We start from the raw sequence: 113,820 nt of genomic DNA, 5'->3' as shown, positions 1-113,820 counted from the left end.
GACCTGGGCGACGGCCGCCTGGCCCTTCACCGACTCCCCGCGCGCCTCGAAATATATGCCTGAGGCAAGGCATTGCTGCTCGCGGGCGGAAAAGACGCTCGGCGGCAGCACGCTTGCGGCCCAGGCGTGGTCGCCCGGACCGATCTGGGGGACGAAGCGGCCGCTTTCCGGTTCGGTCAGGATCGAATCGAACGGCGAGTGGCGGGCATAATCCGGTGCCGCCGGCGCATAGGCGGTGGCAAGCACGTCGGCCTTGTTGCTGGTGACGAGGCTTGCGAGCATCGCCGGCACGCCGACCTCCGGCCTCACCGGCTGTTTCCTATAGAAAGAGGTGGCGATCTCGATTTCCCTACCCTGGATCTTCGGCTTGACGAAAGCCGACCTGTCCTTGAGATCGAAATTCGGAGTGAACAGCATCTTGGTGCGCTCAAGAATGGAGCCGGCGGAAAAGTCTTTCGGCGGCTGCATCTTCTCGATGGCGACGACGCGGCCCTTCTTCGTGCCGCGAATGACCCGGTCCTCGTCCGGCGTGTCCTCGTGCCCCTTGTCCTTGGCCGTAAAAGCCACCTTGCGGCCGTCGGGCAGCACCATGCCGGCGCCTGAGGCGATCGAGCCGGTCGCTGCCGGATCGGCGAAGGCGAGCTCGGCCTGATGGATGGAGCCGGCCGGCGAATTGGTCAGCACCATGCGCCAGCTCTCCCCCTCACGGTCGAGACCGGCAAGCATGGTGGCGAGATCGGCGTGGGAGGCAACGCTCGGGAAGATCAGCCAGCCGGCAAGTCCGAAGATGACGGGCGACACCCAGTTCTCGGGAAGAAGACGCAGCTTGCTACGGGAAGGGCTCTTTCGACGCAACACGAACTCCGGGCATGGAACGCGGGAACATGCTATCGAAAATCTCTCATTAACCTTGATGTCTGGTTAACGAGGCGTGCCGGAAAGTAGCAGTGTGAGTTTTTGGATGTTCTAATATGGCTGATAACTTCGTCCACCAGGAGCCGCTGCGCTCGTGGTGGCGCTATGCCTGTTGACCTGAACCTGCGGGGCGAGTTCGACGGCAACGAATCCCCAATCTCCGTCGTCCTCGGCCTTGAGCCGCGGACCCATGCCTCAGCTGCTGGTGGGTGCGGTGTGGATGCTCGGCTCAAGGCAGCTCAAGGCCGAGCATGACGGACCTTAGGTGGCGGAAGGGCAAATCCAAAGCGCGGGCGCTGACGTCAGCAATCACTTCCCATCCATCAAATAATAACGTGCGAGCCCAGCTCCACCACCCGGTTGGCCGGCAGGCGGAAATAGTCCGAGGGGTTGGCGGCGGCGTTGGCCAGCGCGATGTAGAGCCGGTCCTGCCAGTAGGGCATGCCCGACTTGGCATCCGGCACCAGCTTGCGACGGCCGAGATAGAAGGAGGTCGACATGATGTCGAACTTCAGTCCGGTCTTGCGCAGCGTCGCGAGCGCCTGCGAGACGTTCTGCGATTCCATGAAGCCGAACAGCAGTTCGACACGGGAGAAACGCGGGGAAATCTGCTCGACCTTGTAGCGGTCCTGGCTCGCCACCCGCGGCTTATTGACGGTGCGGATCGTCAGGATGACGTTGCGGTCGTGAAGCACGTGGTTGTGCTTGAGATTGTGCAGCAGGGCGGCGGGGGCCGATTCCGGATCGCTGGTCAGGAAGATCGCCGTGCCCGGAACCTGGGCCGGCGAATGCTCGCTCTTGCGCTCGATGGAACTGACGAAGGAAGCGAGCGGAATATCGGTGTGCCGGGTCTTCTCCATCAGGATCGCGGTGCCGCGGCGCCAGGTCCACATGACGACGGTAAAGGCGGTGGCGATCAGGATCGGGATATAGCCGCCATCGTGGATCTTCAGAAGGTTGGCGCCGAGGAAGATCATTTCCAGCACGACGAGTGGCGCGAGCGCGATCACGGCGACCGGCAGCGACCAGTTCCAGCGTGCGCGGACGAATTCGAAGGCCATGATCGAGGTGACGACCATGGCGCCGGTGACTGAGATGCCGTAGGCGGTCGCCAATGCGTCCGAGGTCTTGAAGCTCAGCACCAGGAAGATGACGCCGAAGAACAGCACGGCGTTGACCGACGGCACGAAGATCTGTCCCGTGTTGGTTTCTGAGGTGAAAAGGATTTCCATGCGCGGCAGGAAGCCGAGGTTGATGCCCTGGCGCACCAGCGAAAAGGCGCCCGTTATGACGGCCTGGCTGGCGATGATCGTCGCCGCCGTCGCCAGGATGACGACCGGCAGCAACGCCCATTGCGGATACATCAGATAGAAGGGGTCGGACATCGTCATCGGATTGCCGAGGACGAGCGCACCCTGCCCGAGATAATTCAGCGTCAGCGCCGGAAACACCAGCAGGAACCAGGCCCATTGAATCGGGCGGCGGCCGAAATGGCCGAGGTCGGCATAAAGCGCCTCGGCACCCGTTACGGTCAGGAAGACGGCACCGAGCACGACGACGCCGTAAAAGCCCTCATGCAGCAGGAAGCTGACAGCATAATAGGGGTTGAAGGCGGCGAGGATGCCGAAATCGTCCGAGATATGGGAGATGCCGGCGGCGGCCATGACGAGGAACCAGAGAGCAGTGATCGGCCCGAAGAACTTGGCGACGGCGCCGGTGCCGCGCGATTGCACGACGAAGAGCAGCGCCAGGATCACCACCGAGATCGGCACGATATATTCCGCCAGGCTGGGCGTGACGAGTTTCAGACCTTCGACCGCCGACAGCACCGAAAGTGCCGGCGTGATCATCGCATCGCCGAGGAACAGGGCAGCGCCCATCAGTCCGAGCAGCATCAGCAGTGCGGTATGGCCGTTGGCGGTCTTCATCAGAAGGGCGAGCAGCGACAGCGTGCCGCCCTCACCGTCGTTGTCGGCGCGCAGCAGGAAGAGGACGTATTTGATGGTGACGATAATGGTCAGCGCCCAGATCATCAGGGAAATAAGACTGATGATCTCGAAACGGGTGACGCCGTCATGGGCGACGGGCTTCAGCGCTTCGCGGAATGCGTAGAGCGGGCTCGTGCCGATATCGCCGTAGACGACACCAACGGAACCGAGCGCGAGATAGAACAGCTTGCGCGGCGTCATGTGGCGTTCGTGCGGATCGCTCTCTTCGGACATGAAATTTCAACAGGCTCTTCAGAGCCAGCCTTTCCAGCGAAAAAAGAAAAAGGGGATGACGGCTGATATTACCATCAAGGCCAGCGAATAGGGATAACCCGCCGCCCAGGCCAGTTCCGGCATGACCTGAAAATTCATGCCATAGATGGAAGCGACCAATGTCGGCGGCAGGAACACGACGGAGGCGATCGAGAAAATCTTGATGATCGAGTTCTGTTCGATGTTGATGAGGCCGAGTGAGGCGTCGAGCAGGAAGGTGATGTTGCCGGCGACAAAGGAGGCATGCTCCGACAGCGATTGAATATCGCGCGAGACGGTGCGGCAGAGCTCCTTCGCCTCGCGGTCCTGCTGGATCGCCGGGACCGTGTAAAAGAACGTCAGAAGCCGGGAAAGCGAGCCGAGACTGTCGCGCAGCTTGCTGATCATGCGGTGATGACCGGCGATATCGCGCAATTTCTGCTCGAGGTAGTTCGAAGGCTTGCGGACCTTATTCGCCCTGCCGAAGACATGCGTCGACAAGATGTCGATGCGCGAGACGGAGGTTTCGAGGATTTCGGCGGTCCGGTCGACGATCGTCTCCAGCAGCTTGGCGAGAAGGGCCGCGCCGCTGCGCCAGTTTTCCGGCAGCCGGTGAAGGGCGGCGATGAACAGCGCAAAGGATTTCGGTTGGGCGTAGCGGATGGTGACCAGGCGGTTTCCGGCCAGGATGAAAGCGACATCGGTCAGCGTCGGCGCGTCGGTGTCCGCCTTCCAGACGAGCGAAGCGGTCATGAAGACGGCGTCGTTTTCGATATAAAGGCGAGCCGACGGTTCGATGTCCTTGAGATCGTCGCGAGTCGGGACCTCGATGCCGAGAACCTTCTCGACATAAAGCTCCTCCTCGCGGCTCGGCTCGAGCATATCGATCCAGACGACATCCTCGGGAAAGGATGCCGGCTGCGAGAGATCGCGGATCTCGACCGATTTGCAATTGGAACGGTAAGCGGTGATCACCGGCAGCGTCTCCGATGCTCACGACACTTCGCGGTCATCATCTTCATTGCAAGCCTTTCCATCCGTCCGCCATCGCGGCAATGCGAGGGTGGCTCGTTCCAGGCCCAAACGGAAGCGGATCAAGAAAGTTCATACAACTCCGGCTGCATCCGGCCTCGAAAGCCAGCATGCGCATTGTGCTCCACCGCATCGCAGTTACCAATCCCTTCGACCTTGCAGGCGGTCCGGGACCTTCGAAACGAAGACGGCCGTCATTGAGCATCTGCAGCAATGCCATCATGGCGCCGCGGCATATGAAGCAAAGCCGTGAAATAATCAAGACATCTTCCGTGAAGCGCGGCTTTTCACCACATTTCCCGCACAATTCGAGGTGGTCGCAACGGTGATTCGGCGCTTCAGCGCTTTGCTGTCATGCGCTCCGGCCCGGAAGTCCTGCCCATAAACAGAGACGTCATTCAAAGACGATCGCCGGCGCCGCGCGCTGGGGCTGGCCGCCGAGCTGCTGCCACACCTTGGCAGCGATGCCGCGATAGATGCCGGCGACGACGCCGTTCGGATCGGAGGCGACGAGCGGCGTGCCGGCATCGGACGTTTCGCGGATGTTCATCGTCAGCGGCACTTCGCCGAGGAAGGGCACGCCGATGCGCTCGGCCTCCTTGCGGGCGCCGCCATGACCGAAAATGTCGTAGCGGGTGCCGGTGTCGGGCGCTATGAAATAGCTCATGTTTTCGACGATGCCGAGAACCGGCACCTCGACCTTGCGGAACATGTTGAGGCCCTTGCGGGCATCGATCAGGGCGAGATCCTGCGGCGTGGAAACGATGACGGCGCCGGCAAGCGGCACCTGCTGGGCCATCGTCAATTGCGCATCGCCGGTGCCGGGCGGCATGTCGACGACGAGAACGTCGAGCTCGCCCCATGCCACTTCGCGCAGCATCTGCATCAGGGCAGACTGGACCATCGGTCCGCGCCAGATCATCGCCGTCTCCTCGTCGACGAGGAAACCCATCGACATGACCTTGAGGCCGTAATTCTCCATCGGATTGATGATACGGCCATCGATCTGCGTCGGGCGGCCGGAGATCTTCAAGAGCCGCGGCATTGACGGGCCGTAAATATCGGCATCGAGAATGCCGACCCGGAGACCGTTGGCGAGCAGGCCGAGCGCCAGGTTGACGGCGGTGGTGGACTTGCCGACACCGCCCTTGCCGGAGGCGACGGCAATGATGGCGCCGATACCGGGGACACCGATCTTGCCGGCGCGGGGCGGCTGTTGCTGCGGCGCATGCGCGTGGCTCCCATGATCATGACCGGCATGACCGTGGGGCGGGTTCGGGGCCGGGCGGGCAGCGGGCGCCGCGGCGGCCGCCTTCTTGTCCGCCGTCAGCGTGACGAGCGCACCCTTGACACCCGGCATCTCCTTGATGACGCGCTCGGCGGCGAGCCGCATCGGCTCCAGCTCCTTGGCGCGTTCGGCCGGAACGGTGATGGAAAAATAGACCTTGCCGTCGGAGATGAAGACATCGGAGACCATGCCGAGCGAGACGATGTCGTGTTCGAGATCCGGTCCGCGCACGGTCTTCAGCGTTTCGAGAACCTGTTCCTTGGTGACGTCGGTCATTCCACCCTCATTGCTTTTTCTCGCAGACTACGGCGCCACGCGTCTTTCGAGGCGCGCACATGATTTTAGCCTCGGCCGATTCCGACCAAGGGATGAAATCATGCGGTAGAGATAGTGGAGCCGCACGTCTTCGCCAAACAAAATCATCGGGAGGAAAATCAATTTGCCGGCTGCGAAAACGCCGGCGGGGATCCCGCGAATCCGCTGCGGCCATCAAGTCCGCCGGGCTTCTCGCCCTGATGGCCGCAACGGTCTCTCTCCCCAAGAACCGGCGCAATGCGGGGCGAATTAGCGCAAGCCGAAAAAAAGGCCAGTGAAAAGTGACCGGGAAGGGGAAATCGTAAACAGCTCCGCAAGAAGCGGTGCCAAAAGGCAACAACCGCCACCGACGCCGAAGGCCGGGAGAGAAGCGGCGTCGGCGTCGGGCAGCGGTGTGTCGGCCGCGCCATTTCCTGGCGCTGGTCATCAAAGTCCCCTCTGGACCTCTGGCAAAGGAGATGCAGAAAGCGTGCCAGATGAAAAAATCGGGAAAAGCGCCGAGAAGCGCCGCGGCAACATCCCGGTTCTGCCTAAGCGCTGAGCGGACGGCCACGGCGCGCCGCCATCTTTGCGACTTATTTGATCAGGCCGATCCGCAGTGCCTTGGCGACCGCCTGGGTGCGGTTGACCGTGTCGAGCTTCTTGGTGGCGCGGTTGAGGTAATGATTGACCGTATGCTCCGACAGCGTGAGGATTTCGGCAATCTCGGCGCTGGTCTTACCGGCCGCCGTCCAGTTGAGGCAGTCGATCTCTCGGTCGGTTAGCGAATCCGTCATGCGCGTATCGAGGTTGCGGATTTCGGCAAGCCTGTCAAAGACATGGATGGCGATATAACAAAGCTCGCGCATTTCGGCGGCGCTGAAGGGTTCGCGGTCGCCGGAGAAGGAGACGGCACCGCGCAGGCCGGAGGCCTCGTGGGTTGGGAAATAGGCGCCGCGTATCATCCTGAAACGCTCGAACAACCCCGTGACCAGGACGGACTTGCCGTCGTCCCGCGCCCAGGCCTCCCGCGACATGTCGTAAAAGAAAGGCCGCGTCGATGTTCTAAGCCGCCTTAAAACCGGGCTGTTCACCATCAGCGCTTCCTGGTCGTAGAGCGCCAGAAGCTCGGCCGGCCAACTGGTGATGACGGTGTTGGCCTGCAGGTCGAGAGAGGTGATCGGCGGCAAGTTGAGAACCATGAAGACGCGACTGCGATAGGCTTCCGTGACGCGTTTCAAGAAACGGAAAATATCGAACTGCGTCTTCAGGCCGGCGATTTCGTTGATATAATCGTCTTCTTCAGTGGATGCCTGTGACAAGGGTGCCATCACATTTCTTCATCTTCGACACAGCAGTCGGGAAATCCCACGCGAATTCTGCCGCCGCAGTTGGTTGGACTGTATCAGGAAATTACGATCTCTGGTTGGACAAAAATGGGCTCGGCACTCGGCGTTCCGCGTATGGCCCATGATTGAGTGCAATTTTTCGCGCAACAGTTGTCCCGATTCGCTTGAAAGCTCATATCGCGCTCGTCATAAGCATGCTCCGCAGATCACGTCCAGCAATGGTACGGCAGATGACTGTCCCGTCAGCGGCGCGGGCCGAGACGGACACGCATGCCTTCCATGATCTTTCCCGCCGCCAGCTTAACGGGAACGGCCCATTGGTGCAGAAGTTCCATCGACAAGCGATAGGCCGGCCCGGTAATCGAAATGCCGCCGATAAAGGTTCGATCCTCCGACCAGACGGGTGCGGCGACGCAGCGGATGCCGGCCTCGTGCTCCTCGCAGTCGAAAGCATAACCCTGATTGGCGATCTCGCGGATTTCGGCGGCTAGCGTTTCAGCCGAGACATGGGTCGCGGCAGTAAACCGGGTGAAGCTCAGGCTGGCGAGGACGTCGGCCAGACTTTCTGTCGGCAGCAGCGACAGGGCGGCCTTGCCGACGCCGGTGCAGTAGCATGGTGATGCGTTGCCGATCTGCGAATACATGCGCACCGGCTGGCGGCCTTCGACCTTGTCGAGATAGATGATCGACTGTCCCCTGAGAACGCCGAGATGCACCGTCTCGCCGGTCGCCTGCTGGAGTTCGGCCAAATGCGGTTCGGCAATCAGACGAAATTCGTTGCGCGCCCAGCTGCGCGCGGCAAAATCGAGCAGGCGCAGGCCCGGCGCATACCGGCCGTCGCCATCGAGCTCCAGCAGCCCCTCCTCCACCAAGTGGCTGAGCTGGCGATGCAGCGTGCCGCGCGGCTGGCCGGCGAGCGTCAGGATATCGGTGAAGCGTAGGGGCGTATCCGCATGGGTGACGAGATCGAGGAGAACCATCAATTTGCCGAGGGTGCCGGTCTCGCGGGCCTGGGCCATGCCGTCGCCTGAAGTCATTGTCTATGTGCCATCGAATCGATCCGCGCCGGCGAGCGTGCGCCCTTGACAGGAAGACCAGCATAATCCGATAATTCCACATAGTCAAATTAAGTTCCGAATAATGGAACATCTGGGAGGGAGGAAAACGGTGAGCGCAGTGGCAGCACAATTTCCCGAGTTCAAAGATCGCGCCGTGCTCGTGACCGGCGGCGGATCGGGCATCGGTGCCGCGATCGTCGAAGGTTTCGCACGCCAGGGCGCCAAGGTCTCCTTCATCGACATTGCCGAGACGGCCGGCAGCGAACTCGCGGAAAGACTGTCGCGGGAAACGGTGCATCCGGTGCTCTTCCACCATGCCGACCTGCGCGACATCGAGGCGATCCGGCGCACGGTCGATGTCGTCGTTCAGACATCCGGGCCGATCCGCGTGCTTGTCAACAATGCAGCGTGGGATGACCGCCACGAATTCGACGCGGTGACCGAGGCCTATTGGGACAACAATCAGGCGGTCAATCTGCGGCATGTGTTCTTCACCTCGCAGGCGGTGGCGCCGTCGATGCGGGCAGCCGGCGGCGGCGCGATCGTCAATATGTCATCGATCGCCTTCAAGCTGAACATGGGCGGCTTTCCTTCCTATGCGGCGGCGAAGGCGGCGGTCGTCGGACTGACGAAGAGCATGGCCGGCCGGCTCGGGCCGGAAAATATCCGGGTGAACTGCATTCTGCCCGGCATGGTCGTCACCGAACGGCAGATGCAGCTGTGGCTCACCGAGGAAAGCATCGCCCGCTCGGTCGAGCAGCAATGCCTGAAATTCCCGCTCAAGGCGGATGCCATCGTCGGTCCCTGCCTGTTTCTTGCATCCGACTGCGCGGCTGCGATGACCGCTCAGTCCCTGATCGTCGATGGAGGCGTTTTGTAATGGCTAATCCCGCTTACGTCGCGGTGGACTGGGGCACCAGCAGTTTCCGGCTCTGGCTGATCGACAGGGACGGCGGCATCCTTGCCGAACGCCGCAGCGGTGAAGGCATGACGAGCGCGGCCAAGATCGGCTTTTCCACCGTGCTGTCAGGACATCTCGCCGCTGTCGAAGCGCCGGAAGGCCTGCCTGTCATCGTCTGCGGCATGGCCGGTGCAAGGCAGGGCTGGGTCGAAGCCGGCTATATCGACGTGCCGGCGCCGCTCGCCTCGATCCTCACCGCGGCGGTCCGCGTGCCGGGTGAAAGCCGTGACATCCGCATCCTGCCGGGCCTTGCCCAGCGGGATGTGGCGAGGCCCGATGTCATGCGCGGCGAGGAGACCCAGCTTCTCGGCTCGCTCGGCCGCGCGAACTCCGCGGCGCAGGCAGTCTGCATGCCCGGCACGCATTCGAAATGGGTGCATGTCGCGGACGGCAAGGTCGCCGGCTTTTCGACTTTCATGACCGGCGAACTTTTCGACGTGATCAGCAAAAACACGATCCTGTCGCATGCCGTGGCAGGTGCCGAACAACAGCCGGCGGATGCGGCTGCCTTCGAAGCGGCCGTATCGGCGGCCTTTGCGCGTCCCGCACTTGCCTCCAATCTGCTGTTTGCCGCCCGTTCGGGCCAGCTGCTGCACGGGATCTCCGCCGCGGCCGCGCAGGCCCGGCTCTCCGGCACGCTGATCGGCCTCGAAATTGCCGGCGCGCTGCAGGATGCCGCCAACGGCACTGGCATCACCCTCGTCGCCTCCGGACGCCTGCAGGCGCTCTATGAGCAGGCCTTCAACACCCTCTCCCTTGCCTTCACCGCCATCGACGCCGACGCGGCCGTGCGCCGCGGCCTATCGGCAGCCGCCGAAGCCATCTGGCCGAATTGAGAAAGCTGACACGATGAACCGTATCCCCTTCCCCGACATGAAGCGCCCGCTGATCGCCATCCTGCGCGGCATCCGGCCCGACGAGACCGAGAGCATCGTCGGCGCCCTGATCGAAAACGGCCTGACGGCCATCGAGATTCCGCTCAATTCGCCGGAGCCGTTCAAATCCATCGAGATCGCCGCGAAGATGGCGCCGGCCGAGGTGCTGATCGGCGCCGGTACGGTGCTGACGGTCGAGGCTGTCGACAACCTGAATGCGGCCGGCGGCAAGCTGCTGGTGACCCCGAATGTCGAACCGGACGTGATCATCCGGGCGCGCGAATATGGTATGGTGACGATGCCGGGCGTCTTTACGCCGACGGAGGCCTTAGCGGCCGCACGCGCCGGCGCCACCGGTCTCAAATTCTTCCCGGCGAGCGTGCTTGGCCCTTCCGGCATCACGGCGATCCGCGCGATCCTGCCGCCGGAACTGACGATTGCCGCCGTCGGCGGCGTGTCGGACAAGAATTTCGCCGATTACACCAGGGCCGGCATCTCAGCCTTCGGCCTCGGCACCAGCCTCTACAAGCCCGGAATGACTGCGGCAGAGGTTGCCGAGCGCGCCAAGGCGACCATTTACGCCTATGATGCAGCCATGGGAGCGTGAACGTATGACCGACATTTACGAGTTCGAAGGCAAGACCCTTTGCAACACCAATTCCGTTCTCGGCGAAGGTCCGACCTATGATCCGGACAGCGATACCGTCTGGTGGTTCAACATCCTCGGCAAAGAGCTGCACGAGCTCAGACTCGCAACAGGGGAGAAAAAGGTCCATCCGCTGCCCGTGATGGCAAGCGTGCTGGCCCGCATCGATGCCGGACGGCAGCTGATCGCGACGGAGGAAGGGCTTTTCGTGCGTGATGTGGCGAGCGGCAACCTCACCTTCTATGCGGCGCTGGAGAACGACAGGCCGGAAAACCGCTCGAACGATGGCCGCACCCATCCGTCGGGGGCGCTCTGGATCGGCACCATGAGCAAGCGAGCGGAAAACCAGGCCGGCGCCATCTACCATGTCGCCGGCGGCAAGGTGACAAAGATCTTCAACGGCATCAGCATTCCGAATTCGATCTGCTTTTCCCCGGATGGCACCATCGGCTACTACACGGATTCCCGAATCAACCGGCTGATGCGCGTCATGGTCGATCCGCAGACCGGCCTGCCCTCGGGCGAGCCGATCGTGCTCGTCGACAGCATGAACGAGCCCGGCGACATTGACGGTTCGGTGGTGGATGCCGATGGCTATATCTGGAATGCTCGCTGGGGCGCCGGCGTCGTCGATCGCTACAATCCCGATGGCTTGCGTATCTCGCGCTACAAGGTTCCCGCCGTCCAGCCCTCCTGCCCCGCCTTCATCGGCGCCAATGCCGACCGACTGGCGGTGACGACGGCCTGGGAAGGACTTGACGAGGACGCCCGTTCGGCCCAGCCGAGCGCCGGTGCGCTTCTGGAACTCGGCATCGAGGTCAAGGGGGTGTTCGATCCCGTCTATGTGCTCTGACAGCAGTTCGGCCAATGCAAGGCGCTCCCGAGTGGGCGTCTTTTTCGTTTCCGGGGCCGTTCGCTAATAAAAGTTCCGTGATAATCGAGAAATTTTCCGTGTTTTCAACCGGAACCAATCGGCGCACCACTCATTTTCCCTTCGAACCGGCGCGGCAAGGATGATGCATTGCCGGGTCAGCGATCACTCTAGGGAAATGAAAGTAGGTTCGAAATGACACGCAAACTTTTGACGACCGTTGCCGCTGGCGCGCTGTTTGCCACGGCTTTCGCACCGGCGGCATTTTCGCAGACGGCGCCGCAGCCTGCCGATCCCGCCGCGACCAATCAGGCAGCGCCGGCCGATCCGGCTGCCCCCAAGCCCGTCACCCCTGATGTCACTAAGCCCGCGGGCGACGCTGCACAGGCTCCGGCTGCAAAACCGAGCACGGATGTAGCTCAGGGTACCTATCTGACGGAGCAGGCTCCGGACCAGATCAGCGCTAACACTTATATCGGTCAGTCGGTCTACAACGCCAACAATGATAGCATCGGTAGCATCAACGACCTGATCATGAAGAAAGATGGCGGCATCGTTGCTGCGATCGTCGGCGTGGGCGGCTTCCTCGGCATCGGCGAAAAGGACGTCGCCGTTCCGATCGAAAAAATCACCATCGCCCAGAACACTCAGGACGGCAGTCTCAAGCTGACAACAACCGAAACCGCTGAATCGCTGAAGGCTGCGCCCGAGTTCAAGACATTGGCAATGCAGTCTGCAGAGAAGGCCCCGGCCGCAACCGGTACCGACACGACGGCAACCGGCTCGACCACGCCGAAATAAACCGCGCGCGCGGTAGTACAGCGTAGGCGATGGCGCTCCTAGGGGCGCCATTGCTTTTTGCATGTTTCACGCAGTTCACCACGCAAAACCGCTGCGCACGTCCGCTGGTATCGGCTTTTTGCTTCACGCAAGCCCGGACGCAAAACCGCTGCGCACTTTTGCTGGTATTGCTTATGCGCTGACGCGCTCGGCGGGCACCATATCGTAATAGTTCTCGTGCAGGAAGCGCAGCGTGGCGATGCCATCGGCCGGGCGGCCGAAATGGTAGCCCTGGCCCATGCCGCAGCCGAGCGTGCGCAGCTTCACGGCTTCGGCATAATCCTCGATGCCTTCGGCCACGACTTCCAGTTCCAGGCCTTCGCACATGGAAAGGATCGCCTTGATGATGTGTTCGGAGGCGCGGTCGGAATTGATGCGCGAGACGAAGGCGCGGTCGATCTTGATCTTGTCGAAGATGAAGTCGCGCAGACGACCGAGGCTCGACTGGCCCGTGCCGAAGTCGTCGAGCGAGATGCGAACGCCGGCTGCACGCAGATCGGCGATGATGCGGTGGGCGGTGTCGGCCGAACCCATCACCGCCGTCTCGGTGATTTCCAGTTCCAGGCGGTGCGGATCGAAGCCGACCCGGCCGAGGATCGACAGGATGCTGCCGCTCGTGCCGGGATCCATCAGCTGCGCCGAAGAGAGATTGAACGACAGAAAGAGTTCACGCGGCCAGGACAAGGCTGCTTCAGCAGCCTTGCGAAGCAGAGCCTCCGACAGCGCGTCGATGAAACCACGCTCTTCGGCGAGCGGCACGAAGACGCCGGGCGCCACGAAACCGAGATCGGGATCGTTCCAGCGGGCGAGCGCCTCGAAGCCGACGACCTGATTGTTGGCGAGCGAGACGATCGGCTGGAAGTGAACGTCGATGGCGTCGGAGATGATGGCGTTTCTGAGCGCCTGCTCCAGCTGTGTTGCGCGCTTCATCTCCTGGGCGATTTCCCGCGAATAGACGGTGATCTGGCCGCGACCGCGGCGCTTGGAGCGATAGAGGGCAGTGTCGGCGCTCTTTAGCAGTTCTTCGCAGTCCTCGCCGGCGAAGGGGTAGATGGCAAAGCCGAAGGAGGCGGAGAGGCGGACGTTGCGGTCGCCGAGATCATAGGGCGCCGACAACACCTCGCGGATCATCTGGCCGAACTTCTCGGCGCTCGCCCGTTCGAAAATCAACGGCAGCACGAAGGCGAATTCGTCGCCGTCGTGGCGGGTGACCAGCGCCCCGTCCGGAATGCAGGCCCTCAGCCGATGGGCGACCTGGCAGAGGATCTCATCGCCGGCCGAGGAGCCGAAGAGATCGTTGATCGGCTTAAAGCTGTCGAGATTGGCGATGCCGATGGTGAAAGGGGCCGGATCGCTGGCACGTTCGGCGGAGATCTGCAGGACCTTTTCGCGCATGCGATTGCGGTTTCCCAATCCGGTCAGCGGATCGGTATAGGCCATCGCTTGAAGCTCATTATGACTCACGGCCAAGGAAGCCGTTTCCGCCGATCTCATCATCCAAATCCGAGCTTTCCTCCGCAGCCGGGCAAAGAATGACCGGGATTTCTTAACAATTCGCTAGTAAATCAGTGGCGTCGGCAGCCTGATTCGCCCCAAAATTGGGGAGTTGACGACACGCGCCGCCGGATACCGGTATCATCCGCTCGCTCGGACCCGTGCAGCGTCTTCCATCAGGTATTTCTGGAATATCGCCTCGAGCATGTCGGGGCTGACGGGTTTCATGATGACGTCGTCCATTCCTGATTTGGCGCATTCGGCGCGATCGCGCTCGAAGGCCTGCGTGAGCACGCCGATGATCGGGGTGCGGGCTGCGCCGCCGGCTTCCTCCATCTGGCGGATGAGGCGCGCGGCCTCGAAGCCGTTGAAACCCGGCAGCGAAATGTCCATCAGCACCACCTGCGGCCTGTGCTCGGCCCAAAGGCGCACGACCTCGTCGCCGGTCGCGGCGATCATATGGCGATAGCCAAGGCCCTCGAGGATCTGTGAAAACACGATCTGGTTGATATCGTTGTCCTCGGCGACGAGAACCTGCAGGCCGACCATCTCGTCGGACGTGCTGATTTCCCAGTCCGCATCGGCGCCGGCACCGTTGTTGCGGCTGTTGCGATTGAAGTGGCGGGCGATCTGGAAGGTGAGCTCGTTGGCGATCTGGAAGCCGTCCATGACGAGCGCCGGGATGCCGTATTGCTCGGAAAGCTCGAGGCAGCGCATGCCCATCTGGTTGTCGATGATCAAGAGATCGAGCGAAATGCCGGAGGAGGTGGCGATTTCCAGGAATCGTTCCTCTTCATCCTCACCACGCACCGAGCAGGATTCGAAACCATATTTCGACAGCGTCCGCAGAGCGGCGGCCTCGGCGGCAAGGTCGGCGGTGACGACGAGGATCTTGCGGCCGGAGAAATTCTCCGGAACGATCGCCTCCATCGCCGCCGGCTCGCGGCGCTCCACAGCGCTCGGCACCGGCACATAAGCGCGGCGATAACTCTGATTGGCGGAGGCGGTGATCGCCGAGGCACGATCGAACTCCTCAAGATCGGCGCCGTCGCGCGGCAGGTCCTGCATGGTCGACACCAGGAAATAGCGGCCGGGCTTGCCGATGCGATGCTTGCGGCTGACGATGTCGCGCTCGATGCCGTCGCGGGAGATCTGCCGCTGGCGGGAGATCGACATCTCGCCGGTTTCCAGCACGTGACGATCGCTTTCTTCGAAGCGCTTGGCGATCTCAGGTGAGAAGAGATCGCCGCTCTTGCGCCCGAGCACCTCGTCGGCGCTCCTCTGATATTTCTCACAAAAGGCGAGGTTCACCGCAACATAGGTGAGGTTGCGATCCTTGACGAAAAGCGGGAACGGCAGGTTATCGAGAATGTCTTCGGTGAGTTGCACCCGCTCCAGGTCCGAGCGCCACTGCGCCTCGCGCTTCTTGTCCTCGGAGATATCGGAAACGACGGTGACGCCGTAACCGCTCGGCAGTCTGCGCTTGACGAAGCGGACCCAGCTGTCGGCGCCATGTCGCTCGACGGATTCGAAGCGCTCGCGCCAATGCGAAGCGATTTGCTGCGACAGCCAGTCCTCGCGGCTCAGCGAGCCGCTCTGCCTGATATCATATTGCTGGCGAACGCCGGTATCGTAGATCGCGCCCAGGAAATCGCGCAGCCGGATGCCCGGCTTCAGCATCTCGGGCGGCAAGGGGAAGAATTCGAGAATCTGGCGGCTTGCGAAGATCAGATGATCGTTCTTGTCGTAGATGATGAACGCTGCCGAAAGGCTGTCGCACACCGCATCGAAGAGCGCCGTCTGCAGATCGGCCCCGGCGAGCGTCGCGTCGGTCTCTGATGATGTGTCCGCCTTTTCGAAGCCGGCACTCATTCCATTTCGTCCCACATCTGTTCGATTTCGCGGCTTCTGGAGGTGTGTGATTAAAAATGCCATTTTTCTGTTAAAACCGGCTTAACACTACCGATCCCCGAATGCGGGGGAGCCGCGGATCACAGTTCCACCAAGCGATCGGAAACCCCTTCCCTCCCGCCCGCGAATCCTCGAAAATAGCTCATGGCCATCAGACAGCTTTCCGAAACGCTCATCAACCAGATCGCCGCCGGCGAAGTCATCGAACGGCCGGCGAGCGCTGCCAAGGAATTGATCGAGAACGCGCTGGATGCCGGAGCGACGCGCATCGAGATCGCCACGGCAGGCGGCGGCAAGGCGCTGCTGCGGGTCAGCGATAACGGCTGCGGCATGGACGCGGCCGATCTGGAACTGGCGATCAGGCGCCACTGCACCTCGAAGATCTCCGAAACGCTCGAGGATATTAGAACGCTCGGCTTCCGCGGCGAGGCACTGCCTTCGATCGGGTCCGTGGCGAGGCTCAGCATCGCAAGCCGCAAGCGCGACAGCGCCGGCGGCCACGAGATCGCCGTTGCCGGCGGCAAGGTCTTGCATCTGAGGCCGGCCGCCGCCAATCCCGGCACGATCGTCGAAGTCCGCGACCTGTTCTTCGCCACGCCGGCGCGGCTCAAATTCCTGAAGACGGAAAAGGCCGAGGCGGGTGCGATTACCGAGATCGTCAAACGCATGGCGATCGCTTTTCCCGCCGTGCGCTTCGTGCTGTCCGGCTCCGACCGTGCGACGCTCGAATTTCCGGCAACGGGCGACGATCATCTGGCGCGCATGGCGCAGGTGCTCGGCAAAGACTTCAGCGACAACGCCATTGCGCTCGACGCCGTGCGCGAGGAGATCACGCTGACCGGCTTTGCCGGCGTGCCGACCTTCAATCGCGGCAACTCCGCCCATCAATATGCCTTCGTCAACGGCCGCCCGGTGCAGGACAAGCTGATCCTGTCGGCGATCCGCGGCGCCTATGCCGAGACGATCCCGTCCGGGCGCTATCCGGTGGCGGTGCTGTCGATCGCTCTCGATCCGGCCCTCGTCGACGTCAACGTGCATCCGGCCAAATCCGACGTGCGGTTCCGCGACCCAGGCCTGGTGCGCGGCCTGATCGTCGGCGCCATTCGCGAGGCGCTCGCGCGCGACGGCAGCCGGGCGGCAACGACCGGCGCGAGCGATATGCTGCGCGCCTTCCGCCCCGGTTTCCAGCCCTTTGCCCAACGCTCGCAGGCGCCATGGTCGGCGGAGACCTCGCCCTCCCGCCCCTATCAGCCAGCAACGGGTTTCAGCGAACGATCCCAAGCCGCTTTCGACGCACTTTCGATGCCGACAGCGCGGGCCGAGACGCAGTCTTCGCCACAGCCTGCTGCGCCTGAACCGGCCGGGCGTTATCCGCTCGGCGCGGCGCGGGCCCAGATCCACGCCAATTATATTGTCGCCCAGACCGAGGACGGGCTCGTCATCGTCGACCAGCATGCGGCGCATGAGCGGCTGGTGTTCGAGGCGATGCGCAAGGCGCTGCATTCAAAGCGGCTGGCCTCGCAGGTGCTGCTGATCCCCGAGATCGTCGACATTCCGGAAGAGGATTGCGACCGGCTGATGCTGCATGCGGCAGAGTTTGCCGAACTCGGTCTGGCGATCGAGCGCTTCGGTCCCGGGGCGATCGCGGTGCGCGAAACGCCGGCCATGCTCGGCGAGGTCGACGTCCATGGCCTGATCCGCCAGCTCGCCGACGAGATTGCAGAATGGGATACGGCGTCGGGCCTGTCGGCCAAGCTCGAATATGTGGCGGCGACTATGGCCTGCCATGGATCGGTTCGCTCCGGCCGGCGGCTGCGGCCGGAGGAAATGAACGCGCTGCTGAGGGAAATGGAAGTGACGCCCGGCTCCGGCCAGTGCAATCACGGCCGGCCGACCTATATCGAATTGAAGCTCAGCGACATTGAGCGGCTTTTCGGCAGAAGCTGAAAAAGCTGGCAAAGCCGCCTTTGCGGGAGTAAGGCAGACGGATGACAAGTTGCAGGGAACGGAGCGCATGAATTTGTTCGAAGGGCACGGAAACCGCGAGGCGAAGATCCGTTATCTCGACGGCGATTTCCAGATTCTCTCGCCCGGCTCCTATGTCGTCTGTGCGATGACCGGAAAAAACATCCCGCTCGACGAACTGCGCTACTGGAGCGTCGCCCGCCAGGAGCCCTATGCCGACGTTATTTCTGCAATCGAAGCCGACAAACGTGCCGGCGTGCTGCCGAACCAGCGGCGTTAGCTCTTAACTTTCATTTCCCTTAAACGCCGCTCGCGACAGGCGACGATCGCCCGGTCGATGATCAGGCTCGGGGCGAGATGATCCTCGAAGACCATGTCGACTTCGATCACCCGGCATTTTTTCGCCAGTTGCTCCGCCTTGCCGTGATGGCCGGAGAGACGAACGAAATCCTTTGACGTGGTGACAATCAGGAGATCCTGGCGTTCGGCGGTCGTCAGGATGTCGTCGATCTCCTCCTCGGTCAGATGCTCGTGGTCGCCGAAGCTCTTGGCGAGGGCTATTTCGGCGCCGCGCGATTCGACGGTGCGGAAGAATTTGGCGGGATCGGCGATGCCAGCGAAGGCGAGCACCTTGATGCCGGCAAGCCGGTCGTCGCCGCGCACCTTCAGCGATGCGGTGAAATAGGGCTTTGCCGCGCGTGCCGCCATGCGGACGATCGCGTCGGCAGCATTGCCGCCGCCGACCTTCAGCAGCGCCGTCGCCGAACGCAGCTGCTGGCGGATCGGCGCACGCACCGGGCCGGCCGGCACGATATGGCCATTGCCAAGGCCGCGCGTCGCGTCGATGACGAGCAGCGCATAGTCGATCGCCAGCCGGGCGCTCTGAAAACCATCATCCATGATGATGAGATCGGCGCCTTCCGCCACCAGACGCCGAGCACCGTCGACGCGCCGGCGGGAAATCACCGTCAGCGCCTCCTGGGCGAGCAACAGCGGTTCATCGCCGACGGCGACCGCCCGGTGATGATGGGGATCGACCACGGTCGTCACGTCGAGCGAGCCGCCGTAACCTCTGCTGAGAAAGCCGGGTTTCAGGCCTTTCGCCTTGGCGGCGCGGGCGAGCGTCAACGCCGTCGGCGTCTTGCCGGCGCCGCCGACTGTGAAATTGCCGACGCAGATAACGGGAACGGAAACCGAGGCGCGGCGCGCATGGGCCATGCGATGGCCGGCGACACGGCCGTAGACAAAGGAAAGCGGCGCCAGCAGCCAGGCCCGCCAATCGGCTTTCCTCCACCAGAACGGCGGCGCTTCTGAAATCATTTTGCCGTCCGCTCCCCGCCGGCTAGAGAATTTCGTCTTCCCGGCCGGATTGAGAGATTAAAATCGATGAAAATGCAAGCCTTTACCGATCAGGCCGGCTGCAGATCAGGCAGCAGCGTCTCGAGGGCGGTGATATCGTCGAGCACATGATCGGCAGCCGCAGCAAGTGAATCGCGCGAGCCGGTTCCCGTCAACACGGCGATCCTCAGTCCCGCGCCGGCATTTAGGCCCATGTGCAGATCGTGATTGTTGTCGCCGACCATGGCGACCTCTTCAGGCAGAAGACCGGTCGCAGCGCAGAAGCCGAGCACCATGCCCGGCTCCGGCTTGACGCCGAAGCCGCTGTCGTAGCCGGCGATATAATCGACAAAGTGGGCGAAACCGAAGCGCTCCGCCGTCTGGCGGATGGAGCGCTCATTGTCGCTGGAGGCGACACCGAGCTTGAAACCACGCCGATGCAGCCTTGCGAAGAAGCCGGCAAGGTCAGTCACCGGCACGGAAAATTCAGCGGCGCCGGAAAAGAGGTCGTCGAGACGGATCGTCAATTCGTCGATGTCCACCATCGACCCGGCGGCAACGAGTCCCTCGGCGATCTGCCTTGTATTGCCGGCGGCGAGCAGGCTGTCGGGGACGATATGGCCGCTCACCGGATCCATGCCGCAGGCGGACAGCAGCCGGTCGGCCAAAAGCGGGTCGCCCTCAGCGGCGATGCGGGCAAGCTCGCGATTGACCGGCAGCCAGCTCTCATCATAGTCGAGCAGCGTGCCGTCCTTGTCGAAGAGGATGCCTTTGATATGCGCCGGGCCGGACATCGCGTCTCCTCAAACCTGGGCCGCGGTCCTGGGCAACAAACGCGCCTTGACCGTCAGCGGATTGATATAGGGTTCGAGCCCCTTCACTGTCGCCGACAGTGCGCCACGCATCTCGTGCACGGTGGCGACGCCGGCCTCGATCATGTTACGGCGGGCTTCATCGTTGGTCAGCAGGTAATGCACGCCCTTGGCCAGCATTTCGGTATCGCGCACCATTCGGGCGCTGCCGCTGCGGGCGAGCTTCTGATAGGCCTCACGGAAATTCTGCACATTGCCGCCGGAGAGGATGGCGCAGCCGAGCATGGCAGGCTCCAGCGGGTTCTGACCACCCTCGGCAAAGAGCGAGCGGCCGACGAAGGCGATTTCGGTCAGACGGAGATAAAGCCCCATTTCGCCGATCGTATCGCCGAGAAAGATATCGACATCGGCGGAGAGGACATCGTCGCGTGTGCGGCGGGCGACTTTCAGCCCCTGCTTGACGAGCGCCGCCTCGATCTCGTCGCTGCGCTCGGGATGGCGGGGCACGATGATCGTCAATTGACGATCGCGCTCCTTCAGGGCGCGATGGACGATGCCGGCGGCATTTTCCTCGCCGTCAAAAGTGGAGATCGCCGCCCAGGTCTTGCGATCGCCGATCTGCTTCTTGTAGCGGGCGAAGACAGCGCTGTCATAAGGCGGCGCATCGGTATCGACCTTCAGATTGCCCGAAGTGATGACGGGAACGGCACCAAGATCGCGAAAACGCTCGGCATCGACATCGGATTGGGCGATGACGAGAGCGAGGTTCTCGAACAGGGCCTCAGCAATCGACGGGCGGCCGCGCCAACGGGCAAAGGAGCGGTCCGACATGCGGGCATTTACCAGGATTTGCGGGATGCGGCGACGGCCGAGTTCCAGCACCGTCGCCGGCCAGATTTCGGATTCGGCGATGATGGCGCAATCGGGCTGCCAATAATCGAGGAAGCGGCTGACGGATGGCTTCAGATCCAGCGGCACATATTGATGAATCGCCTCCTGGCCGAGGCGCTCGGCGGCGAGCCTGGCGGAGGTGATGGTGCCGGTGGTTAGGATGACATGAATGTCGCGGCGGCGAATTTCGCGGATCAGCGGTATGACCGCATTGGTTTCGCCGACACTTGCGGCGTGGAACCAGACGAGCGGGCCCTGGGGCCGATTGGCGCTCGGATAGCCGAAGCGTTCCAGGCGGCGCGCACGGTCTTCCTTGCCCTTGGCCGTGCGGTAGGTCAGATAGAGGCCGACGACCGGGGAAGCCACGGTCCCCGCCAGACGGTATGTGCTCAGACCGAGCCGCGCCATCCGAGAGCTCATCGCGCCAGCCTCCGACCCAAGACGATCGACATCAAACCCATTCCCTTATTATCGTTGCGGCCGGAATGGCCGATCAATTTGTTCAGAATGCGTCAAACGATCCGGATCGACGGGCGCCCGATGCACGAAGGCCCGTTCGGCTGGCTGCGGCTGCCGAGGTCAGTTGCCCCCAGCCTTTTGCTGCGGATCGAGCAGACGGTGCATGTGGACGATGAAATAGCGCATATGTGCGTTGTCGACCGTCTGCTGCGCTTTCGCCTTCCAGGCCGTCAGCGCCGAGGCATAGTCGGGAAAAATGCCGACGATATCGAGGCCGTCCAGATCACGGAACTGGACATCTTCGAGGCTTTCGAGTTCGCCGCCGAAAACGAGGTGCAAAAGCTGTTTCTTGTCACCGGAGTCAGTCATTTTCTTGTTCTCTTTCTGCCTAGTTCCTCCGCCACCTCATCTGCGGGATTTTGACGGAAACGTCAACTGTCTCGTCGCCCGGCGAAGGCCGCGAGGAACTCATCGATACGGGGCGCTGGCGCCGCACAGAGGACCTTATGGGTGACGTCGGCCCTGTTATAGACAATCGACTTGCCGTCGAGGTCTACAAGCCCGCCGCCGGCGCAGGCCAGAACGAGATCGGCGGCGGCAAGGTCCCAGTCATGCGAATTGCCCTTGACGAAGGTGGCTTCCAGACGGCCATCTGCCACCATGGCGATGCGATAGGCCAGCGAGGGGACATATTTTTCGCGTCTCACCCGGTCACGGAACGCCGGCGGAAAGGTCTTCAACAGGTCTTCGCCGATCGCAAGCCGGCTCATCTCGTCCGGCCCGGCGGCGGAAACGGTGAAGGGCGTGCCGTTCTTCAGCGCCACGCCGCCGTCGACGGCCTCGTAGAGCTCTTCGAGCGCCGGTGCATAGAGCACGCCGGCGACCGGGCGGCCGCGATGCACGACCGCGACGCTGACACACCAGACATGCTGCCCGCCGAGGAAGGCCCGCGTGCCGTCGATCGGATCGACGATGAAAAGCGTCTCGCGCGACAGGCGGTCTTCATCGTCCTCGGTTTCCTCAGACAGCCAGCCATAATCCGGCCGCGCCTTGCGCAGGATCGTTTCAAGCGTCTTATTGGCGGCGAAATCGGCGGCGCTGACTGGAGAGCGGTCGCCGTTCTTCCACCAGACCTCGGGAGACTGGTTGAAGAAGCCGTAGGCGACCGCGCCGGCCTCCTTAGCAGCATCGGCGATCAAGGCGAGATCGTTCTGCCAGCGGAGCTTTTCCCTATCGCTCATCCCGTCATTCCATTCCTGCCCGTTTTTACTGCCCGGCGAGCGTCATGCCTTCGATCGCGAGGGTCGGAGCCGCGACGCCGAACTTGCGGTCGATGTCGTTTGCCGGCGTCAGGCGCATGAACATCTCCTTGAGGTTCGAGGCGATCGTCACCTCGGATACTGGGAAAGTGAGTTCGCCGTTCTCGATCCAGAAGCCGGTGGCGCCGCGGCTGTATTCGCCGGTGATCATGTTGACGCCGTGGCCGATTAGTTCGGTGACGTAAAAACCGTTGCCGATGCTGTGGATCAGTTCCTCCGGCGAGATCTCGCCCGGCTCCAAGGCGAGGTTGGTGGAAGACGGCGTGACGGCGCTGCCGCCGCGCACGCCGCGGCCATTAGTCTGCAGGCCGAGCTCGCGGGCCGTCGAGGTCGAGAGGAACCAGTGCTTCAGGACACCGTCTTCGATCATGACAAGCCGCTCGCCGGACACGCCCTCACCGTCGAAGGGACGCGAGGAAGGCCCGCGCACGATCAGAGGATCGTCGGTGATCGAAAGGCCCGACTTCAGCACCTGCTGACCCATCCTGTCGCGCAGGAAGCTGGTCTTTCGGGCGACGGCGGCACCGTTGATCGCACCGGCGATATGGCCGACAAAACCGCGGGCGACGCGCGGATCGAAGACGACGGTGACGTTCTTGCCGGTCGGCACCTGGCGCGGATTGACGCGCTTGACCACCCGTTCGCCGGCGCGGCGGCCGATTTCGGCGGGATCGTCGAGCTCGGCGTAATAAAGCCGGCTGTCGAAATCATAGTCGCGCTCCATGCCCGTGCCTTCGCCTGCGATGACGCTGACGGAATTGCCGAAACGGGAGGCCATGTAGCTGCCTTGGAAACCGTGCGACGTGGCGAGAACAAGACCGCCCAGGCCGGCCGACGCGCCGGCGCCGGAGGAATTGGTGACGCCCTTGACCGCAAGCGCGGCCGTCTCGGCGGCAAGAGCCGCCTCGCGCAGCATCTCGGAGGACACGTCGGTGGCATCGAGCAATTGCAGGTCGGGATAGGACCTGGCGAGGTTCGCCTCGTCCGCCAGGCACGCGAAGGGGTCTTCCGGGGAAACCTTGGCCATGGCGACGGCACGTTCGGCCAGCGCCTGGAGATCGAAGCCCGGATTGGCCGAAACGCTGGCGACACGCTTGCCGATGAAGACGCGGAGCGAAAAATCGTCGCTTTCCGACGATTCCGTTCCCTCGACCTTGCCAAGCCGGACGCTGACGGATTGCGAGCGAGAGCGAACGATCACGGCGTCGGCAGCGTCGGCGCCTGCCTTCCTTGCCAGATCGATCAATTGACTTGCGCGGGAAAGAAGTGTCGAGGAATCGATTTCAGAGGACATGATTTGGCCTTTCCTTCGGCTTCCATTTATTGTGCACTCTCCCTGGCATCAAGGCCGCCGCCGCCGATTCTTTGCCGGGGCTGCCAGTATGTTTCCCGCCGTCGAAAGAAATTGCCAGCATGTCAGCGCCCAACGACCTTTTCTCCGAAACGATCCTGCTGCTCGGCGGCGCGGTGGTCGCCGCTCCGATCTTCAAGAAGCTGGGGCTTGGCACGGTGCTCGGTTATCTCGCCGCCGGCATCGTCATCGGCCCGGTCTTCCACGGCATCACCGACGGCGAACAGATCCTTGCCGTCGCCGAGCTCGGCGTCGTCTTCCTGCTCTTCATCATCGGACTGGAGCTGAAGCCAAGCCGCCTCTGGCAGATGCGGCGCGACATCTTCGGCCTCGGCACGGCGCAGGTGCTGGTGACCGGGCTGGCGCTGACCGCGCTCTCCTGGTTTTCCGAAGTTCTCGATTGGCGCGGCAGCATCGTCGCCGGCTTCGGCCTTGCGCTGTCCTCGACGGCCTTCGCCATGCAGATCCTTGAGGGCGATGGCGACGTCAACACGAGATACGGGCAGCGTTCCTTCTCGATGCTGCTATTCCAGGACCTGGCGATCGTGCCGCTCCTGGCGCTGATTACCGTACTCGACGGCAGCGGCAAGGGCAGCAATACGCCGCTCACCGATTTTGCCGTGGCCGTCGGCGCCGTGGCGGCGATGATCGTCGCCGGGCGCTATCTGTTGACGCCGCTCTTCCAGATCATCGCCCGCACCGGCGCACGCGAAGCGATGATCGCGGCCGCCCTTTTTGTCGTCATGGGATCGGCAAGCCTGATGCAGCTTGCCGGACTGTCGATGGCGATGGGCGCCTTCCTGTCGGGGGTGATGCTGGCCGAATCCTCCTACCGGCACGAGCTGGAGGCCGACATCGAGCCTTTCCGCGGCGTGCTGCTCGCCATCTTCTTCATCGCCGTCGGCCTGTCGCTGGAGCTCGGCGTGCTCGTCGACAACGCACTCTTCGTCATCGTCACGGTGCCGATCGTCATGGCCGTCAAGGCGATCATCATCTATGGTCTCTGCCGGATATCGGGATCTCCGCACAATGACGCGATCCGCATCGCCTTCCTCTTGCCGCAAGGCGGCGAATTCGGCTTCGTGCTGTTCACCACTGCGGGCGTCGTCGGCTTGATGTCGACGAGCACGGCGTCGCTGCTGGTGGCGATCGTCACGCTGTCCATGGCGCTGACGCCGATCGGCGCGGCGCTGTCGAAGCGGCTGCTCAATCGCGATGAACAGGAGGAGCTCGACGAGGATTTCGAAGGTGCGGGCGCCGACGTGCTGATGGTCGGCTTCTCACGTTTCGGCCAGATAGCCGCCCAGATCCTGCTTGCCGGCGGGCGCAGCGTCACCGTCATCGATTTTTCCGCCGACCGCATCCGCCAGGCCTCCTCCTTCGGCTTCCGCATCTATTTCGGCGACGGCACCCGCAAGGACGTGCTGCGCTCGGCCGGGATCGACCGGGCGAAGATCGTGCTCGTCTGCACACAGAAGAAGGAGATCACTGACAAGGTGGTAGAACTGGTGCAAGCGGACTATCCGCAAACGCGCCTTTACGTACGCTCCTATGACCGAATCCATTCGATCGAACTGCGCAACAAGGGGATTGATTACGAGCTGCGCGAAACGCTGGAATCGGGCCTGCTGTTTGGACGGCGGACGCTGGAGGCGCTCGGCGTCTCGGAGGTCGATGCCTATGAAATCGGCGAGGATATCCGCAAGCGCGACGAGGCGCGGCTGGTGCTGCAGGTCTCCGAAGGGCTGCAGGCGGGGCGCGACATGCTGTTTTCCCACCCGGTGCGGCCCGAACCGCTGGTCAAGCCGAAACGCTCCGCCGATCGTTTCGAGGATAATCCGCTGGCAAGCACCGCGGATGTGACGGCGGACGCATAAACCTGTTGCCGGAGCTGCGACGGTCGAGCAGTTCGAAAACAGTGGGCTACTGCCAGAATCTGTCAGCATGTCTCTCTAAACATTCTCCTGCCCGACATACAGGAGGTTTATCGTGTTCGACAGCAACAGCATTCTACTTTTCGTAACCGACGCGCCGAAGAGCGCCAGCTTTTATGCGCGGCTGCTCGGGCAAGATCCTGTGGAGGCCAGCCCGACCTTCGCAATGTTCATTCTGCCTTCGGGCCTGGCGCTCGGACTGTGGGGCCGGACGGGCGTCCAGCCGGCGCCGGCTGCTGCGGGCGGCGGCTGCGAGGTCGGTTTCAAAGTCGCGACAGCGGACATGGTCGATAGGCTCCATATCGAATGGCAGGGCAAGAGCGCGGCGATCCTTCTGCCGCCGACCGACCTCGATTTCGGCCGTAGCTTTGTTGCTGCCGATCCGGACGGGCATCGCTTGCGCGTCTACAATGTCGCGGAGGACTGAACCATGTCCCGCAGCTGGATTGCCGTCGCATCAGCAAACCACGTCCGCATCGGGCGCGCAGCCGGGTTCATGCAAGTCTGTCACGGCAAGGCCGCTCCGCTCAAGCGGAGCGCGCCAGGGGACCGCGTGATTTACTATTCGCCGACTGAGACGTTCGGCGGCAAGGATCGCCTGCAGGCTTTCACGGCCATCGGCGTGGTCGAGGAAACGGCGGCATATCAAGTGGAGGTTCACCCCGGCTTCCCCCCTTGGAGGCGGGATGTCGTCTGGTGGCGGGCCATTGAAACGCCCATCCGGCCGCTGCTCGGTCGGCTATCTTTCACGAGCGATCGGACAGGCTGGGGCTATCGACTGCGCTTTGGTCTCTTCGAAATCGACAATGACGATGCCGAGCTCATAGCCGAAGCGATGCTCGCTGAACCGCTGGCGCATGTCTCGCGGACGCCGGCAACGGCGCCCGTGCAAGGTTCCTTAGCGTTTTAGCCGCGCTTCGATCTCGCGGTCGAGGGCGAATTTCAGATCGTCCTTGACGCCGACGGACATAGCCAGCACTTCGCGAGCCTTGAGGAAATCCATGACGCCGGTGCGGCCGACCGTTGGGCGCAGGAAGATGTGCGGCTGGCAAAGCTTCAGCTTCAGCGAGATCGCCGTCTGCATCATCAGCTGTCCGGAACCGAAGATGCTCTCCATGCGGTTCGGGATGTGGGTGCCGTCGCCCTCGGGAGCGCCGACGACATCGACGCCGACGACGATGTCGGCAAGATCCATCAGGCACTCATAAGGCACAGGATTGCTGATGCCGCCATCGATCATCACGCGGCCGCGCAGGCGCACCGGCATGAAAACGGCGGGGATGGAGGACGAGGCGGCAAGTGCGGGAAACAGCTCGCCCTCTTCGATGATCACCTCATTCTGCCCGTAATAATCTGTGGTGATCACCTTTGTCGGCACCAGCAGATCCGCAAAGCGGGCCGGCAGCTCCGACGGCAGGAAAGCTTTGAGGATCCGCTCCAGGTTGAACTGGCCGATGCGGATGCCCTTGGCCACGGCATCGCGCACTGTCGTCGGTCGCATGCCCCAGATGCGGGCAACGACAGCGGTCTTGTTGCCGACGGTTGCCAGCGCATGTTCACGGATTTCGGCGCCGGACATGCCGGCGGCCATGCCCGCCCCCATGATCGCGCCGATCGACGAACCCGCAATCGCCACCGGGCGGATGCCGAGTTCGTCGAGGGTTTCAATGACATGGATATGGGACAGGCCGCGCGCGCCGCCGCCGCCGAAGGCGACAGCGACCGTCGGCGAATCGCTGATCGCAGGCAGTTTCGGACTGATGATCTCTGCCTGCTGCACGCCCCGCCCCCGCGCCTATTGCGGCTGATACCGGAAGAAATGCACCCTCGTATCGCCAAAGATGCGGCTTTCGAGGAAAACATAGGAAGGGTGGACCGAAACGACAATGTCGGCGCGTTCTTCGAGCACCGCGATCGCCCCCGGCCGCAGCCAGCCGCCTGTGGCTGCCGCCGCCATCGCCTTCTCGCCAAGCCCTTTGCCATAGGGCGGGTCGGCAAAGAGAACGTCGAAAGGTTCGAGATTGCCGACGCTGCCAAGATCGGTCGCATCGCGGCGCAGGATGCGGGTACGGCCGTGCAGGCCGAGCGCATCGATGTTTTCCCAGAGCAACGCCCGGCCCTCGACACTGTTTTCGACGAAGAGCGCGTGACGACAGCCGCGCGAGACGGCTTCGAGGCCGACGGCGCCGGTTCCGGCAAAAAGATCGAGGATCCGGGTGCCGTCGACACATTCCGGATAGGCATGGCTCAGGATGTTGAACAGGCTCTCGCGCGTCCGGTCGGCAGTCGGCCGGATATCGTTGGATTTTGGCACGGCGAGAGGCCGTCCGCGAAACTCACCGCCGACGATCCGCACCGCGCGTCATTCCCTTTCCTCGAGCACCACCTCTGGACGGACCGCCCGCCGGCCTGTCCCCGCCCGGCCTTTCACCGCCTGGCTTGGCGCCCTTAGGTTTGCCGGAAAAATTCTTGGGTCCGCCGGGCTTGCCAGCAAAGCCCTTGCCGCGCGGCTTATCGCCCGAAGGCTTGCCGCTCACAGCCTTGTCGCCGAACGACCTTTCGCCGCGCGGACGCTCGGAGCGCCCCTCGCCGGCAAAGCTTCTGGCTGTCCGCTGGCGCTCGTCACCCTCCTCGCGCGGCTTACGTTCGCCACGCGGCTTGCCGGCGAAAGGTCGATCGCCACGCGAAGGTCGATCGCCGAAGGGGCGGTCGCTGCGCGGACGCTCAGAACGACTCTCGCCGGTGGAGGCTCTGGCGGCGCGAGGACGCTCATCACCATCCGCGCGCGGCTTGCGATCGCCGCGCGGCTTGTCGCCGAATGGCCGGTCGCCGCGCGAACGCTCCGCACGGCCTTCGCCACGCGCCGGGCGGTCGCCATAACCGCGGTCTTCGCGGGCCTGGCGATCGCCGAACGAGCGCTTGTGGCCGCGGCCTTCGCCCTCATCCTTGCGGTGGGGCTGCTCGCTCGAGCGAATCCATTCGCCGTCCTCCTCGCGCACGCGATTGATCTGCGTGCGCGGGCGATCCTCGATATGGTGGAAACCGGTGCCCTTTGCCTGCGTCTGCTCGCCGCGCCGGCGCGCGGTCTGCGCATTCTTTGCGGCCTTGGCTGCCGCCTTCTCGCCGAGGGGCCGGGCGCCGGGCGCCATCCAGACATTGGCGCTGCGGCGCTGGCCGAGCGGCTGGGCGCGCCTGGGCCTGTCTTCATCCCTGCGGCCGCCGCGGCGATCGTCGTCTCTGCGCCCGCCGGGGCCATCGTCACGCTTGGTGTCGAGGCGGCTCAGCGCCCGTTCGCGCTTATCCTCCTCGCGTCGCGGCCGCTCGCGCTTTGCTGGTGCGGCCGGTGCCGAAGCCTCTTCCTCTTCTTCGGCAGCGACGGCGGGCGCATTGTAGATCGGCGCGTCGAAATTCGCCTTGGCTTCCTCGATCAGGCGCGGGCCGAGTTGGTCACGCAATGTGCGGCCGCGCACCTCGACGACATGGCCTTCCGGCAAGTCACCGAGCTGAAACGGCCCATAGGAAATGCGGATCAGGCGGTTGACATCGAGACCGAGCGCGCCGAGCACATTTTTGATTTCGCGGTTCTTGCCTTCGCGAAGGCCCATGGTGATCCAGACATTCGAGCCCTGGGTGCGGTCGAGGGTCGCCTCGATCGATCCATAGAGCACGCCGTCGACGGCGATGCCGTCCTTCAATTTGTCGAGCGCTTCCTGATCGATCTCCCCATGGGCGCGAACGCGGTAGCGCCTCAGCCAACCGGTCGCCGGCAGTTCGAGGGCGCGGGCGAGGCCGCCATCATTGGTGAGCAGCAACAGGCCTTCGGTGTTGATGTCGAGCCGGCCGATCGACATGACGCGCGGCAGTTCTTCCGGCAGGTTGTCGAAGACGGTCGGACGGCCTTCCGGATCGGCATTGGTGGTCACCAGGCCGGCCGGCTTGTGATAGAGCCAGAGCCTGGTGCGCTCGATGCCGCGGATCGGCACGCCGTCGACCTCGATGCGGTCTGCAAGCGTGACGTTGACGACGGGGGTTTCGAGAACCGTGCCGTTCAGCGTCACACGGCCTTCCATGATCATGCGTTCTATGTCGCGGCGGGAGGCGACGCCTGCGCGCGCCATCACCTTGGAAATGCGTTCGGCCTTGGTGTCGCTGTCGGCTTCGGCCGCCGCCGAGCGCGCGGTTGCGGCCTTCGCCGGCTTCGCGCCGCCCGCCTTCGGACCGGCCTTCGGCCTGTTATCCCGTGAAAGGGGCTTTGCGCCCGGGCGTTTTGGCTTGTCTTTGGGTGTCATTTGCTGTTTGCCTGCCTTTTGGGCCTGTCTATCAGGTCACGCATCTGCGGTTAAGTGGAAATTATTGCGATCGTGAAGACAAATCGTTTCATGGAGATGGCGCTTGAAGAAGCGCGCGCCGCCGGAGAACGCGGCGAGGTGCCGATCGGCGCGGTCGTCGTTGTCGACGATATTGCTGTTTCACGCTCGGGAAACGGCACGCGCGAGCTCAACGACGTTACCGCGCACGCCGAAATCGCCGCAATCCGGCTCGCCTGCGAGGCACTTGGGCAGGAGCGCCTTACCGGCGCCGATCTCTATGTGACGCTGGAGCCTTGCACCATGTGCGCGGCAGCCATCTCGTTTGCGCGCATCCGCAGGCTCTATTACGGCGCCGAGGATCCGAAGGGCGGCGCCGTCGACAATGGCGTGCGATTCTATGCGCAACCGACCTGCCATCACGCGCCGGAAGTCTATTCGGGAATCAATGAGGTGCAGTCGGCCGAGATTTTGCGGCGATTCTTTGCGGAACGAAGAGAGGCGCCGTAATCTCAGGGCCTGCACAACAACGTCATCCCGGCAGGCGGATGAGGGGCCGGTCCGGTGATATCGATGAACCCAAGCGAAAAGCATGGGCTACAGGCCGATCCAAAGCTGCTACTGCAGGAAGTTCCACCACTGCTTGCCGGAATTGGCGATTGCCGCGTCCTTCTTGCGCTTCTTCTGCTTCTTGAGCTCCGGCTCGCCGACGTCATCGAGCTTGGCCGGGTCGTCGACGGTGCGGTAACCGGGCGGCGGATCGGAAATGTAGCGACGCTGATCGACGTAGGAGCCCTTCTGCAGGGCGCGGGCCTCGCGATAGGCCTGGGTCTGGGCTTCGGTCGTGCGCCGGCCGCCTTCGATTGCGGAGCTTGCCAGCGGCGAGCGGTAATTCGGATTGTCCGAATTGGCGTCAGCCTCGGAGACGAGGCGGGCGCGGGTCTCCTCCGGCGATTCAAGCCATTGCGGATTGTCCTTGTTGGCCACCGTCGGCTGCGGCGCGACGAGGGTCTCTCGCTGGCCCTCAGCCGGCAGCACCAGCGTCGGGCGCGGCGTATATTTGACGCCCTTGTTCTTCGGTTCCGGTCCGGTCAGAGACACGGACTGGCCAAGATCGTCGGTCAGCTGCTCCATGGCGGTCTTGTCGGTGCCGTAGGTCGGGCTGCTGGCGCAGCCGGACACAAGGGAGCATCCCGCCATGACAACAGACAGGCAGGCGCCAATACGGAACCAATGCGTTGCGAACATGAAAACCCTTCCAGCCACCGGTGCAATCGTCGCCCTACCGGACAACCGTCCCCCTGACGCAAAAATCCGGCCATTTTCAGGCAGCTTTTACCGGATGAACGCCGCAATGGCAATTCACCCGGCAAATATCTTCAGGCGCGGATGCCGAGTTCGCGCAAGGCGGCGGCGTCGCGCGCCGAGACGTCGGGATAGTCCGGATCAGAACCGACATCGGTGGTGATGCGCCAGGAACGGGCGCATTTGACGCCTTCGGCAGGCTTCGGCACGACGGCGACGTCAGGCACCTCGGCCAAGCGGAAAGCGTCGGCCGGGCCGGCATCTGACTTGATCGTGATGCCAGAGGTGATGCAGACTTCGCTGAAATCCTGGCCCTCGAGCGCCTTGCGAAGCGCCGCATCGGCGACATAGACAACGGGCGCCGCCTCGAGCGAGGAACCGATGCGCTTGTCCTTGCGCTCGATTTCGAGAGCGCCGGTCACGACGCTGCGGATCGCGCGGATCTTCCTCCACTTTTCGGCCAGCGCATCGTTGCGCCATTCCTTGGCGACCGGAGCGAACTGCTCCAGATGCACCGAGATAGCCGAGGGATTGCGTGAGAGCCATGCCTCTTCCGTCGTAAACGGCAGCATCGGCGCAAGCCAGGTCACCACGCAATCGAAGATCATGCGGATGACATAGAGCGCCGAGCGACGGCGGAGGCTGGATGGCGCATCGCAATAGAGCGCATCCTTGCGGACGTCGAAGTAGAAGGCCGAGAGCTCGACATTGGCAAAGTCGATCAATGCGCGGGCGATCTTCTTGAAATCGAAGGCATCATAATTCTCGCGCACGAGCTGATCGAGCTCGGAGAGACGGTGCAGCATCAGCTGCTCCAGCTCCGGCAGATCGGCAAGCGCGATGACCTCCCCCTTGTCGTGAGCGAGCGTGCCGAGCATCCAGCGGATGGTATTGCGCAGCTTGCGATAGGCATCGACATTGGTCTGGATGATCGTCTTGCCGACGCGGAGATCATCGGCGTAGTCCGAGGTCATGACCCAGAGACGCAGGATGTCGGCGCCGGCATCCTTCATCACCTCCTGCGGCGAGGTGACGTTGCCCTTCGACTTCGACATCTTCTCGCCCTTCTCGTCCATGGTGAAACCATGGGTGAGGACGGCGTTATAAGGCGCGCGGCCGCGGGTGGCAGCCGATTCCAAGAGCGAAGAATGGAACCAGCCGCGATGCTGGTCGGACCCTTCGAGATAAAGGTCGGCCGGCCATTTCAGGTCGGGGCGATCCTCCAGCGTGAAGGTGTGCGTCGAGCCCGAGTCGAACCAGACGTCGAGGATATCCATGACCTGTGTCCACTTGGCCGGGTCGTGCTCGTTACCAAGAAACCGTTCCTTGGCGCCTTCGGCAAACCAGGCGTCGGCGCCCTCGACATCGAAGGCATTGAGGATGCGCTGGTTGACGGCCTCGTCTTTCAGAACTTCGCCCTGCTCATTCACGAAGACGCAGATCGGCACGCCCCACGCTCTTTGACGGGAAAGAACCCAGTCCGGGCGCTGCTCGATCATCGCACGCAGACGGTTCTGGCCGGCGGCCGGCACAAAACGGGTGTCGTCGATCGCGCCGAGGGCCCGGCTGCGCAGCGTCGTTCCATCCGGCAGCGTCTTGTCCATATAGACGAACCATTGCGGCGTATTGCGGAAAATGACAGGCTTCTTCGAACGCCAGGAATGCGGATACTGGTGCTTCAAGCGGCCGCGGGCAAAGAGCGCATTGCGTTCGATCAGCGCTTTGATGACGCGATCATTGGCATCGCCCTTCTTGCCGTTATCGTCGATGACGCGCGCGCCTTCCAGGCCGGGAGCGTCGGCGGTGTAGAAGCCGCCGTCGTCGACCGGGAACGGGATCTTGGTCTCGATGCCGCGGGCCTCGATCTCACGGGCATGCGCCATCCAGACGTCAAAGTCTTCGCGGCCGTGGCTGGGTGCGGTGTGCACGAAACCGGTACCGGCATCGTCAGTGACATGATCGCCCTCGAGCAGCGGCACGACAAATTCGTAACCGCCTTCCAGGCCTCGGAGGGGATGTGCGCAGGCCATGCCGGCGAGATCGGCAGCCGTGACATCGGCTAGGCGCCGGTACTGCAGCTTCGCCTTGGCAAAGGATTCCTCGGCCAACTTGTCGGCGAAAACAAGCTTCTCGCCCGGACGCGGGCCGAAATCATTCTCGGCAGCCGTGACCTCGTAAAGGCCGTAGGCGACACGTGAGGAATAGGCGACCGCGCGGTTGCCGGGGATCGTCCATGGCGTGGTCGTCCAGATGACGACGAAGGCATCCTTGATGCTGTCGGGGCCTTTCGCGATGGGGAATTTCACCCAGATCGTGTCGCTTTCATAGTCGTGGTACTCGACCTCGGCTTCCGCCAGCGCGGTGCGCTCGACCACCGACCACATAATCGGCTTGGAGCCGCGGTAGAGTTGGCCGCTAGCGGCGATCTTCAAGAGCTCACCAGCGATGCGGCTTTCCGCATGGAAGTTCATCGTCAGATACGGGTTTTCGAAGTCGCCCACGATGCCGAGGCGCTGGAACTCGTCACCCTGGACCTTGATCCACTTCTCGGCATAGGCGCGGCACTCGCGGCGGAAGCCGATCATCGCCGCCGGCTCGCTCAGGTCAGGCTTCGCCTTTCCCTTGGCGCGATAGTTCTCTTCCTCGATCTTCCATTCGATCGGCAGGCCGTGGCAATCCCAGCCGGGCACGTAGTTGGCGTCATAGCCGCGCATCTGGAACGAACGGTTGATGACGTCCTTGAGGATCTTGTTCAGCGCATGGCCGATATGGATGTTGCCATTGGCATAGGGCGGGCCGTCGTGCAGGACGAATTTCTCGCGGCCGGCGGCGGAGGCGCGCAGTTTCTTATAGAGATCCATCTGCTGCCAGCGGGCAACAAGCTCCGGTTCCTTCTGCGGCAGACCGGCGCGCATCGGGAAATCGGTTTCAGGCAGATAGAGGGTCTTCGAGTAATCGATCTTTTCGGCTGTTTCGGTCATGTGTGACAATCGTTTCTGGCAGCCCCGTGAGGGCGCGACGGACGTGAAAATAGGTGGCGGCGGAAGCGCCTGCTCGTAAGCGCCGAAAACCCGGACCTCCCGGCCGCTTAGCGCGCGCGGAAGGCCGGGCCGATAATTCGTATCGTCATTGCCAGCCGAAGTTTCATCATAGCGCCGGTTCATAGGCGTTTTTGCCGGGAAAAGGAAGAGAGGAAATTGCCTGCCTACGATCGCGAGGCACTGCCGAATCCGGCATGCACCCGGAACATTCCGACCAGTGCACTCTCAGGAGAAGCAAAGCTTGCGATCGAGTTCGCCCAATGGCGCCACGCCCGCCAGCAGCGCCCTCGCCTCTTCCTCGTCGCGTTTGATCTGGACGACAAGCGCATCGAGGCCATCGAATTTCAGTTCGGGTCTCAGATAGCCGAAGAAGGAGACGGCGCAGAGCTGGCCGTAGAGATCGCCGTGAAAATCGAACAGATAGGTTTCGAGCAGCGGCGCGCCGTTTTCCGTCACCGTCGGGCGGCGGCCGTAGCTCGCGACGGCATCGTGGAGCGTTCCGTCCCGGCGGCGGAAGCGAACGGCGTAGATGCCGGCGGCAAGTTCGGCCTCGGGCGGCAGGCGCATATTGGCGGTAGGAAAACCGAGTTGCCGGCCGAGCTTTTCGCCGTCGATCACCTCGGCTTCGACCGTATAGCGGTAGCCGAGCATGCCGGCGGCTTCGCTGACATTGCCGTCCTTCAGCAGCGCCCGGATATGGCTCGACGAGACGACATCGGCGTTCTCGTCGCGGAAGGCGTCGATCAGGGTGACGCCGAAACCATAGGTCTGGCCGGCATTCATCAGGAAGGCAGGCCCGCCTTCGCGGCCGCGGCCGAAATGGAAATCGAAGCCGGTGACGACTTCGGTGGCGCCTAGCCAATCCTTGAGGATCGAATGGATGAAATCGTCGGCCGAGCGCTGCGAAAATTCGTAGTCGAAAGGATATTCGATGACTGCGTTGAAACCGAGCGTTTCCAGAATCCGGGCCTTGAGCGGCGCGGGTGTCAGCCGGAAGACCGGTGTCTGCGGCCGGAACACCGTGCGCGGATGCGGCTCGAAGGTCAGCACCAGGGCAGGAATACCGCGCGCCTTCGCTATTTCGAGCGCGCGGTTCAGCACCGATTGATGGCCGCGATGCACGCCGTCGAAATTGCCGATGGCAATGACCCCGCCCTTCAGATGGGCAGGCAAGGCTTCGCGGGTTTCATTGCGGTGGAAGACGGTCATCGGCTGGCTTCTCTTCATGCAAGGCGCGGCATCCACCACTTCGGCGCGGCCTTCTCCCGCTCGAGATAGGCGTTGAGGATCGCCTCGTCGGTCTCGCCGTTCAAGGTGTATTCCTTGGCATGGATCCCGCCGCTGATGTAGAGAAGATCCAGGCCGAAATTCAAGGCGCCGCGCACATCCGTCGGCATACCGTCGCCGATCGCCAGCACACGGTCGGTGGAAAAATCGCCGCGAAGCTCGCGGGCGGCCGAAAGCGTCGCCTCGTAAATCGGCCGGTGCGGCTTGCCGGCAATGCGGGTTTTACCGCCGAGCTGCTCGTAATAGGCAGCCATGGCGCCCGCACAGGGGATGATGCGATGGCCGCGTTCGACGACGAGGTCGGGATTGGCGCAGATCATCGGCACGTCGCGCGCCTGGAAATCGAGGAGCATGTCGGTGTAGTCCTCGGGCTTTTCGGTCTCGTCGTCGAAAAAGCCAGTGCAGACGAGCGATTGCGCTTCACCGGCCGGCCGGCGCTCGACGCCGATGCCTTCGAGAAGCGCCTTGTCGCGCTCGGGGCCGAGCAGAAAGACCGTCTTCGGCCCCTCGGAAATCAGCCCGCGGGTGACGTCCCCCGAAGTGACGATCCGGTCATAGGCGCCATCTGGAACGCCGATATGGCGCAGTTGCTCGACCACCTGCCAGGAAAGGCGCGGCGAATTGGTGATCAGGACGATGGCAAGGCCGCTCTCGCGCGCCGCTTGAAGGGCTGCGGCTGCCTTTGGAAACGGATCGACGCCGTTATGAACGACGCCCCAGACGTCGCAGAGCACCACGTCATAGCGATCTGTGATCTCCGAGAAGTTTCCTATCCGCCTGGCCATTCCAATTTCCCGATTTGCTTCAGTCACCGGTGACATTGCAAAGGCGCAAGGCGATGGCAAGGCATTTTCTTCACCTGGCAGACAAGATCGTCGGCAATCCCGGCGAGAGGGGACGGCAAGGTCTGGGAACGTTGCTATGCCAGACAGGATCGGCGGTAACCTCCGATAATTCGCCGCCTCTTCACAATTCCGGCACAAAAATTCGTGATTGCTCTCATTGACTCCTCTCGGAGCCATCCCTAAATGCTCGAGCGCTAGCACTCACCAGAGAGGAGTGCTAACACTTATCCATGCGGGCCGCTCCGGTCCGCGAATGTCATTCGATCGAGGGATTAGACAATGGCAAGCACCAATTTCCGTCCGCTTCACGACCGCGTCGTCGTTCGTCGCGTCGAGTCCGAAGAAAAGACCAAGGGCGGCATCATCATTCCCGACACCGCCAAGGAGAAGCCGCAGGAAGGCGAAATCGTCGCCGTCGGCTCCGGCGCTCGTGATGAGTCCGGCAAGGTCGTCGCTCTCGACGTCAAGGCTGGCGACCGCGTTCTGTTCGGCAAGTGGTCCGGCACTGAAGTCAAGATCAACGGCGAAGACCTTCTGATCATGAAGGAAGCCGACATCATGGGCATCATCGGCTGATCGGCCGATCCGCTTTCCCGAAATGGCTGACGGGCTTTTTGCCCGAACAAATCGAATTCAGGAGACACAAACATGGCAGCTAAAGAAATCAAGTTTGGCCGCACCGCGCGCGAAAAGATGCTGCGCGGCGTCGACATTCTCGCCGATGCAGTGAAGGTCACGCTCGGCCCGAAGGGCCGTAACGTCATCATCGACAAGTCCTTCGGCGCTCCGCGCATCACCAAGGACGGCGTTTCAGTCGCCAAGGAAATCGAACTTGAAGACAAGTTCGAAAACATGGGCGCCCAGATGGTCCGCGAAGTCGCTTCGAAGACCAACGACATCGCCGGTGACGGCACCACGACTGCAACCGTTCTTGCCCAGGCGATCGTTCGCGAAGGCGCCAAGGCCGTTGCCGCAGGAATGAACCCGATGGACCTGAAGCGCGGCATCGATCTCGCCGTTGCCGAAGTCGTCAAGGATCTCCAGGCCAAGGCCAAGAAGATCAACACTTCGGAAGAAGTCGCCCAGGTCGGCACGATCTCCGCAAACGGCGAACGCCAGGTCGGTCTCGACATTGCCGAAGCCATGCAGAAGGTCGGCAACGAAGGCGTCATCACGGTTGAAGAAGCCAAGACCGCCGAAACCGAACTCGAGGTCGTCGAAGGCATGCAGTTCGACCGCGGTTACCTCAGCCCCTACTTCGTCACCAACCCGGAAAAGATGGTCGCCGACCTCGAAGACGTCTTCATTCTCCTCCACGAGAAGAAGCTCTCGAACCTGCAGTCGATGCTCCCGGTTCTCGAAGCCGTCGTCCAGACCGGCAAGCCGCTCCTCATCATCGCTGAAGACGTCGAAGGCGAAGCTCTTGCGACCCTCGTCGTCAACAAGCTGCGCGGTGGCCTCAAGATCGCTGCTGTCAAGGCGCCTGGCTTCGGCGACCGCCGCAAGGCCATGCTCGAAGACATCGCCATCCTGACCGGCGGCACCGTCATCTCCGAAGACCTCGGCATCAAGCTCGAAAGCGTCACGCTCGACATGCTCGGCCGTGCCAAGAAGGTTTCGATCTCCAAGGAAAACACCACGATCGTCGACGGTTCGGGCGCCAAGTCCGACATCGAAGGCCGTGTTGCCCAGATCAAGGCCCAGATCGAAGAAACCACCTCCGACTACGACCGCGAGAAGCTGCAGGAACGTCTTGCCAAGCTCGCTGGTGGCGTTGCCGTCATCCGCGTCGGTGGCTCGACGGAAGTCGAAGTCAAGGAAAAGAAGGACCGCATCGACGACGCCCTCAACGCGACGCGCGCTGCCGTTCAGGAAGGCATCGTACCGGGCGGCGGCGTTGCCCTGCTCCGTTCTTCCGTCAAGATCTCCGCCAAGGGTATCAACGACGACCAGGAAGCCGGCATCAACATCGTTCGCCGCGCTCTGCAGGCTCCGGCCCGCCAGATCGCTGAAAACGCTGGTGACGAAGCTTCGATCGTTGTCGGCAAGATCCTCGACAAGGATCAGGACAACTACGGCTACAACGCCCAGACCGGCGAATATGGCGACATGATCGGCATGGGCATCATCGACCCTGTCAAGGTCGTTCGCACCGCCCTGCAGGATGCCGCTTCCGTCGCATCGCTGCTGATCACCACCGAAGCCATGATCGCCGAGCTGCCGAAGAAGGACGCTCCGGCTATGCCGGGCGGCATGGGCGGCATGGGTGGAATGGACATGATGTGATAGGCGAAAGCCGTCACTGACATCCATTCCGGCACATCCGGAACAGGAAGGGCGGCCCCCGGGTCGCCCTTTTCTTTTGTCCGCTGCGATTCGTTCCGTTGCGCACTATTTTATCCCGTGCAGCGCGTCAGCCGACCTCGAAGCTTTCGTCAGGCTTGCGTCGCTGCTCTTTTTCCAATGCCGAAAAGTGCGCGGGAGATTGCTTCCGCGGGAAGGTTTCTCACGCAATAGATGCTAAACCGTTCGAAAAATGCCGAAACTGGTCACTTCTGGCTGAAGAGCGTGATGATGCCGACATCTCTCACAAATAACGCCGATCCGAACAGGCTCAAAAAGCCGTTGCCGTTTGTGCAAAAGCTCCTATAAATCCGCGGCTGCAATTGATGCGCGCCCGGCGATCATTCTCTGTCAGACGAGCCGGGAAGGCGATGCCACAAATGCGTGTTCGAAGGGCTCAGGTCCGGAGACTCGAATGGCTGCAACGATCGCCGAAGTAGGCGCGGGCATCATGCCCGCCGTCCCATGATCCTGTTTCTTTGTGTTTGCCGAGCGTGCGGCGGAGGAGCCGCATCCGAACTGGGGAACGCCTTGTTTAAGATCGCCAAAGCCAATGGAGCCGTGCCCTTGATGACCGGCTCGCTGAACGACAACCATCAAAATCACCAGATGCTGGCGCAGTTGTCGGTTTCCGAAAGCTGGACCGGAGATTTTTCGAGCGGCCTGATCCGTCTCGGCAAATGGAGCGCGATGCTGCACGGCCTCTCCGCCGAGGAATGCGGGCTGCTTAACCTGATCCGCTGCTACGATAGCAAGGATCGAGCCCGCGTGCTGGAACTGTTCGAGCAGGCGGCGACGCACTGCTCCTCCTTCTGCTTTTCAACGACAATCATCATGCCGAACGGTTTGCGCCAGCCACTGTTCTGCATGGGCGAGTCGAACGGGCTCGAGGAGAAATACAGCGGCAGCATAACCGGCGTCTTCATCTTCCCTCGCTTCAAGCTCGAAGGCGCAAGGCAGATCACCAGCCGGCAATAAGACCGGCGACCCTAGATAAAGGCCGCTCATGGCCCAGCCATAACGTAAATGTGGAATCGCTAGATTTTGCGGTTCCACATTTTCAGCCCACGACCGACGGGCCCATTGCAGCCATCCGTACTATCGCATCAAGCGGTCCGGCGGCCAATTTGGATTGGTAGCTTCATCACCCGTCCGCAAGCGGCCGCCGGCCGCAAAATCAAAGAGGAATCGCAGCGTACCCTTTGGCATAGCGGGAATAGTCATGTTTTACGAAACGTCCGCAAGTGGCGGCGCATAGGGGGCCGCGAGGAAGCACGTCTCGACCAGTATCGGTCACCGCGATGCGGCCGGCATGACATCAGCACCATCCATGACATAGGTCGCGTAGCGATGGTCGCGGATTAGGCTTATCTCTTGCCCCCGCCATTCGAGCAGCATGAAATAGGAAGGCCCGCTCGCCGGTTCGGCCGAAACCAGGAATATTTCCCTGCCTTCCAGCCGGGCAGGTTCGACCCTGACTCGCGGATATTCGGCATAATAGGTGAAAAATCGACCGACATCGGCGGCACCCGAGATTTCAGGCCGTCGCGCCTGGCGAAGCCGAACGTCATCGGCCAGCAAGCGACGCAGCGCGTCCCAATCTTGGGCGTTGAAGAGCGCTGCAAAGTTCAGGGCCTCCGGACTTGGCAACGGCGCAACGTCAGACCGCACGTCGGAGATCGCACGCAATCTCGCCCTACCGCGCGACAGATGGGCCTTGACGGCGTCGACACTCAGTTCGAGCAGCGCTGCGATATCCGCAAGCGACTCTCCCAACACATCCTTGAGGATTACCGCGCTGCGTTGCGGCACCGGCAATTCTGCAAAATGACCCAGGGCGACCCGCACCGTGTCCCGCCGGATCAGCGCGTCCTCCGCGCCGACTGCGCTGATATCGGGCAGATCAAAGGCTATCTCAAGCGGCTCCGACCGGCGCGTACTGCGCTGGCGCAGGGAATCTATGGCTCGATTGTGGACGATGCGAAACAGCCACGGTCGCAGCGACGTGCCAGGTGGGATCGAGCCAGCCGTCGCAAATACCTTGGCAAACGCGTCCTGAATCACGTCCTCGCCGTCGATCACCGAACCCACCAGACGAGCAGCGTAACGATGCAGTTGGGGGCGAAGCGCGTCCGCTTCCCTGGCCAGGTCTGCAAGCAGAGTTTTCCTCTCTTCAGTCCCGAGAGCTGGGTCTTTCGTCATTCGATGACCGTCACACCCGTATCCCCACGCACGGCATAGACCATGGCCTCAGCGAGGCCGGAATCGCCGATCAGTTCGGCGACCGTATCACCGAAAGCCCGCGGCGTCATGTCCGGCCAGGTGGCGGCTTGTTCGGCAAATGTCCGACTCGCCTTCGCAGCATAGGCCCCGATTCCGGTATCGCCCACACCAGTTCCAACGAACATCTGCCGGGGAACGATGACCCGGAACCGCAAGCCCAGGCCGAGTTCCGCCGACAAGTCGTCGGCGTATTTTGCAATGAACCACTGCGCGCGCTTGGCGCCGGCATAACCTCCCGATAGTGGCGACCCCTGCACGGCGGCTCCGCTGGAGACCAGCACGACGAGCCCGCCCGGCGCCATTGGCAAGGTCAGGGCAGCCTGTACCCAATGCAGCGCGGCCTTGACGTCTACATTCCAGTTGGTCGTGAATACCTCCCAGCCAATCCGGTCGATCCGTTCCATGGGCGGTTTCGCACCGGCATTCATGATGACGACATCAGGTCGCGTCTGCTCCATGATCCGCCACGCCGCGTCGGCATCAGTTGCATCGGCCGATATGGCGGTGACGGCAAGTTGCTCAGCCGGCCCCAGCACAGCGCTCGCGTTTCGGGCGACCACGGTGACTTCGGCCGCGCGAGCAACGAATGCCTCGGCAAGCCCACTCCCCAAGCCGCGGCTCCCGCCGACGACCACAATTCGCTTTCCTTCCAGATCCATTTCTCAGTCCTCGTTCATTCGACCGCTCGACGACGGTCGCAACAACGACGGTTCAAGGAGGTGAAAAGAGTCATCGCCATCTGCGATTTGTGGAAGCCAGCGTCAAAAAAGTCTGGCTCGACCGAATGCCGCCGTGATTGCGGTCGCCAGGCGAAGCGGATCGCGCCCTTGATACGGGGTTGCTTGTTCCGGTTGACCTATCGCGCCGATCCTCCACATCTGAGGCGATCCCGAATTTCGGCCGATGCGGGTTCTTGCAAAGGTTGACGTTCACTCCCTGGAAGGGACAGGCAATCGAAGCCGCCTTGAATGTCTGAGGAAATCTCCGGCATGAGTAATGCCCCGACAACCGGGGTTATTGGGGTTTTGCTTAAGATGGTCCTCACGATTCCACGCTAGTGGTCGGGCGGCAGGGCGGCCTTTTGCATTGTCCGGCGGATCGTCCGTTACTCCGGTTTGACAGGAATGTTGAGGCCTCTGGTGCTTGCCGGGCGCGCGATGCAGCGCTCCAGCCAATCGGAAACGGCGGGGAATTTCGCATATTCGAGAATCTCACGGCCGCCATAGAAGATATCTGCGCCGCGAATCCAGGTGAAAGTGGTGATGTCGGCAATCGTATATTGATCACCCATGATCCATTGGCGGCCTTTCAGCCGGCCTTCGAGCACGCCGAGCAGCCGCTTGGATTCATCGCGGTAGCGCTCCACCGGATAGGAATTATTGGCGACCTTGTCGGCGGCGAATTTGTAGAAATGCCCGAACTGACCGAGCATCGGGCCGATCCCGGCCATCTGGAAAAACACCCACTGGATGCATTCATAGCGGCCGGCGGCATCGGCGGGGATGAGCTTTCCGGTCTTTTCGGCGAGGTAGAGCAGGATGGCGCCGGATTCGAACAGCCCGATCGGCTTTCCCCCAGGCCCGTTCGGATCGATGATCGCCGGAATGCGGCCGTTCGGATTGAGCGATTCGAATTCCGGCGACTTCTGCTCGTTGGCGGCAAAGGAAATATAGTGCGGCTCATATGCGAGCCCGAGCTCTTCGAGGGCGACCGATACCTTCACCCCGTTCGGCGTCTGCAGGGAATAAAGCTGGATGATATCGGGATTTTTCGCCGGCCAGCGCGTGGTGATCGGAAATGCGGAAAGATCTGCCATAAGAGACTCCATATTATCGGCCGACCATAGAAGACGATGCTCCGGAAAGGCAAGCGAGGGTATTGTTCCATATTGTTGAACGAAGCGTCCCCTTCTGTTTATCTTTCCATGACGGAAGAAATAGGCGACATAGGGGTATCAGAGATCCACAGCGTGCCGAGGGCACCAAGATCTCCCGAGCCTTCAAACGGAGACAATGTCCATGTCGAACGCCATCATCCTGATTGCCCGCATTCTTCTGTCATTCATGTTCATCCTTTCCGGCTTCATGAAGCTGACCGATCCCGCCGGTACTGCGGGCATGATCGCCGGTGCCGGCCTGCCGGCGGCAACCCTGTTGGCCTATGTCGCAGGCCTCTTCGAACTGCTGGCCGGCCTTGCGGTTCTCGCAGGCTTCCAGGTCCGTATTGCCGGCTGGCTGCTCGCTGGCTTCTGTGTCTTTACGGGCGTTGCCTTCCATCTGCCCTACGCTAGCGGCACGGAACTCGTGAACATTCTCAACCAGATCATGGTTATGAAGAACATCACGCTGGCCGGCGCGTACATCCTACTCGCCACCGTCGGTGCCGGTGCCTATTCGATTGACGCACGCCGTGGTCTGCAGGCCGTCGCCGCCCGCTAATCCCATCTCCTCCCAAGCATGCAAAACCCGCCGTCATTGAACTGACGGCGGGTTTTCTTTCGCGTTGATAGTAGAGATTAGAGGGCGGCGCGCACCGCGTCGACGATCGCCTGCACGACCGGCGAGTCCACGTGGCTCTCCTTGCGGGCACGCACGAGGCAAGCCTCTGAATGCAGAATGACACCGTCTTGGAGCACCTTCAGATGATTGGCCCGTAGCGTCGAGCCGGTGGAGGTGATATCGACGATGATATCGGCCGAACCGGAGGCGGGAGCGCCCTCGGTCGCACCCAGGCTTTCGACGATGCGATAAAGCTGGATGCCATGCTGGCTCGAAAAGAACTGCTGGGTCAGGCGCCAGTACTTGGTGGCGATGGCAAGGCGTCGGCCGTGGCGGGCGCGGAAATCGGCGGCGACATCGCCGAGATCGGCCATGGTGTCGACATCGAGCCAGATCTCGGGCACCGCGACGACGACATCGGCGTGGCCGAAGCCGAGCCGGGCGCAGAATTCGACACGCTTGTCGACCTCGGAAAAGCCCTCGCGCATCAGGTCCTCGCCTGTAACGCCGAAATCGACGGTGCCGTTGCCGAGTTCGCGGGAGATTTCCGACGCCGACAGGAAGGCGATCTCGACATCATCCCAGCCATCGACGCGGCCGCGATAGGAGCGGTCGTTGCCAACCGCCGAAATCGGCATGCCGGCCCGCTCGAATATCGACGAAGCGTCGTCCTTCATCCGGCCCTTCGAGGGAAGCGCGATCGTGATGGTCATGCGGCTGCCCTTTCGGTTTCGATGCGGTCGAGCCAGAAGGAGAAGCCGACGGCCGGAATGCGATCCGTCGCGCCGAGGAAGGTTAAGAGCCGGTCGAAGCGGCCGCCGCCGGCTAGAACCGCGCTCGAACCTTCCACCGTCACCTCGAAGACGAGGCCGGTGTAATAATCGAGCGGACGCCCGAAAGCGGCGCGATAGTCCAGGCAGGACAGATCGACGCCGGCATCGGCAAGGGCGGCAACGCGGCCGTTGAAGCGCGACAGCGCATTGCCGAGCTTCAGGCCGGCAGCGTCGGCAAAGCCGGCAAGTGCTGCGGACGCATTGACGAGCGGTACGTGCAGCGACAGGAACTCTTCCAGCACATGGAAGGCGGCATCGTCGAGACGCGTCTCGGACAGGATGAGCTTTTCCTTGAGGCGGCGGGCGATCTCCAGAGGCGAGCGGCTGGCATTCGTCGAGTAACCCGTCGCCTGCATCTCGTGCTCGATATGGGCGACGAGCGCCTGATCGTCGCCTGATGCAACAATCCTGGCGATATCATCGTCGAGGCCGGTGACGAATTGCGGGCTGACGAGGCCGGCCAGCAGCGCCTCCAGCTGCCTCATGTTGCCGAAAGCGTGGATCAGTCGCTTCTGCCAGCCGAGCGGCAGGCCGAGCGCCTGGACGACCGCCTCGAACACCGCCTGATCGCCCAAAGTCACGGCTAAGCGCCGGCCCGGCAGCAGGCGGGCGAGAATGCCGGTGGCGTCGCCGATGGCGCGCGCATCGGCGCCCGGTATGTCGATGTCGCCGAGATCCTCGATGCCGGCCTGATAGAATTCATTGGCGCCGTCGCGGCGCTGGCGGAAGACCTCGCCGAGATAGGCGTAACGCTTGGGCGTGCCGGTCGCCGTCTCGATGTGGCGCAGACAGACGGGGATGGTGAATTCGGGCCGCAGGCAGAGGCTGGCGCCGGTTTCGCTCTCGGTCATGAAGATGCGCCGGCGCAGATCCTCGCCGGCAATATCGAGGAACGGCTCGGCCGGCTGAATGACCGGCGTATCGATGCGCTCCGCGTTGCGGGCGTCAAATTCGGCAAGCAGCTCGCTGGAGAATTCGGGGAGGTTGATCAGGGGCATTGGGTTGACTTCCCTCTTCTCCCCAACGGGGAGAAGATGCCCGACAGGGCAGATGAGGGGGATGAGGAGTGTAAACGACGAATGTCCTGAGCGGCGAGCGAAGGACAGCTTCTGCCGTGGCGCGCCCTCATCCGACCCTTCGGGCCACCTTCTCCCCGAGGGGAGAAGGGGAGTTCTCTCTCAAATGTCGTCATCTGTGTCACCGGCTTGAGCGGGATCATATGGAGTTTCGAAGCGGGAGCCTGCCCTCTTCCGATCTTCCGCCTGCGCCGCAAGGATATCTCTCACCTTGGCGACGAGATCGGCTTCCGCCACCGTCTCCTGCGCCACGCGGGCCTCGCGCCAGCTGGCATTGTCCTCGATCTCGCCGGAGAGCCGCTTGCCCTCGATCAGATCCTTGATCTGCACGACGCCTTGGGCGCGCTCGTCGCCACCCTGGATGATGGCAATGGGGCAGCCGCGGCGGTCGGCATATTTCAGCTGGTTGCCGAATTTCTTCCAGTTGCCCTGGAACATCTCGGCGCGGATGCCGGCGGCGCGCAGCTGCTGGGTCATCCACTGGTAGCGGCCCATCGCCTCGACGTCGCCGTCCATCACCGTCACCAGCACCGGCTCGATCAACGCGCTCGCTCCGAGCTTGCCGAGGTTCTTCAGCGCCGTCATCAGGCGCGAGACGCCGATCGAAAAGCCGGTCGCCGGCACCGGCTGGCCCATGAAGCGTGAGACCAGGCCGTCATAACGGCCGCCGCCACCGACCGAGCCGAAGACGACCTTCTCGCCCTTTTCATTGGTGACGTCGAAGAGAAGCTCGGCCTCATAGACTGGGCCGGTATAATATTCGAGGCCGCGCACGACCGAGGGGTCGATCTTGATGCGGTCGGAGCCATAGCCGGCGCTCGTGACGAGTGCACCGATGAAATTCAACTCCTCGACGCCTTCGCCGCCCTTCGAGGTTCCCGCGACGAGTTCGGCCAGGCGGCCGGCGCTTTCGGCATAATCCTTGATGCCGACGAAGAAGAGCACCTTGTCGATCTGCTCCTGATTGAGGCCGGCGCCCTTGGTGAAGTCGCCGGATTCGTCCTTGCGGCCGGGTCCGAGGAGCAGCGCCACACCTTCCGGCCCGAACTTGTCGAGCTTATCGATGGCGCGCAGAACGTTGAGCCGCTGGCCGGCCTTGTCGTCCCCGCCGAGGCCGATCGCCTCCAAGACGCCGTCCAGAACCTTGCGGTTGTTGACGCGGATGACGTAGTCGCCGCGCTTGATGCCGAGGGCTTCCAGCGTATCGGCCATCATCATGCACATTTCGGCATCGGCCTGGACGCCAGGCGCGCCCACGGTATCGGCATCGAACTGCATGAACTGGCGGAAGCGACCGGGGCCGGGCTTCTCGTTACGGAAGACGTAGCCGGCGCGATAGGTGCGGTAGGGAAGCTGGATCTCGTTGAAATTTTCCGCGACGTGGCGGGCGAGCGGCGCCGTCAGGTCGTAACGCAGCGACATCCACTGCTCGTCATCATCCTGCAGCGAGAAGACGCCCTCGTTCGGCCGGTCGCTGTCGGGCAGAAACTTGCCGAGCGCATCGGTATATTCGAACAGCGGCGTTTCCACAGGATCGAAACCATAATGCTCGTAGACTTCCCGGATCTTTGCCGTCATCTCATTGACGGCGCGGATATCGTCGGCCGAGCGGTCGACGAAGCCGCGCGGCAGGCGGGCCTTGAGCTTTTGCGGTTTCTTCTGCTTGTCGTTCATTTCCGGGAATTCCGCTGACTGTGACAGTGGCGGTGTCCTAGCGGATTGGGCGGGGAGCGGCAAGGGCGAAGGGCCTTGATGGCACTGCCGGAATCGATTGAACGAGAGGCATTGTTCAGAATGCGGATATGCTCATGATCACTGAGGCGCTCCTCTATGCCGCGACGTTGCCGCTGACCGGCAAGTGCCATCGAAAGTTCATCCGCTATTCCGTCAATCTCTGGTCGCGGGCTGGACGCTGCGCCCGTAATTGGGCCGACCACGAAGAGAAGAGCCGCAACGCGATCCGTGCGGCGGCGGCCGGGCTCCGTCAGAAACGGACCGCCGTCGTGCTCGGCTCCGGCCTGTTGCGGGACGTGCCGATCGACGAGCTGGTACGCGATTTCGACACGGTCGTGCTCATCGATCTCGTTCATCTCGCCTCAGTACGGCTGTGGGTTGCGGCCAAGGGCTATCGCAACGTCCGGCTGATCGAGCGCGATCTCTCCGGCTATGACGAACTCGCGGCCGGGCAGGAAGCCGAACCGCTCGGCTTCCTGCGTAGCGTGCCCTATCTCGATTTCGCGGTTTCCGCCAATCTCTTGTCGCAGATCGGCCGCGGCGTGAAACGGCGCCATGAGGCAGAGGCGGCGGGTCGAATGCCTGAAGACACTGTGGAGAGGCTGGTCGCTGCGCATCTCAGCGGCCTTTCGGGACTTTGCTGCCGGCATTGCCTCGTGACCGACATCGCCTATGCCGTCATCGACCGCAACGGCAAAACACATGAGGAGGCCGACTTGCTGCATGGCATCGCCCCGCCACCGGCGAAAGCGGTCTGGACATGGCCGGTCGCTCCGCTCGGCGAAGAGAGCAGGGATTACAGGATCGAACACAAGGTGATTGCCGCCTGGTGAAAGGCCTGTCGACGCCGTCGACGATTGAGATTTGCGTTACTGACTTGGCTTCCGCCGGGATTTGCCTACATTGAAACTCATGCGCACGCTCGCTCTCATGACGATGGTACTCGGCTGGCTGGTCTACAGCGCGATGTCCGCATGGGCAGGCTGTCCGACATGCGCATCGATGAACGGGCCGGCGGCCCCCAAGTCCGCCACCATGGATCACGCGATGGCCGGGATGGACATGTCCGGAGCGACGGGCAAGGCGCAGGCGCTGAAAGATCCCTGCGCTGCCGGCAGGGCGGCGCAAATGCCACTTTGTGCGGCCTGTCTGTTGCTGCCGCCGGCGGCCATGACGGCCGCTGGTGTAAAGCCGGTTTTCGCCTATCCCGCGCCGGCGCTTGCCCGCGTCCTGGATGACGATCGCCCTGCTCCGCTGGCGCCCCCTCCCCGAATGTTCTGATCTCGGATTCTTTCATGCCGAACGGGCGGCAGGCGCCGCCCAAAAACCTATTGTCAGACAGAGGAAGGAACTCTCATGTCTCTGAAAATCATCGCCATCACCGCAGTGCTCGCTGCCCTTGCTTCGCCCGCTCTTGCCGAAGACAAACCCATGGACATGAGCAAGCCGATGACCGGCCACGACGCCTCCAGCCAGGCGTTCAAGAAGGCGAACGACAAGATGCACGATGATATGATGATCAAGTACAGTGGCGACGCCGATACGGATTTCGTCCGCAGCATGATCCCCCACCATCAGGGAGCGATCGACATGGCCAAGATCGAGCTCCAGTACGGAAAGGACCCCGATCTGCGCAAACTCGCCGAAGCCGTCATCAAGGCACAGGAAGCCGAGATTACGGAGATGAATGCCTGGCTCAAAGCACACGGCAAATAGCCGATCGTCTGGAAACGGGGACGCCGGATCTTTCCGGCGCCCCTGCGAAGTGCTGGACCGGATTTCGACGATCAGTCCTTCGGCTCGAAATCGGCCGGGCGTCGGCCGGCTCCCTGCCTTGCCAGCATCCAGCCCGGATATTCAGGCGCCAGCGCGCTTACCTCGTCGAGCCTCTGCATATCGCCTTCGTCGAGCTTCAGCCTGACGGCGGCGAGGTTCTGATCGAGCTGATCGACACGCTTGGCGCCGATGATGACCGAGGTGACGAAAGGCTTTGCGAGGATGTAGGCGAGCGCAACGGTCGCGACGCTGACGCCATGCTTTTCGGCAATCTCGCGCATGACGGCGACGCAGGCCCAGGCCCTGTCCTTGTCGACCGGCGGGAAGTCGAAATTGGCGCGGCGGCCCTCGCCGTTGCCGGGGGCGCCCGGACCATACTTGCCGGAGAGCAGGCCGCCGGCGAGCGGCGACCAGACCATCAGTCCGAGCTTTTCCTCCTGCATCATCGGCACGATGTCCCGTTCGAGATCACGGCCGGCGATGGAATAATAGGCCTGCACCGTTTCGAACCGGGCAAAGCCGCGGCGTTCGGAGAGACCGAGCGCCTTGGAAATGCGCCAGGCCTGCCAGTTGGAGACGCCGATATAGCGCACAAGACCACGCGAAACGAGATCGTCGAAAGCGCGCAACGTCTCCTCGATCGGCGTCACCGTATCTGTCGCGTGGATCTGATAGAGGTCGATATGATCGGTCTGCAACCGCTTGAGGCTCGCCTCGACCGAATCCATGATATGGCCGCGCGAGGCGCCGCGGTCGTTCGGCTTGTCGCCCATGACGCCATAGACCTTGGTGGCGATGACGACGTCCTTGCGGGGGATGTCGAGGTTCTTCAGCGCTTGGCCGAGCAGCCTTTCGGACTCGCCTGATGAATAGACATCGGCCGTGTCAATGAAATTGACGCCTGCTGCCAGCGAGCGCTCGACGATCCGGTCAGCGGCCTTCTGGTCGACATCGGCGATGGCGCCCCACATGCTGCCTTCTTTGGCTTCGCCGAAGGTCATCGTGCCCAGGCAGATTTCCGAGACGAAAAGTCCCGTATTTCCGAGTTGATTGTAACGCATGGTCGAAAAAATCCTTTGTGTCTGCCGCAAGAGGGACTTGCGAACGGAAGAACTTCATCTTTTGATTATTGGCCTGCGCGCGACAGGCACAGCCGTGGCTGGCTGCTGGGTGAGGCCCATTCGATGTAGTGCGACGGCGGCGCTTTTCAACGCCAGGCCTTGTCGCATCGAAGGCTGACGCCCTTGTCTCGACTTAGCCCTTGTCTCGACACAGGCGGCCGATAGATTGCCGGCCATAGTTCAAGAGGTGCACATGTGACGACGCGAGCACTGACGACGATCGGCTTCGACGCCGACGACACGCTTTGGCAGAACGAACAATATTACCGACTGACGGAAGCTCATTTTACCGAGCTTCTTGCCGATTTCGCCGAAGGCCCGAAGATCTCCGAGCGGCTGCTGGAAGCCGAGAAACGCAATCTTCGCCACTACGGCTTCGGCATCAAGGGCTTCACCCTATCGATGATCGAGACGGCGATCGAGATCACCGAGGGCAAGGTGCCGGCGAGCGTCATCGCCAAGATCCTCGATACTGGTCGCGACCTGCTCAGCCATCCGGTCGAGACGATGCCGCATGCGCGCGACACGCTGGAGTCTCTCGCCGGCAAGTATCTGCTTGTCATGATCACCAAGGGCGATCTCTTCGACCAGGAGCGTAAGCTCGCCCAATCCGGGCTCGGCGACTTCTTCGATGCCGTCGAGATCGTCTCCGACAAGACTGCCGTCACCTATCGCCGCATCTTCTCCAAGGTTGGCGACGGGCCGGAGCGAGCGATGATGGTCGGCAATTCGCTGAAATCGGATATCGTGCCGGCGATCGCCGCCGGCAGCTACGGCGTCTTCGTGCCGCACGAACTCACCTGGGTGCTGGAACATGTGGACGAACCGACGGGAGCGCCGCGCTTCCGCAAGATCGGCCATCTCGGCGAATTGCGCGAACTGATTGACGGGCTCGCATAGCGCGGCCGCGCCTCACTTCGCCTTGGGAGGCGCCTTCGGAAACAGTGAGGGCGATTCCGGCTCAGCCGGCGGCTGCTGCGGGGCTGCGGTCAAGGGCTCGATCAGGATGCTGAAGGGGGCGCCGAGGCCGCGGCGCGGCGAGACCTTGGAGTAATAGGGCCGCAGCAGCCAGGTGGTATTTTCCTTCACCGTCGTCTGGTAGCTCATGCCGTCCTCATCGGTGCCGAAGAAAGCTTCGTCATCGGGCTTCGACAGGTCGAAGATCGCCAGGAAGGCGAACTTGCTCTTGGTGGAAAAATCGATCTTCACATGCTGACCGGCGCGCACCGGCAGCGTGTAAACATGGCTATTGCCGAATTTCGTCCATCCCTTGAGTTGCATCGTGACGGCCGGAAACTGCAGCTTCTCCAGCTTCTCGCCGGGATCGAGCTGCGGCGTCTGCGCCGCGGCAAATGCCGGCAAGAAGAACAGGGCAAGGGCAGCGAACAATATTTTCACGGACAGATCTTTCATGGTCGAACCAGCACGGCGCGCATCGCCTCCACCTCGGGCCGGCAGAAACAACCCTCCAGATGATCGTTGACGAGGCCCATCGCCTGCATGAAGGCATAAATTGTGGTCGGGCCGACAAAGGTCCAGCCGCGTTTCTTCAGATCCTTCGAAATGATGACCGATGTCGGCGTCGTCGGATTGGCGACGATGTGGTCGCGATCGACCACAGCCGGCCGCTCGTTGTGGCCGGGTTCGTAGCGCCAGAAATAACCGGCGAGCGAGCCGAATTCGTCCCTAAGTTCGATGGCGCGCCTGGCATTGTTGATCGTGGAGACGATCTTGCCGCGATGACGGATAATGCCGGCATCGGCCAGGCAGCGGGCCACATCCCGCTCACCGAAGAGGGCAACCTTCTCGAAATCGAAACCGGCAAAGGCGGCGCGGAAATTCTCCCGCTTGCGCAGGATGGTCAGCCAGGAAAGGCCGGACTGAAATCCTTCGAGGCAAATCTTCTCGAACAGGCGGATATCGTCGGTGACCGGCCGGCCCCATTCCTCGTCGTGGTACTTGAGATAGTCCGGCAGGTTGGCGTGCCAGTGGCAGCGGCTCCTGCCGTCCTCGCCGATGATGATGCCATTCGTGCTCATGTCCGCTTCATTTTCGGGGATCCGCTTCGCTCACCAGTCATGATTCCGGCTTTACCATTTGCAAACCGTCTTTCCAAACCGATCGGTAACCCTGACGAAAAGTTTATTCGGCCCGTCGGTTTTTCACGGATCAATCTTTACCATTCGCTGGCGGATGGGGTGGCAGCGTCTGTGCGAGCGGATCCGTCCCGCCAGTCCATTTTCGGTCATTTGTAGAGAGTTCGTCCGATGATGAAACACCTTTTTCTAGCCGCAGCCTTCTGCGGCATCTTCTCCACGGCCGCCATTGCGGACGACCGCTACGCCACCCGTCCGCCAATCATCCTCAGCCCCGATCTGACCGGACCGTGGATCAATCAGCTCGGCGGCAAGGTCCGGCCTGTCGTCTATCAGCGCCCGGTGGTGCAGCCGCAGCAGCGTGGTCTTTTCCAGCGCCGCATCATACGTCAGGCGCCGCAGCCGGCCCCTCAGACCGTTTCGGCGATCAATCCCGGCATACCGGCGATCCGCCATCCGATCGAGCCGCAATATCTGCCGCAGATGGTCGATTACGACACCACGGAAAAGCCCGGGACCATCGTCATCGACACCAACAACCGCTTTCTCTATCTGGTCATGGACGGCGGCAAGGCGCGGCGCTACGGTGTCGGCGTCGGCAAGCCGGGCTTCGAATGGGCGGGCGTCCATAAGATCACCCGCAAGACGGAATGGCCGGACTGGACGCCGCCTTCCGAGATGATCAGCCGCGAGGCCGCCAAGGGCCATTATCTGCCGGCGCGCATGGACGGCGGCCCGGAAAACCCGCTTGGCGCGCGCGCCATGTATCTTGGCTCGACGCTTTACCGCATCCATGGCACCAACGCGCCCTGGTCAATCGGCAGCGCCGTTTCTTCCGGCTGCATCCGCCTGCGCAACGAGGACGTCGTCGATCTCTACGACCGCGTCAACGTCGGAACCCGCGTTATCGTCATGTAACGGCACACGCAAAAGCTGGAGCACCAGCAAGAGTGTTCAGCGGTTTTGCGTTGAGAATTCCGTAAAAACAACGAGATGGAGCATTTTCGTGTTTCGGAGAAATACGGAAATGCTCTATGAAGCCGCTAAGACAGGCGGCTCCACTCGTCAAAATTGCTTTATCCGGCCATGTCGATCTTGAATCGGGCAGAAGATCATGTAGCTTCGGGCGGACTTGCTTGAGGGGAATCGACTATGATCAAAGTGATGCCGGGACTGGCCGCGGCCGGACTTGTCCTGTCCTTGATTTCTACATCAGCCTTCGCCGCGCCGGTCGGCTCGGCTTCCGACAATGCACGGCAGCCGGCGCAGATTGTGCGCGTGGCGCAGATGCCGAAGTACGTAAAGCCGCAGTTCAAGCGCAAGAAAGTGCGCCTGGTGACGACGGAAGCGGCTGGCACCGTCATCATCGATACTAACAACAAATATCTCTACCTGGTCGAAGGCAACAACCGCGCCACCCGCTACGGCATCGGCGTCGGCCGCGACGGCTTCGGCTGGTCGGGCATCGTTAAGATCGGCCGCAAGGCCGAATGGCCGGCCTGGACGCCTCCCGCCGAAATGCGCCGCCGCGAAGCCGCCAAAGGCCACATCATCCCCGCCTACCAGGAAGGCGGCGAGGACAATCCGCTCGGCGCCCGCGCCATGTATCTCTATCAGGGCGGCCGCGACACCATCTTCCGCATCCACGGCACCAACCAGCCTTGGACGATCGGCCTCAACATGTCTTCCGGCTGCATCCGCATGATGAACGAGGACGTGATGCATCTTTACGATCGCGCCCCCGTCGGCACCAAGGTGATCGTCATCGGTCCCGGCAACAAGCAGGGCAACGTGGCGTTCGAAGACAGAGGCATCGACGTTTTGCGCACGATGTTCGGCGGCTGAGCAACACTTTAGAAAAAAACGAAAGGCGCCATTGGAGGCGCCCTTTGTTTTGCTTAGACATTGCGGCGGAAAACTGCCAAAGCTGCCTCAGAGTCGACATATTGCAATTTGGGGTTATTCAATGACGTCTGCGCTGCGCTCCTCCGCCTCCCTTCTTGCGGGCATCGCATTTTTCACCATCTTTTCAGCCGCCTCGGCTTCAGCGGAAGATCTGGAATTCTCCATCTATGGCGGCTACCAGACCGCGCCGCACAGTGGTGTTGACCTTTCCGACGGCACGCATTTCACCGCCGGTTGGGAAGGCAAATCCTTCGGAAGCCCGCCCTATTACGGCGGCCGCGTCACTTGGTGGCTCGAAAACTTCAACAAGCCGAACTGGGGTATCTCGCTCGATTACACCCATGACAAGGTCTATGCCGACGACGATACCCTCGAAAAGACCGGCTGGTCGCATTTCGAATTCACCGACGGCCTCAACCTGCTAACCATTAACGGTCTCTATCGCTTCCAGGATCCCACCCGCCGCTGGACGCCCTATCTCGGCGCCGGCATCGGCGTCAACATCCCGCATGTCGAAGTGATTCGCCCCGAGGGCAAGACCTGGGCTTATGAATTCGGCGGCGTGACGCTGCAGGCCCAGGCCGGCGTCGACTTCAAGGTGACCGACCGCTGGTCGACCTTCGTCGAATACAAGGGCACTTATTCGCGCGTCGACGTTCCGATCGATAGCGGTGTGGACCTGAAGACCAACATCTTCACGAATGCCGTCAACGTCGGCGTATCGTTCCACTGGTAACAGAATAAGAGAACAGAGCGCCGCGAACCCGGTAGGAGGCGCGGCGCTTTTATTGTTTTTTCGTTCCGATTTCGGTCCGCTGCAACGCTGCACGCCTTTCAGAGGCGCAAAGGACGCGAGGACAGTTTGAATTGCCCCGGCGCTATTTCGTGCCGCAACTGACCTTGCCCGCGGCGGCGTAAGGTTTGCTGCCGCCATCGATGGCCAGGGAATAGGTGCCGCTGAAATTCGCCGCCGGCTTGCCACGCGCGCCGGCGACCACCACCAGATCCAGCGTTGCGCCGCCGGTATCGTCACCGCCGCCGTCGAAGACTTCCAGGAGCAGTTCGCCATCGCGCGACCAGTGATTGCTCAGATGCTGTGATTCGAACACACGTTTTGCAAAGGCCGCTTGTGCGGGATCCTTGACAATAAGCGCGCCGCGGAAATGGTTGAGCCTGTGGCCGGCATCGCTTGCGAAACCGCTCTCGAGGGTGAAGCGCGCCTGCGCGTCATCGGCGGAACAAAATAGGCGGCTGTCGGCACGGGCCGCGCCTGCCGCACCGAGCAGTCCCGCAAGTACAATCATTCCCCGCCACATCGCCCAACCTCCCGGGAGCGGCCCGAATGGGCCCGCATTGCCTTCAGCCTAACGGCAAACCGGTTAATTTTTCCGGCATAGCGCCGCCATAGGCCCAATCGAGAAGTTCGACCGTATGCAGGATCGGGATCTCGGTTCCGGTGGCGATCTGGGTGATGCAGCCGATATTGCCGGTGGCGATGATATCGGCCTTGGTGGCTTCGATGTTTTTGACCTTACGCGCCTTCAGGGCCGCCGAAATCTCCGGCTGCAGGATGTTGTAGGTGCCGGCCGAGCCGCAGCAGAGATGGCCTTCGGCCGGATCGCGCACGGTGAAGCCCGCCGCCTTCAGCAGTTGCTTCGGCTGAAGGGTGATGCGCTGGCCGTGCTGCATCGAACAGGCGGAATGATAGGCGACCGTGATGCCCCTCGGCATATGGGCCGGCAGGTCGAGGGTCGCCAGATATTCGCTAATGTCCTTTGCCAGCGCCGAAACCCTGGCCGCCTTTGCTGCATAGGCGGGGTCGAGGCGCAGCATGTGACCGTAGTCCTTGATCGTCGTGCCGCAGCCCGAAGCGGTGATGATGATCGCATCGAGGCCATGACTCTCGATCTCGCGCGTCCAGATATCGACGTTGGTGCGGGCGCTTGCGAGCGCCTGCTCGGCGCGGCCCATATGGTGGACCAGCGAACCGCAGCAAACCTCGCCTTCCGGCGCCACGACCTCGACGCCGAACCGCGTCAGCAGCCCGATCGCCGCCGCGTTGATGCCGGGATCGAGCACCGGCTGGGCGCAGCCGGACAGGATCGCCACCCGGCCGCGCCGCTCCGCCCCGGGCCGATATGTGCCGGGTTTTGAAAAGTCTGAAGGTGCGGGGATGCGGCGCGGTGCAAGCGCCAGCATGGCGGCAAAGGGCTGCAGCGCTGCCCCCCGCATCAGTGCGGCAAAGGGGCGACCGAGACGGGCGAGATGGATCGCCAGCCGGAACCGGCCGGGAAAGGGCAGCACGGCCGCGAGAATGGCGCGCGTCAGCCGGTTCATGAACGGCCGTCTGTAAGTCTTTTCGATATGGGCGCGGGCGTGATCGACCAGATGCATATAGTCGACGCCCGAGGGACAGGTGGTGACGCAGGCAAGGCAGGAGAGACAGCGGTCGATATGGGTGACGACCTCGGCATCGGCGGGCCGGCCGTTTTCCAGCATGTCCTTGATGAGATAGATGCGACCGCGCGGGCTATCGAGCTCGTTGCCGAGCGTCACATAGGTGGGACAGGTGGCGGTGCAGAAACCGCAATGAACGCATTTGCGCAGGATCTGCTCCGATTCGGCGACGTGGGGGTCGGCGAGCTGGGCGGGAGTGAAATTGGTTTGCATCTAGCGGGGCCTCCGCTTAGGGGGCGCTGTGCCTGGGGCACCCCCCTCTATCCTGCCGGACATCTCCCCCACAAGGGGGGAGATCGGCAAGACGATCGGCCATCGGTCCCTCTCTGCCGTGTTCGACCGGCAGTGCCCCCGTTGTTTGGGGAAGCCGTCGCCCCGATCCGATCTCGCCCCTTGTGGGGGAGATGTCCGGCAGGACAGAGGGGGGTGACCCGCGCACAGACTCATCTTCTCACCCCATCTTCCCCGGATTAAAAATCCCAGCCGGATCGAACTTTTCCTTCACCCGCCGCGACAGCATCGCCACCGCCTCCGGCTCCGGATGGAACGCCGCCGTTGCCGCCCTCGCTGCCTCCGATGCACGGATCAGTGTCGCATGGCCGCCGCCGAGCGCCTTGATGAAGCGGCGGACCAGATCTGCTTCAGGATCCGCCTCCATCCTCATCCAGACGAGACCGCCCTGCCAGTCGTAGAAGGCGTCGACGCCGGCTTCGAGGCGGAGTGCCGAGACCAGTTGATGGCCGTTTCCCGGCGCAACCGAAACGCGCCAGACCGGCCGCGTCGTGCCGTCGGCATAGGGTAATACATCACGGATTTCTCGCCAGAGTCTGCGGCTTTCCGGCTCATCCAGCCGCGTCACCGTGGCAAAGGCCGACATCGCGGCCGCAAGCTTCTCGATGCGCACGTCGACCGAACCGGGCAAGCCTTCGACGCGCAGAACCGTCGCCTCGCCCTCGGGCAATTTGCCGGCAAGGAATTTCCAGGTCACCGTCAGCGGCAGATGGGCAGCACCGGAGATCTCGACCGGCAGCGCCATCGCCGCCGCCATGGCATTGGCCGCTTCGGCATCGTTGAGGCCGGAGAGCACCAGCGTCTGTTCCGTCTTCGGGCGCGGCGGCACGCGGAAGGTCAGTTCGGTGATGAAACCCAGCGTGCCGTGCGAGCCGGCGATCAGCTTGACGAGATCGAGGCCGGTCACATTCTTCATCACCCGGCCGCCGGCCTTGATGATCTCGCCCCTGCCGTTGACGAAGCGCACGCCGAGCAGGCTGTCGCGGGCAGCCCCCGCAATGAGGCGGCGCGGGCCGGAGACATTGGCGGCAAAGACGCCGCCGATCGTCGGCTCGCCCGATCTGCGCATGATTGGCCGATGATCCATTGGCTCGAAGGCAAGCATCTGGCCGCCTTCGGACAGTGCCGCCTCGACCTCGGCAAGCGGCGTACCCGAGCGGACCGTCATGACCATCTCGCCGGGATTGTAGGCGATGATGCCGGAAAGCCTGGTCGATCGCAGCCGGTCTTCCGATGCAACGGCGTTGCCGAAACCCGAGCGCGTATCACCGCCACAGATAGCGAGCGGCCGGTTCGTCTCCGCATGTGTGAGGACGATCGCCGCCGCCTGTTCCTCGCTTGTGGGCATCAGATCGATCATTGGGACGGGCGCCCTTCGAGCGGGAAGACCTTCGATGGGTTGAGGAGCCAGCCCGGATCGAAGGCGGCGCGCACCGCCATCTGCTGGGCGAGATCGGCCTCCGAATATTGATGGCGCATCAGGTCGCGCTTTTCGATGCCGACGCCATGCTCGCCGGTGAGGCAGCCGCCGGCGTCGACGCAGAGCTTGAGGATATCGTTGCCGGCGGCTTCGGCGCGGGCGGCATCCTCGGGGTCGTTGGCATTGAAGAGGATCAGCGGATGCATGTTGCCGTCGCCGGCATGAAAGACGTTGGCAACCCGCAGGCCGTAATGATCGACGATCTCCGTGGTCTTCTTCAGCACATGGGAAAGCTGGCTGAGCGGCACGGTGCCGTCCATGCAGATATAGTCGGCGATGCGGCCGGTGGCGCCGAAGGCGGATTTGCGCCCTTTCCAGATCAGCGCGGCCTCGCTGGCCGACTGACATTCGCGTACGGTCTTCACAGCATGGCGGCGGGCGATCTCGACGATATCCTTCAGGGTGGCGTCCATTTCGGCTTCCGAACCCTCGACCTCGACGATCAGCAGCGCCCCGACATCGAGGGGATAGCCGGCATGGGCGAAGGCCTCGCAGATCTCGATTGCCGGCTTGTCCATGAATTCGATGGCAACCGGGATGATGCCGGCGGCGATGATATCGGCAACGCAGGCGCCGGCCTCTTCCGAGCTTTCGAAGCCGAAGAGCACGGGACGGGCACCTTCCGGCTTGGCGATCAGCCGCACCGTTGCCTCGGTGACTATGCCGAGCTGGCCTTCGTGGCCGCAGACGAGGCCGAGCAGGTCGTAACCGGCCGCGTCCAGCGCCTTGCCGCCGAGCTCGATCACCGTGCCGTCGACAAGCACCATTCTGACGCCGAGCAGATTGTTGGTGGTAACGCCATATTTCAGGCAATGGGCGCCGCCGGAATTCATGCCGATATTGCCGCCGATGGTGCAGGCGAGCTGCGAACTCGGGTCGGGCGCATAGAAAAAGCCGTCCGCGGAGACGGATTCGGAGATGTTGAGATTGGTGACGCCGGCCTGAACCACGGCGACACGGTTCGGCAGATCGATTTCGAGAATGCTGTTCATTTTCGACAGGCCGAGCACGACGGCATCCTCCTGCGGAATGGCGCCGCCGGAAAGCGAAGTGCCGGCGCCGCGCGGCACGACGGGAATGCCGTATCGGTGGCAATAGCGCATGATGGCCGCGACCTCGGCCGTGGTGCGCGGCAGGGCGACGGCGAGCGGGAGGCGGCGATAGGACACGAAGGCGTCGGTTTCGAACGGCACCAGCTCGCGCGCCTCATGAACCAGGCATTCCGGCGGCAGAAGATCGGCGAGATCGGCAACGATCCGGGCGCGGCGCGCCAGCACATCGGCGCGCGGGGCGAGAAACGGAATGGCGTCGGACATGGTGTCCTCCCTGACCCTGACGACCGGAAATCGCAGCGGCAAGATGACAGCGGGACGGGCCGCCAGCCTCTGCCGCCGGTGAACCGGCTTAGCACTTTCCCGAAAGTGGCGCAAATGCTAAGCACTTATGTCAAAAGGGAAAAAGTCTGAAAACCTTATGACCAATCTGGGTGATCTCGAAATCTTTGCCAAGGTCGTTTCGACGGGCAGCATGTCGCTCGCCGGGCGGGCCCTCGGCTTTTCGCCCGCGGTCGTCTCCAAGCGGATCAAACGGCTGGAGGACCGGCTCGGCACCCGGCTTCTGCAGCGCACGACGCGGCAGATCTCGCTGACGGAAGCCGGACAGGGTTTTTACGACCGTGTCCTCGGTATTCTCGCCGGGTTGGAGGAGGCTGAATTTTACATTTCCGGCCGCTCGGCGCAGATGCACGGCACGCTGAAGATCTCGGCGCCGACCTCCTTCGGTCGCATGCATATCGCGCCGCATTTGAAGAATTTCATGGAGGCGCATCCAGAGCTTGCCATTAACCTGGTGCTGACGGACGAATTCTCAGACATCGTCGGAGGCGGCTTCGATCTGGCGATCCGAATCGCCGAGTTGACGGATTCGAGCCTCGTTGCCCGGCGGCTGGCGCCGGTGCGACGGGTGCTCTGTGCCTCGTCGGACTATCTCGCTGCGCATGGCCAACCGGGGGACATCGAGGATCTGAAACACCACCGATGCCTTCCGGCGCACAACAACGACACGTGGCGGCTGATCGGGCCGGAGGGTGCGCTCAGCCTGCGGCCGGAGGGCATGCTGATCACCAATTCCAGCGAAGTGATCCGCGAAGCGGTGATCGCAGGCCTTGGAATTGCCCTGCGCTCGACCTGGGATATCGGCAAGGAACTCAAGTCCGGCCGACTGGTGCAGGTGCTGCCGGCCTATGAGGGCTCACAGAATGTCGGCCTGTCGGCCGTCTATCCCAGCCGCCAGTTCCTGCCGGCCAAAGTGCGGCTGTTCATCGACTATCTGGCCGAGCTTTATGGTCCCGTCCCTTATTGGGAGCTCTGACGCAGATCCGCTGCCTCGGCTTAAAGCGCGCCGCGATCTTCTAGATCCGCTCGGCCCACGCTTTCAGTCTTGATTTCCCGACATGCTCTAACGCCAGAGATCGAGATAGGCGCTCGCCACCATCGCATCGATATCAGAGGGCACCGGCACCACGCAGGCTTCGGCACCGGCCTCGCCTTTCGCGATCCGCTCCAGGCAGCGGGCCTGAAGCGTGAAGCCGAGGTCCATCGACTCGGCGGAATTGCCGAGCGGCCGGGGACCGGCCAGGTTGGCCATATGGCCACGGCCAAGCACGTGGAACGAACGGCCATCCTTCAGATGGAAGGTCTCGATATGCTCGGCCTCATATCGGTCGATACCGGCGACATCGGGATGGCGCCGAAAGGCTTCGACATCGATCTCCAGCGGAAAATGGCCGCCATTCATCAGGATCGCGCCATCCTTGAGAAGCGGCAGATCGGCCGCCGTCACAATAGCGGGAAAACCGGTGACGGTGATGAGGATATCGGCCGAGCGGATCGCGGCGTCGCGCAAGGGCGTCACGAAACCGTCGAGATGGGCTTCGAGCGTCGTCACCGGATCGATGTCGACAACGCTGACGGTGGAAAAAGCATTGCGAAAACAGGCGGCCGTGCCCTTGCCACAGGCGCCATAGCCGAAAACCGTCACCCGTTTGCCATTGGTGGAGCGATTGGTGAAGCGAAGATAGCTCTCGAACAGGCTCTGACCGACCGCATGCCGGTTCTCGGCAAACTGCTTGATCGGGCTGTCGTTGATGACGAGGATCGGCATGTTCAGGCGTGCGCGCATCGGCAACAGCCGCGTGCGGCCGGACGTCGTCTCCTCGGTGCCGCCGAGAAGATTGGCGAAGGGCTTTTCCACGGCGATGGCGAAAAGATCACCGCCATTATCGAGCAGCAGATCCGGCCTTTCGGCGATCACAGCTTCCAGGCTCTGGTGATGGGCCGCGGCATCGGTCGTCAGGGTCGCAAAGACAGTGATGCCCTGTGCGCGCAGGAACTCGACCGTCGAGGGCTGGGTGCTGTTGAGATTGCCGGTGCAAACGAGGCGCGCTCCGCCGGCACGAAGCGTCATGAGAAGCGCCACCGTCTTCGGCTCCAGATGGATGCCGGTGCCGATCGACAGGCCATCGAAAGGGCGCGTGCGCTCGAATTCCGCCGCTGTTGCCTTGAGCAGCCGACAGACGCTGCCGATCCAGTCGATGCGGGTTGCGGTGCTTTCCATCTTCTCTTCCTTTTTCCGTTTCCGCGCCTGTATTAGCGCAGCGGCAGTAAGGCGGACATGGACGTAATTCTGGCGCTGGAGCAGAAAAACTGCCCTTTCAGGCCGGTGTTCCGCAGCGAAGCAGCCAGGCGGACAAGGCCGCTAAGGCCGGCCGCTTGGCATCCGGCGTGCGGCAGCAGAGACTGTAACCCGACGGCCGGGAAATGAAGCCGAAGGGCGCGGCCAGTTGCCCACGTGCGAGGTCGTCCTCTATCGAGGCGCGCGGCGCAAGCGCGATGCCGAGCCCGGAGCGGGCGGCGGCGAGCGCCAGCAGCAGATCCTCGAATTCCTGCCGGCGGGAAAAGCTGACCGGCGGCGTGCCGCTTTCCGCGAACCAGTCGTCCCATAACCGCGGAACGCTGCGGCTGACGAGTTGCGTCAGAGCGCCCATCGCGCCGAGTCCTGCGGACAATGTCGCGGCAAGCGCCGGGATGGCGACGGGACCGAATTCGTCCTCCATGAAGCGCAGCGCGACAATTCCTGCAGCCGGCCGGTATTCGCCGCCCATGATCACCGCATCCAGTTCCGGGTGCATCTGCAGCGGCTCGGCCACGGCCATCGGCACGATGTCAATCAGAGTATCGCCGAGGCTTGCCTGCATATCCGCAACGCGCGGCATCAGCCACCAGACCGCGAAGGCGGAAGGCACGCCGAGGCGAATACGGCCAGGTGCGGCACCCTCGAAATCCAAAGCGGCCCGCTGCAGAATATCGAAAGCCGCGCTCGCAGCCTCGGCGAACGCGCTCGCCTCTGGTGTCGGGACCAGCCTGCGGCCGTCGCGCGTGAAAAGCTTCCGGCCGAAGTGATTCTCCAGCGTGGCAATCTGCTGGCGCACGGCGCCGCGCACCACGTTCAGCTCCTCGGAAGCCTTCAGAATGCTGCCATGGCGGCAGACGGACACGAAGGCGCGGACGGCATTGAGAGGCGGGAGACGCATAATTACCACATTGGCAAAATGATAGGGGAACAATTCGTCCCCGCATTGATTAGGGGTCCGGACCGACTCATACTGTACACCTGTGCAATATGACGCATTCGAGACAGGTCGCGACGGATTTCTGAGCCTGCCCCAGCTCGATTTCCCCTAAAAACGGCGGCTAATCATGTTTTGGATCGCCCGCGGCTTTGGATTGCGTCAGGGTTCCGTGATACACGTATATGAGTGATTCCTAACAACCATGCAAAGGTGACCCGACAATTGACTCTTCTCGCCCGATTGGCATCCGATGTGCAACTGATGTTCCGGCGCCCGCCGCGACAGCAATATGGTGCCATCTGTTACCGGGTGAAGAAGAAAAGCGCTGAGGTCGAAGTTCTGCTGATGACGAGCCGCGACACTGGCCGCTGGGTCATTCCCAAGGGCTGGCCGATGAACGGTAAGTGCGCTCATGAGGTCGCCGCGCAGGAAGCCTTGGAAGAAGCCGGCGTACGCGGCGCAGCCGAGGCGGAAACGCTTGGTTCCTACACCTATCAGAAGGTGCTGCGTGACGGGGTGCAGGTCGTCTGCAAGGTGCAGGTCTATCCGCTTGAGGTTACCGACTTGGCGAAGAACTTCAAGGAAAAGGGCGAGCGCACCATCGAATGGGTCTCATGCGACGAGGCGGCCAGCCGCGTCCGCGAACCGGAACTTCGCAATCTCTTCCTCGCCTTCAAGCAAAAGATGACCGACAGCCTCTCGGCCGAGGCGACGAAACAAATTCCGGCGGAATGAATCCTGCCATCTTGCACTGCTAGGAAAGCAGCGTAGAAGCAGATTTCATCCTTCAGGAAAATGAATGCCGCCCCGTCCCGCAGTTCTGACGAAACGCACGCTCGACAAGGACCTCGATAAGATTACCTATGTCGAGGACGCGGCGAAGCATGTTGCGCGGCGGCTGGTGGCGCCTGGGCTCGGGCTGATTTTCGTCGGCATCGTCATGCTCTTTGCAGGCGTCTACGTCTTCGACCGTCCGGGCGCCGTGCTCGTCGTGGCGGCAGCGGCCCTTGCCGGCTACATGGCGATGAATATCGGCGCCAATGACGTGACCAACAATGTCGGTGCGGCCGTAGGCGCACGCGCCATGACGATGGGCCAGGCGCTTGTCATCGCTGCGATCTTCGAGGTCTTAGGCGCTACGATCGCGGGCGGCGAAGTGGTCAAGACGATTTCCTCCGACATCGTCGATGCCGGCCAGGTGTCGCCGGCGGTGCTCGGCTGGATCATGATGGCGGCGCTGACCGCCGCAGCCCTTTGGATCAACCTTGCAACCTGGATGAATGCGCCGGTTTCCACCACGCATGCGATCGTCGGCGCAGTGATCGGGGCCGGCATCTCCGCTGTGGGGCCGGAGCCGGTGAATTGGCGGGTGATGTTTGAGATCACCTCGAGCTGGATCACCTCGCCGCTGCTCGGCGGACTGATCGCGGCCGGTCTGCTCTATCTCGTCAAGACCCTCATCATCTATCGCGACGACAAAATCGCAGCGGCGCGGCGCTGGGTGCCGGTGTTTGTCGCGACGATGGCCGGCGGCTTCATGGCCTATATGCTGCTGCAGCTGTCGCCGATCGGCAGATTTCCGCCCTTCACCGTCATTCTGATCGGAATCGGCATGGGGCTGGTGAGCTGGCTTGCCGTTCGGCCGCTCGTCCTCGCCCAGGCGCGGGATCTCGAAAACCGCAATAGCTCACTGCGGGTGCTGTTCCGGCTGCCGCTGATCGGCTCGGCGGCGCTGCTGTCATTCGCGCATGGCGCAAACGACGTTTCGAACGCAGTCGGGCCGCTTTCGGCGATCGTCCATTCGGTGGGTATCGGCGGCGACGGCGTCGGCCATCCGCCCCTCTGGGTAATGCTGATCGGCGCCTTCGGCATCTCCGTCGGCCTGCTGCTCTTCGGGCCGCGCCTCATCCGCCTCGTCGGCGAAGAGATCACCAAGCTCAACCCGATGCGCGCCTATTGCGTCGCGCTGTCGACCGCTTTCACCGTCATCGTCGCCTCCTGGCTCGGCCTGCCGGTCAGCACCACGCATATTGCCGTCGGCGCCGTCTTCGGCGTCGGCTTCTTCCGCGAATGGTACACCCGCCGTTCCAAGCGCCGCATCGCCTATATCAGGCGCAAGGCCGAGAGCTGGGAACTGGATGAACCGGAGGAGCCGAACATTCATGAAAGGCGGCGGCGCTACCTCGTGCGCCGCTCACATTTCATGACGATCATCGCGGCCTGGATCATTACCGTCCCGGTTTCGGCGACGCTTGCAGCGATGATTTATTGGGTTATGTTCGCGCTCTTCATCTGAGGCTCCAGGTTTTTCGAATGCGCGCCAATTTCCGCATGCAACGGCTTTTCGTCGACGCGCCCCTTTCCAGCGGCGCCGTCGTGGAGGCGAATGCCGATCAGTTCAACTATCTCGCCAATGTGCTGAGAATGGAGAACGCTGCGGAGATCCTGCTCTTCAACGGCCGGGACGGCGAGTGGAAGGCCTCCCTCTCCTTCCCCACGCGCAAACGCATCCAGCTGACGGCGATCGAGCAGACGCGGCCACAGCCGGCGCCTTGCGACCTGCATTATCTCTTCGCGCCGCTCAAAGTCGGCCGCATGGATTATCTCGTGCAGAAGGCTGTCGAAATGGGCGCCGGCTTGCTGCAGCCCGTCATGACCCAGCACGTGCAGGGCAAAATCACCAATCTCGACAAACTGCGTGCCAATGTCGTCGAGGCGGCGGAGCAATGCGGCGTTCTCGGCATCCCTGATGTGGCGGAACCAGTGAGACTTTTCGATCTGCTCGACCATTGGCCGAGCGAGCGGCGCATCATCTATTGCGACGAGGGCGATGCCGGGCAAAACCCGCTGCCGGTGCTGGCAGCCATCCAGGAAAGGCATCTCGCTCTGCTCGTCGGGCCGGAAGGCGGCTTTTCGGAAGAAGAGCGGGCGCGGCTTCGAAGCCTCGATTTCGTCACCGCCATTCCGCTCGGGCCGCGCATCCTCAGGGCAGATACGGCGGCCGTTGCGGCGCTGGCGGTGGTCCAGGCGGCGATCGGCGACTGGACGTGACCGGGAAAACGGTTGACGCGGAAATCACTGCTGTTTTTTTGATGCGTCGTTGAAAGAATTTCACTTGCAACAAACGTGGCTTGGGTCCTAATCACCTTCCAACTGCCCGCCCCCCTGGGCGCCTTCTTGAATACAGGTACCCCGCATGGCCCGCGACACTACCGACCAGACGCCGCTCTCTTCGGTTCAGGATCTGACCGATTACATCGCCGCGGGCAACAAGCCGCGGGAGCGCTTCCGGATCGGCACCGAACATGAGAAGTTCGCCTTCTTCCGCGCCGACAACAGCCCGGTTCCCTATTTTGGCGATGAGAGCATTTCTGCCCTGCTCACCGGCCTGCAGAAAAAGAGCGGCTGGGAGCCGATCGTGGACGGCGGCAACATCATCGGCCTTGCCGAACAGAACGGCATGGGCGCGATCTCGATCGAACCCGGCGGCCAGTTCGAACTCTCCGGCGCGCCGCTGGAAACGATCCATCAGACCTGCAAGGAATCGAACCAGCACCTGGCGACGCTGCGCGAGATCGCCGAACCAATGGGCATCCGTTTCCTCGGCATCGGCGGCAGTCCGAAATGGACCTATGCCGAGACTCCGCAGATGCCGAAATCGCGCTACGAGATCATGACCCGCTATATGCCGAAGGTCGGCACCAAGGGTCTCGACATGATGTATCGCACCTGCACGATCCAGGTGAATCTCGATTTCTCCTCGGAAGACGACATGCGCAAGAAGATGCGTGTCTCGATGAAGCTGCAATCGCTGGCGACTGCGCTGTTTGCCTCCTCGCCCTTCACCGAAGGCAAGCCGAACGGTTTGCTTTCCTGGCGTGGCGATATCTGGCGCGATGTCGACAACCGACGCGCCGGCCTGCTCGACTTCACCTTCCGCGACGACTTCGGTTTCCGCGACTACGCCGAATGGGCGCTCGACATACCGATGTATTTCATCGTCCGCAACGGGCGCTATCACGACTGCACGCACGTCACCTTCCGCCAGTTCATGAACGGCGCCTTGAAGGGCGAGGTCGCCGATCCGGAGCCGACGATGGGCGACTGGACGAACCATCTTTCGACGCTCTTCCCCGACGTGCGGCTGAAGCGTTTTCTCGAAATGCGCGGTGCCGACGGCGGCCCGTGGCGGCGCATCTGTGCACTGCCGGCCTTCTGGGTCGGCCTGCTCTATGAAGATGCAGCCCTCGAGGCAGCCGACCAGCTGACCAAGGATTGGAGCTTTGCCGAGGTCAGCGCCCTGCGCAACGCCGTTCCGGCCGAAGGGCTGCAGGCTGAATTTCGCGGGCACTCGCTTCTCGAGACGGCACGCGAGGTGTTGGGCATATCGAGGGCCGGCCTCAAAGCCCGCGGCAAGCTCAACGGCGAAGGGCAGGACGAGAGCATCTTCCTGGCGCCGCTCGACGAAGTGCTCGCCAAGAAGGCGACGCTCGCCGAGGATCTGCTGTCGCTCTATCACGGCCGCTGGCAGCTTTCCGTCGAGCCGGTCTTCGAGGACTACCAGTATTAGGTTTGCCGCACCGGCACTCTCCAGCTTGGATACCTCGCTCCGCGCCTTTGCCGGAACGGCTTTAAGTTCTTATGGCAAAAAGCCGTTTGCACATTACCTTTTCCGGATATAGTGGCGTTACACGCGTCACGACTCGGGGAAAGGGACCTCCATGCTGCCACTCTTCGACATGATGATGCAGGCGCAGAACGGCGCAGCGATGGAAGCGGTCGCCCGTCAATTCAACTTGGCTCAGGAGCAGGCAACGAAGGCCATGGCCGCGCTGATGCCGGCCTTTTCCGCCGGCCTGAAGCGCAGCACCAGCAATCCTTACGATTTCGTCGGATTGATGCAGGCCGTCGCCTCCGGCAATTACGCACGTTATTTCGAAGATATGAGCCGGGCTTTCACGCCTGAGGGCATTTCCGACGGCAACAGTATCCTCGCCCAGCTCTTCGGCTCCAAAGAGGTTTCGCGGGCGATCGCAGCCCAGGCCGCCCAGATGACCGGGATCGGGCAGGAAATCTACAAACAGATGCTGCCGGTGCTGGCAGATACGCTGATGGGCGGGCTCTTCAAGCAAACGACCGGTCAGATGGCCGCGCCCGTCAATCCCTTCGTCAACACGGCGATGGGCGAGACCATCCAGAAATGGCTGGAAAGCACGGGCTTCGCACCGAAGCCAAAGACTGCTCCTGAAGCCAGCATCTTCGACAACCCGTTCACGCAAGCGATGCAGACGATGTTTTCGGCACCGAAGCCCGAACCGGCGCCTCAACCCAACCCCTTCCTCGACAATCCCTTCGCCAAGGCTTTCCAGGAGATGATGGCCGGCCTCAGCCAGCAGCCGGCGGCCCAAAAGCCGGCAGCGAAGACGCAGGCAGCGCCGAAGGAAGAGCAAAAACTCAATGCCGAGAGCTATGCCGACATGCTGAACGCCATGTTCGACAGCGGGCTGGAGGTGCAGAAGAGCTATCAGAGGAATCTGGAGGCGATCTTCGAAACCTACCGGCCGAAGCCTTCGTCAGAGACCTAACGCGCGTCGCGTCCAGGCGACATCCGGCACGCATAAAAAGACCCGGCGATGGCTGGGAAAGCCGATCACCGGGTCAAGCGGCAGGGCTATTGGCTATCACCCTGCGGGGAAACTCGCGCTCCTACTCGTCGGAGGAGCGGAAGAACTGCAGGCGCCAACGATTACGCGCCGAGCGCGTCAGATGTTCCGACGGGTCCTCAAAAAAAGTCGAGGCCAGGAACGCCGAGGTCAGGTCGGCCCGGGTGAGGCCGATGTCCCTCAGCTGCGCGTCGTTCAGATCATGCAGCGCGTTGATCTCCATGCGATTGCGGAACACGCGAAAGAGGAAGGTCAACGGCGCAAGGCCTGCCGCCAGACGCTGGTAAAACGTCGGGGTAAGCCTACCGCAGTCGAGTTCTAGTGTCCGGTCTGTCGTGTGCATCGAACTCTCCTTTCTTTCGGGGCACGCAACAACCCACCCCTGCCGCGAGGTCGTGCGGAAGGGAGCAGGCTGGATTCGGCACTGCTTAATTCCTTAAATCGGAATTGATTTAAGGATAAAATTATGCAGCCACTCAAAATGCTACAGCGTCCTTTTGCGCGTCTGAAAAGACGCGCGGCGCTCTAGGACAGGCAGGGTGTCTGTCCTACACTTTGCTTGATTTGCATCTCGAAGATGCCAAAGACCTATTGATCAGTCCAACGAATGTTTCTAATGATTATCATCAGCTATCTTTATAGGTGAACCCATGTCCGCGCCTCTTGATCTCGACCAGTTGCAGACTTTCATCGCCATCGTCGATTCCGGCAGCTTCACCAAGGCCGCCGACAGGGTCTACAAGACCCAATCCGCCGTCTCCATGCAGATGCGCCGTCTCGAAGAGCGCATCGGCAAGCAGCTGTTCATCAAGGACGGCCGCGGTAACCGGCTGACGGTCGAGGGGGAAAAACTGCTCAATTACGCCCGCCGCATCATCCGCCTCAACAATGAGGCGATCGCCGCCTTCGACGACAACAGGCTGGAGGGGACGCTGCGCATCGGTACGCCGGATGATTATGCCGACCGCTATATGCCTGAAATCATCGGCCGCTTTGCCAAGACCCATCCGAACGTCGAGCTCTACATCGTCTGCGAGCCCTCGGTGGATCTCGCCGAGCGCATGCACAAGGGTGAGCTCGACATCGCGCTCGTCACCCACAATCCGCGCGAGCGCATGTCCGATGTGGTGAGAACCGAGCCGCTCTGCTGGGTCGGCTCGGCAAACCATCCGATCCGCGACGACGCGCCGGTGCCGCTTGCCGTCGGCCGCCGCGACTGCCAATGGCGCCAGCTCGCCTGCTCGGCTCTCGATGCCGTAGGCCGCGAGCACCAGATCCTGTTCACCAGCTGGTCCTGCACCGTCGTCGCCGCGGCGGTGCTGGCCGGCATGGCGGTCTCGGTCATGCCGGAATCGGCGCTGCGGACGGGCATGAAGGTGCTAAGCCAGGCCGACGGTTTCCCGGCGCTGCCGCCGGTGCAGATCGGCATCATGAAGCGGCCAGGCGTCTCGCTGTCGCTGATGAACGCGATTACGGCGCATATCACTGCCTGCCTCGACAACATCACGCCGGCTGTCGTCGACGACGGTCTGGACGCGGATGTCAAATCGGCTCAGGCGCGGCTTTACCCGCGGCCGAAGGCCGCCAACATGGTGCCGAGCTGGTAGAAAGGCTCAGGCGGCGCTGGCTGCAAAAAGGGAGGCGCGGATGACGCGCTTCCACTCGCCGAGCATGCACCGCGCTATGGTCTCTTCGCTGACAGCGGCAAGCCGGACGACGGCGCCGATCAGGTGGCTGAAAAGGTAAGTGCGCGCGAACATTTCCTCGTCGCAAAGGTCGGGAGCCAACCTGCTTACGGCGTCATGAAAGATACCGGCGACGCGACCGCTATGCTCGATGTTCAGCCGAAGCAGATCCTGATCGGTTTCGGTTCCCATCCAGACGCCGCGATAGACGGGATCGTCGCGATAAGATTCGTAATACCAGTCGATGGTGGCGCAGACGCGATCGAGGGCCTGATCGAGTGACTGCACATCGCTGAACATCGCCGCCGTCTTCGCCTGGATCGCCGAAGCGTGCTGGTCGAACAGGGCTTTTACGATCGCCGCCTTCTCGGGAAAATACTGGTAAACCGAGCCGATCGGTACCTTGGCGGCGATCGCGAGTTCCGTCATCCGCATGGCGCTGACGCCCTTTTTGGCGATGATCTTGGCGGCGGCGGCGAGGATAAGATCCAGCCTCTGGATGCTGCGCTCCTGCTTCGGCTGCCTGCGCAAGCCGATGCGATCCATGCTTTCCGCGCCCATGTCGCTCCCATTCTTATTGTTTCGCGGAGGAGCTATCTGCCACCACCCCATCGAGCGGATATGACATTGCAGGCCTTCATCAGCGGTAAATGGAAAAGTTCACATTCTAACGACCGGCAAAAGCCTGTGAAATCAAGCCCTCGCAGCATATCGCGCTAATTGACGGGGATTGAAAAGACTTCGAAAGGTTGTGTGAGAACAGGGATAAGCGGCGGACCTACCTTGGTACAGGCGCGCGTTCGGTCAGGTGCGATCGACGCAAGTCAGTCCATCGCCATCCACACAGCGAGCCAGACCCACAGGACAGCGAGCACAAGGTAGCCTGCCGCAAAAAGAGGACTGCGATAGCGCATTTCATTGCTGGTGACGTGAACGGCGGCGTGAGCATAACGCAGCGCGACGAAGATCCACGCAAGACTGACGGTGAAGATGTTGTCGGCCTGCGTGATATAAAGGAGAATGCTGCAGGCATAGAAGAGCACCGGCAGTTCGAACTGGTTGGCGAGAGCGTTCTTCACAACGAGGCTTTCGACCGGCTCGCCGCGATTTTCTCGGTAATCCGACCGAGCGACTTTTCCGGCTCGGACCATTTTCTTTCGCCTCAAGCCAAGAAGCCCGTAGAGACCATAGACCAGGGCCACATGGGCAAGGAGTGGCCAGAAGATTTCATAGCCGGTCATGATCGCCACTTCCTTTCCGCTTTCGTATGTCATTGGCAGCATTAGCGGAAAGGATAAGCGGGTGCCAGCGGCTCGCCGCCGGCATCCGCAAACCCGATATCGTCTTCACACCTGGGCGCTGCCGCCATCGACGAAGAGTTCGGCACCGGTGACGAAGCTGGAATCCTCCGAAGCGAGGAAGAGTGCGGCAGCGGCAACTTCCTCGGCACGGCCGACCCTGCCCATTGGCACCTGGGCCGCCAGGGCGTCAAGCAGGCCCTGCTGTTGCACTGGGTCCTTACCTGCCAATTCGACCAGTCCGGTCGTTTCCGTCGGACCAGGGCTAAGCGTGTTGACCCGAATCCCGCGATCCTTCAAGTCGAGGATCCAGTTGCGCGCAAAACTGCGCAGAGCGGCTTTCGATGCAGCGTAAACGCTGAAGGCGGGTGTCCCGGTCGAGCCTGCTGTCGATCCCGTCAGGATGATCGATGATCCTGTCGAAAGCAGTGGCAAGGCCTTCTGGACCGTAAAGAGAACTCCCTTCACATTCCGATCGAACGTGTCGTCATACTGCTCTTCGGTAATTTCGCCGAGGGGCAACATGGAGCCACCACCCGCGTTGACGAAGAGCACGTCGACTTTCCCAGCTTCTGCCTTCACCCGTTCATAGAGGCGATCGAGGTCGGCTGGATTGGCTGAGTCAGCCTGAATTCCCACAACCCCGCCGCCGATCTCAGCGACTGCCGCATCGAGAACGTCCTTGCGACGGCCCGTGATGAAAACCCGTGCGCCCTCAGCGACGAAGCGCCTGGCCGTTGCAAGGCCAATGCCAGACGTGGCGCCGGTGATAACCGCAATCTTCGCATTCAATCGTTGTGTCATTTGTCGTCTCCTTTGGTTCGACTGAAGCTGAGATATGGACGGGGGGCATTCTTTCGGAATAGAAAGAATTGAAAGCTATTGTTTCAGAAATGAAATGAACAAGTTTCCCGATTTCGAGGGTCTGGCGATGTTTGCGAAGGTCGCCGAAGAGCGTTCTTTCCTTCGGGCTGCACAGACGCTCGGCGTGTCAGTGCCGACCGTTTCGCGCGCCGTGAGCCGTCTTGAGCACAGGCTGGGGGCAAGGCTCTTTAACCGCACCTCTCGGCAGCTCGCGTTGACTGAATTCGGCCTGCGACTGGTCGACAGCGCCGCACGAATCTATGCGGAAGCCGAGATGGCAGAGGACACTGCCAGGGAGATTGCCACCCGGCCGAAGGGGCTCATCAGGCTTGCCGCACCGATGGCCTTCGGGACACGCTGGCTGGCGCCGGTCCTGCCTGAGTTTTTCGAGCTCTTTCCGGAGATTTCGATCGACCTGCACATGAGCGATGCCGTCGTCGATATCGTAGGAGAAGGCTTTGATGCGGCGCTCAGAATCGCGGTGCTGCCGGATTCGTCATTGGTCGCGCGCAGGCTGACGCCGGTGGATCGCTTCATTCTCGCTGCACCCGCATATCTCGATCGGTACGGCGTGCCGGAACATCCGAGCGAACTAGCGGCTCATCATTGCCTCGGATACTCCTACAGGGCGCGGCAGGATGTCTGGCGCCTGCGCAACAGTGAAGGTAAGGAGGAGGTCATCGTACCAAGTGGCTCTCTCAAGGCAACCAATTCGCAAGCTTTGGTGCCAATGGCGCTACGCGGCCTCGGGATCATCGAGCTACCCGAGTTTCTCGCACATGACTATCTCATAGACGGCCGGCTGAAGCCGATCCTTCCCGGCTGGACGCTGCCAACAGGCGCAGTGTATTTCGTCACACCTTCTGCTCGCAACCGGCCAGCGAAGGTCGAGGTCCTTTCCGATTTCATGATGGCGAGACTGTCAAATCCGGTTTGGCGGCGAAGGAGCTGATGCCGCTTCAGTCCTGGCCTGTCGACAGCCAACGGGCGACGGCAAGCCGAGCGGCGACGATGAAGCAGATAGCGAGGCTTGCGAATTTCAACCGCGTCATCCACGGCAGCACGTGCATTGCAGGACCTGCAGACGCGCCGTTGCCGAAAGCAATCAGGCTGGAAATGTTCTCGCCGTAGTCCGAGATGCCGTAGATGAAAGGCAGCAGATAGATCGCCTTGGCTATGAGCGGATGAAGTGACCGGCCGAACCACGAGCCGACGGGGCCGAGCCTCACGAAGACAAGGAACAGCAGCGCCGTGAGCAATGCCGGAAACATCAGCTCCGGCCCGAAATACATGGCGCTGAGCAATTTGGCCGCCGTCTCGTTTTCATCGAGCAGCTTCTGCATGTGGAAGACGGCCGATTCGTCGTAACCGGCGAAATAGGTGTCGAGTACCGCCTGCCCGGTTTCGTGCTTGAAAGGCACGACGAAGCCGAAGGTCGTGCAGGCGAGCACGGCAAGGCAGAGGACTGCGAGCAGCGCGACCACCCAGAGGGGAATTGCGCTGCCCGCCTTCATGATCAGAGGCCGGCGCCCGGATAGTTCGGGCTCTCGCGGGTGATCGTCACGTCATGGGCGTGGCTTTCGCGAAGGCCGGCGCCGGAGATGCGCACGAAGGTGGCGCGCTCTTGGAAATCCTTCAGGTCCTTGCCGCCGACATAACCCATGGCGGCCTTGAGACCGCCGGCGAGCTGGTGGACGACGGCCGAGACCGGTCCCTTGTAGGGCACCTGACCCTCGATGCCCTCCGGGACGAGCTTCAGCGTGTCGCGCACCTCAGCCTGGAAATAACGGTCGGCCGAGCCACGGGCCATGGCGCCGACGGAGCCCATGCCGCGATAGGCCTTGAAGGAACGGCCCTGGTAAAGATAGACCTCGCCCGGGCTCTCATCGGTGCCGGCGAGCAGCGAGCCGATCATGACGGCGGAGGCGCCGGCGGCGATTGCCTTGGCAAGGTCTCCGGAGAATTTGATGCCGCCATCGGCGATAACGGGCACATCCTGATCCTGGGCGGCCTGGACGGCCGACATAATGGCGGCGAGTTGGGGAACGCCGACGCCGGCGACAATGCGCGTCGTGCAGATCGAACCGGGGCCGATGCCAACCTTGACGGCGTCCGCACCGGCATCGATCAGCGCCCTGGTGCCGTCATAGGTTGCGACGTTGCCGGCCATGATCCTGACCGAGTTGGAAAGCTTCTTGACGCGGGTCACAGCATCGAGGACGCGCTGCGAATGGCCATGGGCGGTATCGACGACCAGGAGGTCGACGCCGGCCTCGATCAGCCGTTCGGCGCGCTCGAAGCCGTCGTCGCCGACGCTGATGGCGGCGGCGGCGCGAAGCCGGCCCTGCGCATCCTTGGAGGCGTTCGGGTTCAGCTGCGACTTCTCGATATCCTTGACGGTGATGAGGCCGACGCAGCGGCCTTCGGCGTCGACGACCAGCAGCTTCTCGATGCGATGCGAATGCAGCAGGCGCTTGGCCTCCTGCTGATCGACGCTCTCCTTGACGGTGACCAGATTGTCCTTGGTCATCAGTTCATGGATCTTCTGCTCCGGATCCGAGGCGAAGCGGACGTCGCGGTTGGTGAGGATGCCGACGAGGCGGCCGGACTTCTCGACGACCGGGATGCCGGAGATGCCATGCGATTTCATCAGGGAGAGCGCTTCGGCAAGCTTCGCTTCCGGGCCGATGGTGACGGGATTGACCACCATGCCGCTTTCGAACTTCTTCACCTGGCGGACCTCTTCGGCCTGCTCGATCGGCGTCAGGTTGCGGTGGATGACGCCGAGGCCGCCGGCCTGCGCCATGGCAATCGCCAGCCGGCTTTCGGTGACGGTATCCATGGCTGAAGAGAGGATCGGGATGTTGAGATCGAAGTCGCGGGCGATGCGGGTGGCGATGTTCGTCTGGCCGGGCATGACCTCGGAGTGCCCCGGCTGCAGCAGCACGTCGTCGAAGGTAAGCGCGTCCGCGCCGGTTGCCGTTTCAATGATGCGTGCCATGGCCAAATTCCTTCGTTTAAGAAAATGCAACCGGCCCCGGAAACGAATCGTCCGCCCCGGCGGTGTGCATGAGTTGCTTGGAAGTTGGCGAGGGCTGGTAACACGTCTACGACAGGAAGGAAATAGCAAAAAGCCCGGTACATCGGCCGGGCTCGTCATGGGTGCCATGCATGGAGAGCAATTCCCAGCTAAATCGCGAAGCAGGTTTGCCGGAAATCGCGCCAAACAAAGGGATCGAGCGGTTCCTCCTTCGGTGAAAGCTGAACCGCCCTGGATCAGATGTCGAACTGATAGGTCTTCGGCACGAAACGATAGCCGCCATCCTGCTTCTCGGCGAAACCGACCGCCGGGAAAGGCATGTGGTAGCCGAGGAAGGCGATCTTCTCGGTGGCGATCATGTCGAAAACCTTGCGGCGGCTGGCTGCCGCCTGTGCCTTGTCCATATCGAAGCGCACTTCCCAATCCGGGCGCAGCAGCGACAGAATATAATGGTTGGCCGTATCGCCGGTCAGCACCAGGCGTTTACCCTCGGATTCAACATGGAACACCATGTGGCCCGGGCTGTGACCGGCTGCCAGCATCGCTGTCATGCCGGGCGCAACGCTGTCACCGTCTTTGATGAAGGTGGCTTTTTCGACGAGCGGCGTCACGTTGGCGAGCACGGCTTTGTGGCCGCCTTCGGCGGGCGTACCTTCGCGTGATTTGTTCGACCAAAAGTCATATTCCGCCTGGCCGATGACATAGCGGGCATTCTTGAAGGCAGCTGCGGCATTTTCCGTCAGGCCGCCAATATGATCGCCGTGCAGGTGGGTGAGCGCCACGACGGTGACGTCGTCTGTTGAATATCCTGCGGCTTTCAAGCCTTCGGCAAGGCGGCCGGCGCCGCGCACCCGCCCGGCTGCACCGAAGCCGGTATCGACAAGAATGACATCCGAGCCGGTATCGATGAGGGCAGGCGAATATCCGTTGAGAAATTTATCTGCCGGCAGGAAGTTTGCGGTCAGCAATGCCTTGACCGTTTCGGGGTCCTGATTGGTGCCGAAGGTTTCATGGGGCTTTTCGGAGATGTTGATGCCGTCGCGCACGACGGTAACCTTGTAGGAACCAAGCTTGAATTGATCGATTTCGGGCAAAGGCGCTGCATCCATAGTGCTGCTTTCTCCAGTCACGGCCGCTTCGGCCTTCTCTCTTAAAATCATCGGCGCCGCCAACAGTCCTAGGCTTGCGACAAAAAGCGTGCGCCGCTTTATATGCGTTGAGATTGCCATATCCACTCCCCTTTGATGCGCAGTGTGCCGCCGCGCTGCCCCGACGATGTGTCTGCCCGGATTTTCTGTCCGGAACATCTGCCAATCTTGATAGGGAAGGTTTTCGTGCAAGCCATCTCACGCAGACGTGAACCAAACGTACGATCGAAGCGGATTGAAGGATTGGCAGGCCCTGGAACTCAGTCTACACAGCAAGTGCCTTTCCTGCTCCGATCCGCAGCCTATCAAGGCTCCCGCCTATGAACCGCATCGTCCCGCTGATCCTTGCCGTCGCTCTCTTCATGGAGCAGATGGACTCCACCGTGATTTCGACGGCGCTCCCGGCAATCGCCAAGGATCTCAATGTCGGGCCGATCACGCTGAAGCTGGCGCTGACCTCCTACATGGTGGCGCTGGCGGTGTTCATCCCGGTCAGCGGCTGGATGGCCGACAGGTTCGGCGCCAAGAAGATCTTCCGCCTTGCCATCTCGGTCTTCGTCATTGGCTCGATCTTCTGCGCCGTCTCCTCCAATCTCGTCGAATTCGTTTTCGCCCGGTTCCTGCAGGGCATGGGCGGCGCGATGATGACGCCGGTCGGCCGTCTCGTCCTGGTGCGCACCACGCAGCGCAGCGACCTTGTCTCCGCCATGGCGCTGCTCACCATTCCCGCCCTTGTCGGCCCGCTCACCGGCCCGCCGCTCGGCGGCTTCATCACCACCTATTTCAGCTGGCACTGGATCTTCCTGATCAACGTGCCGGTGGGCATCATCGGCATCTGGCTTGCAACGATCTTCCTGCCGGAGGTGGAAGCAATGGCGCCGCCGAAGCTCGATTTCACGGGCTTCGTGCTGACCTCGCTTTCAGCCGCCGGCGTCGTCTTCGGCCTGTCGGTGGTCAGCCTGCCGGCCCTGCCGCCGATCATCGGCATCACCGCGACCTTAGTCGGCCTTGGCTGCGGCGTCCTCTACATCAGCCATGCGAAGCGCCACCCGGCGCCGATCCTCAACCTCAATCTGTTCAAAAATCCGACGTTCCGGGCTTCGACCATGGGCGGCAATCTCTTTCGAATCTGCGTCGGCGCCATGCCGTTCCTGACACCGCTGATGCTGCAGCTCGGCTTCGGGCTGACGCCGTTCCAATCCGGTCTCATCACCTTTGCCGGAGCGATCGGTGCGATCACCACAAAGTTCATGGCCAAGCGCGTTTTCGCCGCCACCGGCTTTCGCACGACGCTGATCGGCGCCGCCATGGTGACGACGCTCGTGACCATCGTCACCGGCCTCTTCACGCCGGCAACGCCGCATCTCGTCATTATCGGCGTGCTGCTTCTCGGCGGCTTCTCCCGCTCCTTCATGTTCACCGGCGTCAATGCGCTTGCCTTCGCCGATATCAACGATGCCGAAGCCAGCCAGGCGACATCGATGAGCTCCGTCATGCAGCAGGTCAGCTTGGCGCTTGGCGTCGCGGTGGCGGCCGCAATATTGGAGACCTCGATCTATATCAGGGGCGAGGCGCTTGATGTGGCCGATTTCCACCTGGCTTTCTATATCATTGCCGGACTGACGGTGATTGCGACCATTCCCTTCATCCGCATGGATCGCAACGCTGGCGCGCTCGTTTCCGGCCATCGCTCGAGACGCGTGGCGGCATCTGCGATCGAGGCCGAGCAGCAAGCAGTGAAATGAGCTTCCTATTCAGGGCTCTCGCAGACGGCAGAGAGTTTGTTGCCGTCGAGATCGCGGACATAGGCGGCATAGAAATGGGCATGGTAGGAGCGCAGACCCGGCCCGCCTTCATTGGCGGCGCCTGCCGCAATAGCCGCCGCATGGAATGCATCGACGGCTGCCCGCGTCTCGGCTGCGAATGCGACCATGGCGCCATTGCCTGATGTCGCCCGGCGGCGATTGAAGGGCGTCACCACCCAGAAGCGGCAGCGCGTATCGCCTGGCGCGGAATAGCCGATCTCCTCCTGCGAAAAATGCTGGCGACGATAGCCGAGCACCGGCAGAACGGCATCGTAAAAATGCCCTGCGCGGTCGAGGTCGTTGGTTCCGAGGGTGACGTAAAGAAGCATGGGATCATCATCGGCCGGGATCGCCCCGAGATCAAGCTTGCTCTGCGTCAGCTTCCGCCTTGCGGCCTTGCGGCCTTGCGGCCTTTGAAGGCCTTGGCCAGCCGCCTTCCAATATGCAAGACGTCAGCTCGAAACAACGGGCGCAAAGCGTATGCTGCCTCGATCCGTGCAGATAAGTGCGACCATATAGGCGAAGATAGGGTCCAGAGCCTTCTGGTTGAACATGATGCCAAAGCTGCCGGTTATGACGTAGCTGCTGAAGAGCAGAAGAGCGAGCGCAATCGCCAGATCGCGGCCCGGCCCGGCTTCTTTTCTCCACGCGCCGATCACCGGTGTGAGCAGCATCAGCGAAAGCGCCGCGATGCCGAAAACGCCGGCGTCGATTCCCGCGGTCAGAAAACCGTTGTGGACATGTGTGAAAGACAGTTGTGGCCTTATGTTGTCAGGCAACTCCGCCAGAACCGAAGCCATGCGGTTTTGCGGGCCGTAACCAGTCAACGGGTCCTTGCTGATTGCCGATAGTGCACCTTTGTACAAAGCGAACCGCGCACTGAGCGAGGTGATCTCACCGTTGGTGCGTTCCAGCGATGGCAGATCCCCTCGCAGCGCTTCGATGCGATGAAAGACCGGGCCGCTGCCTAAGGCAATAAGGCCCACCAATAGTAGGGAGCCTATGATGCCGAGGCTGCGCAGGCTCAGATGGAAGCTATGTTTGCGAAAATACCAGACAAAGATGATGAGATGGACGGGAATGACCAGCCAGGCCGAGCGCGTTCCCGACAGCAGAACGCAGCCGAGACCCGCGGCATATCCCAAAATCGCAATCCTTTGCTCCATGCTTTTGGGTGATTGAAGGTTGAGGAGCGCAATGCCGCCGAAGAGAATGCCTATGATCCCGAGCAGTGCAGCGTTCGTAGTCCCGCCCTCCGCCCGGTCCATAAGAAACGCGATCTGCAGGAGACTGAGCAGAAAAGTAACGATCATGCCGATCCCAGCGCCGAGGATGAAGAGCGGCACGAGACGGCCATCGGGAGATTGGCGCATCCGCGGCAATACCAGCCAGATCGAAAAGAAGGGCAGCAGCCGGAGTATCCAGTGCAATTCTTCGGAGTAAGGCGGATTGATGAATATGCTCGCGATCATCACCAACGGGTATATCGACATCCCAACGGCAACCAGCCAGTCGGATCTCGACAGGTTCAAGGCAAGGCGGCCTGTCGCCAGCGAGTAGGCGCCCCACAGCATCGACGCGAGGAGGATGAAGGAGTTAAAGTTCGGCGAAAGTCCTGGAACGATTGCAAAGAGAAAAACCGCAATGCCGTTGTTTCGGTCGTGTGCACTTGCAGCTCCATTTTCGGGATAAAGCAGTTCTATCATGAGTTGCTTGAAATATTTCATTTTACCGGCCTGATCGTATCGGTGCTGCCTCGCTACGGATCGTGATGCCGGCTGTCAAGCCGGGGCGCAATCCATAACCTTATTCAATGCGGTATTCAGACAACAGAATTCCGAATCGCCTTAACCCAATTTCCACAATGATCAACGATGCGACGCACGGATCAAGTTGATCGGCAGAAAGACACGGCTGAGGTGCTGCTAGGGCAGTCCTGTGTCCCACAAGACTTGGCCGGCTGAGACCATCCGGATCCAATTGGGACCGCCATCATCTGATAAGAGTGGCCCGAATCAAGCTTGCTATTCAGCTTCCGCCTTGCGGCCTTTGAAGCCCTTGGCCAGCAGGAACATCTCGACCGATTCGGCGCGTGACGAGTTCGGCTTGACATGGACGACCTGGCGGAAGTTCTGCTTCAGCATGGCAAGCAGGTCACGCTCGGTACCGCCCTGGAAGGTCTTGGTGAGGAAATGCCCGCCCTCCCCCAGCACCTCGATGGCGAAATGGGCCGCGACTTCGCACAAATGCATGGTGCGCAGGTGATCGGTGCGATGGTGGCCCGTGGTCGGCGCGGCCATATCGGAAATGACGAGATCGGGCGTGCCGCCGACAGCCTCCATCAGCTTTTCCGGCGCACTGGGATCGAGGAAATCGAGCTGCAGGATCTTGACGCCGGGAAGCTGGGCCATTTCGAGGAAATCGATCGCGGCCACACGCACGTCCTCATCCGTCGAACCGGTGACCTTGGCGGCGATCTGCGACCAGCTGCCGGGAGCCGCCCCCAGGTCGATGATGCGCCTGGCGCCGCGCAGGATGTGGTATTTCTCGTCGATCTCGAGGAGCTTGAAGGCGGCGCGGGCGCGATAGCCTTCGAGCTGGGCGCGCTGCACATAGGGATCGTTGATGTGGCGCTGCAGCCATTGGCGGGAGGATGCCTTCATCTTCTTGTTCTTGACGCGCTGACCGAGCTTGCGGCCGGTGCGGTTTCCCGCGATCGGTGCCTTTGTCATGCCCTTCCCCTTATTTCGCCCGCTGGCCGCGGCGGTTGCGGTTTCGCCGCCACACGCCGTCGTCGGCCATCATGTCGGTGAGCAGGCCTTCCCTCAAGCCGCGATCGGCAACGCGCATGCGCGGGCTCGGCCAGCGGCGGCGGATCGCCTCGAGGATGGCGCAGCCAGCCAGCACCAGATCGGCCCGGTCCGGCCCGATGCAGGGATTGGCGGCGCGGCTTTCGAAATCCCAGGAGAGGAGCTTTGCCTGCATGGCGGAAACCTCGTCATCCGAGAGCCAGATGCCATCGACCTTGCGCCGGTCATAACGCGGCAGGTCGAGATGGACGCCGGCAAGCGTCGTCACCGTGCCCGACGTGCCGATGAGGTGAAAATCGCCGGTCTCAGCGATCTCGATCTCCGGGCAATCGAAGCATCCGAGCATGGCTTCGACCTCGCGCACCATGCCTTCGAATAGTTCCGGCGTGACGTCGCGCCCGCCGTGACGTTCCGACAGCGTCACAACGCCGACCGGCAGCGAGGTCCAGTGGGTGATGTGATTGGCGAGCCGGCTGAAGCGACTATCGCCGATACGGATGACGGCGATCTCCGATGAGCCGCCGCCAATATCGAAGAGGACGACGGAACGGGTCTCGCGGCCGACAAGCGAGGAGCAGCCGGAGACCGCAAGCCGCGCCTCGGTTTCCCGGTCGATGATCTCAAGCTGGAGGCCGGTTTCGGCAACGACGCGTCCGAGGAATTCCGCACCATTGACCGCCTGACGGCAGGCTTCGGTGGCGATCAACCGCATGCGGCGGATCTCCCGGTTCCTGAGCTTGCCGGCGCAGATCCTCAGCGCCTCGATCGCCCTTTCCATCGCCTCGTCAGAGAGACGGCCGCTGGCGGCAAGACCCTCGCCGAGGCGTACGATGCGGGAAAAGGCATCGACGACGCGGAACTGGCCCGGCCGTGTCGGCTGGGCAATGAGCAGGCGGCAATTATTGGTGCCGAGATCGAGCGCGGCATAGAGTTCTTCCGGCCATGCGTGCTCGCCAGCCTGGCGATCCCCATGGTGACCGTTGCTCTCCTGGCGACCTTTGCGGCCGGCGGCCGCGCCGTTCTGCATCTCGCGCATGACGGCACTGCGCGCCGTCTCTTCGACCCGGATTTCCTGCAGCGGGACATGGGAAGGCTTTGCCGACGACAGCGGCCGGCCCTGCAGCCCGCGCTTGCCGCGATGCTTGCGGCGGTTGCGCCGGCCCGATGCCTGTTCGCCATCGGACCGGGCGGCACTGGCTGCCGCGCCTGTCTGTTCGATCGCCTGGGCTTGAAGCGAACCGTCCTGCGAAACACCTTGACCGCCGCGACGGCGGCGCTTTCGCTTGCGAGCCGGATGTCCAGCCGCATCGTCCATGGGGCGCGCCGGCTGCCCGGCACTGCCGGAGAGCTCATGCGGAGCGGCTTGAGCTGCGCTGCGGGTTTGCCCGCCGCGCTTGCCCTTGCGACGCCTGGACTTCTTGCCGTCCCTGCGCCCTGCCGCCATCGCCCCGTCAAATTGCGGCTTCGCGCCGCCTTCGGGGTCTTCCACGTTGTTTTCCACCGCGCCGCGCAAGTCCCTGGGATATGCAGCAGGCGCTCATTCGATTTTGCGTTGCCGCAAGAATATCAGCGCCCGCCAAAATCACCAAATTCTTTTTTGACAGAGGGCTTTGCGGAAGAGTTTCGCCCCTGGCCTGAGAAGGCCGATTTTTTTCAAAACAGGTATTTGCAATCGCCGGGCTTTTGTTTATAAGCGCCGCACACCAGCCGAACCGCCCGCCGGTTCGCTTGCTGGGGAATAGTTCAATGGTAGAACAGCGGACTCTGACTCCGTCGATCTTGGTTCGAATCCAGGTTCCCCAGCCAAATTTTTCCCAGCAGAACAAAGACTTACGGCTTTCCCCTCTGCTTCTTGCTGCCGTTTTCATGATGCATCGGCTGCGACAGATTTCTCAATGTTTACAACGGTTGTCATTTGCTGACGGTAGCTCCATGCGACATGCCGGCTTGCCCCAACCCCCGCCGTACGTCCCTTTTTAACCTTCGGAGTTGTGCGATCCTTCCCCCATGCCCGTGTCATCGAAATGAACTCCGTCCTCCGATCCGCATCGATCCTTGCGGCTTCAGCTTGCTTATCCATTCGCAAATTGAGTCTGTTCTATAGGGAGCTGACCTGCTATCTGTCTGCTAGCTTTCAAGGAAGTTTTAGGTGAAATAATTTCAATGAAGATCCCCGAAAAACAGCTGACGATATACCGGGCGATCTTGGTCGCATTTATCGCTGTAGGCTCTTGTATCTCAGGGAGTGTGCTGATTTTGTTTATCGGCTGGGGCATCCTTTGCGTCCTCGGCTTGTCCGTCAGGTACGGCTTATTTCGCAGCAAAGAGACTGAGAGCGAGAAGTATGCGTTCTACAGGTTTTTATTTTTTCTGCTGATGGCAGAATATACATGGAACGGATTTAGGTGGGATCCGGCCAGTGAAAGCCGCCCGTGATCTCCGCGAATGCCTCGATCTGCTCTGTGAATATTGGAACCTGTCCACCGGGCGCTGATGCTCCGCCTTGCCTCCCACGGGGCCGCCAGCGCGCTTCATAGCTATCGGCCGGCGGGACATGCTACACACCAATGATCGCGCGCGTGGAGCCTTCTCTTTGCTGCCGTCGCCCTAAGCCGAAACATCACGATTTCGATTTCCGCCAGCCGGCCGCCCAAGCTTGGAATTCTGAGCAGAACCACCGTTCGCCATACTGGGGGCTGATCTTCGTCTGTGCGTAGTATTTCTGCCCCGGCACGTGGAAGATGCGCTCGCCCGTCTCGATGGAGACGTTGCCCTTGATCCTGCACGATAGACCGGAGCCGCCAGAAGCGTTCCATGAGGCCAGCATGTCGCTAGCGGTCCAGCCTCCGGCCGCACCAAACGCAACCGCGCCGATGACCAAACCCGGCGCCGTGAGCAGCACCGATTTCTTCTGCGAAACGCGATAACCCTGACGCAATGCCCCATCTCCGCCATGCGCGAAGATCGTACTCGCGTTGGCGCCGGCGGAACATCTCTACAAAAGGGGTATCAAGGACCGCAGGATCGCGGCTCCAAAAGTTAAAGACACTAGATATTCTTACGCGGGATGAATGCAGACGTTGTCTCCGTAGGCTTTCCCCTCAATCGGCTGACCTGCCGTAACGCTATTTCGCGCCGCCTTCGACCCAGGAGTAACCAATGGAGAAGCTGCGTTTGCCGCCACTAAAGAGATAGGGCAAGGTCAGCGTGTTCAACTCCTGCAGGTGAATGCCCGATCTCACGAGACCGTTCGCGAAATTCGGGGAAATTGTTGGGTCATCGGCGGTCTCGCCGCGCCAGATTACGAGCACCGGCCCCTTGGCAGTCACATATTCGGGAACCCCGGAACCTGGAAAGAAGGGGATCACGACGGGAACGTCAGGGAATTCCAGCTTCATGTTGCCGGCCACGAACTTGGTTTCCGCTACGATGAGAACCGGCTTGCGGGTCGCGGTCAGCTCGTCAACGAAATTCGCGAAGGGCACGTTCGTTCTCGTGTAAACGCCGGTATATTGCATGCCGACGATCCTGAGCAGAAGGATCGCCAGGATGACGGTCATGAAGACCGGTATCACGGGCCGGAAGCGCGCAAGGCCGGCGGAAAGATCGACGCCGGCGGTTTCGAGCTTCAGGAACAGATAGATCAGCATGACGAGCAGGCACGGGTCGAGCCAGCGCTCGTGGATATCACTCGCGCCGGCGACGATGACGACACCGACGAAGGCGAGCAGGCTCACGATCATCATTCGCTCGATGACCCGTATCATCGGACTGGACGCGGAAAGCGCACGGAAGAAATCCCGTCGGAAGGCTGCTGCGAAGAGAACGATGGGCAGTGCGACGAAGCCGAGGACGGCGATGACGAGGGACAACAGCCCCTGTCCGATGCGGGGGAAGCCGGCGGCTGCCTCATGCTCGGCGGTCATCCGCTTCAGGGTCGGCAGCGAAGCGCGGGCGAAGTTATCGGGCAGCCAGAGCGCGTGCGGCAGAATGATCAGGATGGCGATTGCGATCGCCGGCAGCAGACGCCAGTCCAACAGACGGCTGCGCCACTTCCTGTCCGGCAACACGGCGATGAAGGCGGCAAACGGCAGGATCGCGAAGTTATATTTGGAAATAAGGCCGATGCCGGTGGCGATGCCGATGACGAGATAGCTTGCGATCGTCGGCTGGCGCAGCGTGCGGAAAAAACCGAAGAGAAAGAGCGAGGTCGCAAACAGCAGCGCGACAGTATGGGTCAGTTCGCGCTGCGCCATCAGGCCGACCTGTGGCAGGGTAATCAGGCTCAGCATAGCGACGGGTGCGAGCAGACGGTTCTTCAGCACCTCGCGGGCAGCCAGTCCATAGAAAAGATAGCAGCCGAAGAGAATGATGTTCTTGGGTACCGAAAGCGCCCACATCGATATGCCGGTCACCGAAACGATGGCATATTGCAGCCAGTTGTAGAAGGGCGGCTGCGGGCCGTAGCCGGCAAGCAGATATTGTGAATAGAAGGATTGCTCCGCCTCGTCGAGATCGAGCGTATGGGGCAGGGCGATGCGAAGCACGATATTCAGCAGGAAATATCCCGCCAGAAAAATGCTTGCGCTCGTAAGACTTTTGGTAATCCGCTCCAACATCGATCTCCAAGTCAGGTCAGCAAGGTGCCGTCATCTACCGGTCGCCGCCCGGGTGCCGGGGTGGAAGAGTTCGCTGCCATCGCCATCAACTAAGAATTTTCGCACCGGTGCTTCGCCGTTCAGCTGCCCCGACGCTGCCCGCTTGAACTGCGCCGCGTCGATCGCTACGACACCGACGCGAAGTCTCGGGCGAGCATCACTTCGATCTGGGAAGCGCAGGTGTCTGATTATCCGCCGTATAGCTACCAACGCCTTCAGCAAGGAAGGCGTTGTTGGCCTCACGTATCTTTGCGGCCGCATCATCGTACAGAAACGGTAGGAACGCATAGCGGCGTCCTAGCGTGACCATTGAAACGGCATGAAGCAAAGAGCACGAGAAGATCACTGCCCCTCCGGCCGGGGCCTTGAAGCTCCTACTGCCGTACTCGGGAAAACTTACTTCTCCGCCATCGAAATCATCGTTCAGGTTCACTGAGACGGCAAACCGGCGGTGTGCAGTCCCTTTAGTCGTGTTATCCCGATGGGGGCGGAAATGCGCTTTGTCCTCGGCCGCATAGCAGGCGACAATATATCGCTCCATCCGGGTGACCGTGAACTGATGGACCTTCTGGATTTCCGGCACGATTCTACGGATGAACCTGCCCTGCGTTTCGGCGATGATGTCCCTTTCCTGGATGTCGTAGTCCTTACGGCGTTTGTAGCCGTGATCTTTGACCTCGACGGTTTTGCCGTCCACCTCGCGCATAAAACCTGATTCCTCTCCGCCGTTCCGCTCGTAGAGACCTATCAGTCTCGTGCAAAGTTCGGGTTCAAATACGTTTGGAAGCATGATGATGGGGGCGTGGAGTTCGATACCGGAAATCCGGTTGATCGGAGGCAAAGCAGACACAAGGGACAATACTGCCTCGATATCGCTTCCGTCCTCCGCAAACGGAAGCACCTTCAGGACACGCATGGACGGATCGATCACTATCCAGATCTGGCGTACCGGCACCCCGCGGTCTCCGGGCTTGGCGTCGATCGGAATCGCGCCATAGAGGCGGCTGATTGTGCCGTCGAAGTCCAGGAAGAATCGGTAGCCCGGATACCGGTCGCCAACGCGTTGCTCAGTTTCATCGGTCGAATCGATCGTGACACCGAAAAACGATGCCTTTACATCATCAAACACGTCCGATCTTCGAAATGCTGCCGCTATTGCGGCTTTGCTCCCTGCATGCGAGGCCGATCCGAAGAGGCAAAGGACGAGGTATCGTCCCCGCAGCGGTGTCGAACGCATAACGGGGCGTGGCCATTGATCGCTGGTGAAACCAGGGGGCCGGATCGCCAGGCAGGATGTTCGCGTAAGCGTCCATGAACTCATCACCCTCCATGAATATTCTGACGGCAACGCCAATGACAGCAAATCCCGTTTTGATAATGTTGCCCGCGGATAGGCCAATTTTGCGAGCTAAACAAGATTTCGCGGGAAGCGATGCCAACATTCCGACCGACCTGCAATTAGGACGCCACAGCAGCGCGGACGTGGATTACCCTGTCGTGCTCTTCGCCCCGACCTTGGGCGTGAACCATTGAATAACCACTCCTTCCGCCGTGGAAAGCAGGCCGTGACCACGGCGGACGGGGGCGTGTCTACGCCTTCCACGCCGCCGCATGGATGCCGGAAGCCGAGCGCTTTGAAAGACTCTGGGCAGCGCACCTTGCAGAGCGTTGCCTGTAATATGCGCCTTTCGCCTGTAAGGGCCGGTCACGGACGGCCCCCCTTCTGTGTCCGATCTTGTGCGCAGGCGATCGCCTTGCGTCCCTACATGGCGTTATGTTACATCGCCCTGATCTCTAAAGTGGTATTGCCCGATGTTGATGACATTTGCGGCGGCGAAAAAATTCATCTCACGCCGGATCAAATATCTGTTGCGGAACCCCACGCCGCCGACCACCACAGCGCCTTTTGCTGGACCGGTCGTGGTTCTGGGGTCGGCGCCGACATCTCACAAACCGCTAGGTCTCGACTCAACTTATCGCATCATCTCGGTCAACGCCTCACAACTCGCGCTTCAATCCTGGGGCATCGATGCGCCGGACATTACGTTGATGGGGTATAACGAAATCGAAGGCACCAATAAAAGTGCCGTAGAAACAAGACGCGTTCTCGGCGGGAAGCGCACCGGCTCCCTTTATGTGCTGGCCTGGCGGCATGGCCGCGAGCGATTGCAAGCAGGTCTCGAAGAATTCGGCTACCGCTGCACAGAGGCCCACATCATCGATCGTTATCAGCGGATCGCTCTATTGCACCAGGTCAGCGGGCAACTAAATCTTGAGCTCGACGCCGATACCAAGTGTTCAAACGGCGTCATCGCAGTGCTTTTTGCGCTCTACAACGGCGCGGCGGCGGTGATACTTTCAGGGATAAATCCGAACTCCACCGGACATGTCTACAATAGCGCCAACCTAGAGCGTAAACATGTCCGAATGGACACCGAAATGTTGGCGAGGCTTGTCCGGCTCGGTTACCCCATCTACACCGCCGATCCTCACGTCGCCGAGAATGCCGGCTTGCCGCTCTGGCAGGGCAATCGCCCGGTAAAGCTTGGTTGATGCAGAGATTGTCCGACCGCCGCTAGCGATATTACCCGGAGAATTCTCTCCGGTTAGTATAACAGCGGTTTGGCGGCCTTTCAGGCGTCCCTACGAGCGCTGCTGTACAAATAGCATACGTTCCCGAGCGGCGAACCACTCTTCAGCGTAATCGTCGTTCTTGTATTCCTCGAAATACGGCCCGCCATCGGTAAAATGGACGTTCTTGGCATCTTCGCGGTAGTCGTATTCATTGACGAGGTAATTCCACGTCACCGGTAATTCGCCGATGAGGTCTTCATTCTCCAGCCATTTGAACTGATGCAGTTGCAGCCCGGTCGCGGTATTGACGTATTCCGGCGTCAGCGCGCGGCATTCGTCATTGTTGAAGAGGATGAGGCTCGACCAGTTCTTCTTTTCGTACTTGGTCTGCGTCTGGCCGAGGAACTTGGTGTCGATCTTCGGCCGGTAATCGTGTTTGACGCACATGACGGCGTAACGCTCGTCGCGCAATGCCCAAAGCTCAGCAATATCGGCACGCATCAGCATGTCGCAATCCATGAAGATGCTCCAGCCCTCATAACCACTGAGATATGGCGTCAGGAAACGCGAGAAGGAGAACTCCGTGGATTGCAGCGCGTTGCGCTGGCGGGTGAAAATCCTGCCAAGATTGGAGAGCGCAATGGGCGAGAACTCGACCGGGATCGACGACTTCTCGATGATGCTCTGCACGAGAACGTGGTAGGCGACCACTTCCTTGGGATCGAATCCCACAAATATTCGGACGTTCTGTTGTTTCATTTTCCACCTCGAGCATTGTAAACAGTGAATTGAACTTAGAAGCGGCTTTCTCGGCAGCCACTCCGTCAGCGAGGCTTGCGACAGTCATTCCTTCGACTTTTCGAGAAAGCGCTGCTTGCGGGTTTTCGGTTTGAACCGCCGAAAGAAATTATCGACGGCGCGGATGAATTTAGTGACGGACATCAGCCTGTCGATCTGGCTGTTCGTATTGTCGAGCCGCTCCGACAAGACTTCAGCCGCGGCCATCGCGATCTCGATCGGCGGCACCTCGGGAAACCGTTTGGCAAGCGCCGAATAGGGGCTGGCATCGACGCCGCCCATCATCGAGATCGAACCCATTCGCGCAAAGAGACGCAGGAAAATCTGCTCGAATGTCCAATCGTGAACGTCGAACACCTTCCACTTCTCGCTCCGCTTCGCCGAAAAGCCGGCAAGCAGGATCTTGCCCGGCAACTGCAGATCGGCGAGCCACAACGCTACCGCAAAGCCGCTCGTCGCGATCTTGCCGATCGGATAGAGATCGGCGAGCATTTGCGTCAGATCGAGGTGACGGGCCTTAGCGCCTTCGAAGTGGCTCTCCTCGCTGAAATTTTCCTCGACGGAGATCCGGATATTGACGACGCCGAGGAAATCGTCGCCGCCAAAGAAGCGCAAGACATCCGCAACCTCGCGCCGATGAACGATATTGGCACCCATCACGCCGCTGCGGGCCACCAACACCGAATGGCCGGAGAAGGGCTCGTCGAGCACCTTATAGACCTTGTTGAAGAAGACGTAGAGGGCCGTGTGCGGCAATTCGCTCCGCAGCCGCTGGAAATCGACAGCTTCGCTGTTTGCCACCAGCACAATATGGGAATAGCGCGACAGCAACGTCTTCCAGGCGTCCGGAGGCAAGACATTGAAAACCTTCATTCGCCTTCACCGCAGCTCTAGATACACTTTTCAAGTATGCGCTCTGCGCGATCGGCCGCTGCCCAACCCAGTATTCGCGAGGTCGTCCAACCTTCTTATTCGAAAGCGGGGAACCTGCCACTCACTTCGCACTTCGAACCTTGACGAGGACGTGGAAGGCAGTCAGCCGCCTGCATGTCCGCACGCAATCCACGTTGGCATTCGCCGTCATCGGAAATTCGCAAGTCAATGTTGAGCCGAGTTCGTTTGCGGCAATTTCCCAGAAGCAGCAAGCCCTGCGGCGGGACCAGAGGTTCGCGCATCGTATTAACATCAGAACAGAATATCACGGCCCTCTGCTTCAAAAACTTCCCCTGCGAATCAACACTATACTTCATCAACTTTCTAGTTGGTTTGAGAACGCGCTGCAATTGCAAATTACCAGGCAACTCAATCGCCCGCTCGGATGGACTGGCTGGGATGCGCTAGCCGCCGGTCTTATTATATTTGCGTAGGACGTAGTTAATAATCACTCTAGGAAAATTGCTTTTTTAAGGTGTTGCTGCTGAACTGCGGGCATGACAAAGCCGCCTCGCAAGCCATCGAAGCCGCTGCTCGGTGAAACCGAAACGCCAATCCGCAGAATGATCGTGCATGGCAGCGGATGGGTTAGCGGACCTAAGTCCAATTGTCGCCGGCAACCAGATGGCTACTTGATTAAGAATGACAAAAACGGAAATCCTCATCGTCGTTGCTTTGTTGCTTACCGTCTTTGCCGTATTCGCCTTTGGCGAAATCTCAGAAATACTCCTGTCCCCAAACGCGCTTGGTGCAACTCCTTTCCTGAGTTTTCGGCCGGCGCCTATTCCGGAACACAAGGAACCAACTTGACGCATCCCCCCCGTTGGCGCCCGAACCGGCTATGCCCGTCTATTAAAAGCTGGTGTAGCAGAGGGGACTTTCCCAGCATTTGATGAGACTCGGTTGGCGCGCCTAACTGAAATAGTTGGAAAGAAATATACGAAAGCGGGGATCTCGGTAACCGACGCGGGTGAGGACAAGCCTATCCCCGTGCTCGAGAATGGAGCTGTGAGATACTCAGGTTTTCACTAAGGGGCAGGCGAAATCGCTGCAGCTGAACTTCTGGCAGTGGATTATCCGAAATATGGGTTGGTTCTGATCGATGAAGTTGAAACCTCTTTGCATCCACGTGCGCAAAGGCGCCTTATGCGCGACTTGGCAGATAGCGCGAGAACGCGAGGTACAAATAATTCTTTCCACACATTCGCCTTACATTTTGGCAGAACTTCCGCCAGATGCCCGGATCTATCTCATGGACGGTATCGCAGGCACAACAGCCGTCACGGGGGGCAGTCCTGAGTTCGCTATGACTCGCATGGATGAAGAACAACATCCTGAGTGCGATGTTTATGTTGAGGATAACCGAGCGGCAACGATGGTAAGCGAAGTTTTGGCCAATGTGGACAGAAACATCCTTTCAAGATCCAAGATCATACCATTCGGCGCGGCTTCCGTGGGTAAAGCCCTTGGGCAAATGGCACATAACAAAAGATTTCCTCGACCTTCCTTAGTTTTTCTCGATAAGGCGTTGCCGCGGCGGCAATGGCAGGAAAACGGTCTGTCCAGTCATGGCCGCCGCTCGTCAGGATCCTGATTCCCTTCGGCTCGATGTGAACCGCCAGGCGGTACCCGTCCCATTTCACCTCGCCCACTGCCGCCCCTTCGGCGGCCGCGGCTTCAGTAGCGCAAGGCATGGATCGATGCGAGCCGGCATCGGGTCGAGGGTGAGTTGATGCTGCGCCGCGTCACGCTTCTTACGAGGCCGGCTGCGGATCGGCGCTTCGGGTTCACCGAGCAGCGGCTGGGAAGGCTTGTAAGGCGGCTTTGTCATGCCGTCAGTTCACCAACAAAAGCTTAAAAAGCAATTCACCCAGATTGATTATTGGACCATCTGGGGCGATGCTTCAGAACATGTCCACTCGATACCGACCCCTCTACAAATGGCGCGGAACGAAGATCGACGAGTCCGACCAGCCGACTGATCTCGACTGGCTGGGGCTATGATGGGGAGATAATCATCGGGAGGATTTGGTTTGAGAGCAGCGGCCCGAAGAGTGGCCAATGGCGATGGAGCGGCCATGGACCGCGGGTAAGGAGCCGTGTCCTTCCGCATCAAGGATTCGAAGCTGAACCGGGCGAGGCCATGCGAAAGGTCGAGGATTACTATCGCCGGCTGATGCGGCACAACGGAGGTCGAGGAAGCAAGGATGCTCGCTGAACTCATTGTCTGCGTCACGCTGACTGCTAGGGGAAGACGCTCCATTCGTCAGCGGCATCGATACGCCGGAGACCGGGAGTATGCCAAGTGCACCAAGTCATGACTCGCGGGTAATCCGAAATGCAAAGACTATCGCGAGCTTTCCAGGTGGCTCTCGCCACGCAGAAGGTTCAGCCAGGCCTGCGACACTTTCTCTCCGGCTGTGCCCCCGAAGTGGCAATCGTCGTAGCGGTCGTCTCCATCGAGTAACGCGTCAGAATTGACGCCCTCTCGGATACCGTGGCCACTTCTTGATAGAGCCAGTTGCGCCCGTACGATCGGATTGTCCGAAATGTGCTCCTTGAAGCCGCCGTTGCTCGGTTCCAGGCATTTCGATGCGATCGAAATGTAAACGGGTGCTTCGACGCCGTGCTGACGCAATGTGTCGACGATCGACATGAAATGTTTTTGATAGGCCTCCCCGGTGGTGCCGTGAACGAGGTCTGCCTCTCCTTGCACCCAGAGGACGCTCGTTATCCGATAACCGGAATCGTGAAGCTGTTTCATTGTATCGACCAGCACAGGATTGAGGTCACCGCCTGTCGCCCATCGTGCGACCTGAGATCCGGAATATGCGAGAGGCGCGAGGATGACGCTGTCGTTTTGCCCCGATGCGATCAATTTGTTGCCAAGAAGTGTCCAGTACTCTCCCCTGGTATCGGTCGATCCAAGAAGTGGCGATGCCGCGATGAAGCACCGTTTGTCAAAGGCGTTTACAACGCGCGCGCCATAATCCGACCGGTACCGTTGTCCGGCGTGGTTGGCCGCGTTGGATTGGCCAAGAATGAGCAAGACGGCGGTTCGATCGGTTTGGATCGGACAGGGCACGGCCGTTTTTGATTCGTCTGCAATTAGCCGTTGCTTGTCGTCGAAAGTATAATGGCTTGGAGCCGTCGCATTCTCTCCGGCTACCATTTTCTTCGCCGCGGAAAGTTGCGGCCAAGGAAAGATCTCATGTCTGGCGCTGGTGCCGCCGAGCACGTACATTGCAATTACAGCCACGCCGCTGACCATCAGCATCTTGTGCATAAACTTACCTTTTATTTGTCACATGCACGCCCCCAATCTTTCTAAAGCCCTGCCAAGATAATTGGCATGGTTCTAAATATTATCAATTTGCCTGTAATTACTAAGATCTGTTCGATAACGCACAATTTGCCAGCTAACCAGCGCGGATTATTAGCTAGCACCTACCCGACGATCGCATTAGAGCACGCTTCGATTTTTCAGAATCGCAGATTCGCAAATCAGCTGAAATATGATTCTCTGTCCTACCGGAAAAGGACGGCCGGCAAGGATGACGCACCCATATTCTGAGGATCTTCGCGAACGGGCGATGGCGCGCCTGAACACCGGAGAAACGATACGATCGATCGCAGCAGCACTTGCGATTGCTCCCTCCTGTGTTTCGAAGTGGAAGAAGCGCCTTGCGGAGACCGGCGCTCTGACGCCCGGCCGCGTCGGCGGTCGCAAGCAGCGGACTTTGTCCGGCGAACGGGCCGACTGGCTGCGCCAGCGCTGTCGATCCGGCCCGTTCACGACGCGAGGCCTTGTGGCGGAACTGGCCGAACGCGGTATCAAGACCGAGCGACGCGCCGTTTGGGTGTTCGTCCGGGCCGAGGGCCTGAGTTTCAAAAAAAACGGTTCTGCCGGCCGAGCAGACGCGGATGGATATCGCCAGGAAACGGTTGCGTTGGAAGACCCATCAACGGCGGATCGAAGCGCAGCGGCTGGTCTTTCTCGATGAGACCTGGATCAAGACCAACATGGCGCCCCTCAGGGGGTGGGCACCGCGTGGTCAACGCCTATGTGCCGCGGTTCCGCATGGGCACTGGAAAACCCTGACATTCATTGCCGCCTTGCGCTGCGACCGCATCGACGCCCCTTGGGTCATCGATGGGCCGATCAACGGCGAACTCTTTACCCTCTATATCCAGAGGATCCTCGTGCCCACGCTCGCCAAGGGCGACATCGTCATCCTCGACAATCTCGGCAGCCATAAGGGCCAAGCTGTCCGTCGTGCCATCCGGGCCGCAGGCGCGCACCTCTTCTTCCTGCCGCCTTACAGCCCGGACCTCAATCCCATCGAGCAAGTCTTTGCCAAGCTCAAGCACCTAATTAGGAGAGAACAGCCTCGCACAGTCGAAGCGACATGGCGCAAGGCTGGTGAAATGCTCGACTGCTTCTCGCCAGCAGAATGCGCAAACTACCTCACAAACTCAGGATATGCTTCCGTATGAAAGCAGCAGGCTCTAGGACGATAAGATTAACTCAGCGGATGGAGGGAAAGAGGCAATAATTAGGATCCCTGCAGGCTGGAACATCGAAAGCGTAATGAGCCGAGAAGGCCTTCATTTTGGAAATCACGCGTGGCTTTGTTCAGCCCGCACTTTGATACTTGAATTGCAGAGGCTCCAATAGCCGCCGCCCTTCTGGACCCACCTCAGATCGCCGGATCCTGCCGTTTATTCGTTGCGACGACCTCAAAAGCAATTGACCAAGATTGATTATTGACTCGTCGGCCGCCGAGAACATATTAGGAACATCGGCTCGGGCGGAGCATTCAACAACAATGCGGCAGAAAGGACCTCGAAAGGGGGTGATGACGCATGGCCGAAACAATCGGCGAGGCAATGGACGCAGGATGGGATGTCACCGCCAGATGCGCTTGGGGAATACGTGAGGGGCTGAAGGGCGTGCGCGAGTGCCTGTGGAAGCATAAGCTGGATCTCGTCACGCTGGTGGCGACGAGAGGCGCGATTTTCCGCTTGCTATGCTCTCGCAGCGGATGCGTTGCCCGATTTGTGGCTATCGCCTACCTGCCGAAGAGCACGCCGAGGGCACAAACCATGGCAAGGGGACCGTAAGATTTTTGGAGGTGCCGAATTGGGACCCGGGCTACGTCAACACGACACCGCAACACATTGCAATCATGGCCGAATGTACAGCATGCGGCGATAGGCGCGAATTCTCTATGGATCGGCTGCCGGCCAGCCTTCATCATGCGGAGATAAAGGAGGTCGAGAGACGCCTAAAATGCTCGGTGTGCGGCGTTAAGGTCGGAAAGCTGCGGTTCGGCAGCTTTGTGGCGGATTAGTAGGGAGGGGAAAATATGAGCATAGAATGGCATTCATCGGCACCTGGCGCTAATGTGATCATAGAGCATTATTGCGAAGACCCGGCTGCAAGGAGTGGGGAGGTTTCGGCAACAGCCCGCCTGCGGTCCCGACTCGATGGTGGTGCTGGGAGCACTTTCCCCATAAGACTTATGAACAGGACCAGGCGCTGAGACGGAAGCTCGAGGCCGCGAAACAGGAGCGCGGAATTGATCGCCGGACTTATCCCCTGCGCCTCGTGACCGCTGTCAACGGCGACGCTCATATGCCGAACGAAGGTAAGCGATCTGCGAGAAAGCTGCTCACGAAGGCTTCGCCGAGAATAGTTGCCCGGACTCTTGATTGATGTGCCTCAAAACCGAAGAATTTAAAAGTACGACCTGGTACCGCAATTATGTTATCCACGAGAGGTTGACAAGTCCTTTTCAACACGGTCAGAGAGCAGCCAATAGCAGATGCTGTGTCTCTCCAAGAGTATCGAATGAGCAAGGGTACCAGCCGGAAATATCGTCCGGAGATCGATGGCCTACGGGCAGTTGCTGTCTTGCCAGTAGTGTTTTTCCATGGAGGGATCGGTCCCTTTCACGGTGGCTTCGCAGGGGTCGACGTTTTCTTCGTTATCAGCGGGTACCTGATCACGTCGATAATTTATGCTGATCTCGTTCAAGGCACCTTTTCGTTCAAGAAGTTCTACGAGCGCAGGGCAAGACGGATCTTGCCGGCACTGTTCTTGATTATGGCAGCGAGCATTCCATTTGCTTGGCTTTTACTTCTCCCAATGGACATGAAGGGTTTTGCTGAAGGTCTGATCGGGGTATCACTTTTCGTATCCAATTTCGTTTTCTGGAAGCAAGCCGGCTATTTCAATGCCGCCGCCGCTCTAAAACCGTTGCTTCATACTTGGAGCTTGGCGGTTGAGGAGCAGTTCTACATCTTTTTCCCTCCACTTCTGATTCTGATTAGTCGCACCACCCGATCAATCGCTTTGGCGCTTGCGATGATAGCTATGATCAGCTTCGCTTCGGCAGAATTTATCTCCAGGTCCGACCCCACTTCCGCTTACTATTTCCTTCACACGCGAGCTTGGGAGCTGCTGATCGGCGCGATTGTAGCGATCAGGTCGAAGGACATCTCGAAAGTAACTGACAAACATCCCACGCTAGGGCAAATTATTGCCGGTGCGGGCCTGTTTGCGGTTATAGCATCGGTAGTTTTTCTGCGCGAAACAACGAGGTACCCTAGCGTTTATACGCTCTTTCCAACGGTTGGGGCAGCGATGGTATTGTCGGCAGGCACCGGCAGGACATTCGTCGGGAAATTACTGTCATTGCCGCCGTTCGTTGCCGTTGGTCTTCTCAGCTACAGCCTTTATCTTTGGCATCAACCGGTATTGGCCTTCGCCCGGCACTATATTGATAGATCTCTCGACCCCAGCACAGCGGTCGCCCTAATCGTCCTTTGCTTCGCCTTATCGGCATTAAGCTGGCGCTATGTGGAGCAACCGTTTAGAACCAGTCGAATATCGGTAAGGGCGGTTGCAGCCACAGGCGCGATAAGCACCTCAGCCTTGATCATGATTGGGTCTCTTGGGATTTTAAGCAACGGATTTTCTTCGCGTCTTCCGTCCGTCGTTGAGTGGGAGAGCTTAGGCCAGAAGGTCCAACAAACTGGGAATGTTTGTGCGCTGGCTCACTCCGACCGTACTGGCGTCTCCTATTGCTTCTTCGGCGATGTGGCTGCCAGGAGAACCGTTGCTCTCTATGGAGATTCGCATGCGCAAGCTATCTCCTTCTCCTTGGCGGAACGCTTCAAGAAAATGGGCCTGAAAGGGGTTTTGTTGAGAGCACCCGACTGTCAGCCCATACCTCAAATCTCGACTACAAAAAACGAAACCCAACTTTCGCAGTGCCTTTTGGCCTTTCAGCATTTGCTGGATTACGTCCGCGAAGATGTCGATGAAATAATTGTGGCGATCCGTTGGACGTTTCGTCTGTATCCGATCCCCGGCCAGATTGATCGGCTAACTTTTGTTAATGGCGAGGGCGGAGAGGAAATAGAAGACTATCGTGAAAACTATGCCGCTTTGAATGGATCTTTCTCCGTGGACGGACGATCAAAGATGCTCGCCATCGATGACCTAATTCAGAGCTTGGAGAAAACGGGAAAACTGGTTGTCGTAGTCTATCCGATACCGGAACTGGGGTGGAATATCGCGAAGGTCAATCTTCGGCATGGCCCAGGGCTTTCGGAATTGTCAACATCCGAAGCGCTCTATCTCGAGCGGAACAAGTTTGTTCTGGGCGTGCTGGATAACATCGCAGCATCCGAGACGCTTCGAAAAGTTAGACCTGCGGACGTGCTCTGCAGCAAGGGAGCCGACGGCAGATGTTTTGGTCAACGGGATGGCGTACCGCTTTACTACGACGACGACCACCTGTCCGCGCAGGGAGCAGACTTAGTAGCGGATGAAATCTTAAAGGCTCTGAACTAGCGAGCCGCGCACGAAAGGTTTTCGGTCCGACACATTCCAAACTCGTAAGCCCCTACTTGGCTCGACCATTCAGCTGATCTTGAGCCAATGCCGAAGCCACGCAATGGCACTGTCGCTCATATAGGCTACCGTTCCGCCAACGGTTAGGCCGGCAAATGCTATCAGCCCAGAGATGCCGTACGGCTGGGCCCGCAGTAGGAACTTGCGAAACCAGGAAGGCCGCTTTGGGATCGAGAAGCGGGTGAACTGGTATCCGCTACCGTTGACAGCACTGGTCTGCTGGCAGCCCGCTATCGCGCATGAAGCCTCGGCAGCATCCTTGCCGACGCGCAAGGCCGCGGCCTCGTGGTGCGCAATGCTGTCCATGAACTGTCGAAGGCGCGCTCAGGCATTAAGGCATCAGAGAAGCGCGCCAAGGCCAAACTCCGCATCGGCGTGGATATCCCGACCAATGAGGAGACGAGGAAAATCCTTGATTTGGCCACGGGAAGATACCGGCCGCTACTCATCACGGGGATTCGATCAAGCGCGTGGATTGAGATGGGAAGATGTCGACCTGAAGAAGGGGCAGCTTCACGTCCGGCAGCGCGCCGACCGATATGGCATAGTCGGGATGCCAAAGAGCGAGGCGGGCCAGCAAACGGTGCCCCTGCCCCCGATCGCGGTGAATACGCTAAAAGAATGGAGGCTGGCTTGCCCGGATAGCCAACTGGGCCTCGTTTTCCCAAACCAGGCGGGCAACATCGAGTTTCACAACAACATGCTTCAACCGCGGTCTCTGGGAAACCGAGAGCGCTGCGGGCCTCTCAACCATCACTGAAAAGAAGGACGAGAATGGCGACCCGATTGTAATGCCGAAGTATCCATGCCCTGCGCCACTGGTACGCGTCGTGGTGCATCAATCGTAAGGTGGATGGAGGCTTGGAGCTGACGCCAAAGGCGGTCCAAGAGCGCGTGGGCCACAGCTCAATTCACGTGACGTTCGACACCTACGAACACCTATTCCCAGCGGCTGATGACGCGGCCGAGATGGAAGCAGCAGAGAGGGCGCTTTTCGCAGTCAACGCGACATAGTCGCAACATGGAAGAAAATTGACACACAAAAACAATGGCGAGGAAAACACTCTGACTCCGTCGATCTTGGTTCGAATCCAGTTTCCCCAGCCAATTCTGCCTAAAATGCCGTGAATTGCTTGACTTTCCAGTCGTGCCGGATATCGTTTTTTGGCATTATCGGCGCCCTGATGACCAGAGACAGCGCTCTTTTCCTCCGTATCGAGGGCGACGCTGGGGCCGGCCTCCTGCTCTTCGCCATTGGTATCGGCCTCTGGACCTTCGGCCTATCCCGCGCCGGCGACGCCAAACTTATCATGCGGATCGGTCTTCCGGCCCCGACAAGCGCCAGCTAAAGATGTCTTGGCGTTGTGTTCTGTGGCAGCGTGAAGGTGAACCGGGTCATCTCGATTGACAAGCCGGGGTAGATCGATGTTGTGAATTGTCGGTTGCTTGTTGCGCCGCCTTGAACTTTGGTTCTTTGGCGCCCTGCCAGAGCGGCAGGCCGACTTCTTCCGAGACCTGCGGATCGGCTGTGTAGATGGGATAGCCTTGTCTGAGCAGCCGTATCAGGATGTCCCGGTCGAAACGGGTGTGTTTGCGGGTCAGGTTGGCGCTGTTGTATATGTGGCCGTTCGAATGAGGATTTATGCCAGTTATGATGACCGCGCTGGCGCCGTTGTATAATGCAAACAACACTGCGATCATTCCGTTCGAGCACTTGGTTTCAGCGTCGAGTTCAAGGTTCACCAGTCCGGTGGCTTTGTGCATCAACGCTATGCGCTGGTAACGGCCCACGAGATGGAGATCCCGGTAGCAATAGCTGAACGAGTTAAGATTATTTTTCACGCGCGCCTGGCGCTTCTGCCCCCGCCGCCAGGTGAGAACATAGAGAGCGCCGGTGCGGTGCCCGGCTAGGACGCGCCTTGTCTCCACGGCTGCCGGATTGCCGCCCTGGAGCTCGTTGAAGCCCATCAGGGTGATGTCAGGCTCATCGATGCCCCAGGCGTGGACGGCTATTTGCGAGGCGTTCACCGAAATAATGCGATATGTCTCATCAAAGCCGACGGGCTTGTGGGAAACGGGTGCCGATCCGACGACCACGACAGGACCGGCAAGTGGTACACTGGTTTTCGGAGGCTTTGGCCTAGTCACGGTATATCTGATACGGCGGTAAATGATTTTATGCATCTGCGAGAGAAAATTTGGCATTATCACTCCAGCTCATGCTTAGCCTGAAGATCTCAAAAGTAAGGGGAACCGGCCCAACAATCCAAGGAACCACTTTTGCAACAAAGGGTTATCAGATTGCAAGATAGGGCTCGATGCAAACACACTGTATCTCCACGCAGCTCGGATTTGAAGGCTTCGACGGTCACAAAGTTGAGGCTTGTTTAGGTGCGCGCCTGCAGCCCGGACGACGATGGACGGCTTGGCCCTTATGGCTGCCGAGATTGTCCATGATAACAATGTCCCCCTTGGCGTGGGTGGGGACGAGGATCCTCTCAAAATGGAGGGTAAAGAGCTCACCGTCGGGGCATCGATGAACCAAGTCGGGACGTAAGGCGGCAATGAAGGTCAGGATTTTCCAATGCTCGTGCGGGACGGTCGCACATAAGCGTCGGCCCCAGGCCCATCTGGGTGCCATGTTCGTTGTTGATCCAGGGGTGAGTAGGCCGGAGGGATTTCACCTGCCGGCCTCTCGCAGAACGGTGCGTGAACCTCTCGATTCACACCGCTCCCATCAGGTAAACGTGTTCGTTCCGAACGCCTGCCAGTGTACGAAGAGGTCCCGCCTGTCTCGGGCACGTTGCCGCAGGAACTGCGACGCCCGAGTCTTGTGGAACCGAAAGCGCTTGTACTTTCGCATGATCCAGGCCTTGAGCTTCCGATTGACGTAGTCAGCCAGAGAGAACAGAGCCGAACGACTGAACCGCCCATAATAGGCAATCCATCCCCGGAGGAGCGGATTGATCTGTTTGGCGATTTCAGCCAGCGTCCCCGGCGTTTGCCGCGGAATGTTCAAGCTTTTGATCGTGGTCCGCATCGACTTGAGCGCCGTTGGGCTGGCCGCTGGGGTATGGCGCAGTCCCGCGACCGCTATCAGCCCGAACAGGCAGTGGTATGTCCAGCGCCGCAGGGCGTTGGCCGGCGGTAACGACAGTGCTGCCGCCAGAAGTGCCTGAATCTCGACCTCACTATAGATGTAGGGTTTTGTCCGCCGTGCCGGCGCCACAGCGTCGCTCGGTGGCACTTCCGTCAAAGGATCGAAATGAGTCAGGTGCTGGGCAAAGCAGCGCACATCAGCCAGTCGGATTGATCAACTCGGCTGCCGGCCCATCGAGGTGACCCACTCCATTGCCAGGTCCGCCGTGATGGTCTCGGCGCCGCGGGCTTCCATGAAAGCGACGAACTCCGACAATCGTTTTGCTGGACCGTAGTATTTGTATCGTAAGCGGTGTTTTGACCCCACCTTCCGGATCAGCGCGTGATTGTTGATGTTGTTGCCGAACGAGGCTTCGACATATGACGATTACAGGGTTTACGCATGGCACCAGTGCAGACGTGCCGGTGCAACGGTTTGAGGTTTTTACGGGAACTGGCCGTCGCCGCGACTGGAGCGACGAGGAGAAAGACCGAATTGTCGCCGAGAGCTATAGCGGCGAGATGTCGGTCAGTGCTGTTGCGCGTCGGCACGGGTTGTCTCCCGGACAATTGTTTACCTGGCGTCGGCAGGCGCGGAGCCAGGCGCAGCAAGACTCGCCGCCGATGTTTGTGGCAGCAGTAATTGATCGTCCGGTAGAGCCGCCTCCGACACGGCGAAAGACGATTACGAGGAGCGCACTTCCAGTTGCGGCAATCGAGCTGGAGGTTGGCGGCGCGGTCGTCAGGATCTCATCTGGCACGGACAGCGCGACAATTGCTGCTGTGATCCAGGCGTTGAAGGCTCAGTCGTGATTGGTCCGTCCGGTGCGGTAAAGGTGATGATCGCCACCAAGCCCGTCGACTTCCGCAAAGGCGCTGACGGATTGGCGGCGCTCGTGAAAGCCGAGATGGGTGCTGACCCATTCTCTGGCACGATCTACGTGTTCCGGGCCAAACGAACGGACCGGATCAAGCTGGTCTTCTGGGACGGTAGCGGCGTGTGCCTGGTTGCCAAGCGGCTTGAGGATGGCGAGTTCCATTGGCCTCGAATGCAGGACGGCGCGATGCATCTGACGGCCGCCCAATTCTCGGCTCTGTTCGAGGGATTGGACTGGAAACGCGTGCATACGCCGAGCGAAACGCGCACCCCGATAAAGGCTGGATAGCGGCCGCGACCAATTGAATCATCATCATCCTGCCTCTCGTTCTGAGCGGCAAAATATGCTGTTCTCGATCCATGACGATAACGGCGGACGAGCTTCCGGATGACCTGAACGCGCTGAAAGCGATGGTGCTTTCGCGCGAGGCGGAGAATGCCCGCCTGCGTCAGATCATCAAGGAATTGCAGCGCCACCGGTTCGGCCGCCGTGCCGAGACGCTTCCCGAGGACCAGCTTCTGCTTGGGCTTGAAGAGGCCGAGCAAGTCGAGGCTGCCGGTCTGGAAGACAATGAGCAAGCTTCCCCTGCTGTTCGACAGGCGCAGGTCGCCAAACGGCGCACGAACAGAGGTTCGCTGCCAGCCCATCTGCCGCGCATCGAGATCGTAGTTGATATTGATGACCATGCCTGCCCCTGCTGCCGCAATGACCTGCATCGGATCGGCGAAGACGTCAGCGAGAAGCTCGACATTGTGCCCGCCCGGTTCCGCGTGCTTGTGCTGCGCCGCCCGAAGTATGCTTGCCGGGCTTGCGAAGAAGTCGTGGTCCAGGCTCCGGCCCCGGCAAGACTGATTGAAGGCGGCATTCCGACCGAGGCCACCGTCGCCCAGGTGCTGGTCTCCAAATATGCTGACCACCTGCCACTGTACCGCCAGGCGCAAATCTATAAGCGTCAAGGCATCGACCTCGACCGCTCGACGCTCGCCGACTGGGTCGGTCGCGCCGCCTGGCATCTGCGTCCTGTCCATCAGCGGCTGCTCGATCATTTGAAGTCATCGTCGAAGCTCTTCGCCGACGAGACGACAGCCCCCGTACTCGACCCGGGTCGTGGCAAGACTAAGACCGGGCAGCTTTGGGCCTATGCGCGGGACGACCGCCCTTGGCAAGGAAAGGACCCGCCCGGCGTCGCCTATATCTATGCCCCGGATCGCAAAGGCGAGCGACCGATGGCCCATCTCGACGGCTTCGTCGGCATTCTGCAGGTCGACGGCTACAGTGGATATCGCCCACTCGCGGCAAAGAACACCGTGTCACTGGCTTTCTGCTGGTCTCACGTTCGCCGCCACTTCTATGAACTCGCCGCCGCCGGTCCAGCACCCATTGCCAGCGAGGCGCTCAAACGCATCGCCGAACTTTACAGGATTGAAGACGAGATACGTGGCCTCACACACGAGGAGCGCACCGCCACGCGCCAAGAGAAGAGCCGACCGATCACAGATAGCCTCGCTCCCTGGCTGCGCGAACAACTCGGCCTCATCAGTCAGAAGACGAAGCTCGCCGAAGCAATCCGCTATGCCTTGTCACGCTGGGATGGCTTGACCCGGTTCATCGACGATGGCCGGATCGAGATCGACTCCAATACCGTCGAGCGATCCATCAGGCCAATTGCGCTCAATCGCAAGAATGCACTATTTGCCGGTTCCGACGCCGGCGCCGAACACTGGGCAACCATCGCCTCGCTCATCGAGACTGCCAAGCTCAACCATGTCGAGCCACTGGCCTATCTCTCAGACGTCCTCACCAGGATCGCCAACGGCCACCCAAATAGCCAAATCTACGACCTGCTGCCGTGGACCTATGCCGCAAGGCACGAACTCAAAGCCGTGGCCTGAAAACAGCGCTTACTTTGTATCCCAGCCCTTGGCGCATGCCGATGTAGCGCTCAAGCGCGGTGCGAAGCCGGCTCATTGGACACCTCCCGGCCAGGGTAGGCTCAGTTCACGCAGCTTCTCAATATCGAGCTTTGCATAGATTCTTGTACTGTCGATGCTTCGATGGCGGAGCAGTTGGCCGATCTCGGCAAAGCTGGCGCCCGACCGCAAAAGGTCGGTCGCAAGGCTGTGGCGGAAAAGATGGGCACCGTGATGCGCATAGCCGTCAATGCCTGCCCGTTCGAGTGCCTGCTTCGCGATCATCGTAATGGCGCAGCCGGAGGCAAAGCCCACATGCGGCGCAAGTGTTCGCAAGAAGACTCGGTGACATGCCGAAGCTGGGCGCCCATGCCGGATATAAGCAACGATCGCTGTTCCGACGTCGTGACGCAGCGGCATAGTCGCTTGTCGTCGTCCCTTTCCGTGTACGAGGATCGTGCCCGACTGCCAGTCGATATCGTCAAGATTGAGGGTGGCCACTTCGCTGGCGCGCAAACCGAGCTTGGCGAGGATCATCAGAACCGCATAGTCCCGACTACCCATTGCCGTCGTCCGATCGCAAGCATCGAGAACCTTTTGCACCTTCTCCGGCGGCAGGAATGTTGGAAGGCCGGCAAGTCGCCAGCGGCGGATGGACGGTACACAGTCAGCGAGCGGCGTCGAGATGAAACCCTTCAGATGCAAATAGCGCAGGAAAGCACGCACAACCCCGCACATGGCTTTGCCACTGTCGGCAGAACCGTCGAGCGCATGTCGCTCGACATAACCGATAACGATCTCCGGGGTGAGCGCTGCAAACTCGTCTGCGCCGAAAGGACACACCTCCCGGAGAAATCGAAGCGACAGAAGCTTGTGGCTCCCCACTGTCGCGGCGGCGAGCCCTCTCTCAGTCGAGAGATATTGCCCGAATACATCGACGATCATCTCGTGCTCACTGCGCTGAATCGGAAGCGCGGCTGGTATTAAGCCTTTCTCCCGTAACGCCAAAAGCAAGCGGCGGAGCGCCGATCGATCGCCCGAGTCGGGCTTCCAGTGTTTGAAACGATGCTCAAGAAAGCGGTCGACGTGAATCTCATTCAAATCCTGCGGAGCATGTCCATTACCAACATGCCAGTCCATCAGATCCCGAAACAGGCTCAGCGAGCGCCACGTGCATTGCCGCCCCAAACCTTCGTTCGACATTTTGACGGCGTAAACGCCCGCAAACTCCCGATACGGACCGTAGACCAGCTTCCGGTATAGGGCGCTGCGATTCAAATAGTCAGTTGCGTTCATGTGTCCTCTCCTTCGCGACAATTGCGACGGAGAGACCCTAAGTTATGCCGACTAGGCGACCGCTATGGTGCCGGAGACGTTGGCAAAAAGTTGATTAATCGGCATAGTTCGCCGGTCGGCATAAACTGCCAAGCTCAACAATGTCGAGCCACTGGCCTATCTCTCAGACGTCCTCACCAGGATCGCCAACGGCCATCCAAATAGCCAAATCGACGACCTGCTGCCGTGGACCTATGCCGCAAGGCACGAACTCAAAGCCGTGGCCTGAAAACAGCGCTTACTCCGAGCCAATCCTTCTTGAATTTGCACGAGGAGCTAATTTGCAGCTATTCAAAGAGAATGAGGCTTGCGGGGGTTGGCGGCATCGGTTTGACCGTGACGCCGGCGAGGCCGGCCAGTTTTGCAATCTCAGTCAGCTCGCTTTGTTTATAAGCCTGGCCCGCCGGCGTGCTGGCGAGCATCTCCCAGGAGAAGGCCGCTGGAAAAGGCGGCGACACGCCATCTTCGTTCGGCACGAAATCGACCGCGACGATCCGGCCACCCTCTGCAAGGCTCGCGGTGATCTTTCGCAACAGCTCAGCGCATGTCGGCAAATCGAAATGGTGCAGGAAATTCGGAAGCAGGACGAGATCATAATCCGTACCCCAGTCGACGTCGAAGGCGCTGCCGGCGATCGTCCGGTAACGGTCCGCCACGCCTGATTTTTCCGCATTCTGCTTCGACAGCTCCAAGACGGCGCCCCAGTCGACGGCGACGATGTCCGACGATGGAAAGGCCTTGGCTATTTCGATCCCGAAGAGGCCCGGACCCGCCGCGATGTCCAACACCTTTTTTGGAGGGCTCGGCCAGCCGGAGATTTCATCAGCCAATATTTTGGCGCTGAGACCTGTGAATGAGCCCATGCCGCGCGCAAACTTCAACCAGACGGGATTGTCCGCCGACATGTTCGCAAGACCGGCCGAACCGCCGTTTCGCACGACGGCGGCCGGATCGCGCAGAAAATTATCCAGTACTTCGGGTGCAGCGGTAAACTCGACGGCAGAGCCCATAAAAGCCGGCGAATTGCGATCAAGGAACATTCTGGTCGAGGGCGTCATACGGTACTGTCCGCCGTCCTTGGTCAAGAAGCCGTGGACCACGAGATAGTCGCAGAGGATGCGCACCCCACGTTCCGAGGCGTTTGTTGCCGACGCCAGCCCTGCCGCCGTCTTGCCCTCGCCGATATGCGTAAAGAGATCAAGCTCGATGGCCGCCCTGATCGCTGCCGTCTTCCGGCAGGCAAACAGTGCATCGACCACAAGTTCGGGCGACACGGCGCCAGCATGGGTATCCTCGACGATTGTTTCCATGGAATCCCCTAGGTAACTAACCGATCTTGGAAATTTATGGGTATATTTCGGCTTTCCTACAATACTCACCGCGCTAACCCTATCGGGTTCCCCGCCGCAATGGCAGAGCTGTCCTACGGCCGCCAGCAGCAGGTGGTAATGTTCGAGCCGACGGGAACATCAACCGAGCGGAGCCATGTTAACTAGCAGCGGCTCATCGCCGCCTGTTACGACAAATCCGACAGGTGATTGGCCACATTCCCCGCTCCGGCTACCATGCGGACTTAGCTGCCATTCAGAGGATAGTCTGGACACATTGCGGTGACGGAGGCTGGCGACGCCTCAACGCCGCGAAAATCGACGCGGAAAATGCCGATCTTCACCGCCTGGGTATTAGACCGCTGAACCGGTTCCATTTTCGGATTGCAGGAACCAGGCATAAGTAGCTCTGATGCCGTCCTCGAGCGAAATGTGCGGTTCCCAACCCATGTCCTGCAGCTTCTTGTTGCTCATCAGTTTTCGCGGCGTGCCGTCCGGCTTGGAAAGATCATGGATGATCTCACCCTCATAACCGACAACGCGGCAGACCAGATGCGTCAACTCGATTATTTCGAGATCCGTGCCCGAGCCGACATTGACGTGCTGCGAGCCCGAATAGGTTTTGAGCAGAAACACCAGGGCGTCGGCGCAGTCATCGACGTGAAGGAACTCGCGGCGTGGGGTTCCTGTGCCCCAGACTACCATTTGCGGGTCATTGCGCAGTTTCGCAGCATGCGCCTTGCGGATTAGCGCTGGCAGCACATGGCTGGAATTGAGGTCGAAATTATCGCCGGGGCCATATAGATTGGTTGGCATGGCCGAAATGTAGTCCCGGCCATATTGTTTGCGATAGGCTTCCGCGAGCTTAATACCGGCGATCTTGGCGATCGCGTACCATTCGTTGGTCGGTTCAAGCGGACCAGTTAATAGAGCCTCTTCGGGAATCGGCTGTGGAGCGAGCTTCGGATAAATGCAGCTTGAGCCTAGAAAGAGAAGCCGGTGCACGCCACCGCGGTGGGCGGCTTCGAAGATGTTGGTTTCTATAATGAGATTGTCATAGATGAATTCGGCGGGATAGCTGTCATTCGCAAGGATACCGCCGACCTTGGCAGCGGCGAGAATGATCGCGTCAGGTCGAGTTGCTTCAACAAATTTCTCGACCTCGTCCTGGCGCTTCAAGTCGACCTCGGCGCGCGTGGCCGTGACGACCGTGCAATCTTCGGATTGAAGCCTGCGCACAAGAGCACTGCCGACCATACCGCGATGACCGGCAACCCAGATCTTCTTGTTGGATAGATCGTACACTCAGACCTCTTTCCGGCTGCCTTGAGCCTTCCAGTGTTTGATATCCTCCCGCACCATCTCAGCGGCGAGCTCACGAACCGGGGTCTTGTGGTGCCAGCCCAGATTCTGACGTGCCTTGGTCGGGTCGCCAAGCAAAAGGTCTACTTCCGTCGGGCGGAAATACCGGGGATCGATTTCCACAAGGCACCTACCGGAGGTGGAGTCATAACCCTTTTCGTCGACGCCGGACCCCTTCCATTCCAAAGCGATGCCGACGTCGGCGAAGGCCCACTCGACAAACTGGCGGACACGCGTCGTCTCACCCGTCGCCAAGACGTAGTCATCCGGCTTGTCCTGCTGCAGCATGAGCCACATGCCCTCGACATATTCGCGTGCATGGCCCCAGTCGCGCTGGGCGTCAAGATTGCCTAGGAAAAGCTTGTCTTGAAGGCCGAGGCTGATGGCAGCCACGGCCATGGTGATCTTGCGCGTGACGAAGGTCTCGCCGCGAAGCGGGCTTTCATGGTTGAACAGAATGCCGTTCGACGCGTGCATGCCGTAGGCCTCGCGATAATTCACGACGATCCAGTAGGCATAAAGCTTGGCTGCGGCATAGGGAGAGCGCGGATAGAACGGGGTCTTCTCGTTTTGCGGCACTTGCTGCACGAGACCATAGAGTTCCGATGTCGACGCCTGGTAGAATCGGCTTTTTTTCTCAAGACCCAGGATGCGGATAGCCTCAAGCAACCTCAAGGTCCCGACACCATCGGCATCCGCCGTATATTCCGGCGTTTCGAAGCTGACGCCGACGTGGCTTTGTGCGGCAAGGTTGTAGATTTCATCCGGCTGAGTCTGCTGCACGATCCGCAGGAGATTAGTCGAGTCGATCATATCGCCGTAGTGGAGGACGAAGCGTGGATGGGCCTCATGCGGATCCTGATAGATATGTTCGATGCGGCCGGTGTTAAAAGACGAGGACCGCCGCTTGATACCGTGCACCGTATAGTCTTTGCTCAGAAGCAATTCGGCCAAATAGGCACCGTCCTGACCAGTCACCCCAGTGATAAGCGCGGTTTTCGTCATTTTTTCACGTCGTCTTTCGATGCAATCTTCGGGAGGTGTTTATGGAAACGACCAAATCAGCGCAACCCCAATGCGACAGAACCCCGGACAAGCGAAGTTCGACATTGTCGTTCCGTTCGGTTGACGGCGGCTGGCACGATGAGACTTAGTTTTCCGTTTATCAGATCTCCAAAAAGAAATACATGATCTTGGTGACGGGGGCGCCGGCTTATCCTTGGCTTCAGGATGAACCGGTCAAAGGCGACATCGCGGACTACGACTTTGTCGAAGCGCTGCTCCGTTTCGATCGCCCCGCCATCCTGAACTTCGTTCCCGAACGTAGTGTTCTCGAGTCTGTCGAACGGTGCAACCCACAATGCCCATATTTCTTTGTACGTGATTGGCCAGGTCATGATCGCCGGTGCGCCATCGATGCGGCCGAGCTAGAGCGGGACCGAGACCGGCACTCGCGCGCGACCGTTTTGTGAAAGAAGTTTCGGAGAAAAAAGGTCACAAGCGGCAGCCACCGCCAGCCAACGTTAATACCATAACTATCGAAACTATCTCCTATCTCTTTGCCGTGAGCGCGGCCCTAATACCGGTGCAGGAGCCATTAGTTCGCAGCTGTAATATAGCGAATGCCGCCGGCGCGTCACGACCGCGACAGCGGGGAGATCGGAGCTCATCATCTGGCGAGGGATTCTTGCATCAGCGGCAACCGGCCTGTTTTGGGAGCGGTTATCTCCGGCCAAACTGGCGGGCTATATCCTCCTTCTGCGCTGGCAATTACAATTGCCAAGACAAAGGAAGCAAAAATGACGGCCGCGATGATCTTGTAAGCCATCCCCGGATTCCTCGTTGGCCAGCGTTTCTCAAATACAGATAGTATGATGAATCACCAGTTACCAAGGTGCCAACCGCCGATCGGCGGTGGGTCCCTCTCCGGCGAGACAGCGCGATAAATTCAGTAGGCATGGGATGGCGGAAGAGGCGTGAGTTCTGGGTTTGACCGTTGCTAGAACGTTTAATCATAAGCGATCGCCAATCTACTTCTGATAGATAAGCGGTGCGGAAGGCTTTGATTTCCGATTATTTCAGTTGCGCTCGTTGCAGAAAATGACAAGAAGGTGGTTGTGTGATTGATCCGCGAGACGCTGGGAAGCAATGCCTGAAAATACCCCCACTGAGACGCCACGCTCGAGATGGTTCTTGGTGCCGATGCAGGCGCTCGTCGCCCCTCTGCTGGCCATGCCGCGTGCTGCCAAACGCGCTCTCGCCTTGCTGGTGGATTCCGGTCTTTGTGTCCTGACGATCTGGCTGGCCTATTGCTTTCGTCTGAACGAATGGACGGTGCTAACTGGCGTGCAGTGGTTACCGGTGTTCGTTTCCTTGTGCATGGCGCTTCCCATCTTCATCGTCATGGGCATGTATCGGGCGATCTTCCGTTATGCCAACATGGCCGCTTTCATTGCCGTTCTAAAAGCAATTGCGATTTACGGCGTCGCCTTCATGACGATATTTACGGCGCTCAGCGTCCCGGGCGTTCCGAGAACCGTCGGCATTCTCCAGCCCTTCCTGCTGCTGATTGCGATCGGCCTGTCACGGTTGGGCATCCGCTATTGGCTCGGGGATACCTATCAGCGTATTCTTCACCAGAATACGCTCGATAAGGTGCTGATCTATGGGGCGGGAAATGCCGGGAGGCAACTCGCCGGCGCTCTGACGAACAGCGCCGAACTCAATGTCGTCGGCTACCTCGATGATGATCCGCGCCTTAAGGGCGGCATCATGGGCGGTTTGCCGATCTATGACCCGTCGGATCTTCCGGTGCTCGCCGAAGCACTTGGCGTGCACAACGTGCTTCTTGCTCTCCCATCCGCGTCGCGGCAGCGTCGCAATGAAATTCTCGAGCATATCCGCAAAGCCAGGGTGAACGTCCGGACATTGCCGGATCTCACCGCGCTGGCTCAGGGACGAGTCGCGGTCTCCGATATTCGTGAGCTGGAGATCGAAGACCTCTTGGGCAGGGAAGCGGTTGCGCCGCGGCAAGAGCTGCTCGACAAGGCAATGCGCAACAAGGTGGTCATGGTCACGGGCGCCGGCGGCTCTATCGGCGGCGAGTTATGTCGCCAGATTCTGCGCAACGCGCCTTCGAGCCTTATCCTCATAGATCAGAACGAGTTTGCGCTTTATAACATCCATGCCGAATTGCTGAAGCTGGCCGAAGTTTACGAGCATGAGAGCCTGCAGATCGTGCCGATCCTTTGTTCAGTCCGCGACCAGGATCGCATGGAACATATCATGCAGAGCTGGCGGCCTCAGACGCTTTATCACGCCGCCGCTTACAAGCATGTGCCTCTCGTCGAACACAATGCCGTCGAAGGCATCAAGAACAATGTCATGGGGACATTGATCACCGCACGTGCGGCAAATAGATGCGGCGTCTCGAATTTCGTGCTGATCAGCACCGACAAAGCCGTGCGTCCGACGAATGTGATGGGCGCCAGCAAGAGGCTGGCGGAGATGGTGCTGCAGGCGCTTGCGGCAGAGCTGACCGCTGACAGACTGCGGACAAACTTCTCGATGGTCCGCTTCGGGAACGTCCTTGGTTCGTCCGGATCCGTCGTGCCACTGTTCCGGCAGCAGATCAAGGAAGGCGGTCCGGTCACCCTGACGCATCCGAAAATAACCCGCTACTTCATGACCATTTCGGAAGCCTCGCAACTTGTCATCCAGGCGGGCGCCATGGCCGAGGGCGGCGATGTTTTCCTGCTCGATATGGGCGAGCCCGTCCGCATTGCGGATCTCGCTCGCAAGATGGTCGAACTGTCCGGATTGACCGTCCGGGACGTGGATAATCCCGAAGGGGACATCGAGCTTTCCGTTACGGGCTTGAGGCCCGGCGAGAAGCTTTATGAAGAATTGTTGATCGGGGATAACCCCGAGACAACCGAACATCCGCGGATCATGAAGGCGCGCGAGGACTTCCTGTCGTGGCCGGAACTTTCGAAGAAGCTCAATTCGCTCAATGCGGCATTGGATCGTAACGACATGATCGCGGCCCGCGCGACCCTGGCAGAACTTGTTTCCGGCTATTCCTCAACGGGTGAAGTTTCCGATCTGGCATTCACCGGCGTTGAAACGAATACGGCGGCCTGAGACATGACTTTTGGTACAGCGGCCTTTCAAGCGCAATTACTCTAAGGCAAATTTTCTCCAGAATGCGTTATGGCCAAGCCTATTCAATGCCGGATGGATTATCAAGAAAATGGTAACGACCCGTCAAAGCGTGGAGCCGTCATGTTCCTGAAGACCGTAAGAGTCTTTCGGAGCTCAAGCCTGCCAGATTGTCTCTACTCATCGCGAGGATGTGTTGTGTATCTCTCAGCCGGCGCAGGTCGGCGGACCATCGCCGCAACCGCTTCTACCGGTGCGCAAGATGAAGATTCGCCTTTCCCCGGTTGCTCACCGCCCCACCTCACGTATTCAAAACCGCCGTGGGTTTAAGCCAGACGTAGTTGCAAACTTATCGAGGTCTGACCGGCTGATAGCTGTTGACATGACGATCTATCCCCTCGTGATGATCATCAGAATTTTCATCAACCCGCCTTACTCCGAAGTAGCGGACTGGCTATTCCAACTCCTGCCTTTCGTCTCGATCTGGCTGATATTGGCCAGAATGCGGCAATCTCCAGACGGTCGCCTCGTGCCGCTGTTTATCCGCGGCGCACGTCTCGGCATGATCGTTACCTTCTCTTCAGTGTGCTACAGGTTATCTTTCTGATGGAAAGGGCGGAGGCAGGGACTTCTAATCCCGCACTCCTTGGCATCATAGGTCTTCTTTCGGCAGCATTTCGCTTCTCAACGTTCAATCGCCGAAAGGTGTGGAGCAAAGAATAGCCATCCTGGGATATGCCGCTGGTTTGGCCTGCGTGCTACTTTCCGGAAAGCGCTCGGCATGGCTGGCCATTCCTGTCCATCTAGTTATCCTTCTTGGTATTTTAACAAACACAGCTTCCATCTAAGTTTGCGCACCTCGCCATCATCGGCTCTTCGATGTTCGCTGGACTTATCACTCTGGGCAGCGGCCAAATCGTCCATTGCATCGAGGCGCTACAGGAAAATATGGCCTCGCTTGAACGCAGCAAGGGTGAAGTCACGTCGCTCAGCGTGCGGCTCGCTCTGTACAAAGGCGCATTGTCAGCAATCAGCAAAGGCCCCTTGACTGGTTACGGCTCGCAAAACAGGATGGCCTCGGATTTAGTGGAACTGCCCGACAACATAAGGCCGCAATTGCCCTTTTCGCATGTTCACAATGGTTTTCTAACGGCGTAGATCGACACGGGCATTGTCGGTATAGCAGCGCTTTTCTGCTGCTTCTGACCCTGTTATAGCTGCGTGGAAAAAGAACCCGGCCCGGGTCCGAGATCTCTCCATGGCGATCGCTCTCCTGCTCGTCAACAGCTACGCCATCACCGGCAGCTTTGGCGTCATGTGTAACCCAAAAGCATCGATCCGATCTTCGCATATATGG

The 113,820-nt window shown here is 60.7% G+C and carries 105 protein-coding genes, 1 tRNA gene and 4 pseudogenes (2 of these 110 cut by a window edge); 47 read left to right on the top strand and 63 right to left on the bottom strand.

Going from position 1 to position 113,820, the window contains the following annotated elements; translation table 11 throughout:
* The 6 genes from NXC14_RS04475 to NXC14_RS04445 form a co-directional block, all read right to left on the bottom strand.
* Positions 1–891 carry the 5' portion of a cell wall hydrolase gene (locus NXC14_RS04475; protein WP_198175524.1) on the bottom strand. The gene continues 321 nt to the left of window position 1, outside the view, so 891 of the gene's 1,212 nt are visible here — the first part of the coding sequence; the start codon lies at positions 889–891; the stop codon falls past the left edge of the window.
* 347 nt (positions 892–1,238) lie between these two features.
* Positions 1,239–3,137 carry a potassium transporter Kup gene (locus tag NXC14_RS04470; RefSeq protein ID WP_085777138.1) on the bottom strand — a complete coding sequence of 633 codons (1,899 nt, stop codon included), beginning with the start codon at positions 3,135–3,137 and terminating at the stop codon, positions 1,239–1,241.
* Between the two features lie 18 nt (positions 3,138–3,155).
* Positions 3,156–4,130, bottom strand: coding sequence for a magnesium transporter CorA family protein (locus NXC14_RS04465; protein ID WP_085777137.1), 975 nt, complete (start codon positions 4,128–4,130; stop codon positions 3,156–3,158).
* A 451-nt stretch (positions 4,131–4,581) separates the two neighbouring features.
* Positions 4,582–5,751 carry an Mrp/NBP35 family ATP-binding protein gene (locus tag NXC14_RS04455; RefSeq protein ID WP_085777135.1) on the bottom strand — a complete coding sequence of 390 codons (1,170 nt, stop codon included), beginning with the start codon at positions 5,749–5,751 and terminating at the stop codon, positions 4,582–4,584.
* A 614-nt stretch (positions 5,752–6,365) separates the two neighbouring features.
* The gene (locus NXC14_RS04450) at positions 6,366–7,100 is read right to left on the bottom strand and encodes a LuxR family transcriptional regulator (RefSeq protein ID WP_085777134.1); all 735 of its coding nucleotides are present in this window, start codon (positions 7,098–7,100) and stop codon (positions 6,366–6,368) included.
* Positions 7,101–7,360: 260 nt separating this feature from the next.
* The gene (locus NXC14_RS04445) at positions 7,361–8,155 is read right to left on the bottom strand and encodes an IclR family transcriptional regulator (RefSeq protein WP_085777133.1); all 795 of its coding nucleotides are present in this window, start codon (positions 8,153–8,155) and stop codon (positions 7,361–7,363) included.
* 103 nt (positions 8,156–8,258) lie between these two features.
* On the opposite strand from NXC14_RS04445, the gene NXC14_RS04440 reads away from it, so the two are divergent.
* The 5 genes from NXC14_RS04440 (at position 8,259) to NXC14_RS04420 (ending at position 12,330) form a co-directional block, all read left to right on the top strand.
* A complete protein-coding gene (locus tag NXC14_RS04440) occupies positions 8,259–9,056 on the top strand; it encodes an SDR family oxidoreductase (protein WP_085777132.1) in 798 nt (265 codons plus the stop codon).
* Entirely contained in the window at positions 9,056–9,973 is a 918-nt protein-coding gene (locus tag NXC14_RS04435) for a 2-dehydro-3-deoxygalactonokinase (protein ID WP_085777131.1), read from the top strand. Before NXC14_RS04440 ends, NXC14_RS04435 begins: the two co-directional genes overlap by 1 nt.
* A gap of 13 nt (positions 9,974–9,986) precedes the next feature.
* Positions 9,987–10,619, top strand: a complete 633-nt coding sequence (locus NXC14_RS04430) for a 2-dehydro-3-deoxy-6-phosphogalactonate aldolase (RefSeq protein ID WP_085777130.1) — start codon at positions 9,987–9,989, stop codon at positions 10,617–10,619.
* A 4-nt stretch (positions 10,620–10,623) separates the two neighbouring features.
* A complete protein-coding gene (locus NXC14_RS04425; RefSeq protein ID WP_085777129.1) occupies positions 10,624–11,511 on the top strand; it encodes an SMP-30/gluconolactonase/LRE family protein in 888 nt (295 codons plus the stop codon).
* A gap of 213 nt (positions 11,512–11,724) precedes the next feature.
* Positions 11,725–12,330 carry a PRC-barrel domain-containing protein gene (locus NXC14_RS04420; RefSeq protein ID WP_085777128.1) on the top strand — a complete coding sequence of 202 codons (606 nt, stop codon included), beginning with the start codon at positions 11,725–11,727 and terminating at the stop codon, positions 12,328–12,330.
* Between the two features lie 171 nt (positions 12,331–12,501).
* On the opposite strand, the gene NXC14_RS04415 is transcribed toward NXC14_RS04420, so the two are convergent.
* Positions 12,502–13,866, bottom strand: coding sequence for an EAL domain-containing protein (locus NXC14_RS04415; RefSeq protein ID WP_085777127.1), 1,365 nt, complete (start codon positions 13,864–13,866; stop codon positions 12,502–12,504).
* Between the two features lie 138 nt (positions 13,867–14,004).
* Positions 14,005–15,735: a response regulator gene (locus NXC14_RS04410; RefSeq protein ID WP_085777126.1), complete on the bottom strand. Its 1,731-nt coding sequence runs from the start codon at positions 15,733–15,735 to the stop codon at positions 14,005–14,007.
* A 183-nt stretch (positions 15,736–15,918) separates the two neighbouring features.
* On the opposite strand from NXC14_RS04410, the gene mutL reads away from it, so the two are divergent.
* Both mutL and NXC14_RS04400 read left to right on the top strand, forming a co-directional pair.
* Entirely contained in the window at positions 15,919–17,721 is a 1,803-nt protein-coding gene (gene mutL / locus NXC14_RS04405) for a DNA mismatch repair endonuclease MutL (RefSeq protein WP_085777125.1), read from the top strand.
* Between the two features lie 67 nt (positions 17,722–17,788).
* The gene (locus tag NXC14_RS04400) at positions 17,789–18,019 is read left to right on the top strand and encodes a DUF2093 domain-containing protein (protein ID WP_010010632.1); all 231 of its coding nucleotides are present in this window, start codon (positions 17,789–17,791) and stop codon (positions 18,017–18,019) included.
* On the opposite strand, the gene lpxK is transcribed toward NXC14_RS04400, so the two are convergent.
* The 6 genes from lpxK to NXC14_RS04370 all read right to left on the bottom strand — a co-directional run bounded on the left by lpxK (position 18,016) and on the right by NXC14_RS04370 (position 23,852).
* Positions 18,016–19,059, bottom strand: a complete 1,044-nt coding sequence (gene lpxK / locus NXC14_RS04395; RefSeq protein WP_085777124.1) for a tetraacyldisaccharide 4'-kinase — start codon at positions 19,057–19,059, stop codon at positions 18,016–18,018. The genes NXC14_RS04400 and lpxK overlap by 4 nt on opposite strands.
* A gap of 89 nt (positions 19,060–19,148) precedes the next feature.
* Positions 19,149–19,871: an HAD family hydrolase gene (locus NXC14_RS04390; protein ID WP_085777123.1), complete on the bottom strand. Its 723-nt coding sequence runs from the start codon at positions 19,869–19,871 to the stop codon at positions 19,149–19,151.
* A 9-nt stretch (positions 19,872–19,880) separates the two neighbouring features.
* Positions 19,881–21,200: a lipid IV(A) 3-deoxy-D-manno-octulosonic acid transferase gene (gene waaA, locus NXC14_RS04385; protein WP_085777122.1), complete on the bottom strand. Its 1,320-nt coding sequence runs from the start codon at positions 21,198–21,200 to the stop codon at positions 19,881–19,883.
* A gap of 159 nt (positions 21,201–21,359) precedes the next feature.
* Positions 21,360–21,608, bottom strand: a complete 249-nt coding sequence (locus NXC14_RS04380) for a DUF4170 domain-containing protein (protein WP_085777121.1) — start codon at positions 21,606–21,608, stop codon at positions 21,360–21,362.
* A gap of 62 nt (positions 21,609–21,670) precedes the next feature.
* Positions 21,671–22,480: a 3'(2'),5'-bisphosphate nucleotidase CysQ gene (locus tag NXC14_RS04375; RefSeq protein WP_085777120.1), complete on the bottom strand. Its 810-nt coding sequence runs from the start codon at positions 22,478–22,480 to the stop codon at positions 21,671–21,673.
* Positions 22,481–22,505: 25 nt separating this feature from the next.
* A complete protein-coding gene (locus NXC14_RS04370; RefSeq protein WP_085777119.1) occupies positions 22,506–23,852 on the bottom strand; it encodes a TldD/PmbA family protein in 1,347 nt (448 codons plus the stop codon).
* Positions 23,853–23,971: 119 nt separating this feature from the next.
* On the opposite strand from NXC14_RS04370, the gene NXC14_RS04365 reads away from it, so the two are divergent.
* From NXC14_RS04365 to NXC14_RS04355, 3 genes are all read left to right on the top strand, one after another.
* On the top strand, positions 23,972–25,786 hold the full coding sequence (locus tag NXC14_RS04365) for a monovalent cation:proton antiporter-2 (CPA2) family protein (protein ID WP_085777118.1): 1,815 nt from the start codon (positions 23,972–23,974) through the stop codon (positions 25,784–25,786).
* Between the two features lie 112 nt (positions 25,787–25,898).
* Positions 25,899–26,270 carry a VOC family protein gene (locus NXC14_RS04360; protein WP_085777117.1) on the top strand — a complete coding sequence of 124 codons (372 nt, stop codon included), beginning with the start codon at positions 25,899–25,901 and terminating at the stop codon, positions 26,268–26,270.
* A 3-nt stretch (positions 26,271–26,273) separates the two neighbouring features.
* Positions 26,274–26,753, top strand: coding sequence for an EVE domain-containing protein (locus tag NXC14_RS04355; protein ID WP_085777116.1), 480 nt, complete (start codon positions 26,274–26,276; stop codon positions 26,751–26,753).
* On the opposite strand, the gene NXC14_RS04350 is transcribed toward NXC14_RS04355, so the two are convergent.
* The 3 genes from NXC14_RS04350 to NXC14_RS04340 are packed head-to-tail and all read right to left on the bottom strand — an operon-like array spanning position 26,742 to position 30,132.
* Complete coding sequence (locus NXC14_RS04350) at positions 26,742–27,623, bottom strand: patatin-like phospholipase family protein (RefSeq protein WP_085777115.1); 882 nt, start codon at positions 27,621–27,623, stop codon at positions 26,742–26,744. The genes NXC14_RS04355 and NXC14_RS04350 overlap by 12 nt on opposite strands.
* Positions 27,624–27,638: 15 nt before the next feature.
* Entirely contained in the window at positions 27,639–28,199 is a 561-nt protein-coding gene (gene rsmD, locus NXC14_RS04345) for a 16S rRNA (guanine(966)-N(2))-methyltransferase RsmD (RefSeq protein WP_085777114.1), read from the bottom strand.
* Complete coding sequence (locus NXC14_RS04340) at positions 28,180–30,132, bottom strand: pseudouridine synthase (RefSeq protein WP_085777113.1); 1,953 nt, start codon at positions 30,130–30,132, stop codon at positions 28,180–28,182. The genes rsmD and NXC14_RS04340 overlap by 20 nt, the downstream gene beginning before the upstream one ends.
* A 90-nt stretch (positions 30,133–30,222) precedes the next feature.
* Here NXC14_RS04340 and NXC14_RS04335 point away from each other — a divergent pair, with 90 nt between their 5' ends.
* The gene (locus NXC14_RS04335; RefSeq protein ID WP_085777112.1) at positions 30,223–30,660 is read left to right on the top strand and encodes a nucleoside deaminase; all 438 of its coding nucleotides are present in this window, start codon (positions 30,223–30,225) and stop codon (positions 30,658–30,660) included.
* A 108-nt stretch (positions 30,661–30,768) separates the two neighbouring features.
* Here the strand turns inward: NXC14_RS04335 and NXC14_RS04330 are convergent, their stop codons facing one another.
* The 4 genes from NXC14_RS04330 to NXC14_RS04315 all read right to left on the bottom strand — a co-directional run bounded on the left by NXC14_RS04330 (position 30,769) and on the right by NXC14_RS04315 (position 36,568).
* Complete coding sequence (locus NXC14_RS04330; RefSeq protein WP_085777111.1) at positions 30,769–31,398, bottom strand: hypothetical protein; 630 nt, start codon at positions 31,396–31,398, stop codon at positions 30,769–30,771.
* Between the two features lie 131 nt (positions 31,399–31,529).
* Complete coding sequence (gene ileS / locus NXC14_RS04325) at positions 31,530–34,436, bottom strand: isoleucine--tRNA ligase (protein ID WP_085779973.1); 2,907 nt, start codon at positions 34,434–34,436, stop codon at positions 31,530–31,532.
* A 285-nt stretch (positions 34,437–34,721) separates the two neighbouring features.
* A complete protein-coding gene (locus NXC14_RS04320) occupies positions 34,722–35,705 on the bottom strand; it encodes a bifunctional riboflavin kinase/FAD synthetase (RefSeq protein WP_085779972.1) in 984 nt (327 codons plus the stop codon).
* Positions 35,706–35,719: 14 nt separating this feature from the next.
* A complete protein-coding gene (locus NXC14_RS04315) occupies positions 35,720–36,568 on the bottom strand; it encodes a TIGR01459 family HAD-type hydrolase (protein WP_085777110.1) in 849 nt (282 codons plus the stop codon).
* Positions 36,569–36,907: 339 nt separating this feature from the next.
* On the opposite strand from NXC14_RS04315, the gene groES reads away from it, so the two are divergent.
* From groES to NXC14_RS04300, 3 genes are all read left to right on the top strand, one after another.
* A complete protein-coding gene (gene groES, locus NXC14_RS04310) occupies positions 36,908–37,204 on the top strand; it encodes a co-chaperone GroES (RefSeq protein ID WP_004675403.1) in 297 nt (98 codons plus the stop codon).
* A 72-nt stretch (positions 37,205–37,276) separates the two neighbouring features.
* Positions 37,277–38,914 (top strand): chaperonin GroEL, encoded by a 1,638-nt coding sequence (gene groL, locus NXC14_RS04305; protein WP_085777109.1) that lies wholly within the window; start codon positions 37,277–37,279, stop codon positions 38,912–38,914.
* Between the two features lie 588 nt (positions 38,915–39,502).
* Positions 39,503–39,949, top strand: coding sequence for a hypothetical protein (locus NXC14_RS04300; protein WP_085777108.1), 447 nt, complete (start codon positions 39,503–39,505; stop codon positions 39,947–39,949).
* 315 nt (positions 39,950–40,264) lie between these two features.
* On the opposite strand, the gene NXC14_RS04295 is transcribed toward NXC14_RS04300, so the two are convergent.
* From NXC14_RS04295 to NXC14_RS04285, 3 genes are all read right to left on the bottom strand, one after another.
* Entirely contained in the window at positions 40,265–41,173 is a 909-nt protein-coding gene (locus NXC14_RS04295) for a sigma-70 family RNA polymerase sigma factor (protein WP_085777107.1), read from the bottom strand.
* Positions 41,170–41,913, bottom strand: a complete 744-nt coding sequence (locus NXC14_RS04290) for an SDR family NAD(P)-dependent oxidoreductase (protein WP_085777106.1) — start codon at positions 41,911–41,913, stop codon at positions 41,170–41,172. The genes NXC14_RS04295 and NXC14_RS04290 overlap by 4 nt, the downstream gene beginning before the upstream one ends.
* 446 nt (positions 41,914–42,359) lie before the next feature.
* Positions 42,360–43,070 carry a glutathione binding-like protein gene (locus NXC14_RS04285; protein ID WP_085777105.1) on the bottom strand — a complete coding sequence of 237 codons (711 nt, stop codon included), beginning with the start codon at positions 43,068–43,070 and terminating at the stop codon, positions 42,360–42,362.
* 202 nt (positions 43,071–43,272) lie between these two features.
* On the opposite strand from NXC14_RS04285, the gene NXC14_RS04280 reads away from it, so the two are divergent.
* On the top strand, positions 43,273–43,692 hold the full coding sequence (locus NXC14_RS04280) for a DoxX family protein (RefSeq protein WP_085777104.1): 420 nt from the start codon (positions 43,273–43,275) through the stop codon (positions 43,690–43,692).
* Between the two features lie 77 nt (positions 43,693–43,769).
* Here the strand turns inward: NXC14_RS04280 and hisG are convergent, their stop codons facing one another.
* The 3 genes from hisG to hisS all read right to left on the bottom strand — a co-directional run bounded on the left by hisG (position 43,770) and on the right by hisS (position 47,335).
* Positions 43,770–44,465, bottom strand: coding sequence for an ATP phosphoribosyltransferase (hisG, locus tag NXC14_RS04275; protein WP_085777103.1), 696 nt, complete (start codon positions 44,463–44,465; stop codon positions 43,770–43,772).
* Positions 44,462–45,583 carry an ATP phosphoribosyltransferase regulatory subunit gene (locus NXC14_RS04270; RefSeq protein WP_085777102.1) on the bottom strand — a complete coding sequence of 374 codons (1,122 nt, stop codon included), beginning with the start codon at positions 45,581–45,583 and terminating at the stop codon, positions 44,462–44,464. The genes hisG and NXC14_RS04270 overlap by 4 nt, the downstream gene beginning before the upstream one ends.
* Positions 45,584–45,763: 180 nt before the next feature.
* Positions 45,764–47,335: a histidine--tRNA ligase gene (hisS, locus tag NXC14_RS04265; protein ID WP_085777101.1), complete on the bottom strand. Its 1,572-nt coding sequence runs from the start codon at positions 47,333–47,335 to the stop codon at positions 45,764–45,766.
* Positions 47,336–47,463: 128 nt separating this feature from the next.
* On the opposite strand from hisS, the gene NXC14_RS04260 reads away from it, so the two are divergent.
* The 3 genes from NXC14_RS04260 to NXC14_RS04250 all read left to right on the top strand — a co-directional run bounded on the left by NXC14_RS04260 (position 47,464) and on the right by NXC14_RS04250 (position 49,111).
* Positions 47,464–48,228 (top strand): hypothetical protein, encoded by a 765-nt coding sequence (locus NXC14_RS04260; RefSeq protein ID WP_085777100.1) that lies wholly within the window; start codon positions 47,464–47,466, stop codon positions 48,226–48,228.
* A gap of 79 nt (positions 48,229–48,307) precedes the next feature.
* Positions 48,308–48,676, top strand: a complete 369-nt coding sequence (locus NXC14_RS04255; protein ID WP_085777099.1) for a hypothetical protein — start codon at positions 48,308–48,310, stop codon at positions 48,674–48,676.
* A 75-nt stretch (positions 48,677–48,751) separates the two neighbouring features.
* Positions 48,752–49,111: a DUF305 domain-containing protein gene (locus NXC14_RS04250; RefSeq protein WP_085777098.1), complete on the top strand. Its 360-nt coding sequence runs from the start codon at positions 48,752–48,754 to the stop codon at positions 49,109–49,111.
* 71 nt (positions 49,112–49,182) lie between these two features.
* On the opposite strand, the gene NXC14_RS04245 is transcribed toward NXC14_RS04250, so the two are convergent.
* Positions 49,183–50,232 carry an aldo/keto reductase gene (locus NXC14_RS04245; protein WP_085777097.1) on the bottom strand — a complete coding sequence of 350 codons (1,050 nt, stop codon included), beginning with the start codon at positions 50,230–50,232 and terminating at the stop codon, positions 49,183–49,185.
* Between the two features lie 255 nt (positions 50,233–50,487).
* Between NXC14_RS04245 and NXC14_RS04240 the strand changes: the two genes are divergently transcribed.
* A complete protein-coding gene (locus tag NXC14_RS04240; RefSeq protein WP_085777096.1) occupies positions 50,488–51,192 on the top strand; it encodes an HAD family hydrolase in 705 nt (234 codons plus the stop codon).
* 12 nt (positions 51,193–51,204) lie between these two features.
* Here NXC14_RS04240 and NXC14_RS04235 read toward each other — a convergent pair whose 3' ends face one another.
* Positions 51,205–51,705, bottom strand: a complete 501-nt coding sequence (locus NXC14_RS04235) for a hypothetical protein (protein WP_085777095.1) — start codon at positions 51,703–51,705, stop codon at positions 51,205–51,207.
* Positions 51,702–52,331: a DNA-3-methyladenine glycosylase I gene (locus tag NXC14_RS04230; RefSeq protein WP_085777094.1), complete on the bottom strand. Its 630-nt coding sequence runs from the start codon at positions 52,329–52,331 to the stop codon at positions 51,702–51,704. The genes NXC14_RS04235 and NXC14_RS04230 overlap by 4 nt, the downstream gene beginning before the upstream one ends.
* A 228-nt stretch (positions 52,332–52,559) precedes the next feature.
* Here NXC14_RS04230 and NXC14_RS04225 point away from each other — a divergent pair, with 228 nt between their 5' ends.
* From NXC14_RS04225 to NXC14_RS04215, 3 genes are all read left to right on the top strand, one after another.
* The gene (locus NXC14_RS04225) at positions 52,560–53,306 is read left to right on the top strand and encodes a L,D-transpeptidase (RefSeq protein WP_085777093.1); all 747 of its coding nucleotides are present in this window, start codon (positions 52,560–52,562) and stop codon (positions 53,304–53,306) included.
* A gap of 234 nt (positions 53,307–53,540) precedes the next feature.
* Complete coding sequence (locus NXC14_RS04220) at positions 53,541–54,233, top strand: L,D-transpeptidase (RefSeq protein WP_085777092.1); 693 nt, start codon at positions 53,541–53,543, stop codon at positions 54,231–54,233.
* A gap of 121 nt (positions 54,234–54,354) precedes the next feature.
* Positions 54,355–55,029 carry an outer membrane beta-barrel protein gene (locus tag NXC14_RS04215; RefSeq protein ID WP_085777091.1) on the top strand — a complete coding sequence of 225 codons (675 nt, stop codon included), beginning with the start codon at positions 54,355–54,357 and terminating at the stop codon, positions 55,027–55,029.
* A 142-nt stretch (positions 55,030–55,171) separates the two neighbouring features.
* Here the strand turns inward: NXC14_RS04215 and NXC14_RS04210 are convergent, their stop codons facing one another.
* From NXC14_RS04210 to NXC14_RS04190, 4 genes are all read right to left on the bottom strand, one after another.
* A complete protein-coding gene (locus tag NXC14_RS04210) occupies positions 55,172–55,609 on the bottom strand; it encodes a hypothetical protein (RefSeq protein ID WP_085777090.1) in 438 nt (145 codons plus the stop codon).
* Between the two features lie 43 nt (positions 55,610–55,652).
* Positions 55,653–56,963, bottom strand: a complete 1,311-nt coding sequence (glcF, locus tag NXC14_RS04205; protein ID WP_085777089.1) for a glycolate oxidase subunit GlcF — start codon at positions 56,961–56,963, stop codon at positions 55,653–55,655.
* A gap of 238 nt (positions 56,964–57,201) precedes the next feature.
* Complete coding sequence (gene glcE, locus NXC14_RS04195; protein WP_085777088.1) at positions 57,202–58,401, bottom strand: glycolate oxidase subunit GlcE; 1,200 nt, start codon at positions 58,399–58,401, stop codon at positions 57,202–57,204.
* Complete coding sequence (locus NXC14_RS04190; RefSeq protein ID WP_085777087.1) at positions 58,398–59,837, bottom strand: FAD-linked oxidase C-terminal domain-containing protein; 1,440 nt, start codon at positions 59,835–59,837, stop codon at positions 58,398–58,400. Before NXC14_RS04190 ends, glcE begins: the two co-directional genes overlap by 4 nt.
* Before the next feature lie 157 nt (positions 59,838–59,994).
* Between NXC14_RS04190 and NXC14_RS04185 the strand changes: the two genes are divergently transcribed.
* A complete protein-coding gene (locus NXC14_RS04185) occupies positions 59,995–60,891 on the top strand; it encodes a LysR family transcriptional regulator (RefSeq protein ID WP_085777086.1) in 897 nt (298 codons plus the stop codon).
* Positions 60,892–60,978: 87 nt separating this feature from the next.
* On the opposite strand, the gene NXC14_RS04180 is transcribed toward NXC14_RS04185, so the two are convergent.
* A complete protein-coding gene (locus NXC14_RS04180) occupies positions 60,979–62,136 on the bottom strand; it encodes an adenosylhomocysteinase (protein WP_085777085.1) in 1,158 nt (385 codons plus the stop codon).
* 97 nt (positions 62,137–62,233) lie between these two features.
* Positions 62,234–63,112: a LysR substrate-binding domain-containing protein gene (locus NXC14_RS04175; protein WP_085777084.1), complete on the bottom strand. Its 879-nt coding sequence runs from the start codon at positions 63,110–63,112 to the stop codon at positions 62,234–62,236.
* 261 nt (positions 63,113–63,373) lie between these two features.
* On the opposite strand from NXC14_RS04175, the gene NXC14_RS04170 reads away from it, so the two are divergent.
* The 5 genes from NXC14_RS04170 (at position 63,374) to NXC14_RS04150 (ending at position 68,736) form a co-directional block, all read left to right on the top strand.
* A complete protein-coding gene (locus tag NXC14_RS04170; RefSeq protein WP_085777083.1) occupies positions 63,374–63,886 on the top strand; it encodes an NUDIX hydrolase in 513 nt (170 codons plus the stop codon).
* 64 nt (positions 63,887–63,950) lie between these two features.
* Positions 63,951–65,447 (top strand): inorganic phosphate transporter, encoded by a 1,497-nt coding sequence (locus NXC14_RS04165; protein ID WP_085777082.1) that lies wholly within the window; start codon positions 63,951–63,953, stop codon positions 65,445–65,447.
* A gap of 17 nt (positions 65,448–65,464) precedes the next feature.
* Positions 65,465–66,202 (top strand): 16S rRNA (uracil(1498)-N(3))-methyltransferase, encoded by a 738-nt coding sequence (locus NXC14_RS04160; protein WP_085777081.1) that lies wholly within the window; start codon positions 65,465–65,467, stop codon positions 66,200–66,202.
* Positions 66,203–66,347: 145 nt separating this feature from the next.
* On the top strand, positions 66,348–67,721 hold the full coding sequence (locus NXC14_RS04155; RefSeq protein ID WP_085777080.1) for a glutamate--cysteine ligase: 1,374 nt from the start codon (positions 66,348–66,350) through the stop codon (positions 67,719–67,721).
* Between the two features lie 151 nt (positions 67,722–67,872).
* Positions 67,873–68,736 (top strand): DUF937 domain-containing protein, encoded by an 864-nt coding sequence (locus NXC14_RS04150; RefSeq protein ID WP_085777079.1) that lies wholly within the window; start codon positions 67,873–67,875, stop codon positions 68,734–68,736.
* A gap of 121 nt (positions 68,737–68,857) precedes the next feature.
* Here NXC14_RS04150 and NXC14_RS04145 read toward each other — a convergent pair whose 3' ends face one another.
* On the bottom strand, positions 68,858–69,157 hold the full coding sequence (locus tag NXC14_RS04145) for a DUF1127 domain-containing protein (protein WP_085777078.1): 300 nt from the start codon (positions 69,155–69,157) through the stop codon (positions 68,858–68,860).
* A 307-nt stretch (positions 69,158–69,464) separates the two neighbouring features.
* On the opposite strand from NXC14_RS04145, the gene NXC14_RS04140 reads away from it, so the two are divergent.
* Complete coding sequence (locus NXC14_RS04140) at positions 69,465–70,421, top strand: LysR substrate-binding domain-containing protein (protein WP_085777077.1); 957 nt, start codon at positions 69,465–69,467, stop codon at positions 70,419–70,421.
* A gap of 6 nt (positions 70,422–70,427) precedes the next feature.
* Here NXC14_RS04140 and NXC14_RS04135 read toward each other — a convergent pair whose 3' ends face one another.
* The 3 genes from NXC14_RS04135 to NXC14_RS04125 form a co-directional block, all read right to left on the bottom strand.
* Entirely contained in the window at positions 70,428–71,060 is a 633-nt protein-coding gene (locus tag NXC14_RS04135; protein ID WP_085777076.1) for a TetR family transcriptional regulator, read from the bottom strand.
* A gap of 263 nt (positions 71,061–71,323) precedes the next feature.
* Positions 71,324–71,740, bottom strand: a complete 417-nt coding sequence (locus NXC14_RS04130; protein WP_085779971.1) for an MAPEG family protein — start codon at positions 71,738–71,740, stop codon at positions 71,324–71,326.
* A 105-nt stretch (positions 71,741–71,845) separates the two neighbouring features.
* Positions 71,846–72,601: an SDR family oxidoreductase gene (locus tag NXC14_RS04125; protein WP_085777075.1), complete on the bottom strand. Its 756-nt coding sequence runs from the start codon at positions 72,599–72,601 to the stop codon at positions 71,846–71,848.
* Positions 72,602–72,695: 94 nt separating this feature from the next.
* Here NXC14_RS04125 and NXC14_RS04120 point away from each other — a divergent pair, with 94 nt between their 5' ends.
* Positions 72,696–73,613 (top strand): LysR family transcriptional regulator, encoded by a 918-nt coding sequence (locus NXC14_RS04120; protein ID WP_085777074.1) that lies wholly within the window; start codon positions 72,696–72,698, stop codon positions 73,611–73,613.
* A gap of 7 nt (positions 73,614–73,620) precedes the next feature.
* Here NXC14_RS04120 and NXC14_RS04115 read toward each other — a convergent pair whose 3' ends face one another.
* From NXC14_RS04115 to NXC14_RS04105, 3 genes are all read right to left on the bottom strand, one after another.
* A complete protein-coding gene (locus NXC14_RS04115; RefSeq protein WP_085777073.1) occupies positions 73,621–74,175 on the bottom strand; it encodes a hypothetical protein in 555 nt (184 codons plus the stop codon).
* Positions 74,176–74,177: 2 nt separating this feature from the next.
* Positions 74,178–75,662: an IMP dehydrogenase gene (gene guaB / locus NXC14_RS04110; protein ID WP_085777072.1), complete on the bottom strand. Its 1,485-nt coding sequence runs from the start codon at positions 75,660–75,662 to the stop codon at positions 74,178–74,180.
* Positions 75,663–75,937: 275 nt separating this feature from the next.
* Positions 75,938–76,930 carry an MBL fold metallo-hydrolase gene (locus NXC14_RS04105; RefSeq protein WP_085777071.1) on the bottom strand — a complete coding sequence of 331 codons (993 nt, stop codon included), beginning with the start codon at positions 76,928–76,930 and terminating at the stop codon, positions 75,938–75,940.
* A 239-nt stretch (positions 76,931–77,169) separates the two neighbouring features.
* Between NXC14_RS04105 and NXC14_RS04100 the strand changes: the two genes are divergently transcribed.
* Positions 77,170–78,594 carry a DHA2 family efflux MFS transporter permease subunit gene (locus tag NXC14_RS04100; protein ID WP_085777070.1) on the top strand — a complete coding sequence of 475 codons (1,425 nt, stop codon included), beginning with the start codon at positions 77,170–77,172 and terminating at the stop codon, positions 78,592–78,594.
* A 5-nt stretch (positions 78,595–78,599) separates the two neighbouring features.
* Here the strand turns inward: NXC14_RS04100 and NXC14_RS04095 are convergent, their stop codons facing one another.
* The 4 genes from NXC14_RS04095 to NXC14_RS04080 form a co-directional block, all read right to left on the bottom strand.
* Entirely contained in the window at positions 78,600–78,983 is a 384-nt protein-coding gene (locus NXC14_RS04095) for a VOC family protein (RefSeq protein ID WP_085777069.1), read from the bottom strand.
* A gap of 123 nt (positions 78,984–79,106) precedes the next feature.
* Positions 79,107–80,381 (bottom strand): O-antigen ligase family protein, encoded by a 1,275-nt coding sequence (locus NXC14_RS04090; RefSeq protein WP_085777068.1) that lies wholly within the window; start codon positions 80,379–80,381, stop codon positions 79,107–79,109.
* Positions 80,382–80,678: 297 nt separating this feature from the next.
* The gene (locus NXC14_RS04085; protein WP_085777067.1) at positions 80,679–81,386 is read right to left on the bottom strand and encodes an RlmE family RNA methyltransferase; all 708 of its coding nucleotides are present in this window, start codon (positions 81,384–81,386) and stop codon (positions 80,679–80,681) included.
* Between the two features lie 10 nt (positions 81,387–81,396).
* Positions 81,397–82,953, bottom strand: coding sequence for a Ppx/GppA phosphatase family protein (locus tag NXC14_RS04080; RefSeq protein ID WP_085779970.1), 1,557 nt, complete (start codon positions 82,951–82,953; stop codon positions 81,397–81,399).
* A gap of 243 nt (positions 82,954–83,196) precedes the next feature.
* Between NXC14_RS04080 and NXC14_RS04075 the strand changes: the two genes are divergently transcribed.
* Positions 83,197–83,270: transfer RNA gene (locus NXC14_RS04075), tRNA-Gln, on the top strand.
* Between the two features lie 357 nt (positions 83,271–83,627).
* On the top strand, positions 83,628–83,900 hold the full coding sequence (locus NXC14_RS04070; RefSeq protein ID WP_085777066.1) for a hypothetical protein: 273 nt from the start codon (positions 83,628–83,630) through the stop codon (positions 83,898–83,900).
* A gap of 184 nt (positions 83,901–84,084) precedes the next feature.
* Here NXC14_RS04070 and NXC14_RS04065 read toward each other — a convergent pair whose 3' ends face one another.
* The 4 genes from NXC14_RS04065 to NXC14_RS33270 all read right to left on the bottom strand — a co-directional run bounded on the left by NXC14_RS04065 (position 84,085) and on the right by NXC14_RS33270 (position 87,564).
* Positions 84,085–84,402 (bottom strand): succinoglycan biosynthesis protein exoi, encoded by a 318-nt coding sequence (locus NXC14_RS04065; protein ID WP_085777065.1) that lies wholly within the window; start codon positions 84,400–84,402, stop codon positions 84,085–84,087.
* Between the two features lie 187 nt (positions 84,403–84,589).
* Positions 84,590–86,083 carry a glycosyltransferase family 39 protein gene (locus NXC14_RS04060; RefSeq protein ID WP_085777064.1) on the bottom strand — a complete coding sequence of 498 codons (1,494 nt, stop codon included), beginning with the start codon at positions 86,081–86,083 and terminating at the stop codon, positions 84,590–84,592.
* A 196-nt stretch (positions 86,084–86,279) separates the two neighbouring features.
* On the bottom strand, positions 86,280–87,251 hold the full coding sequence (locus NXC14_RS04055; protein ID WP_348630255.1) for a 2OG-Fe(II) oxygenase: 972 nt from the start codon (positions 87,249–87,251) through the stop codon (positions 86,280–86,282).
* Positions 87,244–87,564, bottom strand: coding sequence for a hypothetical protein (locus tag NXC14_RS33270; protein WP_245362173.1), 321 nt, complete (start codon positions 87,562–87,564; stop codon positions 87,244–87,246). Before NXC14_RS33270 ends, NXC14_RS04055 begins: the two co-directional genes overlap by 8 nt.
* A gap of 370 nt (positions 87,565–87,934) precedes the next feature.
* On the opposite strand from NXC14_RS33270, the gene NXC14_RS04050 reads away from it, so the two are divergent.
* A complete protein-coding gene (locus tag NXC14_RS04050) occupies positions 87,935–88,675 on the top strand; it encodes a membrane-anchored protein (RefSeq protein ID WP_085777063.1) in 741 nt (246 codons plus the stop codon).
* A gap of 90 nt (positions 88,676–88,765) precedes the next feature.
* Here NXC14_RS04050 and NXC14_RS04045 read toward each other — a convergent pair whose 3' ends face one another.
* Together NXC14_RS04045 and NXC14_RS04040 are read right to left on the bottom strand one after the other, a co-directional pair.
* Positions 88,766–89,455 carry a glycosyltransferase gene (locus tag NXC14_RS04045; RefSeq protein WP_085777062.1) on the bottom strand — a complete coding sequence of 230 codons (690 nt, stop codon included), beginning with the start codon at positions 89,453–89,455 and terminating at the stop codon, positions 88,766–88,768.
* 84 nt (positions 89,456–89,539) lie between these two features.
* Positions 89,540–90,367 (bottom strand): 3-deoxy-manno-octulosonate cytidylyltransferase, encoded by an 828-nt coding sequence (locus NXC14_RS04040; RefSeq protein ID WP_085777061.1) that lies wholly within the window; start codon positions 90,365–90,367, stop codon positions 89,540–89,542.
* A 1,312-nt stretch (positions 90,368–91,679) separates the two neighbouring features.
* On the opposite strand from NXC14_RS04040, the gene NXC14_RS32885 reads away from it, so the two are divergent.
* Complete coding sequence (locus NXC14_RS32885; RefSeq protein ID WP_198175536.1) at positions 91,680–92,021, top strand: hypothetical protein; 342 nt, start codon at positions 91,680–91,682, stop codon at positions 92,019–92,021.
* Here the strand turns inward: NXC14_RS32885 and NXC14_RS04030 are convergent.
* Positions 91,957–92,258: pseudogene (locus tag NXC14_RS04030) on the bottom strand (ATP-dependent DNA ligase); the annotation flags it as partial. The gene NXC14_RS32885 and the pseudogene NXC14_RS04030 sit on opposite strands and share 65 nt — an antisense overlap.
* A 516-nt stretch (positions 92,259–92,774) precedes the next feature.
* A complete protein-coding gene (locus NXC14_RS04020) occupies positions 92,775–93,713 on the bottom strand; it encodes a sialate O-acetylesterase (protein ID WP_085777059.1) in 939 nt (312 codons plus the stop codon).
* Positions 93,714–93,981: 268 nt separating this feature from the next.
* Here NXC14_RS04020 and NXC14_RS32880 point away from each other — a divergent pair.
* The 4 genes and pseudogenes from NXC14_RS32880 (at position 93,982) to NXC14_RS03995 (ending at position 98,291) form a co-directional block, all read left to right on the top strand.
* Positions 93,982–94,924 (top strand): IS630 family transposase gene (locus NXC14_RS32880; RefSeq protein ID WP_176536422.1). Its coding sequence is split into 2 segments (ribosomal slippage): positions 93,982–94,317 and positions 94,319–94,924, totalling 942 coding nucleotides; the frame shifts between segments, so codons are not numbered across the junction.
* A 369-nt stretch (positions 94,925–95,293) separates the two neighbouring features.
* Positions 95,294–95,551 (top strand): hypothetical protein, encoded by a 258-nt coding sequence (locus NXC14_RS04010; protein WP_245362127.1) that lies wholly within the window; start codon positions 95,294–95,296, stop codon positions 95,549–95,551.
* Between the two features lie 245 nt (positions 95,552–95,796).
* A pseudogene (locus NXC14_RS33265) lies at positions 95,797–95,996 on the top strand (hypothetical protein); the annotation flags it as partial.
* 285 nt (positions 95,997–96,281) lie between these two features.
* The gene (locus NXC14_RS03995; protein WP_085777057.1) at positions 96,282–98,291 is read left to right on the top strand and encodes an acyltransferase family protein; all 2,010 of its coding nucleotides are present in this window, start codon (positions 96,282–96,284) and stop codon (positions 98,289–98,291) included.
* A gap of 69 nt (positions 98,292–98,360) precedes the next feature.
* On the opposite strand, the gene NXC14_RS03990 is transcribed toward NXC14_RS03995, so the two are convergent.
* Positions 98,361–98,657 carry a hypothetical protein gene (locus NXC14_RS03990; RefSeq protein ID WP_157131372.1) on the bottom strand — a complete coding sequence of 99 codons (297 nt, stop codon included), beginning with the start codon at positions 98,655–98,657 and terminating at the stop codon, positions 98,361–98,363.
* An 878-nt stretch (positions 98,658–99,535) separates the two neighbouring features.
* Between NXC14_RS03990 and NXC14_RS32875 the strand changes: the two genes are divergently transcribed.
* Positions 99,536–99,700, top strand: a complete 165-nt coding sequence (locus NXC14_RS32875) for a hypothetical protein (protein WP_198175498.1) — start codon at positions 99,536–99,538, stop codon at positions 99,698–99,700.
* Positions 99,701–99,746: 46 nt separating this feature from the next.
* On the opposite strand, the gene NXC14_RS03975 is transcribed toward NXC14_RS32875, so the two are convergent.
* Together NXC14_RS03975 and NXC14_RS32870 are read right to left on the bottom strand one after the other, a co-directional pair.
* Positions 99,747–100,556, bottom strand: a complete 810-nt coding sequence (locus NXC14_RS03975) for a membrane-anchored protein (RefSeq protein WP_085777055.1) — start codon at positions 100,554–100,556, stop codon at positions 99,747–99,749.
* 532 nt (positions 100,557–101,088) lie between these two features.
* Entirely contained in the window at positions 101,089–101,580 is a 492-nt protein-coding gene (locus NXC14_RS32870) for a group II intron maturase-specific domain-containing protein (protein WP_245362126.1), read from the bottom strand.
* A gap of 290 nt (positions 101,581–101,870) precedes the next feature.
* Between NXC14_RS32870 and NXC14_RS03965 the strand changes: the two genes are divergently transcribed.
* The 3 genes from NXC14_RS03965 to NXC14_RS03955 all read left to right on the top strand — a co-directional run bounded on the left by NXC14_RS03965 (position 101,871) and on the right by NXC14_RS03955 (position 104,259).
* Positions 101,871–102,302: a transposase gene (locus NXC14_RS03965; protein WP_085777054.1), complete on the top strand. Its 432-nt coding sequence runs from the start codon at positions 101,871–101,873 to the stop codon at positions 102,300–102,302.
* Positions 102,299–102,655: an IS66 family insertion sequence element accessory protein TnpB gene (gene tnpB / locus NXC14_RS03960; RefSeq protein WP_085777053.1), complete on the top strand. Its 357-nt coding sequence runs from the start codon at positions 102,299–102,301 to the stop codon at positions 102,653–102,655. Before NXC14_RS03965 ends, tnpB begins: the two co-directional genes overlap by 4 nt.
* A 71-nt stretch (positions 102,656–102,726) precedes the next feature.
* A complete protein-coding gene (locus tag NXC14_RS03955) occupies positions 102,727–104,259 on the top strand; it encodes an IS66 family transposase (RefSeq protein ID WP_085777052.1) in 1,533 nt (510 codons plus the stop codon).
* A 72-nt stretch (positions 104,260–104,331) separates the two neighbouring features.
* Here NXC14_RS03955 and NXC14_RS03950 read toward each other — a convergent pair whose 3' ends face one another.
* Positions 104,332–105,573, bottom strand: coding sequence for a site-specific integrase (locus NXC14_RS03950; protein WP_085777051.1), 1,242 nt, complete (start codon positions 105,571–105,573; stop codon positions 104,332–104,334).
* Positions 105,574–105,697: 124 nt separating this feature from the next.
* Here NXC14_RS03950 and NXC14_RS03945 point away from each other — a divergent pair.
* Positions 105,698–105,841 (top strand): annotated as a pseudogene (locus NXC14_RS03945) (transposase domain-containing protein); the annotation flags it as partial.
* Between the two features lie 58 nt (positions 105,842–105,899).
* Here the strand turns inward: NXC14_RS03945 and NXC14_RS03940 are convergent.
* The 3 genes from NXC14_RS03940 to gmd form a co-directional block, all read right to left on the bottom strand.
* Positions 105,900–106,922 (bottom strand): class I SAM-dependent methyltransferase, encoded by a 1,023-nt coding sequence (locus NXC14_RS03940; RefSeq protein ID WP_085777050.1) that lies wholly within the window; start codon positions 106,920–106,922, stop codon positions 105,900–105,902.
* Positions 106,923–107,294: 372 nt separating this feature from the next.
* The gene (locus tag NXC14_RS03935; protein ID WP_085777049.1) at positions 107,295–108,245 is read right to left on the bottom strand and encodes a GDP-L-fucose synthase; all 951 of its coding nucleotides are present in this window, start codon (positions 108,243–108,245) and stop codon (positions 107,295–107,297) included.
* Positions 108,246–109,307, bottom strand: a complete 1,062-nt coding sequence (gene gmd, locus NXC14_RS03930; protein WP_085777048.1) for a GDP-mannose 4,6-dehydratase — start codon at positions 109,305–109,307, stop codon at positions 108,246–108,248.
* A gap of 182 nt (positions 109,308–109,489) precedes the next feature.
* On the opposite strand from gmd, the gene NXC14_RS03925 reads away from it, so the two are divergent.
* Positions 109,490–109,774, top strand: coding sequence for a hypothetical protein (locus NXC14_RS03925; RefSeq protein ID WP_085777047.1), 285 nt, complete (start codon positions 109,490–109,492; stop codon positions 109,772–109,774).
* Positions 109,775–109,971: 197 nt separating this feature from the next.
* Here NXC14_RS03925 and NXC14_RS32285 read toward each other — a convergent pair whose 3' ends face one another.
* The gene (locus tag NXC14_RS32285) at positions 109,972–110,130 is read right to left on the bottom strand and encodes a hypothetical protein (protein ID WP_157131371.1); all 159 of its coding nucleotides are present in this window, start codon (positions 110,128–110,130) and stop codon (positions 109,972–109,974) included.
* A gap of 320 nt (positions 110,131–110,450) precedes the next feature.
* Between NXC14_RS32285 and NXC14_RS03920 the strand changes: the two genes are divergently transcribed.
* Together NXC14_RS03920 and NXC14_RS03915 are read left to right on the top strand one after the other, a co-directional pair.
* Positions 110,451–112,445, top strand: coding sequence for a nucleoside-diphosphate sugar epimerase/dehydratase (locus NXC14_RS03920; RefSeq protein WP_085777046.1), 1,995 nt, complete (start codon positions 110,451–110,453; stop codon positions 112,443–112,445).
* Positions 112,446–112,809: 364 nt separating this feature from the next.
* Positions 112,810–113,820: pseudogene (locus NXC14_RS03915) on the top strand (O-antigen ligase family protein) (its annotated part continues 59 nt past the right edge of the window); the annotation flags it as partial.

The sequence above is a fragment of the Rhizobium sp. NXC14 genome (genome assembly GCF_002117485.1).
Lineage (GTDB): Bacteria > Pseudomonadota > Alphaproteobacteria > Rhizobiales > Rhizobiaceae > Rhizobium.
This window is presented reverse-complemented; position numbering and strand designations above follow the sequence as displayed.

Coding starts and splice junctions, on each gene's coding strand:
- NXC14_RS04470 (WP_085777138.1), bottom strand. CDS start 3,137: ATGTCCGAAGAGAGCGATCCGCACGAACGCCACATGACGCCGCGCAAG.
- NXC14_RS04455 (WP_085777135.1), bottom strand. CDS start 5,751: ATGACCGACGTCACCAAGGAACAGGTTCTCGAAACGCTGAAGACCGTG.
- NXC14_RS04450 (WP_085777134.1), bottom strand. CDS start 7,100: ATGGCACCCTTGTCACAGGCATCCACTGAAGAAGACGATTATATCAAC.
- NXC14_RS04445 (WP_085777133.1), bottom strand. CDS start 8,155: ATGACTTCAGGCGACGGCATGGCCCAGGCCCGCGAGACCGGCACCCTC.
- NXC14_RS04440 (WP_085777132.1), top strand. CDS start 8,259: ATGGAACATCTGGGAGGGAGGAAAACGGTGAGCGCAGTGGCAGCACAA.
- NXC14_RS04435 (WP_085777131.1), top strand. CDS start 9,056: ATGGCTAATCCCGCTTACGTCGCGGTGGACTGGGGCACCAGCAGTTTC.
- NXC14_RS04430 (WP_085777130.1), top strand. CDS start 9,987: ATGAACCGTATCCCCTTCCCCGACATGAAGCGCCCGCTGATCGCCATC.
- NXC14_RS04425 (WP_085777129.1), top strand. CDS start 10,624: ATGACCGACATTTACGAGTTCGAAGGCAAGACCCTTTGCAACACCAAT.
- NXC14_RS04420 (WP_085777128.1), top strand. CDS start 11,725: ATGACACGCAAACTTTTGACGACCGTTGCCGCTGGCGCGCTGTTTGCC.
- NXC14_RS04415 (WP_085777127.1), bottom strand. CDS start 13,866: ATGATGAGATCGGCGGAAACGGCTTCCTTGGCCGTGAGTCATAATGAG.
- NXC14_RS04410 (WP_085777126.1), bottom strand. CDS start 15,735: ATGAGTGCCGGCTTCGAAAAGGCGGACACATCATCAGAGACCGACGCG.
- mutL (WP_085777125.1), top strand. CDS start 15,919: ATGGCCATCAGACAGCTTTCCGAAACGCTCATCAACCAGATCGCCGCC.
- NXC14_RS04400 (WP_010010632.1), top strand. CDS start 17,789: ATGAATTTGTTCGAAGGGCACGGAAACCGCGAGGCGAAGATCCGTTAT.
- lpxK (WP_085777124.1), bottom strand. CDS start 19,059: ATGATTTCAGAAGCGCCGCCGTTCTGGTGGAGGAAAGCCGATTGGCGG.
- NXC14_RS04390 (WP_085777123.1), bottom strand. CDS start 19,871: ATGTCCGGCCCGGCGCATATCAAAGGCATCCTCTTCGACAAGGACGGC.
- waaA (WP_085777122.1), bottom strand. CDS start 21,200: ATGAGCTCTCGGATGGCGCGGCTCGGTCTGAGCACATACCGTCTGGCG.
- NXC14_RS04380 (WP_085777121.1), bottom strand. CDS start 21,608: ATGACTGACTCCGGTGACAAGAAACAGCTTTTGCACCTCGTTTTCGGC.
- NXC14_RS04375 (WP_085777120.1), bottom strand. CDS start 22,480: ATGAGCGATAGGGAAAAGCTCCGCTGGCAGAACGATCTCGCCTTGATC.
- NXC14_RS04370 (WP_085777119.1), bottom strand. CDS start 23,852: ATGTCCTCTGAAATCGATTCCTCGACACTTCTTTCCCGCGCAAGTCAA.
- NXC14_RS04365 (WP_085777118.1), top strand. CDS start 23,972: ATGTCAGCGCCCAACGACCTTTTCTCCGAAACGATCCTGCTGCTCGGC.
- NXC14_RS04355 (WP_085777116.1), top strand. CDS start 26,274: ATGTCCCGCAGCTGGATTGCCGTCGCATCAGCAAACCACGTCCGCATC.
- NXC14_RS04340 (WP_085777113.1), bottom strand. CDS start 30,132: ATGACACCCAAAGACAAGCCAAAACGCCCGGGCGCAAAGCCCCTTTCA.
- NXC14_RS04335 (WP_085777112.1), top strand. CDS start 30,223: ATGGAGATGGCGCTTGAAGAAGCGCGCGCCGCCGGAGAACGCGGCGAG.
- NXC14_RS04330 (WP_085777111.1), bottom strand. CDS start 31,398: ATGTTCGCAACGCATTGGTTCCGTATTGGCGCCTGCCTGTCTGTTGTC.
- ileS (WP_085779973.1), bottom strand. CDS start 34,436: ATGACCGAAACAGCCGAAAAGATCGATTACTCGAAGACCCTCTATCTG.
- NXC14_RS04320 (WP_085779972.1), bottom strand. CDS start 35,705: ATGACCGTCTTCCACCGCAATGAAACCCGCGAAGCCTTGCCTGCCCAT.
- NXC14_RS04315 (WP_085777110.1), bottom strand. CDS start 36,568: ATGGCCAGGCGGATAGGAAACTTCTCGGAGATCACAGATCGCTATGAC.
- groES (WP_004675403.1), top strand. CDS start 36,908: ATGGCAAGCACCAATTTCCGTCCGCTTCACGACCGCGTCGTCGTTCGT.
- groL (WP_085777109.1), top strand. CDS start 37,277: ATGGCAGCTAAAGAAATCAAGTTTGGCCGCACCGCGCGCGAAAAGATG.
- NXC14_RS04295 (WP_085777107.1), bottom strand. CDS start 41,173: ATGACGAAAGACCCAGCTCTCGGGACTGAAGAGAGGAAAACTCTGCTT.
- NXC14_RS04290 (WP_085777106.1), bottom strand. CDS start 41,913: ATGGATCTGGAAGGAAAGCGAATTGTGGTCGTCGGCGGGAGCCGCGGC.
- NXC14_RS04285 (WP_085777105.1), bottom strand. CDS start 43,070: ATGGCAGATCTTTCCGCATTTCCGATCACCACGCGCTGGCCGGCGAAA.
- NXC14_RS04280 (WP_085777104.1), top strand. CDS start 43,273: ATGTCGAACGCCATCATCCTGATTGCCCGCATTCTTCTGTCATTCATG.
- hisG (WP_085777103.1), bottom strand. CDS start 44,465: ATGACCATCACGATCGCGCTTCCCTCGAAGGGCCGGATGAAGGACGAC.
- NXC14_RS04270 (WP_085777102.1), bottom strand. CDS start 45,583: ATGCCCCTGATCAACCTCCCCGAATTCTCCAGCGAGCTGCTTGCCGAA.
- hisS (WP_085777101.1), bottom strand. CDS start 47,335: ATGAACGACAAGCAGAAGAAACCGCAAAAGCTCAAGGCCCGCCTGCCG.
- NXC14_RS04260 (WP_085777100.1), top strand. CDS start 47,464: ATGCTCATGATCACTGAGGCGCTCCTCTATGCCGCGACGTTGCCGCTG.
- NXC14_RS04255 (WP_085777099.1), top strand. CDS start 48,308: ATGCGCACGCTCGCTCTCATGACGATGGTACTCGGCTGGCTGGTCTAC.
- NXC14_RS04250 (WP_085777098.1), top strand. CDS start 48,752: ATGTCTCTGAAAATCATCGCCATCACCGCAGTGCTCGCTGCCCTTGCT.
- NXC14_RS04245 (WP_085777097.1), bottom strand. CDS start 50,232: ATGCGTTACAATCAACTCGGAAATACGGGACTTTTCGTCTCGGAAATC.
- NXC14_RS04235 (WP_085777095.1), bottom strand. CDS start 51,705: ATGAAAGATCTGTCCGTGAAAATATTGTTCGCTGCCCTTGCCCTGTTC.
- NXC14_RS04230 (WP_085777094.1), bottom strand. CDS start 52,331: ATGAGCACGAATGGCATCATCATCGGCGAGGACGGCAGGAGCCGCTGC.
- NXC14_RS04225 (WP_085777093.1), top strand. CDS start 52,560: ATGATGAAACACCTTTTTCTAGCCGCAGCCTTCTGCGGCATCTTCTCC.
- NXC14_RS04220 (WP_085777092.1), top strand. CDS start 53,541: ATGATCAAAGTGATGCCGGGACTGGCCGCGGCCGGACTTGTCCTGTCC.
- NXC14_RS04215 (WP_085777091.1), top strand. CDS start 54,355: ATGACGTCTGCGCTGCGCTCCTCCGCCTCCCTTCTTGCGGGCATCGCA.
- NXC14_RS04210 (WP_085777090.1), bottom strand. CDS start 55,609: ATGTGGCGGGGAATGATTGTACTTGCGGGACTGCTCGGTGCGGCAGGC.
- glcF (WP_085777089.1), bottom strand. CDS start 56,963: ATGCAAACCAATTTCACTCCCGCCCAGCTCGCCGACCCCCACGTCGCC.
- glcE (WP_085777088.1), bottom strand. CDS start 58,401: ATGATCGATCTGATGCCCACAAGCGAGGAACAGGCGGCGGCGATCGTC.
- NXC14_RS04190 (WP_085777087.1), bottom strand. CDS start 59,837: ATGTCCGACGCCATTCCGTTTCTCGCCCCGCGCGCCGATGTGCTGGCG.
- NXC14_RS04185 (WP_085777086.1), top strand. CDS start 59,995: ATGACCAATCTGGGTGATCTCGAAATCTTTGCCAAGGTCGTTTCGACG.
- NXC14_RS04180 (WP_085777085.1), bottom strand. CDS start 62,136: ATGGAAAGCACCGCAACCCGCATCGACTGGATCGGCAGCGTCTGTCGG.
- NXC14_RS04175 (WP_085777084.1), bottom strand. CDS start 63,112: ATGCGTCTCCCGCCTCTCAATGCCGTCCGCGCCTTCGTGTCCGTCTGC.
- NXC14_RS04165 (WP_085777082.1), top strand. CDS start 63,951: ATGCCGCCCCGTCCCGCAGTTCTGACGAAACGCACGCTCGACAAGGAC.
- NXC14_RS04160 (WP_085777081.1), top strand. CDS start 65,465: ATGCGCGCCAATTTCCGCATGCAACGGCTTTTCGTCGACGCGCCCCTT.
- NXC14_RS04155 (WP_085777080.1), top strand. CDS start 66,348: ATGGCCCGCGACACTACCGACCAGACGCCGCTCTCTTCGGTTCAGGAT.
- NXC14_RS04150 (WP_085777079.1), top strand. CDS start 67,873: ATGCTGCCACTCTTCGACATGATGATGCAGGCGCAGAACGGCGCAGCG.
- NXC14_RS04145 (WP_085777078.1), bottom strand. CDS start 69,157: ATGCACACGACAGACCGGACACTAGAACTCGACTGCGGTAGGCTTACC.
- NXC14_RS04140 (WP_085777077.1), top strand. CDS start 69,465: ATGTCCGCGCCTCTTGATCTCGACCAGTTGCAGACTTTCATCGCCATC.
- NXC14_RS04135 (WP_085777076.1), bottom strand. CDS start 71,060: ATGGGCGCGGAAAGCATGGATCGCATCGGCTTGCGCAGGCAGCCGAAG.
- NXC14_RS04130 (WP_085779971.1), bottom strand. CDS start 71,740: ATGACCGGCTATGAAATCTTCTGGCCACTCCTTGCCCATGTGGCCCTG.
- NXC14_RS04125 (WP_085777075.1), bottom strand. CDS start 72,601: ATGACACAACGATTGAATGCGAAGATTGCGGTTATCACCGGCGCCACG.
- NXC14_RS04120 (WP_085777074.1), top strand. CDS start 72,696: ATGAACAAGTTTCCCGATTTCGAGGGTCTGGCGATGTTTGCGAAGGTC.
- NXC14_RS04115 (WP_085777073.1), bottom strand. CDS start 74,175: ATGAAGGCGGGCAGCGCAATTCCCCTCTGGGTGGTCGCGCTGCTCGCA.
- guaB (WP_085777072.1), bottom strand. CDS start 75,662: ATGGCACGCATCATTGAAACGGCAACCGGCGCGGACGCGCTTACCTTC.
- NXC14_RS04105 (WP_085777071.1), bottom strand. CDS start 76,930: ATGGCAATCTCAACGCATATAAAGCGGCGCACGCTTTTTGTCGCAAGC.
- NXC14_RS04100 (WP_085777070.1), top strand. CDS start 77,170: ATGAACCGCATCGTCCCGCTGATCCTTGCCGTCGCTCTCTTCATGGAG.
- NXC14_RS04095 (WP_085777069.1), bottom strand. CDS start 78,983: ATGCTTCTTTACGTCACCCTCGGAACCAACGACCTCGACCGCGCAGGG.
- NXC14_RS04090 (WP_085777068.1), bottom strand. CDS start 80,381: ATGAAATATTTCAAGCAACTCATGATAGAACTGCTTTATCCCGAAAAT.
- NXC14_RS04085 (WP_085777067.1), bottom strand. CDS start 81,386: ATGACAAAGGCACCGATCGCGGGAAACCGCACCGGCCGCAAGCTCGGT.
- NXC14_RS04070 (WP_085777066.1), top strand. CDS start 83,628: ATGAAGATCCCCGAAAAACAGCTGACGATATACCGGGCGATCTTGGTC.
- NXC14_RS04060 (WP_085777064.1), bottom strand. CDS start 86,083: ATGTTGGAGCGGATTACCAAAAGTCTTACGAGCGCAAGCATTTTTCTG.
- NXC14_RS33270 (WP_245362173.1), bottom strand. CDS start 87,564: ATGTTGGCATCGCTTCCCGCGAAATCTTGTTTAGCTCGCAAAATTGGC.
- NXC14_RS04050 (WP_085777063.1), top strand. CDS start 87,935: ATGTTGATGACATTTGCGGCGGCGAAAAAATTCATCTCACGCCGGATC.
- NXC14_RS04045 (WP_085777062.1), bottom strand. CDS start 89,455: ATGAAACAACAGAACGTCCGAATATTTGTGGGATTCGATCCCAAGGAA.
- NXC14_RS04040 (WP_085777061.1), bottom strand. CDS start 90,367: ATGAAGGTTTTCAATGTCTTGCCTCCGGACGCCTGGAAGACGTTGCTG.
- NXC14_RS32885 (WP_198175536.1), top strand. CDS start 91,680: ATGGACGGTATCGCAGGCACAACAGCCGTCACGGGGGGCAGTCCTGAG.
- NXC14_RS04020 (WP_085777059.1), bottom strand. CDS start 93,713: ATGCACAAGATGCTGATGGTCAGCGGCGTGGCTGTAATTGCAATGTAC.
- NXC14_RS04010 (WP_245362127.1), top strand. CDS start 95,294: ATGGCCGAAACAATCGGCGAGGCAATGGACGCAGGATGGGATGTCACC.
- NXC14_RS03995 (WP_085777057.1), top strand. CDS start 96,282: ATGAGCAAGGGTACCAGCCGGAAATATCGTCCGGAGATCGATGGCCTA.
- NXC14_RS03990 (WP_157131372.1), bottom strand. CDS start 98,657: ATGGACAGCATTGCGCACCACGAGGCCGCGGCCTTGCGCGTCGGCAAG.
- NXC14_RS32875 (WP_198175498.1), top strand. CDS start 99,536: ATGACCAGAGACAGCGCTCTTTTCCTCCGTATCGAGGGCGACGCTGGG.
- NXC14_RS03975 (WP_085777055.1), bottom strand. CDS start 100,556: ATGCCAAATTTTCTCTCGCAGATGCATAAAATCATTTACCGCCGTATC.
- NXC14_RS03965 (WP_085777054.1), top strand. CDS start 101,871: ATGACGATTACAGGGTTTACGCATGGCACCAGTGCAGACGTGCCGGTG.
- NXC14_RS03955 (WP_085777052.1), top strand. CDS start 102,727: ATGACGATAACGGCGGACGAGCTTCCGGATGACCTGAACGCGCTGAAA.
- NXC14_RS03950 (WP_085777051.1), bottom strand. CDS start 105,573: ATGAACGCAACTGACTATTTGAATCGCAGCGCCCTATACCGGAAGCTG.
- NXC14_RS03940 (WP_085777050.1), bottom strand. CDS start 106,922: ATGGAAACAATCGTCGAGGATACCCATGCTGGCGCCGTGTCGCCCGAA.
- gmd (WP_085777048.1), bottom strand. CDS start 109,307: ATGACGAAAACCGCGCTTATCACTGGGGTGACTGGTCAGGACGGTGCC.
- NXC14_RS03925 (WP_085777047.1), top strand. CDS start 109,490: ATGATCTTGGTGACGGGGGCGCCGGCTTATCCTTGGCTTCAGGATGAA.
- NXC14_RS32285 (WP_157131371.1), bottom strand. CDS start 110,130: ATGGCTTACAAGATCATCGCGGCCGTCATTTTTGCTTCCTTTGTCTTG.
- NXC14_RS03920 (WP_085777046.1), top strand. CDS start 110,451: ATGCCTGAAAATACCCCCACTGAGACGCCACGCTCGAGATGGTTCTTG.